This window comes from Arcicella sp. BE140 (genome assembly GCF_031456255.1).
In the GTDB taxonomy this organism is placed as follows: domain Bacteria; phylum Bacteroidota; class Bacteroidia; order Cytophagales; family Spirosomataceae; genus Arcicella; species Arcicella aquatica.
The window spans coordinates 115,343-230,685 of record NZ_JAVDUE010000005.1; the positions used below are offsets into that span (position 1 = coordinate 115,343).

A 115,343-nucleotide genomic window follows, 5' to 3' on the forward strand; every position below is an offset into this window, starting at 1 on the left:
AGAAGCAGTTTTCATTATCAAATCATTCAAAACAAGTGCTTATTAGTTATGTCCAAAAACATTCTTATATATTTTATTTTTTGTCTGCTAACTATCAAGGCTCAGGCACAAATTGTGTTACCCCATATTTTGGGACATAACATGGTTTTGCAACAAAATAAACCCTTAACTATCTGGGGAAAAGCTTCTGTCGGAGAAAGAGTAAACGTACAATTTGCAGGACAAGACAAAACAGCTTTTGCTGATGAAAACGGAAAATGGGCAGTGGTATTGAAACCCCTGAAGGCATCAAGTACTCCTGCTGAACTCATTATCACAGGAAAGAATATCATAAAACTTCAAAATATTTTGGTAGGTGAAGTGTGGCTATGTTCGGGGCAATCGAATATGGAATATACTATGCGAAAAAATAGCAAAGTAAAAAGACCAAACATAATAAATGAGAATCCTGTAGATGAACTAGAATTTGCTAAAAACCCTCTCATCCGTATTTTTTTAGTCAATCGTAAAGAATTAATTAAGCCAGATTCATTGCATCGTGGCTGGAGTATTGCGAAAGACTCTGCATTACGTTCATTTTCGGCTGCTGCCTATTTCTTTGCGAAAGAATTGCATAAAAATCTAAATGTGCCAATTGGGATGATTTCTTCGGCTATTCCCGGAAGTAGGATAGAACCTTGGATTGCGCAAGAGGCTTTTGAAGCATCTCCTTACTTCAAAGGACAAAAAGTAGAAGGTGAACCTGCTAAATTTTTTGAACCAATGATTCGTCCCTTAATTCCTTTTGCAATGAAAGGTTTTTTGTGGTATCAAGGCGAAACGAACTGTTTTTTAACAGAAACGACGGAATACACACAAAAATTAACAACCTTAATCAATAGTTGGAGGGAATTATGGGGAGATAAAACAATGCCTTTTAACTATGTTCAAATAGCCCCTCATACTTATTCGGAATCTAAAGGGAAATTGGTGTTAACCAGAGAAACGTTACCTGCTTTCAGAGAAGCTCAGACCAATGTATTGAAAGTTCCCCATACTGGAATGATTATTACCACAGATTTGGTCGATAGTATCAAAGACATTCACCCATCTTATAAATGGGAAATTGGAAGACGCTTAGCGCTAGTCGCTTTGCATAATGACTATGGCATGAAAAATATCGTAGCCTCAGGTCCTGTCTTTAAGAAAATGAAAATTAAGGACGGCGTAATTCGTTTAGATTTTGAAGAAATAGGAGGGGGCTTAATCAGTAAAGATGGAAAAGCCTTAACTAATTTTCAGATTGCTGGCGAAGATGGAAATTTTGTGGATGCAGACGCAGTCATCAAAGATAATAAAGTATTGGTTTCCTCACCAACCATTTCAAAGCCAGTAGACGTACGTTTTGCTTGGGATGAAGCTGCTCAACCCAATTTATTTAATCAAGAAGGCTTACCTGCCCGTCCTTTTAGAACAAAGTAATAATGAAGATTACCTTTTTAACCATATTTTTTTGCTTGACTTCTTGGCTCATACAGGCACAAGAAACACAGAAATTGTATTTATCTGGAACAGGAAACGATAAAACTGTTAACTGGGATTTCTTCTGCACAGCAGGAAGAAATTCAGGAAAATGGACGACTATTCCTGTGCCTTCTAACTGGGAATTGCAAGGTTTTGGAAAATACAATTATGGTTTTGCCAAAGATAGTTCAAGAGGAAAAGAAGTGGGGCTTTATAAACATACTTTCAATGTCCCAAATACTTGGAAAGGGAAAAATGTCAACATTGTTTTTGAAGGAGCAATGACTGATACCGAAGTAAAAATCAATGGCAAATCAGCGGGTGCGGTTCATGAGGGTTCTTACTATGCCTTTCGCTATGATATTAGTACGTTGGTAAACGTTGGAACAGAAAATCTTATGGAAGTAACAGTATCAAAACACTCAGCGAATGCTTCTGTTAATGAAGCGGAAAGAAAAGGTGACTTTTGGATTTTTGGAGGTATTTTTAGACCAGTGTATTTAGAGGCTTTGCCAGTACAACACATCGAAAGAGTAGCGTTGGATGCTGATGCACAAGGAAATTTTAAGGCTAATGTTTACTTGAAAAATGGCGTGCTTAATCAAACCGTTGCAGCACAAATTTATACGCTTGACGGTAAGAAAGTAAGCTTGCCAATAACAGCGAAAGTAACGAAGGGTGATGGTACTATAGTGTTAAAAACGTTTGTAAATAATCCTCTTGTATGGTCATCAGAAAAACCGAATCGTTACAAGGTAATTGTAAGCTTGCTAAATCAGAACAAAGTTGTTCATACAGTAGAAAAGAAGTTTGGGTTTCGTTCAGTTTTAGTGAAGCAAAGAGACGGTGTATACGTAAATGGGAAAAAAATTAAGTTTAAAGGAGTAAATCGTCACTCTTTTTGGCCTACTTCTGGTAGGACTACTAGCAAAGATATCAGTGTACTGGATGTGAAGCTAATGAAAGACATGAACATGAATGCCGTTAGGATGTCGCATTATCCACCAGATGACCATTTTTTAGATGTTTGTGATTCCTTAGGATTATACGTAATGGATGAATTGGCGGGTTGGCATGGCAATTACGATACTCCCACAGGTACCAAATTATTAAAAGAATTAGTGGCTCATGATGAAAACCACCCTTCTGTAATTTTTTGGATTAATGGTAATGAAGGCGGACATAATTATGAATTAGATGGAATTTTTCCACAAGAAGATATTCAAAAGCGTCCTGTGATTCACGCTTGGGAAGCTTTTGCAGGGTTTGATACCCAGCATTATCGTGAATATAATTATGGAATTGGGAATTATGACAACGGTCATAATATCGTAATGCCAACAGAGTTTTTGCATGGAATGTACGATGGTGGTCATGGAGCAGGATTAGAAGATTACTGGGAAAAAATGTGGGTAAGTCCTTTGTCAGCAGGCGGTTTTCTTTGGGATTTTGTAGATCAAGGAATTGTAAGAACTGACAAAAATGGGATATTGGATACCGACGGCAACCATGCCGCAGATGGAATAGTAGGTCCTTATCGTGAAAAGGAGGGAAGCTATTTTACCATTAAAGAGGTATGGAGCCCCATAAAGTTTGAAGCTAAGGAAATTACGCCTGCTTTTGATGGCGTATTGAATATCGAAAATCGCTATTCGTTTTCTAATATCAATGAATGCACTTTCTCTTGGAAGTTAAAACAATTTGATAATAAAAATCTGATTGAAAAAGCAGGAACTATTGTTTCTCCTAATATTAAGCCATCCGAAAAGGGAAGTATTAAATTATCCCTTCCGACAGATTGGCAAGCTTATGATGTATTATATGTAACAGCTAAAGATTTTAATAACCAAGAAATTTTTACTTGGAGTTTTAAGATTTCTTTACCAGAAAAAATAGCTAACAATATTGTAAAGAAAGAAAGAAACGAAAAGGCAAAAATTGTAGAAATAGATTCTCTTTATACCATTTCAGTAAAAGACTTAGAAATATCAATTAACAAGTTTACGGGAATCTTGCAGAAAGTTAAAAATAAACAAGGTATCATTCCTTTTAATAATGGTCCTATTGTGCAAGAAGGGGCTACTAATTTTAGAAACTTCGCTTACCAATTTGAAAATAATAATTTAATCATTACATCCACTTTCGATAGAAAGAATAGCTATAATACTTTGCAGTGGACAATTTATCCATCTGGTTGGGTAAAAATGAAGGTGAATTATTTCCCTGGAGATTACTTTACTACCTTTTTTGGAGTGAATTTCTCATTTCCAGAAACAGCAATAAAAGGAGTAGAATATATGGGAAATGGTCCTTTCAGGGTATGGAAAAATCGGATGAAAGGTAATCAGTTTGGCGTTTGGCAAAAAGAATATAATACTACTGAAACAGGAGAAATTCCATTTGTCTATCCAGAATTTAAAGGTTATCATTCAAATATGTATTGGTGTAAGTTTATAGGTAAAGAACAAGCATTTACGGTAGTTACTGAAAATGAAGATATTTTCTTCCGTTTGTTCACACCAGCTTTCAAACAAGACCCTTATAAAAATTATCAAATCAATTTTCCAAACGGTGATATTTCTTTTTTACAGGGCATTGCTGGGATTGGTTCAAAAACCAATAAAACGGAAAATTCTGGTCCGATGGGCATGAAAAATATTTATTACGATTACGAAAAAGAACCTGCCAGAGCCAAAGAATTGATTTTATACTTTGACTTTTCGGGAAATAAGTAGAATAATAGCATTGTCTATTGTAAAATAAACCATTAAATGTGCAAATTTGATTGGAAATTCGACAAAAAGTATGATTATTTGTAAATTTTAGAAGCAAAAAGTTACATTTATGATACACAGAAATATATTTCCATCATTATTAGAGCATTTGTCAAAGCCTCAAGCTACAGTAATAACTGGAATGAGAAGGGTTGGAAAGTCAACCGCTTTGAAATATCTATTGACACAAGTACCACATAATAATAAGGTTTATTTGGATTTGGAAAGGGTTGAAAACCGTTATTTGCTCAATCAAACAAATACGAAAGATATTGAAATTGGCTTGGCAATAGAAGGGATTGACCTTTCAAAACCAGCTGTAATTGCACTAGATGAAATTCAGTTGGTAAACCAAAGTACAAGTGTGATAAAATTCCTATATGACACTTATGGTACAAAATTCATTGTTACGGGATCTAGTTCATTCTATTTGAAGAACCATTTTTCAGAAAGTTTGGCTGGCAGAAAGAGAATTTTTGAGATGTATCCTTTGGATTTTGCGGAATTTGTCGCTTTCCAAGGAGAAAGTCCAACACTTTTAAAACAGTTTGCTGAAGCTCCCTTCCATCTTAGTATTTACCTTAAATGGAAGGCATTATATGAAAATTTTCTAAGTTTTGGAGGATTTCCTGAAGTTGTTTTAGCTGAAACCGAAGAGGATAAAAAAGCTTATTTACGAGATGTAATTAATGCCTACATTGAGTTAGACATAAGGTTATTGTCAGATTTTTCGGCATCAGATGACCTTTATCGATTAGTAAGATTATTGGCTGTAAGAACAGGTAGTAGATTAGATTTTAGCAAATTAGGTGCTGTGCTGGGTATAAATCGTGCGAAAGTAAAAGAGTATATAAGTTTGTTGGAGCATACATATTTTATAAAATCAGTAGGAGCATTTACGCAAAGTTTGGATAAGGAGTTTTCAAAACAAGAGAAAATATACTTAGCAGATACGGGCTTATTACAAGCATTGGCACAAGTAAGTAGCGGACAAGTTTTTGAAAATGCAATTGCTTTACAGTTAAGTCATCTAGGTTCAATTCAGTATTATCAGAAGAAAACAGGGTTAGAGATAGATTTTATTTTAGAGGGTAAAAAAGCAATAGAAGTAAAAGAAACACCGACGCCACACGACGAACAAATATTAAAAAACAGAGCTAAAAGCTTGGGATTGGACACTTATTATTTAGTTGGACGGCATCAATCTCCTAATGATTTCAAAGATTTTGTTTGGGGAGGAAGTTTAATCAGTCAATAAAACCACAAGATTTATATCAATTGATTATAAAAGAATGAAAATTACAAAACACATCTTCCTTTTTGTCGCTATCGTATTGTTTGCTTCGTTTAGTAAACAAGATGCAAGCATCCAATTGCAAAATTTACGTTGCGAAATGCTAGTAAATCCTGAAGGAATAGATGTAGTAAAGCCTAGATTAAGTTGGGAAATTACGACTTCACAAAGAAATGTACAGCAAGTTGCCTATCAAATTTTGGTAGCTTCTACGCCTGAAAAACTAGCTGCTAACGAAGGTGATTTATGGAATTCAGGGAAAGTATTATCTGATGAATCTATTCATGTAAAATATGCAGGAATAGCATTAAAGAGCAAGAAAAGATGTTTTTGGAAAATAAAAACTTGGACAAATAAAGGAGAATCAGCTTGGTCTGAAACAGCATTTTGGAGTGTAGGTTTATTAAATTATGTAGATTGGAAAGGGCGATGGATTGGTCTTGACCGTTCTTTTGAATGGGATAATGAAAGCCAATTTGCTAGGCTATCAGCAAGGTATTTTAGAAAGGAATTTGTAGCCCAAAAAAGTATCAAACAAGCTACTGTTTATATCGTAGGATTAGGACTTTATGAATTATATCTAAATGGGCAAAAAGTGGGTGACCAAGTATTAGCTCCTGTTCCTACAGATTATACCAAAGGAGTAAAATACAATACTTTTGATGTAACGAAACTGTTACAAGCAGATAAAAATGTTATTGGGACAGTATTGGGAAATGGACGTTTTTATACCATGCGTCAAGATTATAAACCTTATAAAATCAAGACATTTGGATATCCTAAAATGCTATTGAATTTGGATATTGAATATACAGATGGCACAAAAGAAACAATATCAACTGATGAGAGTTGGAAAGTGACTGCCGATGGCCCTATCAGAGCAAATAATGAGTATGATGGTGAAGAGTATGATGCTACCAAAGAAATGCCTAATTGGAATAAGGTAGGATTTGAAGATAAAAATTGGCTGAAAGTACAATTAGTACAGGAAGCAGGGGGAATGTTTGAAGCGCAGATGACGGAGAACATGAAAGTAATGGAAACCATCAAACCTGTATCTATCAAAAGCTTGAATGCTAATACTTATATTTTGGACATGGGGCAAAATATGGCAGGTTGGTTAAGAATGCGTGTTACTGGTAAGAAAGGACATAAAATAGGTCTTCGTTTTGCGGAAACATTGCAGAGTAATGGCGAATTGTTTGTTAGAAATTTAAGAGATGCCAAAGTGACGGATGTATATACGTTAAAAGGAGAAGGACAAGAAACGTGGGAGCCTTCATTTGTATATCATGGCTTTAGATATGTAGAAATAACGGGCTTCCCAACTGTGCCGACTGTCGATAATTTTGATGGAAGAGTAGTTTATGATGACATGGCTACTATTGGAGATTTTGAAACGTCAGATAAAACTATTAACCAAATTTATAAAAATGCTTATTGGGGTATCAGAAGTAATTATAAAGGGATGCCTGTTGACTGTCCACAAAGAAATGAACGCCAACCTTGGTTAGGAGATAGAACAACAGGAGCTTATGGCGAAAGTTTTATTTTTGATAACGTTCGCCTGTATTCAAAGTGGCTGAATGATATTGAGCAAGCACAAAAACCAGATGGAAGTATTCCTGACGTAGCCCCTGCATTTTGGCGATATTATGGCGATAATGTTACTTGGCCCGGCACTTATATTACAGTAGCTGATATGTTGTATCATCAGTTTGGTGATCAAGAAACGATAAAAAGTCATTATCCATCTATGAAAAAATGGATAGATTATATGCAAGATAAGTACTTGGTAAATGGATTAATTACAAAAGATAAATATGGTGATTGGTGTGTACCTCCTGAGTCTTTGGAATTGATTCATGCTAAAGACCCTGCACGCCAAACAGATGGAGAGTTATTGGCTTCGGCAACTTATGTAAAGTTGTTGGACGTAATGCAAAATTTTGCTCGCTTACTCCACAAATCTGATGATATTAAAGCCTTTGAGCAAAGCAAACAAGCAATTATCAAGGCATTTAACAAGAAATTTTTAGATAGTAAAAAAGGGCAATATAGTAATGGAACAGTTACGGCAAACCTTTTGCCTTTGATGTACAATATGATTCCCGCTAATGAAAAGGCAAAAGTTTGGAAGAGTATTGTTGAAAAAGTTTTAGTCGAAAACAAAGGGCATATCAGTACGGGCGTTATTGGTACACAATGGTTAATGCGTGGATTAAGCGAGAATGGACGTCCAGATATAGCCTATACAATAGCTTCTAATCACGATTATCCAAGCTGGGGATATATGGCAGAAAATGGTGCTACTACAATTTGGGAACTTTGGAATGGAGATAAAGCAAACCCAGAAATGAATTCTGGGAACCATGTGATGTTATTAGGGGATTTGATTATCTGGTACTATGAAAATGTAGCAGGAATTAAATCTTCCAAAGAATCAGTTGCTTTCAAGAGAATTGTGATGAAACCTGAAATGATTGCAGGATTAACTTCTGCCAAGTCTTCCTATCATTCTATGTACGGCACTATCCAATCTGATTGGAAAAAAGAGGGAAATAAATTTCAATGGAATATCAGTATTCCTGTTAATACTAAATCTTTAGTTTATCTGCCTGCTAATTCACTTAATCAAGTAACAGAAAGTGGGAAAGCAATTGCATCAGTAGAAGGAGTAAAGTTTGTAAAAGCAGTGGGCAATAAATTGATTGTGGAAGTAAGTTCTGGTAATTATTCCTTCAATGTTAATGAATAATTTCGCCCACAAGCATTAAAAATATTAAAATTCAATACGCATTATCATGTTAAGAAAAAGCTTATTTACGGTATTAATGGCAGTTTGTGTGTTTTTCAGCTTGCAAACGAATGCTCAAAAATGGAAGTCAGGAATATTATTAGATGAGTTTGTCGTAGAAAACCCTCCGTTTCCTGAAAGCCATGCAGCAACCATTGCCGAAACGCCTAAAGGATTAGTCTCAGCATGGTTTGGTGGTACTAAAGAGCGAAACCCTGATGTATGTATTTGGGTAAGCAGAAACGAAAATGGAAAATGGTTAGCCCCACAAAACGTGGCTAATGGTATTGTGAATGATACCCTACGCTATGCGTGCTGGAATCCAGTATTATATCAAATCCCAAATGGCGATTTAATGCTTTTTTATAAAATTGGTCCTAGTCCTGCAAAATGGAAAGGGTGGTTAAAAACATCTTCAGATAATGGTATTACTTGGTCAGCAGCAAGAGCTTTACCAGAAAATTATATCGGACCTGTTAAAAATAAACCAGTGTTATTAAGCAATGGCAATTTGTTTTGTCCAACTAGTACAGAAGGCTCAGGATGGAAACTTCATTTTGAGGTAACGCCAGATTTTGGGAAGACATGGAGAATCGTTGGACCAATCAGTGATGGAAAAACGTTAAATGCTATTCAGCCAAGCATATTGGATTATGGCAAAGGCAAATTACAAATTTTAGCAAGAAGTAGAGACAGAGCAATTATTGAATCGTGGTCTTATGATAACGGTGAAACTTGGACGCCATTAGCAAAAGCAGCTTTACCCAATAATAATTCAGGAACAGATGCCGTGACTTTGAAAGACGGTCGTCATTTATTAGTCTATAATCATGTGTTACCTCCGGGGGATTTAGCCAAAGGACCTCGAACGCCCTTGAATGTATCATTAACCAAAGATGGCAAGCAATGGTATGCAGCGTTGATTATAGAAGATTCACCAATTAGTCAATATTCATATCCTTCTATTATTCAAACTTCGGATGGACTAGTGCATGTAATTTATACTTGGCGACGCAAGAAAATCAAACACGCTGTAATTGACCCTTCAAAATTGAAATTGAAGAAAATCAAAAATGGAGAATGGCCACAACTAAAAGGATACGAAGCACCAAAAGGAGGAGAAATTACTAAAGACTAATCTCATGAAATATCTAAAAACACTCTGTTTACTCTGTTTGACTTACTTTTCTTTAGCTCAAACGGCTGATAATTCTTTCAAAAAACCATTGAAAGATGTGATTGCTCAGATTGAAATTCGTTTCAAGGTAAAAATCCGTTATCCAGAAGATTTAGTAAAAGACAAATGGGTAACGTATGCAGATTGGCGTTTCAGACCAGATTTTGAGAAAACGATGAACAATGTATTGTCATCGCAGGATATTACATTCGCCAAAGAAGGTGAAAAGAAGTATAAGCTTCAAAGCTACCAGTATCATCTAAAAACACCTGAAGAAGGGGAACAACAGTTAGCATATTTAGCTACTTTATATAATGATGAAGCAAGCTGGGAAAAACGCAAAGATGAACTAAAAGCCTGTATGTGGAATGCCTTGAAACTTTCGCCATTGCCAGCTAAACCAGATAGTAAGGTAATAACTAGCAATAAGCGAAAAATGGATGGCTATACCATAGAGAACGTGGCGATAGAAACACTTCCTGGGGTTTATGTGTGTGGTTCATTGTATATGCCTATAGAAAGTAAAGGAAAAATACCAGTGATTTTGAACCCAGATGGTCATTTCGGAGATGGTCGTTATCGAGCAGATTGCCAATATCGTTGTGCTATGCAGGCTAAAATGGGGGCTATTGCTTTCAGTTATGACCTTTTTGCTTGGGGAGAATCTACATTACAATTCAAATCAGAGTTTCATCGAAAAAGCCTTGCGATGTCGGTACAGGCATTAAATAGCATTAGAATTTTAGACTGGTTACTGTCTTTCAGCAATGCCGATGCCAGTCGTGTAGCGATTACTGGTGGTTCTGGTGGGGGTAGCCAAACGATGTTGATTACAGCTTTAGATGATAGAATTACGTTAAGTGTACCTGTGGTCATGTTATCGTCTTATCATAGCGGGGGTTGTCCTTGCGAAAGTGGAATGGGGGTACATTTATGCGGAAACGGCACAAATAATGTAGAAATAGCCTCAATGGCAGCACCAAGACCACAGTTAATTTTATCTGATGGCAAAGACTGGACACAGCATGTGCCTGAAACAGAATTTCCTTTTCTACAAAAAATATATGGGTTTTATGGCGAAAAAGATGCGGTAAAAAATGTGCATTTTCCAACCGAAGGGCATGACTATGGAAAAAGTAAACGCATGGCACTGTATGATTTCTTAGCCAAAAATTTCCAGTTAGATTTGAAAAAACTAAAAGATAAAACAGGAAATATTGACGAATCGAAGGTGACAATTGAGCCGTTTCCAGCCATGCATGTTTTCGGTGAAAAGGGCGAAAATCTTCCTAAAAATGCAGTAAAGAATTTTGAAACATTAGAGAAAATGTTTGAAGAAGCTACTAAAAATTAGATAAATGAGAAAGCTAACGATAGCATTTTTTGTAACGAGCATCGCAATTTTATGCTCGTTGCCATTGAAGAGTATTGCCCAAACAAATCATCAATATAAAATTGGGCTAATAGATTTAATGCTTTTGAAGAGGCAAAAATTGGGGGCATTAACCGTTACGAAAGAAATTGGAGCAGACGGCGTAGAAATTGATATGGGTGGATTAGGCAAACGCCCAACATTTGATAATCAGTTAGCTAACGACTCTATCAGAAATGTTTTTTTGACAAAAGCCAAAGAATTGAATATTGAGATGTTCTCATTAGCGATGACTGGCTATTATGCTCAATCCTTTTGTGGACGAGAAGAATACAAAAAATCAATTGAGGATTGTATTAGTACAATGAAGTTGATGAATATCAAAATAGCATTCTTACCATTAGGCGTTCAGTGTGATTTAAGAAAAGACCCCGCAGTCAGAGATTCAGTAGTTACTAGACTAAAAGTAGCGGGCGAAATGGCTAAAAAAGCTGGCGTGGTGATTGGTATAGAAACAGCCTTGAGTGCTACAGAAGAAGTAAAGCTACTGAAAGAGATTAATTCTGAAGGCATTAAAATATATTTCAATTTTTCTAATCCATTAAAAGAAGGTCGCGATTTATATAAAGAATTGAAAATATTGGGTAAAAATAACATCTGTATGATTCACTGTACTAATAAAGATGGTGTATGGCTACAGAATGACCCTGAAATAGACATGAAGAAAGTAAAAGCTACCCTCGATAAAATGAAATGGAGTGGCTGGCTAGTAATAGAGCGCTCGAGAGATGCGAATAAGCCTAGAGATGTAAAAGGAAATTTTGGGGCTAATACAATATTCTTGAAAACAGTTTTTCAAAACTAAATGATGAAATATTTTTTTATAGTTTTCTCTTTTTTAATCATTGTTTTTTCACCAAATAGTCAGGCGCAAACAGATATTTGGGTGTCTCCTGATGGACTTGATATTAATACAGGTACACAAGAAAAACCTTTGCAAACGGTAGCCATGGCTATTCGGAAAGTACGTGAGATGCGTAGGCTATCGGATGGAAGCTTGGCTAAACCAATACACATCTATTTGCGTAAAGGGAATTATCAATTGTATGAGCCAATCGTAATTCGTCCAGAAGATACAGGAACGGCTATTAGTCCCACTATTATAGAAGCAGCACCTAACGAAAAACCCATCATTAGTGGTGGTGTTAGCATAACGGGTTGGACAAAATTAAAGGGTAGTCTTGCAGGGTTACCCAAAGAAGCTGTAGGGAAAGTTTGGGTTGCTGACGCTCCAAAAGTAGGAGGAGATTTATTGAAATTCAGACAATTATGGGTGAATAACCAAAAAGCTGTTCGAGCTAAAGATACGCCTTATCCAACAATGAATCGTATTTTATCTTGGAATAAGAAAGAAGAAACCTGTTGGATTCCTGCACCAAAATTTGGGGATTTATCAAAGGTGAATGGCATGGAAATGTTTATTCATCAATGGTGGGCAATCGCTAGTTTGCGCATCAAAAAAATGGAAATACAAGGCGACAGTGCTAAGCTTTCATTTTTTCAGCCAGAAAGTCGCATACAGTCAGAACACCCTTGGCCAGCACCTTGGATTTCAAAAGAAACAGGCAACTCGGCATTCTATCTAAGCAACGCCCTCCAATTTTTGAATCAAGAAGGTGAATGGTTTTTGGATAGCAAGGCTGAGAAAGTGTATTATATACCACGTGCCAATGAGGTGATGGATAAGGCAGTAATAGTAGCGTCGTCATTAGAAACCTTGCTTACAATAGAAGGAACAATTGATAATCCTGTGGCGTATGTTTTTTTTAAAAACATCGCTTTTAACCATAGTGCATGGGTACGTCCTTCTCAGCAAGGTCATGTCCCTCATCAAGCGGGTTTATATATGTTAGATGCTTATAAATTAAAAATACCAGGCACACCTGATAAAAAAACGTTAGAGAATCAAGCTTGGGTTGGTCGACCAAAAGCGGCCGTTGAAGTTTCTTATGCCCATCATACAGGCTTTGAAGCTTGCCGTTTTGAACATTTAGCTTCCACAGGACTTGATTATCACAAAAGTGTTCATGATAATACTATTAAAGGAAATCTTTTTAAAGATATAGGTGGTACAGGGATTCAAGCAGGTGTCTATGCAGATGAAGCTACAGAAATACACTTACCTTATAATCCTTCTGATGAAAGAGATGTATGCAGCAATTTATTGATTAGTAATAATTTAATTACTGATGTTACGAATGAAGATTGGGGTTGTGTTGGGATAGGAGTGGGGTATGTAAAGGGCATCAATATAGAACACAACGAAATTTCGGATGTGTCTTATTCAGGCATTAGCATGGGTTGGGGATGGACGAAGACCATCAATGTGATGAAGAATAATAAAATTACGGCTAACAAAATACATCACTATGCCAAACACATGTATGATGTAGCAGCAATTTATACATTATCCGCTCAACCGGGTTCAGTTATCTCAGAAAACTATGTCGATAGCATTTACAAAGCCCCTTATGCTCATATTCCAAACCATTGGTTTTATTTATATACAGACGAAGGGTCATCTTATTTTACGATTAAAGATAATTGGACTCCCTCTGAAAAATTCCTACAAAATGCCAATGGACCAGGGAATACTTGGCAAAACAATGGACCGCAAGTTCCAGATAGTATTAAGGTTAAAGCAGGTATTCAGTCGGAATACAGCTATCTGCTAAATGATAAAAATCTGGCAGATAAGTATTGGGCTATCAATGTAGAAAAGCCTGTTATCATAGAATTGATTACTGAAAATGGAAAGACGGTAGACAGGAAAAAATTAGATGAGATTCTTGTAAAAAGTAAAGTATCACAAGAAGCATTGTTTCAATGGGAAAACCACTTAGTGATTTTTGATAAAGTACAGGATGTGTATTTGCTTCGAGAAAGACTAAAAAATGCTTTTCCTCAAGTTCAAATCAAGACTTATGACGATTTGTTTTACGAGTTCAATCAAGAAAAGTGTAAGAATGGGAAACAGGCTAAAGAGTGGTCGCATACTATATTAACAGCCAATTTAGTCGCTGATACTACCTTACAAAAAGAATATTTGGCTCATCATGCTACACAATTTGCTAAATGGCCAGAAGTAGCCCAAGGCTTTTGCAATGCCGATTTTCAACAATTACTACTGTATAAAAATGGCAGACAATTGATGTTAGTGATTAGCATTCCCAAAGGAGAAAATTTAGATAAACTCAATCCAAAAACCATTGAGAATAATCCAAGAGTAGTAGAATGGAATACCTTGATGAAAAAATATCAAGAAGGAATTGTAGGGACTAAAAAAGATGAAACATGGGTTTTTCTGAAACCTGCTGGAAATTAATAAAGAAGAATTCAAGGGTTAATAAATAGGAATAAAAATGTTGAAAATAGCAATTTTAGGTTTAGGAGAAGGTCGAAGTACCATGTCGGCAGCATTGGCTAGCAAGAAATTAGCATTAGTTAAAGTATGTGACCGCAATATTGAATTATGCAAGCAAAGAGCGAAGGAGTTCGACTTTCATCATTATACTACAGAATACCAAGATTTATTAGATGATAAAAGCATTGACATCATCGCGATTTATACGCCTGATAAATTCCATGCAGAGCATACCAAGCAAGCATTATTACATGGTAAGCACGTAGTTTGTACTAAACCTTTTATTGACGATTTATCAAAGGCTAAAGAATTAATTGAGCTTTCAGAAAGTACAGGCAAAAAGGTTTTTGTCGGACAAAGTTCTCGTTTTTTTGAACCAATGAAAAAACAAAGGGCAGACTTTGAGGCAGGGCTTATCGGCGAATTAATCACCATTGAAGGTTATTATCATGCTGACCACAGATGGTTTCTGGATAAAGGATGGTCGTTAGAGAATGCTTTTAAATGGCTTTATGGAGGCTTGAGCCATCCAGTAGATTTTATTAGATGGTATTTGCCGAATATTGAAGAAGTAATGGGTTATGGAATGTTGAGCTCGAATGGAGTAAAAGGCGGCTTAAAAAATGCCGATACCATGCACTTTATTTTTAAAGCGACTGATGGGCGAATTGCCAGAGTAAGTGGAGCTTATACAGGGCCTGTTCAACCAGTGGTTCGTGATAGTGAAATGAGCTGTATCCTAAGAGGGACAGAAGGGTGTAGCCAAGCTGATTATATGGATTTACGCTATGCCGTTACTACCAACACAGGAGAAGAAAGAGTTCAAACTTGGGAACATAAACTTAAACATTACTTCCGTTTTGAGGGTAAAAGCCACCATGCTGGTGAATACCAAAACTATTTAGAATACTTTGCTGATTGTTTAGAAAGTGGTGAAACTGCCTATCCAAACATCAAAGAAGGTATCGGAACGGTAGCATTATTGCAGGCAATGGATAAGTCTTTACAGACGGGTGCACCTGTGAAAATTGCTGACGTTTTGGCAACTCATCATCTTAGTGCAGACATTTTAAATAACTTTAGATGATGGGAAACATCGTAGAACGCCTAACCTTTTTAGATTATAGTATTGTGGTAGCCTATCTGGTTATCTTAATAGTAATTGGTTACAGAGCAAGTTTTTCAGACAAAACAAACAAGGATGAAACCCTATTTCTGGCTAATAAATCGTTAGGCTGGTCGAGTATTGGTTTTAATATGTGGGGTACTAACGTGGGACCTTCTATGCTACTTGCCTTTGCGAGTATAGGTTATAGCACGGGTATTGTAGCCGTTAATTTTGATTGGTACGCATTTGTCTTTTTGTTTTTGCTTGCTATCGTTTTTGCCCCTAAATATCTTGCAGCGAATGTAACTACCATGCCCGAATTTATGGGTAAACGTTATGGCGATTCTACTCAAACTATTTTGGCTTGGTATGCCTTAATCAAAATATTAATCTCTTGGTTATCGCTTGGTTTATTTGCAGGAGGCTTTTTAGTGAGACAAATTTTGGGAATACCTATGTGGCAATCTGTCATAGTCTTGGTTTTATTTGCGGGCTTATTTGCCTTTGCAGGTGGACTAAAGGCCATTGCAAAAGTAAATGTATTCCAAATGATTTTATTGATTGCAGTGTCCCTGACACTTACCATATTAGGTGTTATTAAAGTAGGAGGTGTTTCGGAGGTTTATCATAAAGTACCTGCTCATTATTGGACTTTGATACATCCTGCTAGCGATACAAAATATCCTTGGTATGCTATTTTATTGGGCTATCCTGTCGCAGCTGTAGCTTTTTTCTGTACAGACCAAGCAATGGTACAGTCGGTATTAGGGGCTAAAAATTTAGAGCAAGGTCAATTAGGTGTAAACTTTATCGCTTGGTTAAAAATACTGTCTCTGCCTTTATTTATTCTAACGGGTATTTTATGTTATATCCTTTTCCCTAATTTAAAAGACCCCTCAGAAGCATATATGACAATGGTTACAAACCTTTTCCCTCCAGGAATGAACGGTTTAGTAATTGTTGTTTTAATCGCTGTACTTGTTGGCACAATAGGTTCCTCTTTAAATTCTTTAAGTACCGTTTTTACAATGGATGTTTATTTAAAGAAAATCAATCCTCAAGCGACCAATCAGGAAATTATTAAAGTAGGACGATACACGGTTATTGCAGGTTGTATTTTTGCCATTATGATGGCACTGGCAATTGATAGCATCAAAGGGTTAAATTTATTTGATGTCTTTCAATCAGTCTTAGGCTTTATAGCACCACCTTTGGCTGTTGTATTTTTACTGACTGTTTTCTGGAAAAGAACTACCAAGAAAGCTGTAAATTTTACGCTTTCAGCAGGTTCGGTAGTGAGTTTGGGAGTCGGAGTCATGTATTTATGGGTTTTCACTCCCGACAAATACCCTATTTGGCCACACTATCTTTTGCTTTCATTCTTGATTTTTGCTTTTCTTTTTGTGTTAGCTGTCATTATATCATTGTTAGATAATGAGCCGACGGTTTATCTGGCAACTTTTGAAGAAAAAAATAATATAGAAAAGCCAACAAAAAAAGTATGGATTTCATGGCTTTTGCTAACGATTGTAATGATTGCCCTTTACCTCTTTTTTAACTAATGAACTTTTTAATCTAATCATATTGATATGCTTTCCACAAAAATCTCTTTGAAAACAAAATTACTGGCTATCCTAACTTTTTTGTCTTTTTGTTCGCCTGTATTGGCACAGAACCAAGCTACTTGGATTTGGTATCCAGGCGATTTTGAGGTGTGGCTCAGCAACAAAATGCAAAATAGAAGAACTGAACGCGGTTCTTTTTTCCCTCCATTTTGGAAATTGGATAGCCACTACAACTTGGTTGATTTTCATAAAGATTTTGATTTGCCTGCTTCTGAAGAAGTATCCCTTTTTGTAGAAGGTCAGTTTAATGTGAAGATAGATGGAAAAGCAATCAGCGGATTCCCTAAAAAAATCACAGTACCCGCAGGAAAGCATAAGGTGAGTTTAAAAGTATTTTGCCAAGACCGTGTGCCAGCCATTTTTGTGCAAGGTAAAAGAGTGGTATCGGATGCTTCGTGGTTAGTAACCTTTGAAGATAAAGAATGGATTGATGAAACTGGAAAAGCCTCTGACCAATCGGGTACAAAATGGCTCAACGCAGGATTTTGGAATTTTAATTCAGCACAAGTACCTCCTTCTAAATTTAAACTAGAAACGAAGGTTCAGCATGCGGTAAAAGTTGAGAAGAAATCACAAAGTCTTTTAGCAGATTTTGGCAAAGAGACTTTTGGATTTATCAAATTACATGGTTTAAAAGGAAAAGGTAAAATCAGGATTTATTACGGAGAGTCTAAAGAGGAAGCCTTAGCTACAGAAACCTGCGAGACATTAGATGATATTGACGTAAGTCAGGCTAAGAAAAGCAATATGACCATGGAGCTTTCAAAGGCTTTTCGGTTTGTCAATATAAAATTTGACGCAACTGTTTCGCTCGATTCCGTTTCGATGTTGTATGAATATTTACCCGTAGCCGACCGTGGTGGATTCCGTTGTTCAGATGAACAAATTAATAAAATCTACGATGTTTCAAATTATACTTTTCATTTGAATACCCGTGAGTTCTTTATTGACGGTATCAAGCGTGACCGCTGGATTTGGTCGGGAGATGCTTATCAGAGTTATTTGATGAACTACTATTTATTGTTTGATTCTCCATCTGTAACACGTACTTTGTTGGCTCTTAGAGGGAAAGACCCTGTTACTAGTCATGTAAATACCATCATGGATTATACTTTTTATTGGTTTATCGGTATCAACGACTATTATCAATATACGGGGGATAAAACATTTATTCAGCAGTTTTATCCAAGAATGCAAAGTTTGATGGATTACTGTTTATCTAGACGAAATAAAAACGGGATGATGGAAGGCTTGACGGGCGATTGGGTTTTTATTGACTGGGCAGATGGTTTAAGTAAAAAAGGAGAAGTAAGTTTTGAACAATTGCTTTTGGCTAGAAGTCTGGAAACAATGGCAACATGTGCCAGTATTGTAAATGATACTGAAGGAGCAAAGAAGTATAATCAGTTAGCGACTGACTTGAAAGCGAAACTTTTCTCAAATTATTGGAATGATGAAAAGCATGCTTTAGTACATAGCCGAGTAGAAGGAAAACAGACTGATAACGTGACTCGATATGCCAATATGTTTGCTATTTTCTTTAATTATTTAGATGAAGCCAAAAAGCAAGACGTCAAAAAACATGTGTTGTTGAACGACAAAATTCAGAAAATAACCACACCGTATATGCGTTTTTATGAATTAGAAGCACTTTGTGCCTTGGGCGAACAAAGCTATGTATTGAAAGAAATGAAAGACTATTGGGGTGGCATGTTGAATTTAGGAGCAACTTCCTTTTGGGAAGAATATAACCCTAACAAGAAAGGCGACGAACATTATGCCATGTATGGTCGTCCATTCGGAAAAAGCCTTTGTCATGCATGGGGAGCAAGTCCTATTTATTTGTTAGGTAAATATTTCTTAGGCGTAAAGCCTACCTCTGCGGGTTATCAGACTTATTTAGTCGAACCACAATTAGGAGGTTTGCAATGGATGGAAGGTACTGTGCCAACACCTGATGGCGATGTAAAGGTGTATTGCAGTACGAAACAAATCAAAATAAAAGGAGCTGGAGGAACTGGTACTTTACGTTTTAAAAGTCAAATAAAACCCACTTGTCAGGAAGGAACAATCAAAGCGTTAGCAAACGATATGTATGAATTGACACTTGAAAAAGGGAAATCATACGAAGTGACTTATGGATTATAATATTTAGGAGTATTGATTAAAAACGGGCGTTTTATCGTCCGTTTTTTTATTTACCTCGACAAAAGCAACAGAGAAGCGTATATTAAATAAAGAATCCTTATTAATAAATACGAAAGTTAGTTTTGTTGTAAATTTTCACCTCACCCAAACATTATTTAGATAAGATAAAATTGTATAATAGTTAGGAAAAATGATAGAAAAAAATGCCTGGCTTTAACAATAAATTTGTATCATTATTTTAGTCAAGTTGAATTTTATTAATACTTTATTAGATTTTTCTTAAAAATAGAAAAGCTATCCAATCGTTTTATCAATACATCATAACTCTTGTATGAATAATTTTTTGAAATATATTATCCTTAACCTGCTGATTTTCTGTGGCTTTTCTTTACAAATATTAGCTTCGCAAAGTCCACAAAAAAAACGTTTAGCTACTATTTTAGTGACTGACTCTAGTCAAGTACGCATCAAATTTGGTGCTGACAAGCTTAAAACAAGTTTATCAGCAATAGGCTATCAAGTAGCAGTAAAGCTTGTTTCAGCAACAAAAGAACAAGGGACAGTTATCTTAATAGGTACTTTATCAGATGAAAAGCTTCAAAAGGCCTTTTCTTTATACAATCTTGACAACAATAAAGAGCTTAAGAAAGAAGGATTTTCCATTGCAAAAACCCTTAACAAACCAATCTCAATTGTTGGGAAAGATGCCTCTGGAGTGTTGTATGGATGTTTAGCATTAGCTGAGGAAATCAAAGAAAAAGGGAAAATATCAGAAGAAATCAACATTACCGAACAACCAGAAATGGTTTTGCGTGGTACTTGCATAGGCTTACAAAAGCCAACTTTATTGTCAGGAAGAGGAACTTATGAATATCCGTATACGCCAGAGAGTTTTCCTTGGTTTTATGATAAATCCATGTGGATTCAGTATTTAGATATGATGGTAGAAAACCGTTATAATTCTTTGTATTTATGGAATGGACATCCTTTTTCGTCTTTAGTGAAACTAAAAGAATACCCTTATGCAGTAGAAGTTGATGACGAGACTTTCAAAAAGAATGAAGACATTTTCCGTTTTCTAACACAGGAAGCAGACAAACGAGGTATTTGGGTAATACAGATGTTTTATAATATTATAATACCTAAACCTTTTGCTGAAAAACATCATTTGGAAACACAAGACCGTAATCGTCCTATCATTCCTATTATTGCCGATTATACGCGTAAATCTATAGCTGCCTTTGTGGAGAAATATCCAAATGTAGGTTTATTAATCACGTTAGGAGAAGCGATGGAAGGCGTAGGGCAAGATGATGTTGATTGGTTTACCAAGACAATTATTCCAGGGGTGCAAGATGGCTTAAAAGCAATAGGACAAACCACCGAACCGCCTATCGTCCTACGTGCGCATGATACTGATGCGCCAAGAGTAATGAAAGAGGCTTTGCCATTGTATAAAAACCTATACACCATGGCGAAGTTCAACGGAGAAGCACTGACGACTTATACGCCACGAGGTTCTTGGGCTGAATTACACAGAAGTTTAAGTAGAATCGGGACGGTTCATGTAGAGAATGTGCATATTTTAGCAAATCTTGAACCTTTTCGTTATAGCTCACCAGACTTTATTCAAAAATCAGTGTTGGCCATGCATAATACTTATGAGGCTAATGGTCTGCATTTGTACCCACAAGCATCTTATTGGGATTGGCCATTTGCAGCGGATAAAGTGGGAGGCAAGCGTTTGATGCAAATTGATAGAGATTGGATGTGGTATAAAACTTGGGCAAGGTATGCATGGGATTCCCACAGGAAACGTGATACTGAAATAAATTATTGGGGAAAAGAACTTGCTAATAAGTATGGTTTGCCACAAGAAAAGGCAAAAAATGTGTTGGAAGCAATGGAAGAAGTAGGAGAGATTTCACCAAAATTGCTTAGACGTTATGGCATTACAGACGGCAATCGTCAAACACTTACTTTGGGGATGTTAATGACACAGTTAATAAATCCATTCCGTTATGGTTTGTTCACGATGCTGTATGAATCGGAAGCACCTGAAGGTGAGATGATTATTGAGTATGCCGATAAAGAGTGGAAAAATGAAAAACACATAGGAGAAACACCTGTAAGAGTGGCTGACGAAGTAGTAGAACATGGTAGAAAAGCCGTTGTAGCTATCAATAAGGCTTCAAAATTTGTAACAAAGGATAAAGCAGAATTTGCTCGATTGAAAAACGATACTTATTGTTATGATGCCATGGCAAATTTCTATGCAGAAAAAGTAAGAGCGTCATTAGCAGTACTTCGCTATAAAAATTCCAACGACATAAAAGATTTAGAAAAAGCATTACCCTATTTAGAAAGTAGCGTAAAACATTTTGGGGACTTAGTGAAATACACCCAAAATGCCTATTTCTATGCCAATAGTATGCAAACCAAACAGCGTAAAATACCCATGCGAGGTGTAGATGCAACCTTTATTCATTGGAAAGAAATGTTGCCTGTTTATCAAAAAGAATTGACACGATTTAAGTTTTCGATTGATTCCTTGAAGTCTCAAAAAAATGTTACCATCAAGCAACCTGTACTTTTTGAAAATGTTGAAGTAAAAATTACCTCAAACATTGAAGGATTTTATCAGGATGAAAAAGCGCAACAAGTATTTTCAGATACTCTATCAGCCATTGGTGATTTGGCCGTTGAATTAAAAAAACTAAAAGGAATAAAGTTTAATAAAGACAAACAACAAACAATAGGTACGAGTCTGACTTTTACCACTACTGAGCCTGTAAAGTTACTGGTTGGATTCTTTAATGATAAAAACCGTAAATTCTTGCAAGCACCTGAATTAGAAACGGATGCCAGTGCTAATGATTACGGACAATCTGAAATTAAGATTTCTAATGCTTTGCTCATCGCTGGATTTCCTGCTGTCAATATTCATGCTTATTCGTTCAAAGCAGGAAGTCATACCTTGAATCTTGGCAAAGGAGCTTGTCTAGTATTAGGTTTTATGAAAGGAAGCCAAGAAATACCTATCACTGATGCAGGCTTGGCGGGCAACAAGAAAAATATAGATTGGCTATTTGAGTAAATAGCTTTCAGCTTCTAGCTAAAAGCTTTGAGTTTTTAATCCGAAAACCTACTGGTTTAAACATAGATTTGAATGATGAAATTAAGATTTTCTTTTTTATTAATGATTTTGCTTTGGCAAGGCTATAACTCATCTGCCCAAAAAGCAACAATACTATCAACAGATAAACTAAAAAGGTTTGTGACAGAATTTAATGCGTCAGATGATGAAGCTGTCGTAAATTATGTGCCTAATGCCCAATCTTTTGAGTGGCTTTCTCAGAATATTCCATTGTTTGAATGTCCAGATTCGGTGATTCAGAAAGTATATTATTATCGTTGGTGGGCATTGCGTAAGCATCTTAAACAAACTTCCGACGGATTTATTTTTACAGAATTTATTACCAAAGTAAACCATGCTGGTAAACATAATGCTGTAAGTAGTGCTTTAGGACATCATATCTACGAAGGCCGTTGGCTACGAAACCAACAATACATTAACGATTATATTACTTTTTGGTTGGATGTTGACCCTAAGCATACTGTTCAACGCTTTCATGGATTTAGTAGTTGGATTGATAATGCAGTTTACAATCGTTATTTAGTGAATTTAGATAAGGCTTTTATCGAAAAAAATCTTTTGACACTGGAAGCTGATTATCGAAAATGGGAAGTAGAAAAACAATTACCTAATCAGCTTTTCTACCAATTTGACGTGAAAGATGCCATGGAAGAGTCTATCAGTGGCGGAAGAAAAGAGAAGAATATTCGTCCTACCATTAATAGCTATATGTACGGAAATGCTAAAGCATTAAGCGCTATGGCAAACCTCGTTCATAATGATACGATGGCAAAAAAGTATGAGCAAAAAGCCACAGTTCTTAGAAAATTAGTACTTGATAATTTATGGGACGAAAAGGCATCTTTCTTCAAAGTAAAGCTTGAAAAAACAAGTAATTTTTCGGATGCTCGCGAGGCTATCGGCTTTATTCCTTGGTATTTTAACTTACCCGAAGACAAACCCAATGTTGCCCGTGCATGGAATCAATTGACGGATACTTCGGGCTTTAAAGCTCCTTGGGGATTAACAACTGCCGAACGTCGACATCCATTGTTTAGAACTCATGGTTCTGGTCATGGGTGTGAATGGGACGGTCCTCTTTGGCCGTATGCCACTACACAAACCCTGAAAGGTTTATCGAATTTGCTTACTAATTACAAAAATCATGGAGCTATGAATGCTCAAGTTTTTTATGATGAATTATTCAAATATGCCAATTCACATCAAATGAATGGCAAGTTATATCTAGGCGAATATCAGGATGAAAAAAATGGAGAATGGCTGAAAGGCGATAATCCAAGAAGTAAATTTTATAATCATTCAAGTTTTGCAGATTTGATTATTAATGATTTGGTTGGACTAAAACCTAGAGCTGATAATATATTAGAAATCAATCCATTAATACCTGAAAAACAATGGGATTGGTTTTGTTTAGACAACGTTTTTTATCACGGGAAAAACCTAACAATTCTTTGGGATAAAACAGGGAAAAAATACGGAAAAGGCAAAGGATTTGTGGTATTTGTTGAAGGAAAACAAATAGCTAAAACTAAAAAATTAAAACATTTAGAAGTGAATTTATAAGTTACTAATGTCAAATCTTTCCTTTAGGTGGCGACTTAAGTCCTATTGATTACCCACAAGTATATAAATAGCTGGTAATCAAGGTATTTATTTCTAGCGAGGGACTTAAGTCCCTCGCTAGAAATAAGAGCTTCAGGTAGTCAGGCTGTGACATGAGGCGACCAAAGCTCAGTTTGAAAGATGATTTAAGCCTATTTGAAACAATTTTGTCAATAATTACATCTTCATTTCAACTTCTTAAAAGATGTGGGTAATCGTTAGGACTTAAGTCGCCCCCTAATAGTAAGAGTTGAGTAATATTTTTATACATAATGTTATACTTAAATCCCTTAACTGACAAATCCATAGACTATTCATCATGAAATCTACTTCTTTACTCAAAAGCCTTCTTTTTATTTTTTTACCATTGCTCACCAATGCGCAAGCCTATAAACTTTGGTATAAAAAGCCTGCGGAAAAATGGACGGATGCTTTACCAATTGGAAATGGCGGATTGGGTGCAATGGTTTTTGGAGGAGTAGAGAAAGACAGGATACAGTTTAATGAAGAGACATTATGGACAGGTGAACCAAGGAATTATAATCGCCCAAACGCATCACAACACTTAGCAGAAATCCGTCGATTATTACAAGAAGGAAAGCAAAAAGAGGCTGAACTATTGGCCCAAGAAAAATTCATGGGCACAAAAAGTAGTGAAGGGCAACGAGAAGACTGGCTAAAGGGATTAAAGTTATTAAAAGAATTTTCTGGAAATCCTGCTGACGATAAATTTGATGATACTGCTTGGAAGACTATCAAAGTACCAACTTATGAAGGTTGGGAAACAGTAGGACTGGAAGGATTAGACGGTGCACTTTGGTTTAGAACTACTTTTGATTTACCAGCGAATTGGCAAGGTAAAAACTTGATATTGGATTTAAATAGAGTTCGCGACCATGATTTTACTTATATAAATGGAAAGTTAATTGGTACAACCAACAGCACAGATATTAGAAAATATGAAATTCCTGCTGAAGTATTAAAAGTAGGAAAGAATAGTATCGCTATTCAGGTAATTAATTATTTTGATAAAGGAGGAATAGCAGGATATAAGGATACTACCAGACATATCGGGATTTATCCAGTAGGAGAAAATGGTGTCCAAAGAATATCTTTGGTTAAAGACTGGAAATACTTTATTCAAAATGATGAGCCACCTGCTATTGGAAAATACCAAGCCGATTATCAACCTTTTGGAGATTTATTCCTTGATTTTAAAGGAATTGAAAACTATAACAACTATAAAAGAGAATTATCGCTATCAGAAGCGATTGCTAAAACAAGCTATACCTCAAAAGGAATAGATTTTATCAGAGAATATTTTGCCAGTGAACCCAATCAGGCAATAGTAGTACATCTTTCAGCCAGTCAGTTGAAAAGTATTAGCTTTGAGGCTAGCTTAACAAGCCCGCATAAATATTTTGAAGTTCACAACATAGATAATCATACTTTATCCTTATCTGTAAAAGTTCGGAATGGAGTTTTAAAAGGAGAAAGCAATCTATTGGTTATTGCTAAAAATGGGAAAGTTAGTGTAAAAGACAATAAAATTTCAGTTGAACAATCAGATGATGTAACGCTTTATTTAGTGGCAGCAACCAATTTTATTGATTATGCAAATACATCTGCCAATCCAATAGAAATTTGTAAAAAGAGGCTTCAAAGCATCCAACAACTTAACGCTATAAATCCAAAAGCCTTTCTTACCATCAAGCAAAACCATCTGAAAGAATATCAACGATATTACAATACTTTTTCAATTGACTTTGGAAAAGATAATATGGACAAGTTGCCGACTGATGAGAGAATACAACAATTTCAACATCATTCAGACCCATCTTTTGCAGCACTGTATGTACAATATGGGCGGTATTTACTAATTTCTTCATCCAGATTAGGAACAAATCCTGCTAATTTACAAGGTATTTGGAATGACTTGCTTACGCCACCTTGGGGAAGTAAGTATACTACCAACATTAATGCAGAAATGAATTATTGGCCAGCCGAAGTACTGAATCTAGCGCCTATGCACGAATCTCTTTTCAAGATGATTGATGAAATAGCTAAAAAGGGTGCTGAAACAGCTAAAACATACTATAATGCTCGAGGTTGGTTGGTGCATCATAACACTGATATTTGGCGTGGAACTGCCCCTATCAATGCTTCAAATCATGGTATTTGGGTGAGTGGTGGCGGATGGTTGAGCCAGCACCTGTGGGAACATTATTTATTTACCCAAGACAAAGCTTTCTTGAAAAACCGTGCTTATCCTATCATGAAAGGAGCGGCAGCATTCTTTGTAGATTTCTTAGTAAAAGACCCTAAGACGGGTTGGTTGATAAGTACTCCATCTAATTCACCAGAAAATGGTGGATTAGTAGCGGGACCTACGATGGACCATCAAATCATTCGAAATTTATTCAAAAACTGTATTGAAGCCAGTGAAGTATTGGAAATTGATAAGGCTTTCAGAGATACTTTATTAACGAAATATAAGCAGATAGCTCCTAACCAAATTGGGAAATACGGACAGTTGCAAGAGTGGCTAGAAGATAAAGATGATACCACTAGCAAACATCGTCATGTGTCGCATTTATGGGGAGTTCATCCCGGCAATGACATTACTTGGGAAACATCGCCAGATATGATGAAAGCGGCGCGACAATCATTAATTTATCGTGGTGACGAAGGAACAGGATGGAGTTTGGCTTGGAAAATCAATTTCTGGGCTAGGTTCAAAGATGGAGATCATACCATGAAAATGATTAAAATGCTAATTCGTCCAGCTAGTGGAGCAGGTGGTTCGTATGTAAATTTATTTGATGCTCATCCGCCTTTTCAAATTGATGGTAATTTTGGGGGTGCTGCTGGTATTGCCGAAATGCTCATCCAGAGTCATACAAAATATATAGATTTGTTACCTGCTTTACCGAGTGATTTAAAAGAAGGAACTGTAAAGGGAATTAAAGCCAGAGGTGGCTTTGAATTAGATTTTACATGGAAGGAAGGAAAGTTGGTAAGTCTGAAAGTACTATCAAAAGCAGGAGAAAAATGCTCTTTGAGATATGGGGATAAAGTGCTTGATTTTAAAACCACCAAGGGTAAAAGTTATACATTTAATGGAGCGTTGCAATAATGAGAATATTCATATATAGTTTTTTAATTCTGACACTTTTCTTGTCTCATCATTCCGAAGGACAAACATTTCTTCGCAAGGATATTTCATTAGATAACAATTGGTTTACTACAGCTAACGATTCCCTTTCCAATGCTTTTGCCCATTTTGAGCAAAATACTTTTTCAGTCGCGACATGGAAAAATGTAAATGTCCCGCATAATTGGGATCAATATGAAGGATATAGGCGAATGCTTCACGGCAATAAACATGGTTATGCATGGTATCGCAAAAACTTTACAATAAAAGAGCAGAAACTAGGTAAACGTTTTTTCTTATATTTTGAAGGTGTGAGCTCTTATGCCACCGTTTGGCTAAATGGTAAAAAAGTGGGTACGCATGCGGGTGGAAGAACTACTTTTACATTAGATGTTACAGCATATATTTTGCTTGATAATCAGGCAAATACGTTAGCTGTTCGTGCCGACCATCCTGCTAATATCCAAGATTTACCTTGGGTTTGTGGGGGATGCTCGCCTGAACGAGGTTTTTCTGAAGGTTCACAACCGATGGGTATTTTCCGACCAGTTCATTTAATCGTTACTAATGAAGTACGGATAGCACCCTTTGGTGTTCATATCTGGAATGATTCAACGGCTTCAGAAAAATCGGCTACGCTGAAATTAACAACAGAGATTAAGAATTATGGAAAAGCATCGGCAACGATTACGATACTGAATGAACTAATCGATAAAACAGGTGTAACTATAACAAAAGCAGAGAGGCAAGAGAAAGTTACTTCTAATACCATTGTTACCATTAACCAACAGTTTCTTCCCATCAATCACCCACACCTTTGGTCTTTAGCCGACCCGTATCTCTATCAATTACGCACAAGTGTATTTGAAAATGGGAAAAAAATAGATGAAATAAAAACAGATTATGGTATTCGTACCATCAGTTGGCCTATTGGGAAAAAGGACTCAAAACAGTTTTTATTGAACGGAAAACCTGTTTTTATCAATGGTATTGCAGAATATGAACACCTAATCGGGAATAGCCACGCCTTTAGCAAAGAGCAAATTTATGCTAGGGTACAGCAAATCAAGTCGGCAGGATTTAATGCTTTTCGAGACGCTCACCAACCGCATAATTTAGACTATCAACAATATTGGGATAAATCAGGTATCCTTTGGTGGCCACAAATGGCGGCTCATGTGTGGTACGATACACCTGCTTTTAGAGAAAACTTCAAGACACTTTTAAAAGACTGGATTAAAGAGCGTAGAAATAGTCCCTCTATAGTACTCTGGGGTTTGGAAAATGAAAGTACTTTACCAGAAGATTTTGCCAAAGAATGTAGCGATATTATTCGTCAACTTGACCCGACAGCATCTTCGCAGCGGAAAATAACTACTTGTAATGGAGGAAAAGGAACTGATTGGGATGTTCCACAGAACTGGACAGGCACTTATGGTGGCGACCCTAATTTATATGGTCAGGATGTAGAAAGACAAGTGCTTATTGGGGAATATGGTGCTTGGCGAACCTTGGATTTACATAAAAATGAAGGTTTTAGCGAAGACAAAATGACCAATTTGATGGAATTGAAGATACGTTTAGCGGAAGCTGCTAAAGACAAAACCACAGGTCATTTCTTTTGGCTTTTTAATTCACACGATAACCCAGGAAGAGTGCAAGGAGGGGAAGGTCTACGTGAGTTAGACCGTGTTGGGCCTGTCAACTACAAAGGTTTATTAACGCCGTGGGAAGAACCATTAGATGTTTTTTATATGTTTCGGGCAAACTATGCTTCCAAAACAAAAGAGCCTATGGTATATATTGCCTCACATACTTGGCCAGACCGTTGGACAACTACAGGTAAAAAAGATAGTATTGTCGTATATTCTAATGCTGATGAAGTAGAATTATTTAATGATATTGATAACGTGTCCTTAGGAAAAAGGAAACGAAATGGAATAGGCTTTCACTTTCAATGGGATGGTGTTGATATACAATACAATGTGTTGTATGCCGTTGCTTATGTAAATGGAAAAGCCGTTGCCAAAGATTATATCGTATTAAATCATCTTCCAAAAGCACCACATTTTAAGGTACTTTATCAGGGGAAACAAGACTTAGTAAACTCTCAAAAAGGTTATCATTATTTATACAGAGTAAATTGTGGGGGAAATCGATTGACGGACAAGCAGGGTAATAAGTGGTTGGCAGATCAGCACAAGACAAATAAAAATACTTGGGGCTCTAGTTCATGGACGGATGATTTTGAGGGAATCCCTAATTTTTTTGCAAGTCAAAGAAGAACATTTGACCCAATTAAAGGCACGCCTGATTGGAAATTATTCCAGACCTTTCGTTATGGGCGTGATAAATTAAAGTATCATTTTGATGTTCCTGATGGAGAATACCTAGTCGAGTTATATTTTATTGAACCTTGGTTTGGTGCTGGCGGTGGAATGGATTGTACAGGCTGGCGTTTGTTTGATGTAGCAGTGAATGAAAAAACTGTCTTGGAAAATTTAGACATCTGGAAAGAAGCTGGGCACGACGGAGCGTTGAAGAAAACCATTAAAGTAAAAATATCAGGAGGACAATTAGTCATTTCATTCCCTAATATCAAATCTGGACAAGCATTGATTTCAGCGATAGCGATAGCTAGTTTAGATAAAAAAATAAAAGCAACTGCTACTAATTCGAGTTTAATTCAATCTGAAGAAATACCTTTAAGTACAATTCAGCATTGGTTAGATACTGGGGACAAAGTATATGCCGATGACGAAGCGAAAATAGTATCGTTGCCAGCCAATTTATACGGGTCAGAATCCTTACAGTTTACGAAAAATGATTCATCAGAAAAGCTTACTTTTACAGTGAACGAAAATGTTGATGTTTTTGTGGCGATAGCTGAACCAGTCATGCAAAAACCTGCGTGGCTTGCTAGCTTTGAAGAAACAGGACTTTTGATACAAACCACTTATCGAAATGGAGTGTCATTTAAAGTATTGAGAAAACGCTTTTTGAAAGGGGAGAAGTTATCACTAGGTATTAATTCGGAAAAGTCACCACATTATTTAGTGATGATTAACCAAACTAGTACCATAGAACCTGCTTATGATTTAAAAACCATTAAGAGCTATAAAGCGACTAATGCTCAATTATCAGGCGAAGGAATAGTGAAAGAATTTTTAATGGAAAAGGAACGAGTTTCTTTCAAAAAGCCTTCCGCAGGGGTGATGGAATGGACGATTGCCGTGGGTGTAGCAGATACATATTCTTTAACCATAAAGTATTATAATCCTACGGAACAATCATTGAAAGTTAGGCTTGATATGGTGACGACCAACGGGACAGTAATTAAAAAAGGTGATTTGATTGTTTTTCCTCCTTCTAAAAAAGGGAAATGGAGTTACTATAATACTAGTACAGGAACGATGATAAATGCGGGGACTTATCAGTTAAAACTCACCTCGGAAGATGCAGAAAACCTGTCCATTGATGCACTTGATGTGCAATAAATTGCTGATTTGTCGAAAAAAGCTTTGCAAAAACTTGTAACAAGATAATATCGTATAATACTAAAGAAAAATCCTATAAATAATCAGAGAAATACTACTGTATATTTGTCCTGTTGAATATAGAACCAAATACAGTTTTATAATCATACAATCCCGTAGTTAGAATACATGAAAAACCTTCCAGTTTTTGATTTAGCCATTATTATTATTTACCTGATAGGAATGGTTTTGGTAGGGTTTTATTTTTCAAGAAAGAATAAAAACGCTGAGCAATTTACAACAGCCTCTGGAAAAATTCCAGGTTGGGCAATAGGGGCATCTATCTATGCTACCTTTCTGAGTAGCAATACTTTTTTAGGCGTACCAGGCAAAGCGTTTGGGAGTAATTGGAATGCCTTTGTATTTAGTTTATCCATGCCTTTAGCAGCGTGGGTAGCATCAAAATATTTTGTGCCATTTTACCGAAAAACGGGCGAAGTATCAGCATATACCCACTTTGAACATCGTTTTGGTGCGTGGGCACGTACTTATGCGGTAGTGTGTTTTTTATTAACACAATTGGCTAGAATGGGTTCTATCTTTTTTGGGATAGCCCTTAGCTTACAAGCACTAACGGGTTATTCTATGGAATTAATCATGCTAGTAATGGGTGTTTGTATTATTATTTACACTGTGTTAGGCGGTATTGAGGCAGTTATCTGGACGGAAGTGGTTCAGGCAGTTATTAAGACATTTGGGGCATTATTAATACTCTATCTGATTGTTAATGAAATGCCGGGCGGTGTTAGTAAAATCGTAGAAATAGGCGAAGTAAATCATAAATTTAGCTTAGGCAGTTTTTCTCCTGATTTTGTACAGTCGTCGTTTTGGGTGGTTTTGTTGTATGGTTTTTTTATCAACCTCAATAATTTTGGGATGGATCAAAATTATATACAACGTTATCATACAACATCGTCAGAGAAAGAAGCCTCCAAATCACTTTGGCTTTGTGTATGGTTATATTTACCCGCTTCTTTGATTTTTTTTATAATAGGAGCGTGTTTGTTTGCTTATTATCAAGTACATCCTGAATTGATTGAGGCCGTCAAGCATCAAGTAGCAGTAGAACGCTTTCCTAATGCTTCGGCAACTGAGATTAAATCGATAATGGCAACTTTACAGCCAGCAGATTATGGCGATAAAGTAATGCCACATTTTATGGTAACAAAAATACCTGTAGGATTAATGGGCTTAATTATTTCAGCTATTTTGTCTGCGGCAATGAGTACCATCAGTTCAGGGATGAATTCATCGGCTACGGTTTTTTCTGTTGATATTTTTCAGCGATATATCAAGAAAGACGTTAGCGAAAAACAGCAGATGAAAATATTGCATATTGCAACAGTAGTATTTGGTTTACTAGGAATGGGGACGGGCATAGCGATGATAGGAGTGAAGAGTGTGTTGGATGTATGGTGGCAGTTATCAGGTATTTTTGCAGCGGGAATGTTAGGCTTGTTTTTATTAGGAATAATTAGTCGCCAAAGCAAAAATCATGAAGCATTGATTGCTACCATAGTAGGCATTTTAGTGATTGTTTGGATGACCTTCTCTTCAAGTATTCCAGAAGAATATGCTTTTTTAAGAAGTTCGCTACATAAAAATATGATTATTGTAATAGGTACGCTGAGCATTTTCCTCACGGGAGTTCTTATTACTAAGTACAGAAAACAAGGTTAAAAACAATATATTTTTTTCACTTTAAACTTTTTGGGGTAAACAATACTGTTTTACCCCCCAATATCTCTGTGCCATTTTTTTCAAGGGTTTCGTGTATCATAAGCAATGTTATTGTTGAAAAGAATCGGTAAAGCAGGTTATCTAATTTAATAAAAATGGAAAAATCGAAAAAAGGATTTATCCCTGTCATGCTTACGCCTTTTAATGACAATGGGTATATAGATTTTGATGCTTTAACAAAACTAACAGAAGTTTATCTTGAGGCTGGTGCAAGTGGTTTATTTGCCAATTGTCTTTCAAGTGAAATGTTTGAGCTTTCAGATCAAGAAAGAATACAGTCAATCGAACACGTAATTAAGGTTGTGAACGGCGCCGTACCTGTAGTTGCCACGGGAACATTTGGTGGTGCTATCGAAAAGCAAGCAGACTTTGTCAAAAAAGTAAATGATACAGGGACAGAAGCTGTCATCTTGATAACGAGCTTATTAGCAGATGAAAATGAAGCTGATGAAGTATTCAACGAGAGGGTATTTTCTTTATTAGCCAAAACAAATTCAATTCCTGTAGGCTTTTATGAATGTCCGGTTCCCTATAAAAGAGTACTTGCTCCAAGCCAATTAAAAGATTTTGTGGAGACTGGAAGGGTCATTTATCATAAAGATACTTGTCTGGATATTGTTCAAGTAAAAGAAAAAATAAACTTAACAGCAGGACATAAATTCGGGCTTTATGATGCCTATATGGGTCATGCCGTTGAATCATTAAAAGCGGGTTCGGCGGGCCTTTCCTGTATACAAGGAAATTATTTTCCTGAATTGATAGTATGGTTGTGTGATAATTATGACGATGTATTGCAGCAAAAAGAAGTAGCTCGTGTACAACAATTTTTGATTGATAATATGGATGTAATGCACAACGTATATCCTATAGTTTCAAAATATTTCCTTCAAAAAAGAGGGTTAGATATTTCTACTTTTACCCGTAGAAAAGTAGGCACGTTTACGTCTACTATTACCAAAGAGATAGAAAACTTGTACAATAATTATGGGGTTTTGCAAGATGAACTTGATTTAAAACCAGCCTTAAATTATTAAAATTTTGCCAAGCATCTTTGAATCAAAGTAGGAATACTCAATGATTTAAAGATGCTATTATTTATATTACTCGTTTTTCTTTCTATCTTCTTTAACATTCAATTTTAGTTTTTCACTACAATCTTGTTGTTTACACTTGCTATAAAAAGTAAGGGAATGATGAAGGATTTCACAATTAAAAAACTCACCAACCATATTTTGAATATTTTGTATTCTTGGATCGCAAAATTCGGTAACCTTCTGGCAATCAGTGCATACTACGTGGTCATGTTGTCGACGGCCGTAAGCTTTTTCATATTTTGATGAAATTTTATTGCCAAACTGATGTTTTATAATTAGTTCAGCCTCAACCAGAATCTCCAAGGTATTATAAACCGTTGCTCTACTTACATGATAATTTAAAGCTTTCATGGCAATAAAAAGTTCTTCGGCTTCAAAATGATCATTCCTTTCATAAATGTGCTCTAAAATCGTAAATCTTTCATGTGTTTTACGATAGCCTTTAGCATCTAAAAATTCTTTAAAGAAGATTTTAACAGTATTTAAATTTGAGAGAGCCATAGTAATTTTTGCGTATTGATTTTTTATCCTTACTTGTTTTTGGAAAATAGGGAAGAATGTATTCAAGGTAATAGACTATCCATTAATGAAATTGTAAGTTGAGAATCACCATAATTTGCAATACTTGTTCATGATAAAACACCCTTATTTAGACTAAAAAGCAAAAATGATGAACAAAATGCCCTTTAGGTTTTAAAGGGCATTTTGTTCATATACAAATTTTTAATAGAGGTAAGCGGAAAGTTGTTTTTTTCATGAATATTGGTTTTAGAATAATTCAGCTATAAAAACCGTTCATTAAAATAAGTCTTTTAATTATTATGCAATATTAGACTAAATCTAAATAAACCACAAAAAATATTTAGACTTATTTTAAATTAACGGCTTTCTGAAAAACAAAACAAACAATTTTCACTTCAATATTAAGCACTCAAGTCTTCTTTTAACCATCTCCAACTTGCTAAGGTTAACAATAAACTACTAATAAATACAAAGCTTAGTAAGTTCAACTGAGATAAATCTAACTTAGGACTCATAAATTCCTCAATTAAATGAGCCAAATTAGCCAATGCGAAGATTGCAGCAATGCCAAAATTGATTTTACGTATGATAGGCTTTTCGATAAACAGAATAAACGTTATCAACGACATTGGTAAAATTTCAAAGATAAATCTGATGATGGCAGCACTCGGAGGTACAACGCCCGTTGCATTAGCTCTTTTAATCTCTATTCCATAAAAAAGTTCGCCAACATGGTAGTTAAAATGGAGAATCATGCATACTACGAATAGTATCCAGAGAGTTATTATTTTTTGTGCGTTGTTCATTAGTTTATTTGGTCAGTTTGATAAAATGATTTACAACTCCACCTTTGGCAATATTGATAGCTTTTGATGCCTTACCTGTAATAGGGTCATATACGTAATATCCGTTTAATCCTAAATTTGCATTGTTTACATTGAAGTAAAATTTGCTATCATATTTATAAGAAAAAGGATAAGCATAAGCGGCTGTAAGTGGAATATCCTGAATAATAGTAGCTGTTTTAGCATTCAAATCCAGTTTTACCCAACGTTGGTCAGGGTCATTGAATACACTATTTGATAATTCTTGATATTCTACCGCAGTAATAGTACCGTTTGCTAATTTCCCAACCAATTCAAGAACCCTTGCAGAATTTGATTGACCCGACACTGCTGCAAAAGCAATTCCGTTTTCATGATAAATAGTACCCATTGCTAGCTGAACCAATAGCGAATTTAAGCCAATAGCATCAACAGGATTGAATTTATAAGTAGCATCAAATTCAGTTGAGTTTGCAGGAATTTTCAAGATTTGTGGACGAGAACGTTTAGCGGCATTAATACCAAGTTGATTATCTAACCCATACGAACCTTGTGTAAGAATATAAATATTACCAGATTCATCAACCATACTATTTTCCAAACCTCTCGAAATAGGATACATTGCTTGCTCTATTGTCAATGTTTTTTCCCATTGTTTAGTTGTCAGGTTGACTACCTCTACATATACATTCTGTGAATCATAAAAATTACCAGTTTTAGAATTGTCAGTATATAATGGAAGGAATAGCTTATTATCCTGTTTTCTGTAAATAATGGTATTATAGTTATTACGATCGTTGGCTGGAATATCCATCGCTTTTGACATATCTATATCCCCCAATTTTTCCATAGTGGTTGGGTTAAATAAATGTACCGAATGGTTTACACCAGTGGTATAAACACCTAAGTTTTCATTAATAATTTCAACATCCCAAACATAGCTTAAAAGTGGAATAGAAGCAACTTCGGTCATTAAACCTGTTGACTTCAAAACGGCTTGCTTTGAAAGAGTTTGTTCATTTTTAAGTGATTGTCCAAACATAAAGTTTTTCCAAGTAGCTCTAGGATAAAAATACTCATAAGAAGACTTTGTCGTCATATCTATATTATCACCAGGGATAGTGGAATAATGACCAATATAAAAGGCATTGCTGGCCGTAGACTGTGATAGTGTACTAAGGACATAGCCTTCTTCCATGTATTTAGATTCCTCTGTTACTAAGGGTTCTTCCGTTTTACAAGCGATAGTTGAAGCAAAAAGTAAAACAGAAAGTAATAGTTTATTCGTTTTCATAAGGATTTAAAAATTATTGATTTCGTAAATTAGTTTTCCGTTAAAATTGATACCTGCCTTAGGCACCAAGAAATTATCATAAAGTGCTGCATTCAATAGATTTTGAATATTGAATGATAGGGTAAGATTCTGTTTGCTTAATTTATAAGAACAACCCAAATCAATGCGATGCTGCACGGGCACATAGGCATCTGGGGTTGTTGTCGGAGAATTGCTCGCTGCTACTAGAATGTGATTGAAGGCTCCGATATAGTTATAAAAAGTATAGAAGCGAATCAGGTTTTTGGGTGATAGAAAATTGGCTTTTTGCCATGATAATTCAACATTACCAAACGTTGTTGGATAATTTGGGAAAGGCGTTCCGATTAAATAATTATTGCGTGTATCTAAAACGGCCGTAAAGGTTTTACTAAGGATAGTAAGGTTTGCTTTCAGATTAACGGCTCTTTTATACCAAACAGATACATCTCCTTCACCCCCTAAAGTTCTAACTTGGTCAGCGTTTTCGTATCTTCTAAATACTGAACTTCCTAGATAAATGATATTATATTGTTGGCGATAAAAACCACTTAATGAGGTACTTACCTGAATGTTGTCGCCTATTTTATGATTATTAGAAAGACCAATATTTAAGTTGTCACTACTTTCAGGTAATAAATCCGTGTTTCTAAGAATATCGCCTCCATTTCCTACAAATTGGGTGAAAAGTGGGATTAAATATCCTCTTTCAAACGAGGCTCTCATGAAAGTATTTTCACTGAAGTTATACTTTGCACCCATGTTCCAACCCCAGAAATTTCCGTTCTTTTTAACCAATGCAAAGGTGTTGTTCTCTGCTCCATCCAACATATAATCATATTTTTTGATGGCTCCCGATAACGTAGTTTTCTCTCCGAAAAGCCCTTCATATTGTAAGCCAGCAATGTTTTTGGTTAAATACTGCGGTATGGTTAGATAGTCTCTTTCACCACTTTCTTTCAAATAATCAATACCAGTTAACTTTTGATGAGCATATAAGTTCGACAATAACAATTTATGCTTGTCATTGATTCTATATTCAATACTAGTTCTATTGGTAAGTCCCTGTGTATAATTGATAGTATTTCCAAGATAATATTCGCCTGGTTGGTTTTTACCAACGATGCTACCGCTCCAGCTATATACGTTGGCTGTTGTATCTACAAATTTTAAAGATTGGTCTGTATAATTGCCAAGCGTTCGCAACAATATTTTTTCATTCGAGAACGACTTTTCATATTTTAATACCGCAGATAAATTTCTGGCAGTATATTTTGCTTCGCCGATAGCAGTATTGGTAATTCTTGCGCCATTCTGCATTTCTTTATCACCTCCAGATAAATTAAGCGAAAGCCTAAATTCATCTGCCCAAGGTTTGCTATGAGTCCCGACTGTAATACTACCATACAAAAAGCGATAAGTATCATGAAAACGTTTTACTTGTTCATATTTGTTAGTTTCATACACTAAAGCCCTCATTTTGTAATTATTATCTGAATAATTATAGCCAAGTGAAGCATTCAAGAAATAATTATTTTTATTAGCTAGACCAAGGTTGATGTCCGTCAAATGAGTATTGAAAGATGCAATATTATAAGAAGCTTTAAAGGTATTGTAGGCTTTTTGTTCAGTGATAATATTAATACCACCACCAAGGGCATCAGAACCAACATCAACAGGCAAAACACCCTTATAAACGTCTACACGCTTGATATTGCCTAAAGGTAGGTTTGAAATATCAAATGAAGGATACATAAACTCCATTGGAATGCCGTCTATATATACCCTAATAGCATTCCCTCTTAAGCCATTAATAGAAATATCGGAAGCTTCACCTAGCGAACTTGACCTACGGATACGCACGCCAGAAATTTTGTCAAGTACGTCTGTTAGCAAAACTGTTTGATTAACAACATCTTTAATTTCAATGCTTTTAATACTAAGCGGTTTTGTTTCTTGCACCTTAGCTTGCGCAGTTGCTTTGACAGTTACTTCGTCCAATTCTTTAGACGATGCTTCTAATTGAATATTAATCGTTTTAGAAGAAGTGTTTACAGTGAACTTATGTTCTAAGGTCTGAAAACCTACAGCACTAAAAACTAAGATATGCTCACCATGAGGAATCTTCGTTAGTTTGTAATAGCCATCTGCATTGGTAATAATTGCATTTTTCGTATTCTTCAGCGATACTGTAGCAAAGGGTAATGTCTGTCCTTGCGCATCTTTCACTACGCCATCTACTACGCTCTGTTGAGCAAATAGCTGAAAGCCCATTAACATAAAAAGGAAAATTAGTCTCATTTTTTGGATTAGGATTATTGTGCAACAAAATTATACTTTTATTTGGAAATAGTCTAAATAAAAATAATATTTGCAAAAAAAATATATTTTATGATAGCTATATACTTTAATTTAATAGGAATTTTATTGTACTATTCAAAGGTTAAATACTTTCCAAAAGATATCTTAACATTCCCGTTTTCTTATGAAAAGGCAATAGGCCTGTTTTTTTTCATTGTTTCCTTGGGGGTTTTTATTTACCAATGGGGTGGAACAATCGGTTGTTTGATGTACCTCACAAGCCTTATTTTATCTGCTAGTGTTGTGCAGTTATTTGCTGTTTTAGGGAAAAAATGGTTTTATAGTTTTCTGATTTTAATACACGTAATAATCCTTATAAACTTATTTAAACATGCCAGCTAAAAAAGAATATTTATCTACTTCGGGACAAAGATTTTTGAAGGTATCGGCAGGAATCTTAGGAGGACTATTATTGTCGGTAGCTATCCATTTATTATTAGGAATACTCCTTCAAAACAAGGTTGCGGTAATGCTTACGGGTACTTTTACAGCATTTTTATTATGGGCTGCTTTACTTTCAATTGCTTTTTTAGCTAAAAGTGGGTGGAAAATATTGGGTATCTATCTGGCAGGCATTCTAATTTGTTCATCAATTATTTACCTAATTCGCTAAAGCACAAATGAAATTAAAAGGATTATCAAATAGAGCATTTAATATTTTTTTGCATACACATACTGTTGCAGGTATCGTGATTAGCTTTGCCTTGTATATTATTTTTTTTGCTGGGGCATTCACTATTTTTCGAAGTGAGATTTATCAATGGGAAAACCCTAGTGCAAGGATTCAATTGACTGAAAATAGTCTTGAATACGACCAAATAATAGAAAAACTAAAGCAACAATACCCTGAGGTAGATACTGAAAAAGACATTATTATCAGACCTGGCACAACCAAAGAACCCCTAACAACTGTTTGGGTTTCTATGAAAGATAAGGTCGAAAAAAATGGTAATACTAGGAAAGAAGTTAACAAGGCAAGAGCCGAATCGTTAGAATTGTCATATCATCCAGTCAATAAAACCTTACAAGTTTATGAAGGGAAAAACAAGGAAAGTCCCCCAACAACCATCGGTGAGACATTATTTCGCTTGCATTATTTCAGTCAGATTCCTATTGTTGGAATGTATCTAGCTGGTTTCGTCGCTTTTTTCTTTCTGTTTGCCAGTATCACTGGTGTATTAATCCATTGGCGAAATATCATCACAAAGTTTTATGGATTTTCTATCAAAGGAGCTTGGAAACAAATTTGGACAAACGCTCATACTGTTTTTGGACTTATCGGATTGCCTTTCCAGATGATGTATGCCGTTACAGGGGCCTTTTATTGTTTGTCTATTTTATTACTAGCTCCGGCTACGATTGTGTTTTTTAATGGGGACCAAAAAGCAGCACTTACAGCATTCAGACCTGATAGGGTGATTGAAGTAAATGAGAAATCACCCATAAACACCAACCTAAAGAACGTTAATAGTGTAGTGAACAAGTTCTATAAAACTATTCCTGATATTGAAGTGACGAGAGTAACTGTCAAGCATTTAGGGAGAGAAGATGCAATACTGACAGCTTATGTGCAAGACGAAACCATCTTTAATGGTTATGGAGTAGTAGGCGTTACGTTAAAAGATGGTAAAAGAGTGATGGAAGTATTACCAAGAGAAAAAACTTATACACAGGCTGTTTTAGGAGCGATAGGGGCGATACATTTTGCAGAATTTGGTGGAATCGCCCTGAAAATCATGTTTTTTATACTAGCTTTCATTACTTGTTTTATCATTATTAGTGGCGTATTAATATGGAAAGAAGCTAGGAATAAGAAAGAGTATACCGACAAACAAAAAAGGTTTCATCATCGCATTACAATGTGGTATTTGGCTATTTGTTTTGGATTGTTCCCTGCGACAGCTATTTTATTTATTGCTGAGCGAGTAATACCAATGGCTTTGAATAACCACAGTTCATTAGTGAATACCGTTTTCTTTGTATCATGGCTGATATTGATGATTGTGGGCTTATTTAGCAAAAAAGAATCGATTTTAACAAAGCGATATTTATATATTAATGGAGTTTTGTCATTGATTGTTCCTATTGCTAATGGGGTTACGACAGGCGACTGGCTTTGGAAGTCACTAGCTAATCAACAATTTTATGTAGCCGCAGTAGATATTTTTTGGTTACTGGTTGCCTCAATAAGTTTCTTCCTTGCGACGAGTATTTATGGAAAATCGGATAAAGTAGAAAAGACTAAAAAGGGCAGTGCGGTATTAGAAAAGCCTATTCTTAGCTAGAATCTAACAATTAATATACTACTCGATTATTCTTTTTGTACTCACTAGGAGTTTGTTGGATAACTTGTTTAAATATCCTAGAAAAATAAGAAAGACTTTCAAATCCAGTTTTGATAGCAATATCATGCATCGAGAGCTCAGTTGTAATCATTAGCAACTGAGCTCTTTCTATTCGCTTGTATTGAATATAACTCAAAGGTCTTTCTCCTGTATTTTCATTGAAAATCCTCGAAAAATAATCGGGACTTAAATTCGCTCTATCTGCCAAATGTTCTACTGTCAAGCTATTATCAAGATGCGTTTGTATGTAATTGATGGACTCTAATATTTTAGAGGGAATTACATTTTTTTCTTCAATATCGAAATACTCTTTGGTCATAAACCGTGAAAGCAACTGCATAATAATTCCCTGTGTTTCCATTAATGCCGAGGCATCCAAGGTATCATTCATTTGTTTGAACGATTGCAAGATAGGATGTTTTTCATAATCTTTAGGGTCGTTTGATTGCGTCAATCCTCTTCCTTTATTCAATGCTAGTATTCTTTTGAAATGCTCAAAATCTATTGTTTGGGCAGGCACTTTGATGATTTTTTGATGGTTTGAAAATAAGGCATTTCCGTCGATAGATTCTTCAATAAATTGAATATAATACTGGCTCAGAAAACGGTCACATTGATAATTACAAACCGTAAAACTTGGAATTAAGTACAAATAATTAGGTTCTAATACTTGCGACTCATGCGCATTAAAAAGGATACCTTGTCCATCATCAATCAAATACATTCTGTAAAATGGGCTAATTACATGCTTGAAATTCCAAGTTTTGTTCAATTGTACATAATCGGCATTTAATAACGAAAATGTGTTTTTCAATGATTTCCTAAGCATATTTAGTATTTTAAGAGAATGATAATAGCCATAAAGCTATTAATAAAAGTCGGCTTTGTGAAAATATTGGTCAGTTTTGTATAATATTAATAATATATTGTATTATACATTTGTAGGATTGTTTGCCCAATTTTATGATAATGACACGGATATTTATATTGTTGATTTTCTTAGCGAGTTTAGCGCTGTTTTCATGTTCGCCAACATTACCTGAAGAGGTTGAGGTAGCTATGCGTGAAGTCCCAGCAGAACTAGATTATAACATTCATGTAAAACCCATTCTTTCGGATAAATGCTTTGCTTGCCATGGGCCAGACAAAGCCAAACAAAAAGCAGGCTTACGGTTAGATTTAGCCGAATTTGCTTATGCAGATTTGCCAGAAAATCCCAATAAAGTGGCGATTAATCCAGGGAATTTAGAAAAAAGCGAATTCTTTCATAGGATTATTTCTGATGACCCTAATTATGTAATGCCTACTCCTTCATCACATTTAAGTTTGACAGCCAAAGAAAAAGCGGTATTGATTAAATGGATTAAAGAGGGAGCTGAATATAAACCTCATTGGGCTTTTGTTAAACCTGTAATGCCTGACGTACCTGAAGTAGAAAACGAGGAGTTGGTGAAAAATCCGATTGATAATTTTATCCAAGAAAAGCTGGCGGAAGAACAACTAAGTCCTTCCAAAGAAGCTTCTAAAGAAATTTTACTACGTCGTTTGTCTCTCGACTTAACGGGCTTGCCACCATCAGTGCAAGAAATGGATGCTTTCTTGAAAGATAATTCTCCGAATGCTTATGAAAAACAAGTAAACCGCTTGTTGAATTCGCCACATTATGGTGAAAAAATGGCGGTTGATTGGTTAGATTTAGCTCGTTTTGCCGATTCGCATGGCTATACGGTAGATAGATTGAGAGATATGTCGCCTTATCGGGATTTTGTAATTAATGCATTCAATAAAAATTTGCCTTACGACAAATTTGTCCATTGGCAATTGGCAGGCGATTTGATGCCTAAACCAACCAAAGAAATGATGATTGCTACTGCCTTTAATCGTAATCATCAACAAAATATGGAAGGCGGTATTGTTGAAGAAGAATTCCAAACTGAATATGTGATTGATAGGACGAATACTTTTGGGGATGCGTTTTTAGGACTTTCGGTAGGGTGTGCAAAATGTCATGATCATAAGTATGACCCTATTTCTCAGAAAAATTATTATCAGTTATTTAGCTTTTTTAACAATGTAAAAGAAGCAGGACAAATTTCGTGGGATGATGCCCCGCCTACGCCAACTATGATGTTGCCCACGAAACGACAAGAACAAATATTACATTTCATCAATACCAAAATTGCTCAACAAGAAAAAACGATTGATAAGCAAAGCAAGGAGGCTGACGGTAGTTTTCAAAAATGGTTAACCGATAAGAGCTACCAGACATTAGCCAAAGAAAATATTCCAAAAATAGGCTTGCAAGCACTTTATACTTTTGAGGACGGCACGTTGAAAAATACCGTTAGCCCCAAACAAGTAGCTGTGATGAAAAGGGAGTCTGGTCAGACGGGAGATAGCCCTGTTTTTGAAAATACTGCAAAGGGTAAAACAATGCTCATGAATGGCGATGTTTTTCTAGATTTGAACGAAGTAGGTGTTTTCCGTAAATCTCAAGCTTTTACGGTAGGCATTTGGGTTAATATTCCAAAAGAATTGAAAGAAGGGGTAATTCTACACAAGAGCCAAGCAGAACGTCTGTACAATTTTAGAGGATATCATTTGTATCTGAAAGACAATAAGTTAGAGTTAAACATGGCTCATACTGCTCCTTCTGATGCCATAACAAAAGTTTCTAAGCAACCTGTTCTTCGTAATCAATGGATTCAACTGACGATTACTTATGATGGTTCGTCAAAAGCCAATGGTTTTAAGTTGTACCAAAATGGGCAAGAGATGACTATGGAGACGAAGACAGACCAGTTGAAAAAAGATATTTTATTCCGTACTGGCATCCAGCCCGCTTTGCAAATTGGAGGTTGGTGGCGTGGCTTAGGCTTTAAAAATGGGAAAGTCGATGATATTTCGGTATATAATCGCGTACTAAGTCCTTATGAAATAAGTGTACTCGCCCAGAAAGCTAGTTGGGCTACAATTGCTAACAAAAATATTAATCAATTATCAGTACAAGAGTTATCGTCTTTAAAAGCTTTTTATCTTTCAGCTATTTATCCAGACCTACAAAATTCAAGAAAAGTACTTGAAAAGCTACGAACTACCTTGGCTGATTCTACCGAGGGTATTGAAGAATTAATGGTGATGCAAGAAATGCCAAAACCTAAAAAAGCCCATATTTTATTAAGAGGAAATTATGATGCTTTTGGCGAAGAGGTTTTTCCAAATACGCCCGAATCAGTCTTGGCTTATCCAGATGATTTACCTAAAAATCGCTACGGTTTAGCGCAGTGGCTTACACATGAAAACCATCCCCTGACAGCAAGAGTAGCAGTGAATCGTTTTTGGCAAAATTTCTTTGGGGTAGGTTTAGTAAAAACAACCGAAGATTTTGGTAACCAAGGTGAAATGCCAAGTCACCCAAAACTTTTAGACTGGTTAGCCATTACTTTCAGAGAATCAGGTTGGGATGTTAAGAAACTCAATAAGCTGATTGTGATGTCGGCAACGTATAGACAGGATTCTCGTGTCAATAAAGAAACAAGAGAAAAAGACCCAGAAAATCGTTTATTGGCACATGGCCCTGTGAATAGAATGACTGCCGAAATGATTCGTGACAATGCCCTGATGGCTAGTGGTTTGCTAAATCCTGTTATTGGCGGAAAGAGCGTAAAACCTTATCAGCCAGAAGGACTTTGGGAAATTAATAATACCACTTATAAAGCAGATTCTGGTAAATCTGTTTATCGCAGGAGCTTGTATGTGGTTGTAAAAAGAGCCGTTCCAAACCCAACTTTGGCTACTTTTGATGCCACTTCACGCAGTTCGTGTGTGGTAAGAAGACAAAAAACCAATACGCCATTGCAAGCGTTAGTCACGTTGAATGACCCAACTTTCGTGGAAGCAAGCAAAGTAATGGGCGAGCAAATGGCTAAAATAGGCGATGTAAATAAGGGAATCATTTACATTTATCGAAAATTGACAGGAAGAACCCCACATGCTAAAGAGGTAGCGTTATTAGCACAGTTACAACGAGTGTCACGCGCTAAATTTCAACAGTATCCTCAAAAAGCAAAAGGAATATTGAAAGCGGGGCAGTATGTAGTAGATAAGAAATTAGATACTTCGCTGATAGCCGCGAATACTGTAGTGGCAAATACTATTTTAAATTCAGATGCTACTTTAACTAAAAGATAGAAAATGGCACATCATCACGACGAAGAATTTAGGCTTCATACGCCCGAATTCAATCATTTACATGATAAATTAGACAGAAGAAGTTTTTTGACTAAAACCTCTTTGGGTTTAGGTTCGTTAGCAGTAGGCTCTTTGTTGACTGGGGTAAGTGGTTTTTTTGATTCTCCTAAGAAGAGCGTCAAAGAAACTACGACATCTAATCTGGAAGAAGAAATTCTAAAGGCTTTACCACATATTGCTCCTAAAGCCAAGAGAGTGGTATATTTGTTCATGAGTGGCGGGCCGTCGCAATTTGAAACCTTTGACTACAAACCTAAGCTGATTGATTTAGCAGGACAAAATTTGCCAGATTCTGTTAGAAAAGGACAACGCCTGACAGGTATGAGTGCCAACCAAAGCGCTTTACCGATGGTACCATCTGCCTTCAAATTTAATCAACATGGACAAAGTCAAACTTGGGTGAGTGAATTATTACCACACACTGCCGCAGTAGTAGATGAACTATGTATTATAAAATCTATTCATTCAGAGGCCATTAACCATGACCCTGCCATTACTTTTTTTCAGACAGGTAATCAACTTCCTGGGCGACCATCAATAGGCTCGTGGGTAAGTTATGGACTTGGTTCTGATAATCAAAACTTGCCTACTTTTATCGTATTAGTATCTAAAAATGGCCAAAAAGACCAGCCACTTTATGCACGTTTGTGGGGAAATGGTTTTTTGCCGTCCAAACATCAAGGAGTACAATTTAGATCAGGCAAAGACCCTGTGTTATTTCTAAATGACCCCGAAGGTTATGATGGGAAAGATAGAAAAGAGATGCTGGATTACCTATCCAAACTCAATAAGTTACAAAATGACACCTATGCCGACCCTGAAGTTGAAGCGAGAATAGCACAATACGAAATGGCATATCGTATGCAGACTTCCGTACCAGAAGTAATGAGTACCGCTGATGAACCAGACGAAGTATTTGATTTATATGGTGCTGATAGTCGAGATGCGGGAACGTATGCTGCCAATTGTCTTTTGGCAAGAAAATTATTAGAGAAAGATGTAAAATTTGTACAATTATATCACCAAGGATGGGATCAACACGGTGGACTTCCGCAAGGAATAGCACAGCAATGCAAAAGCACTGACCAAGCGACAGCGGGCTTAATAAAAGACTTGAAAAGACGAGGAATGTTAGAAGATACCCTCGTTATTTGGGGAGGAGAATTTGGTAGAACAGTATATTCTCAAGGGAAATTGAGTACCAATGATTATGGCAGAGACCACCACCCAAGGTGTTTTACTATGTGGATGGCTGGTGCAGGTGTAAAAGCAGGATTGAGCTATGGAGAAACAGATGATTTTAGTTATAACATCATAAAAGACCCTGTGCATGTGCATGATTTTCAAGCTACATTAATGCACTTGTTGGGTGTTGACCATGAACGACTGACCTATAAATTTCAAGGAAGAAGATTCCGACTGACTGATGTACATGGAAAAGTTGTAAAAGATATATTAGCTTAATTTGAATAATACAGGACCTAAAATACGATGACAACCAGAAGACATTTTATTAAAAATACAGCTTTAGTCTCAGCAACAGCGCTATCATACCCAAGCTTTGGTTTTTCTATTCTTCATAAAGACAATAAGACCGAAGAATTAATCATTGGTCATGGAGACTATCAATATAAAGTAGATAAAAGTTGGGCAAAAATTAGTGCTAATGCTAATCCGCTTTTCAATTGTCATGAAATGGTGCAAGACAGCAAGGGACGATTGATTATGTTGGGTGATGATATTAGAAATAATATTTTGATTTTTGATAAGTCGGGCAAACTCCTTGATTTTTGGGGAACGGCTTTTCCTGGGGGACATGGTTTGACGTTGAGCAAAGAAGGCGGAGAAGATTTTTTGTTGATTGTAGACTGTGGGTGGTATCAAGACAAAACAGGTAAATGGAATGCTCAGGCAGGACAGGTATTAAAAACAGATTTAAACGGTCGGGTAATTTTTACGATTGGTCACCCACGCACGATAGGTATTTATAAAGATAATGAGCCTTTTATGCCTACAGAAACGGCTGTTGCACCTAACGGGGATATTTATGTAGCCGATGGGTATGGTTCTGACTATATCATTCAATATAATAGTAAAGGGCAATATATTCGTCATTTTGGCGGACAGCATAATGCTAATAAAGAGCATAATTTATACAATGCGCATGGTGTTGCTATTGATTTACGAGATAAGAATAATCCATTGTTGATTTGTACTTCCAGAGAAGAAAATGCTTTTAAATTCTTTACGTTAGATGGAAAGTTTATTAAAAGAGTAGATTTGCCCGGTATGTATGTGTGTCGCCCCGTACTTGATGCTGAAAATATTTATGCAGGCGTATGCTGGTCGAAAGATGCTAATGGGCAAAAATTAGAAGGAGATTCTGGGTTTGTGACGATTCTGGATAAGAACAATAAAGTGGTAGCTAGCCCAGGAGGGACAGCCCCAATATATAAAAATGGTATCTTGCAACCTACGCTTCAACAAGCCAACGCTATTTTTCAGCACGGACATGATGTGTGTGTGGACGAAGATAAAAATCTTTATATCTGTCAATGGAATGCCAATCATACGCCACCCGTAAAATTGACTCGTGTTTAACCTTAAAAATAGGAATGTATTATATTATAAAAAGTATTCTTTTACTGGTTTTGATAGGTTTGTTTTTTGTCAGTAATGCGCAAAACAAACAACTAAAAGCGTACAACGTTGTTTGGAATAGCCAGAGTAAAAACTCCTCAGAATCAATGCCTTGTGGCGGTGGAGACATCGGTCTAAATGTTTGGGTTGAAAATGGAGATGTACTGGTATATCTTTCCAGAAGTGGCACTTTTGATGAGAACAATACTTTTTTAAAACAGGGTCGAGTTCGTCTACAATTATCATCCAATCCTTTTAATGCCTCTGATTTTAAACAAGAATTACATTTAGAAGAAGGCTTTGTTAGCATTAGTGCAGGCAAAACATTATTGAAAATATGGGTAGATGTTTTTCGTCCAGTAGTACACTTAGATTTACAGAGCGAAAAAGCCATTAAAATAAAAGCCTCTTTCGAATCTTGGCGAAATGAAGACCATGTTATCACAGAAGCTAAAGAATTTAGAACCAATTCTTATAAAATCAAACAAAAATTTGATGTAATAACCTTTAAAGACAACATCGATTTTCAAGGAAATACTATACTTTTTTACCATAGAAATAGGAGCGATGTAGAGAACATCTTCGATTATACCGTGAGAATGGAAGGTATGAATACGGTAAAAGACCAACTATTTGACCCTATCAAAAACAATACTTTTGGGGGAATAATAATGGGGAAAAACCTTAAAGCTTCAAATACTTCTATCGGTAAATATGCTGATACAGAATTTAAGGCTTGGTCACTTGAAAGTATCAAAGCTACTCGTTCACAGCAGATAGACATTGCCTTGCATGTTGCCCAGACCAATACTTTAGAGGAATGGCAAAAAGGCTTAGATGATGTGTTGAAAGATGCGACAACCAATAGCAAAACAGCTTTACAAAAAACGAATGCTTGGTGGAAGGCTTTTTGGGATAGAAGCTACATTTATATTGAAGGAAAAGACAGCACGGTTTCTCGTAATTACCAACTTTTCCGTTATCAATTAGCTTGTAATGCTTATGGAAAATGGCCGACTAAGTTCAATGGCGGATTGTTTACTTTTGACCCTGCTCATGTTGATAAAACCTATCCTTTTTCCGTTGATTTTAGGCTTTGGGGTGGCGGAACGATGACGGCACAAAACCAACGATTGGTTTATTTTCCGATGTTTAAAAGTGGTGATTTTGATATGTTAAAGCCACAATTTGATTTTTACTTACGTTCGCTGAAAAATGCAGAACTGCGAAGTAAAGTCTATTGGAATCATGCAGGGGCTTGTTTTACAGAACAAATTGAGAATTTTGGCTTACCAAATATTTTTGAATATGGGCTAAAGCGTCCCGAAGGGTATGATGCAGGCATGGAATACAATGCTTGGCTTGAATATGAATGGGAAACGGTGTTGGAGTTTTGTTTGATGATGCTAGAAACAGAGCGATATGAAGGAAGAGATATTTCGGAATATGTGCCTTTTATAGAAAGTTGCCTGACTTTTTATGATGAACATTATCAACTTTTGGCAAAAAAACGAGGTGTAAAAGCATTCGATGAGCAAGGGCAATATATTTTTTATCCAAGCTCTGCTGCGGAAACCTTTAAAATGACCTACAATTCAACAACAGTGATTTCGGCGTTGAAGGTGATATTAGCAAGAGTCGTTGAGTTGCCTGAAAAATATTTAGACAGTACTAGAAAACAAAAGTGGGGAGGAATGTTAAAACGTATTCCACCTATTCCATTGCAGGAAATGGCAGGACATAAAACCCTTGCACCTGCACAAACTTGGGCTAGGGTACAGAATTCAGAAGCCCCACAACTATATCCTGTGTTCCCTTGGGGAATTTATGGCATTGGGAAACCCGATTTAGATGTTGCCGTCAATACCTATCGTTTAGACCCACATATACAAAAATATAGAAGTCATATTGGTTGGCGACAATATAGTATTTTTGCAGCACGTCTCGGACTAAAAGAAGAAGCTCAGGAACTTACCAGAGAAAAATTCAAAGATTCAAATCATCGTTTCCCAACATTCTGGGGACCAGGTTTCGACTGGACTCCTGACCATAATTGGGGTGGTTCGGCAATGATTGGCTTGCAAGAGATGCTGATGCAAGTAGATGGCAAAAAAATATATCTATTACCTGCTTGGCCAAAAGATTGGAATGCCGAATTCAAATTACATGCTCCTTATAATACAACTGTTGAAGGTATTGTAAGAAATGGCAAGCTTGAAAAGCTGGTAGTAACTCCTGAGGCTAGGAAAGGTGATTTGGTCGTGATGGAGTAGTATAGACTAGTCGTATCAAAAAAAGAAGTTATTCTAAGTAAGTTTTTGTAGGGTTTAAATATTTCATATATTACGATTATAAAATAACAAGGGATATTTTATTAACTGCTCCTGAATATAAATGAAAAAGTGTACCCTCTTACTAATAACTTCTATACTTTTTTGGTCTTGTTCCTCATCAAAAGTTTTGAGGAACGCTCAAGTGAATGCCCTAAAGAATAGCTTTTGTACGCCCAATCATAAGATTAACTATGCAATTTTTGAAGAGGCATCAGATTTAACCTCTCAGGATTTTATTAATTCTAATCTCACTGAAAACAATTATGCCGTTGCTAAATCGCTAGGAATTTTAAATGATCTTCATGATTATCTTACTATTAAAAAAACTTCAAATGATGGCATAAGGCTTACCTTATTAGAAAAGAAAGATCAGATAAACGCTAAAATTCAGCTTGCAAGGTTAGATTTAGAGGCTATTTCTTCTGAATTACTTTGTGAAAGTGTTCGAAGTCATCAAATACTTGATTATTTGGATGATTATAACTCAAAAAGGACAAATCGTTTGTTAGTTGGTTCTGTAATTCTTGGTGCAGTAAGTGCGGGAGTTACTTCTTTTATCGAATCTGATAATCTGAACAAAACCATCAGCGTTGGCGCGGGCTTAATAGGGGCTGGTGTAGGTATTATCACAATTAACCCTAAAGGGAAAAAAGTAGAATTTTATCATCATCGAAACCTGCTTAAAAACATTTGGGAGGAATCAAATAATGATAAAAATTTATCACCTTTTATCTGGAAGTTATTGACTGATAAGCAAATGAGTAATGCTAAAACAAACTCTTTGGCCTACAATATTAAAACAAGATGGCAACATATTTTAATGGATGATGGAGAAATAAATCAGGCAGACCTGAAACTGTTTTTCGGCGAAGGGGGGCTATATACAGTAGAAGACCTACAACAACTTGAAAGTATGATTAATCAGTTGCGTTCTACAATTGATGAACTAAATCAGGATATTCTGTCTCTTTCAATTATCATTTCAAATCATCATTGAGGGAATTAAGGAGATGTTGTTTGGTTAAATACTTTTGAAGAAATGCTTCCATTTTATCAGCTTGGTTGAAAATTCTAACGATTTTCCCGTATTTGTCTATAATTATATGGGTTGGATAGATATTGAAGCCTAAGGTGTCCTCAATATATTCTTGTGGTACTTTTACATTACTATAGTTCAAGGGTTTTGTAGCTAAAAAGGTCTTTAATTTTTTATTATCGTCATAAGCAAAGCTAATAAACGAAATATCATCGCGATTAGCATACTGTTTAGTTAGGTTATTAAGTAAAGGGAATTCTCTAATACACGCAGTACAACGTAAAAACCATGTTTTTACTATGACATATTTCCCTTTATTACTTTTAGACGAAACCTTTTTATTGTCTAAAGAAATAAAATCATAGCTTGGAAATGCACTGCCTTCTAGCTTAAAATATGCAAGTTCAGTTGATGCTATATTTTTAATGGTATTGCTAATATCATCTGAACTGCTATTTATGTTAAATAATTGAAAACGGACTTCATCACTTGGGTTTTCTGCTTTTAGCCTTACAGGTATATGTTTCCCTTCAGTAAGTTTTGTTAGAAAAGTAAGCTTATCAATCTTGTGAGAGGCTTCATCATAAGCCGTAAAATCGGAAGAGAGCTGTGTATCCGAGTTATAATAAGTCCACCATTTTGTGAAGTCGGACGAAATCAATTTAACATCCGTATTAGGTATGAGATTATCATGTTTTGCTTGGCAAGAACATATTATGAAAATGGAAATAAATATCGCAATTCTTTTCATGTAAGATTATTTTTGAATAATAAACAGTGTTAATGAAAAACGGGTTTTACTTTTAGCTCCTCGTAGTATCAGACGGAAATTTATTTTTCGTTCCAAGTTAAATAAGACTTGAAACAGCTTGGTAAATAAGACATTATATAGTTATTTTACCACTCTTGAATGATAACGCCCAATTGTTTATCCATCAAAGCAAATTCTTTAGCACCCCAAGGGCGAAGCGTAATAACTTTCAGATTTGGATGAAGGAATTCAGGATGAGACTTAGAAACTTTCTCATAAACTTCCTCAATATTCTTTGTGACTAATCTAAATTCAGGGTTATGTTCCTTTGCAAGTTCAGCATTTTCAAAAAGATTTATACGTAAACCATCTTTTTCTAATACACAAAATGGATTGAAGGATTTTATTTCATTGTGACTTATAGTAAAACCTAAACAGTCGACAAATAATGTCAGTCCATCATTTATGTCGACATAAAAAATATTAGGAACTAATTTTTCAAAATTCATGGAGTGATATTATTAAAATTTTAGAAGTTCTTATTCTTAGCTCCACGAAGTCTCAGACTTTGTGGTAAATATACAATTCAGTATCAGACTGAATTGTATTTGTCGTTCCAAGTTAAATAAGCCTTGAAACAGCTTGGGTTCAGTATTGTTGAAGAACAAACTCCAACAAAGACTAGACAAACACTTATTTTTTTATGAGCAATTCAGCTTGGCGTATTATTTCATTTTGTTGTTTAATATAACTTTCAAGTGATTTTGTCTTTGGTAAATTGTCTCTTTGATATTTTTCCATCAACGGTAATGTCTTTACTATTTTTAAAGCAGTATGAATATCAGAGATTGTTAAATTATTGCTCTCTATTGTTTTTAGTAATTTGTTGTGCTTTGTAATTGAGGAATTGTATTTTTTTAAATTACCCGCAATCAGCTTTCTCATTTTATCTCTCAACAATGAATCTTGAATTTCTGATGTGTAATCTTTAGCTTCATCATAATACTGTATATTTTTTTCATTAAAATTATTAAACAAATATATTGAATCTCTTTTGCTATTATTTACTTGCTCAAGTTTGTCTTCAAAGGTCTTCAAATCAGTATTTTTGTTTATAAGTTCACTGTAAAGATTTTCCAATAAGCTTTCACTTCGGCTTTTTGAAAGAAGGATGTCAGATGAACTGTTGTCCTCTAAAGCTTTTGGAGTTTCATTTGATTTAGCATTGTCCTGTTGACTAGTATTATTGCAAGATGTAAGTATCAAAACTAAAATGGATGATATAAATATTTTGGTTGTCATAGAATGAGAGCTTATTTGTTAATATGAGATATGTATACTCCTAAAGTACAACCTTATTTTTCCATAAAAAAACTCGACGTTTTTTTTCAATAAAATAATAACTAAAAGATAAGTCGTTTAGTAATCCAAGTTGAGCCTAACCCACAAACGAGAATAGTTTATCCAGATTTACTCCGTAATTTTCGCTCTTTAATTCAGAGCATTCTTAACCAAAACCATGAGGCACAAATTCCTACCTTTTCGTCTATTCCTTTTCTTGAATTGCTTATTGCTTAGTCAATCCATTTTTGCTAATACACCTTGCAAAGTTACCGCCTTGCAATGTGAATATTTGGTTAATCCGTTGGGGATTGATGCCACCTCACCACGTTTTACTTGGCAGTTGGCTGATGCCCGACAAGGAGCAAAACAGACGGCTTACCAAATTTTGGTGAATACCGATTCAATGGCTTTAACAAATGGCATTGGCAAAGACTGGAATACTGGCAAAAAGAGTGCTTCACAAACGTTAGTAAGCTATCAAGGTAAATCGCTACAAGCCTTTACAAAATACTATTGGCGAGTAATTGCATGGGACAAGGACGGTCAGCAAACCAGTTCGGGAATCGCCAGTTTTGAAACGGGGATGATGAATATGAGCAATTGGCAAGGTGCTTGGATTAGTGATTCAAGGGATGTACATACTAAACCTACTCCCTATTTTAGAAAGACCTTTCATACCATTAAGAAAATCGTTTCGGCTCGTGCATACATTGCGGTGGCGGGCTTGTACGAGTTGTATATTAATGGTGAAAAAATCAGTAATCACCGCTTAGACCCTATGTACACGCGTTTTGATAGACGTACCTTGTACGTGACCCATGATGTAACGAAGCAATTGCAGTCGGGTAAAAATGCTATTGGAGTACTCTTGGGAAATGGTTGGTACAATCATCAATCTACAGCAGTTTGGTATTTTCACGAAGCCCCTTGGCGTGGACGACCAACCTTTTGCATGGATATTCGAGTGAAATATGATGATGGTACTAGCGAAGTAATAGCTTCGGGTAAAGACTGGAAAACAGCTTTGAGTCCCATTATTTTTAATAGTATTTACACCGCAGAACATTACGATGCCCGATTGGAACAGCCAGATTGGAACAAAGCCAGTTTTGATGATAAACAATGGAAAGATGTTATTTTCAGAACAGCACCTTCAAATAACATCATCGCTCAGGCTTTACAACCAATTAGAAACGTAGAAGAAATTTCAACCAAAAGTTTGAATAAAATCAATGATACTACCTATGTTTTTGATTTAGGCAGAAACATTTCGGGTGTAAGTAAAATCAAGGTTTCGGGAAAAGTAGGAACAGTTTTACGCTTAAAACACGCTGAAAGATTGTATCCTGATGGACGTGCCGACTTGTCGAATATTGATGTTCATTACCGCCCTACTGATAATAAAGACCCTTTTCAGGTAGATATTATTACGTTATCGGGCAAAGGTGAAGAAAGCTTTATGCCTCATTTTAATTACAAAGGATTTCAATATGTAGAAATAACGAGTAGTCAGCCAATAGCCCTGACAAAAGAAAGTTTGGTAGGATATTTTATGCATAGCGATGTGCCAGTGGTGGGAAAGATAAATTCATCAAACCCGACGATTAACAAAATTTGGTCTGCTACCAATAATGCTTATTTATCAAATCTATTTGGTTATCCAACCGACTGTCCGCAAAGGGAGAAAAATGGTTGGACAGGTGATGCTCATATAGCCAGCGAAACAGGCTTGTATAATTTTGATGGTATTACCATTTATGAAAAATGGCTTGCCGATCACCGCGATGAGCAACAAGCCAATGGTGTGTTGCCTTCTATCATCCCTACAGATGGTTGGGGTTATGAATGGGGAAATGGACCAGACTGGACAAGTACTATCGCCATTATTCCTTGGAATATCTATTTGTTTTATGGTGATACTAAGATCTTGGCAGATAATTATGAAAACCTCAAACGCTATGTCAATCATATTGAATCTATCAGTCCTACAGGTTTAACCACTTGGGGTTTGGGCGATTGGGTGCCTGTAAAATCTAAAACACCTGTACAATTAACGTCGTCTGCTTACTATTTTGTAGATGTTACTATCTTAGCAAAAACTGCAAAACTATTTGGTAAAACTGCTGATTATGAAAGATATTCCGCTTTGGCGAATAAGATTAAAACAGCTTTTAACAATAAATATTTAAACAAAGAAACAGGTATTTATGGTAATGGTGTCCAAACAGAATTGAGCGTTCCGCTATATTGGGGATTAGTGCCAGAAGAATTGAAAGCGAAAGTAGCCGCCAATTTAGCCAAGCGAGTAGAAGCAGACAATAACCATTTAGATGTAGGATTGTTGGGTACAAAAGCCATTTTAAATGCTTTAAGTGAAAACGGATATGCTGATGTAGCCTATAAAGTAGCCTCGCAAGAAACCTTTCCTTCGTGGGGTTGGTGGATTGCTAATGGTGCAACCACCCTTTATGAAAACTGGCCGATTGATGCTAAAAGTGATATTTCAATGAACCATATCATGTTTGGCGAAATCGGGGCATGGTTGTATAAAGGCATTGGAGGAATTAAACCTGATGCCTCGCAAGCAGGGTTTAAGAATATTATCTTGGCACCTAATTTTGTAGAAAACCTTAATCATTTTGAAGCTTCACATGATGCTCCACAAGGGAAGATAGTTTCTTCATGGAAAAGAGTAGGCACAAAAATTTTGTATAATATTATTATTCCAGCGAATGCCACAGCAACGATTTTGCTTACTGTAAACAAATCGCAGCATATTCAAAAACAATATACAGTTGAAGAAAAAGTAGTGTCGGATACCCATAAACAATTAAAAATTAACACATTAACAGCAGGAACTTATCAGTTCGAGATTCAGTAAATAATTTCAGATATGAAAAAAAGCGTTTTCTTCTTATTTCTTATTTTATTAGGTTCAACAGCTTTTGCACAAGTAACACCTTTGTTCAAACCAGAAGTAAAAAAAGTGTTGTTTTTAGGAAATAGTATTACCTATGCAGGTTCTTATGTAAATGATATTGAAGCTTATTGTATAGCACATTTCCCTAATCAGAAAATAGAATTTATCAATGTTGGTTTACCTAGTGAGACGGTGTCTGGTCTTTCGGAAGATGGGCATGCGGATGGTCGATTTCCTCGTCCTGACTTGCATGAACGTTTGTCAAGGGTATTAGCGCAGACTAAGCCAGATTTAGTATTTGCTTCTTATGGCATGAATGATGGAATTTATTTACCGTTGGATTTAGTCCGTTTTCAAAAATTCAAAGATGGGGTTCAATGGTTGCATGATAAAGTGGTAGCTTCTGGTGCCAAAATAATTCACCTTACACCACCTATATATGATGAAGCAAGAGGTAAAAAGATTGGTTATGCTGACGTGTTAGATACCTATTCCGACTGGTTGTTAAGTCAAGTAAAAAAAGAAAAATGGGAAGTGATAGACATACATTATCCTATGCAAAGAGTATTAGAGGCACATCGAAGATTAGACCAACGATTAGGCATTGAAAGCTATTTTACTTTGGCAAATGATGGCATTCATCCAGGCGAAGCAGGGCATTGGATTATGGCAAAAAGTATTTTAATGCATTTAGGAGCTTTAGACGTTGCCAAAGCACCAACAGTTCAAGCAACGCTCACTAATATTACTGAGCCAGAGGCTTTTATGAAGCTAGTTACACAACGCCAAAATATTATGAAAGATGCATGGCTTACAAGCATTGGACACCGTCGCCCAGAAATGAATAAAGGTTTGCCTTTGGAAGATGCACAAGTCAAAGCCCAAGAATTAGAAGTACAAATTCGAGCGATGATAAAGTGAGGAAATTAATGAAGACTTTTATGGGGTGATATGTAATTTTCATGCCATAAAAACCTTTAAACTTCCCAAATTGTGGAACTATTTAGTTGTATTTGTACTTATGAGAATATGCTCACATAAAACCTTAAAAGAGTTTTGGCATAAATACCCTGATGCAAGAACCTCATTGGAAATCTGGTATGAGAAGATGGAGGAAAACACGTATGAAAACCCCAATCAAATAATAGAAGATTTCAAAGGTGCTGATATTGTGGGTAATGGGAGAATTGTTTTTAACATTGCTCTTAACAAATACAGGTTAGTTGCTTATGTCAGGTACAAATTTTTTGCGGTTTATGTAAGATTTTTGGGTACTCATAAGGAATATGACAAGATAAAAGACATTTCAAATATATAAAATGATGGAAACGAAAATTCAAATCAAGCCGATTACTAATGAACAAGAATTTGCTGAAGCAAATGAGCTTATTGAGTTGCTATTAGAATGTCCAGAAGGTTCTGAAGAAGAAAAAATATTAGAGGCTGTTACTATTTTGGCAAGTGAATATGAAAAGAAAAACTATTCATTACCCAAACCAAATCCTATAGAAGCCATAAGATACAGAATGGCTGAATTACAGCTTAGTCAAAAAGATGTGGCTAAATATTTTGGAGGGGAAAATAGAGTATCAGAAGTATTGAATGGTAAAAGACAGCTAAGCCTTAAAATGATTAAAAATTTGCATCAAAATTTAGGTATTTCTGCTAATAGTTTAATTTCGATGTAAGAATTTTTATACTTCTACTCTCTTTAAAAAATATTTCTTACTATGATTCTTTTTCCAAAAAAGAATATATTTTCTACTTGAATAAGTTTTAATTCTTTTAACAAGTTTGTTATTATCAATACGATATGATTGTAACTTATTTTTTAAGATTTTAAACTTTAAGTGATATTCAATTTCATTTTCTCTTTTTAATTCATAGGGATGTGTATTATAAAGTTTTTCAAAATCAACAATAGTATCTTTCCCAACAATTTTGATTGCATCTGCTGGCTCATCTTTAAGTTTATAAAATCGTAAATAGAGCTTATCTTTATGAGTTTTGTAAATTCCTTCAAGTTCAGTATTTTCTAAGTCACCCGACAATTGATAATGAAACGTGCTATCGGACTTTAATACAATATTAGTCTTAAAAAATACCAATTGAGCAAAATTAGAGCGATACCGACCAGTTATTACTTTATTTGTATCACAAGAAGCGAACAAAATACTAAAGAAAATGCCAATAAGCATATGGTTTCTCATACGATTTTCAGGTTTGACTATTGTATTATAAAGTTGTGTAGTTGAGGGCTGAACTATTATATTATGTTTATGGAATAGTTTCCACACCAGAAAACTTAAATTCCTCGTCAACCTTTAAAAAGTAAATACCTAGCTGGGCTCCTTCATGTCCAAGGGCATACTCATTAGGTTTCCAAGTTGTTAAAAAAGCAATTATGTCAACACGCTTACTATTTTGTCTATGAAGTATTATTTCTTTAGACTTTGATGCTCTTTCCCAACTTTCAGAGTTCTTGATAGCTTTTAGATGGTTATCGAAAAAATCTTTTCTCTTTATGTCATAAATTCCAAGGTTTGAATTTTTTGCATCTTCACATATAATACATGAGATTACCCTTGTTGATATTTTCTGGAATTCTACAAAGTTTGGTTTTTTAAAGTTTTTAAAAACTTTATCTAATGCTCTTATTACTAAAAGACTATCCTTTTTACTAATAACCTGTCCATTACAAATAGTAATCCCAAATAATAAAATCACTACAATTAATTTTTTTTCATATTATTTATGTGGTTTGTCTATGACAAGTGTAAAATTTATTACTTTGTAACGAACGGTAGCGCTAAACACAAGTATTACTGCTACAATTAAAATTATTTAGACAAATTAATATTTTACGATATTCCTCATGGCATGACTTGAAAGCTATTTTGAGAATACACAAATTTCTATCAGTCATGCCATGAGTAGGGTTTATAAGAAGTAAGTAAAATATTCACTAAATCACTCATTCACAACTCACTCAATAACTAATAAGAACTCTCATCCAATTTTACTTTTCCTTTAAAAGTCCAGAATACAAAAAATGTATAGGTTGCCACGATGGGTACTCCAATGACAGCAAAGAGCAAGATAATTGATAATGATTTTTCAGAAGAAGCTCCATTATAAATGGTAATTGAGTATTTTGGGTCTAAAGTCGAATGAATAATTTTAGGAAATAAGTTGATGGCGACTGTTACTAAAAGTGACGCCATCGTAAAGGCAGACGATAAAAAAGCCAACATATATTTTCCTTTTTCTAATAACCTACGGGTATTAATAATAATTAAAACCGTAAGCATAGGTACGGCAAAAAGCGTAGGATGAGCTTTGAATTTAGCCGCCATGCTTGGGAAGTACACCAACGTTACCATTGTTTGCATGATGTAACAAATCACAAAAAAGCGACTGGTATCACGTACCATAATAGACAGTTTTGTATAAAGTCTGCTTTCCGTTTTCATTACTAAATAGATAGAACCATGCATCGTGCAAGATGCTAAAGTCGTAAGACCCGTCAGTAAAGCATAAGGATTTAGTAGCTGCAGAAAATCTCCTTGATATTCAAAATTTTCATCAATCGGAATACCTTGAATAAGGTTGCCCAATACAACACCTAATAAAAAAGCAATTAGCGTACTGGCAAGAGAATAAACAATATCCCACATTTGTCGCCACCAAAGCATTGCTTCTTTACTCCTAAATTCAATGGCAATAGCCCGAAGAATCAATACCATCAGAAATAGCATGAATGGAATATAGAATGCAGAAAATAAAGTAGCATATACTTCGGGAAAGCCTGCAAACAATGCACCACCACCAATTACTAGCCATACTTCGTTGCCATCCCAAACAGGACCAATGGCATTGAGGGCGATTCTTCTGCTTTCTTCTTTTTTAAAGAGTAAATGAATAGCGCCAGCACCTAAATCAAAGCCATCCAAAATAGCATATCCAGTAAAAACTGCCCCAATGACGGCAAACCACCAAGTGGGCAAATCTATTCCTAAAAAAGTAGCCATAAGCTTTTTTGAGTTTAAAGTTGTTGAGTTTAAAAGAGTTGTAGAAAACCCTTAATCTAAAATAGGATTGTTACGCTTAGATGAATGAATTATCTCATCAGTGTGATGATGTTCAACAGGGCCATGTTTTATTTTTTTGTTCAAAAGGTAGATAAAGAGACAAAAAAGCAAAACGTAAATGACAGTAAACATAATTAACGAAAACCATACCTGATTGGCTTTGACTGATTTTGAAAGGGCATCCGAGGTTCTGAGTAATCCATACACTACCCACGGTTGCCGACCTACTTCGGCAGAATACCAGCCTACCTGATTGGCAATTTGTGGTAACAGTACCGAAAAAGAAAAGACTAACATCAACCATTTTTGCTTGAATAAAGTACCCTTATACCAAAAAAACGAGGCTAATAAAGTAAGAGCAATCAGAGTCATTCCTATTGAAACCATTAGATGATAAGTCTGGAATACAAAATTTACAGCTGTCGGTCGGTCTTGTTTAGGGAAGGCACGTAAGCCTTTTACGGGAGTAGAGAAGTCTTGATGAAGTAAAAAAGTTAAACCTTTAGGGATTTTTAACCCTGATACTTGCTCGGTTTTAGTATCTACATAACCCATTAAATACATGTCTGCCACGGCTGAACTATCATAATGACCTTCAAAAGCTGCTAATTTAGCAGGCTGGTTTCTAGATACCCCATCTGCCGAATGATGTCCTGTAAATAATTGTGCTAATGCTGAAATAGTGGCCACTGTCAGCGCAATTTTAAAGGCTTTTTTAGAAAGCGCTACATGGCGTTCTTTATAAATATAATATGCATGAACACTTAGTACTAAAAACGAACCTGCTAAGAAAGAACCTATCCAGACGTGTGATAATCTATCCACAGAAGACGGATTAAAAACCATTGCCCAAAAATCTGTAATTTCTGCTCTTGCTTTTAGCCCTTCACCTACAATGTGATAACCCGCTGGGGTTTGTTGCCAAGAGTTAGCGACCACAATCCAAACAGCTGAAAACATTGAGCCTAACGTAACCATGATAGTGGCAAAAAAATGTACCGCTGGACTTACTCTATTCCATCCAAAAATTAAAATGCCTAAAAAGCCAGACTCGAGGGCAAAAGCAAAAATACCTTCTGCTGCCAAAGCTGAACCAAAAATATCACCAACATAGCGTGAATATGAAGCCCAGTTTGTACCAAATTCAAACTCCATTACAATACCTGTGGCTACTCCAATACCAAAAATTAGGGCAAAAATTTTAATCCAAAAGCGTGTTAATTGCTCATAAACTTTATCACCTGTTTTTAAATATAGGCCTTCCATACAAACCATCACGAGGGCTAGTCCAATACTTAAAGGAGGATAGATATAATGAAAGGCGATAGTGAAAGCGAACTGAATCCGAGATAATATTTCTACATTTTCCATAAGCTGTATGTATTAAAAGATTCCTCAAAAGTAAGACCTAAAGAATCATTTCTACCTTAAAATCGCTAAAAATATAAGTATTTTTTTGCCTAATTTCTCTCTGATTTTAGCATGGCAAATTAAGTTTGACAGACCCAAGAAAATATAGGAATATTAGGGATTAATAAGCGAAACAGGGATGAAAATAATAGAGAAATTTGTAGGGATAAACTTCCAATCACAATAAATACATGTTTACCCTATAGAAACTCATACAGTAACTTTGAATGTTTATTCACCAAATGAATTCGTAAATTAGCGACTATAAATAAAATTCATTCCTCAAAAAGGAATTCAACTTAATTCAATCATGAAAAAACTATCATTATTACTATGTTTTTTATTATCAATTAATTTAGCGTTCTCTCAAAAGAAAGAAAAAGGCTGGGTTTCTCTGTTTGATGGTAAAACTTTTGCGGGTTGGCATGTAAATGAAGAACATCCTTCTACATTTACAATTGAAGATGGAACAATAAAAGTGGCAGGCGAAAGAGCTCACTTATTTTATGAAGGTGCTGTTGGTAATCATGATTTCAAGAATTTCGAACTGAAATTAAAAGCAAAAACTTTACCTGGCTCTAATTCTGGTATATTTATTCATACAGCTTATCAAGCGTCAGGATGGCCAGAAAAAGGATACGAGGTTCAAGTAAACCAAACACATGGCGACTGGCGTAAGACAGGTAGCTTGTACGGTATCAATGATGTTAAGGAAAATTTAGCGAAGGATAACGAATGGTATGAGTACCATATCATTGTGCAGGATAAAAGAATTATCATCAAAATTGACGATAAGGTAGCTGTTGATTACACTGAGCCAGAAACACTGCCAGCAGATCGTGGCTTGAAAAAGCTTAGTTCTGGAACAATCGCTTTACAAGGACACGACCCTAAAAGCGTTGCCTATTTTAAAGATATTAAAATCAAGATTTTGAAGTAATAATTTTTGATTTTAAACAGTAAAAGCCAGCCCAATTGGGCTGGCTTTTACTGTTTAAAACTTTATCGTTAAAACAATTTCTCTTGTGGTGGTTTTGCACCTGCCAAGCGGATATAAACGGTAGTTTGTCCTCTATGGTGAGTTTGGTGTTCGAAAGACTTAGCTAATGCCATTCCTTTGGTCATTTCAAATCTGCCGAACAACTTTATGTTTTCGTTCAATTGAGCAGGAGTCATTTTCTTTACACTGCTTATTACAAAATCATAACCTGCCATTACTAATTTTGTAACGTTTGCTTTTGATTTGTCAGTACTCTTTTCTGATTCTCCCATTCCGATTGGACTTTTTTCCCCCGTAGCCGCTGTAGTAAAACCATAGTTAGCATCAGTCAAGTGAAGCATTTGTTCAGCGAATGAACGCATTTCAGGCGTTGGTTTCAAGGCATATCCTGTTTCAGGCATCGCATCAAGGTATTCTTTGGTATACGTTTTGGCTCGTTCCCACTCTTTTACCATTTCATCAACTGATGTTTGAGCTTGGGCAAAATTCATGACACCTAAAGTAAATATTAGGGACATTAACAGTTTAACTGATTTCATAGTTTTGTGTTTAAAATTTGAATTGAAAGATATGTTATTAGAATGCAAAAATACGTTTTAAATAATATTTGACATCAAAGCCATTATTATTTAAAGAGAGTTAATATAGAAAATGGTATAGTCAAAATTAATATATCTAAATGAAATTTTGACATTCGACCTAAAGTCTACTGCTTTTATAATTCCATTTTATAATTTCAGGAATTTGTATCCAAACATGCTCTGGAATCCCAAACTTTGATTTTTCAAAAAATATTTGATTGTCTTGCCAGACTGTTATAAAGTCCCAATAAGCCAAAAAAAAGCTTGCTTCATGAACAAATTCCATCCAACCTTCTGCTACTAGTTCATTATCTATATTATATATCGCAATTCCAGAAAAATTTTCTAGCGACCCATCTAAGTAATGAGTATTGTGTCCTTCTATACAACTTTGTGACCAATCAAATTTTAAACTAGTAGTTGAAATACCGTAATGTGCTAAGTCTGCTAATAGTTGAGCTTCAACGATTGCCCTCAGTTGCGGTCCCATATAATCTGATAACCCTAACCCTTCATAGTTTGGTTTTTGCATATTCAATATGATGCCTAAAGTCTAAATTTATTATTTTATCAAAGATATATTTGAAATTTTATAAATCCTTACTTGACACACTGACTTTAGAATCTTATGTTTGTCCTACAATATCTAAAACATAATTTAATAATTAGCTATGATGAAGTATGTAACACAAAATGGAGAGGTGCTTGAAGGGGAGACTTATCCTGACATAATTGTTGGATTTCGTAATGGATTAGAGTTTCCAGCTAACCAAACAACGCTGGAATTTATGGTTAGCTTTGCTAACAGACATCTTAAATCAAATGGTTCAAAAATTAGTACGCTTTCGTACGGTGCTTTTTTAGCAGACTTAGTCACTAATAAGTATCTGACAAAAGCTGAATAAAAATGTAAGTCTCTCGTTTTAATAATTAGAACGAGAGATTTTATATTAAAGGCTTTGTTGTAGCGCTACTATCTGCTCAAACTCATTCTTCAACTTATAACTTAAATTTTCAAAAATCTCGAAGTACTTCATATAAGTTTCATGATTTTTAAGATTTGGTTGGTAAATCTCGCTCGATTTTACTGTTGCTGCTGCCGCTTCGAGATTCCTATAAGCTCCTAGTTGTGTCAGTCCAAGTAAGGCTGTTCCTAACGCTACACTGTCATGATGGTCGTTCACATAGATATTTTTTCCATACATGTCTGTCAGAATCTGAGTCCATAGAGGTAAAGACGCATAAGCTCCGTTGATATAAAGGCTATCAAAATTTCTATGCGTTTCAAGAATTTTGCCAATACTATATATCTCAAAAAGAATACCTTCTAGCGTAGCACGGACAAAATGTTTTCGTTCATGACTGATATTCAAACCAAAATACATTCCACGAGCATTAGCATTCCAAAGTGGCGCTCTTTCTCCCAATAAATAAGGTAAAAATAATAAGCCATCAGCACCAGCCTTTACTTGGGCGGCCTCCTTAAATAAATCGTTGACGACATCCTCAAAGTCTAAGTCACCAGAGAAATCACCGAATTGTCGGGCAAACCATTCAAAAACTACTCCTCCATTATTCGTTGGGCCACCCGAAACATAATAGCCATCGGCTAGTAAATAATTAAAAAAGCGGTTCTTATCATCTTTCAGTACCTCTTTACCAGCCACTCGTACAGCACCACTCGAACCAATCGTGATGGTAGCTCTGCCTGAACCAACAATTCCTGCTCCCAGGGTAGCCAAACAACCATCACTAGCGCCGACAATCAGGGTAGTTTTGGCAGGCAAGCCCAAGGTAAAGCAATATTCTTTTTTCAGAAATAAATTGGTATTGAATACAGATAGTGGTTCAGAGAGTCGGTCAGCAGTAATGCCTGCAAAATCTAACGAATCTTGATTCCACTTAAGCTGATGGATATCAAAAAGCCCCGTTGATGACGCAATACTATGGTCGACTACATATTCACCAGTAAGCTGTTTGATAACGTATTCTTTTAACGAAATAAATTTATGAGTTTGTGCAAAACGCTCTTTGTCATGATTTTTTATCCAAGTAATCTTTACAATGGGTGACATCGGGTGAATGGGCGTTCCCGTTGTGTTAAAAATACTTTCCCCTTTAGGATATTGCTTTAAGGCTTCGGCTTCTTTTACTCCTCTATTGTCTGCCCAAATAATAGCATTTCCTAGGGGCGTCCCATTTTTATCAACGGCCAATACACTGTGCATCGAAGAGCTAAAACAGATAGCAGTTACTTTATATTTTTTAGGATGAACATATTCGTTCAATAGATTTTTGAGAATATAAAGTGTAGTAATGAAAATTTGCTCAGGGTCTTGTTCGCTATAATCTGGCTGGGGATGAAAGGTTGGGTATGAACCTTTTTTCCAACAAAGCAGTCGCCCATTCATATCAAAAGCATGAACTTTAACAGCAGAAGTATTAATGTCGATGGTAATAAGACAATCCATAGTTATGTGTAAGCTATGAGCCGTAAGCTATCAGCTGTGAGCTTTTTTAAGTTTATAAAATTGGGTAATTTCTTTGCTATCAGCTTTCGGTAATCGGCTGTCAGCCTTAGGTTTTTTTCATTTTTACTATTTGCTGATAGCTGATGACCGAAAGCCTAAAGCTATTTAATCAGTATTTTTTCTAAACTCTCGTGGCGTATAGCCAGTTAGTTTTTTGAATGTCGATGAAAAATGCTGGGATGAATAAAAGCCTGTTTCCAATGCAATATCAGTTAAACTTAAATCTTTTCGACTTAATAATTTAATGGCTTCAGATATTCTGATATTGATAAGGTAATTTAATGGAGAAAAACCCGAAAATGCCTTTACTTTTTCACTAAAGGCGGTTGTTCCTAATCCCACCAAACCAGCCATTTCTTCTACCGACCACGAATGTGATAAGTTCTCTCTAAGAGTTTGCTCCAATTTCAAAAAAGTTTGTGGGAAATCTCGCCTGAGGTTATCCTGTTTGCTCAAATGTCTCACCGCAGTAATCAATAGCTCATCAATTAAATGGTTGACGCGCGTTCTGTAACCTAATTCTTTAGAGAATAACTCTGATTCAATATTTTGAAAGATTTGCTGACAAGCTTTTAAACGTGTTAGAACAGGTTTTTTATTAAGCGTAAGAATTTTTCCAATGACTCTTTGGTCTGTTTCCGAAATACTACTCCATTCGCCCAAAACTAATTCTCCATTGGCTTCGAAATGAGAAGGTTTTATCGTAATCCACATTAATGCACCAATGTCATATGCTCCTTTACTACTCCCGCTTGACTGCCACGGACAAGTCAAAGAGACGTCGTTTGGATAAAGTAAATAAGGTTGCCCATCAATAACCCAATCAAATTTCCCATCAATAATCAAACAAATTCTGATGCCTTCGTTTGTTTTTATTTCTTGGGAATTGAGCTGAATATTTTGGATTTTATAATTGGCAAACTCAATAATGTACGGGAAATACGACAATTCCTTCGCCTTTCCTTGGTACAGTATAAATTGACTCATCAGGTTATGGAATAATTGAAAGTTTTCGTGAGTGAGATTTTAACAAAATTAGGTCAATTTTTTATAAAAATATTACAAAAATCACCGCTGTAAAAAAATGAAAGTTTTTCTTGAAATAACCATGAAAATTTGTGCTCAATACATCCAGTATATCATTTAGAAATAGCCTAAGAGGAGAAATTAATATTAAGCTTTCACTCGAAAAGATAGTTATCTACTAGCTGTTTAAGTTGAAACTAGGTGAATAAGTAAATGTCGAAGGACAATACTACGAAGGTAAAAAATCAAAAACCCGTTAAATACAATAATTATTAACAATCAATTAATCGTTTACAAACCCTAAAATTTATTAATAATAACTCATAATAATTTATTCAAAAACGTAACTCAACTATGAAAAAACTTAGACTATTCTGTCATTTTGAAACACAGATTCTTCCCAGAGCCATTATATATTTGGCTTTGATGTTTTGCTCATTTACTTCAATGACTCAGGATTTAGTCGTGAAGGGAACAGTTACTGATAAAACTAATAGTGCTGTTCCGGGTGTTGCTGTTCAAATAAAAGGAACTAATCAAGGAACAAATACTGATGCTACGGGGAATTATAAAATTTCAATTCCTAGTAATGCCACTTTAATTTTTTCTTCTATTGGTTATGTTACCCAAGAAATTGTAGTGGGCGGAAAAAGCATTATTAATGTTTCGTTGGTAGACGAGACTAAAAACCTTGAAGAAGTAGTAGTAACTGCTTTGGGTATTAAGAAAGAAGCGAAAAAACTAGGCTATGCTACAGCTAGTGTAAATGCCGAACAAATAACCACTAACCGCCAAGTGAACTTTATGAATGGTTTACAAGGAAAAATGGCTGGGGTAAATATCACTTCTTTAGGTACAGGCCCTGCTGGGACGAGTAAAATCAGGATTCGTGGACAGTCGTCATTTAATGGACAAAACAATCCACTGATTGTTGTGAATGGTGTGCCTATGGATAATACCAATTTTGGCGCAAACCCAAATGGGAATAGTGACGGTTCGTTAGCTAACAGAAGTTTTAATACGTCTGATGGTGGTGATGGTTTGACAAGTATCAATCCAGATGATATCGAGACCATGACCGTTTTGAAAGGTGCAACAGCGGCGGCTTTGTACGGTTCTCGTGCAAAGGATGGTGTAGTAATGATTACCACTAAAACCAAAGGAACTGGAAAAGGAATAGGCATTGAGTACAATAGTAATTATACAGTCGATACACCATTGGATTATACTGATTTTCAATATGAATACGGTCAAGGAGAAAATGGTGTTCGACCTACTACGCCTAATCCACAAACAGGTGTTTGGAGTTTTGGAGAGAAGTTTCAGCCCGGTATGAAGCAGATTTTATTTGATGGCATAGAAGTACCTTACGAACCAGTTTATAATCGTATTAATAAATTTTATCGTACTGGAACGTCTTGGACGAATACCGTTTCTCTTTCTTCTGGTTCAGAAAAGGGTGGATTCAATTTATCGCTTTCTAATTTGAGCAATACCAGTATCGTTCCAAATTCTGATTATAACAAAAAGACGATAAATTTAGGCTTTAACTACAACCTGAATCCTAAGCTTATTTTAATGGGTAACATTAATTATTCAAATGAATATAATCGTAACCCACCGCAAATCGGTAACCAAGATTTAAGTACGCCAACGGTACTTTATACGCTATCAAACTCTATGCCTTTTGATTTACTTGAGTCTAAACGTTTAGATGCCAATGGAGACGAATATGTGTGGTCGCGTTTCAGAAACCGTACAAATCCTTATTATTCAGTATATGAACGCTTCGAAAATATACGTCGCGACCGTATTTTAGGCAATATTACTCTCCGCTATAATGTTACAGATTGGTTGTACTTACAAGGTAGAATTGGACAAGATTATTATTCTCGTGACCAAGATTATAACTTCCCAACGGGTGAAGCTTCATTAGGTGTTGCTCCAGTGGGCTTTGTCAATGGACAGTACACTCAAGAGACACGTCGCTTTCGTGAAACAAATGCGGATTTCTTGATTGGTGCTAAAAAGACTTTTGGTGATTTCAATATCGATTTAACATTGGGAGGAAACCAAATGTACCGTCGTAGTGATTATAACAGCGTTTATGTTCAAAACTTTGTAGTTCGTGGCCTTTATACGGTAATGAACGGACAGTTGAAAGACCCCTTATATGGACTTAGCGAACGTCAGGTAAATTCGTTATACGGTGCAGCTGAGATTTCTTACAAAAACTTTTTATTTGTGAACGTAACAAGCCGTAACGACTGGTTCTCAACACTTGCCCCAGGTTCACGCGCAGTTCAATATCCTTCGGTAACAGGAAGTTTTGTATTTACACAGGCTTTCAATACGATGCCTGATTGGCTATCATTTGGTAAATTAAGAGCAGCTTATGCAGAAGTAGGTAGTGATACCGACGTACAACCTTATGCTAACAACTTGTTTTATACCGTGGGTAGTAATCTTTTACAAAACCAGCCAATTGGTTCTATCAATACTACTACAGTTCCTAATTCGTCACTTCGTCCAATGCGTGTGAATGAAACAGAATTTGGTGTAGAATTGAAATTGTTCCAAAATAAAATAGGATTAGATTTTTCTTACTATAAGAAAATCACTTCAGACCAAATCCTGTCGGCACAGGTATCGGATGCATCTGGTTACCAAACTACCTTGTTGAACAGTGGTAAAAGCCAAAACGAAGGGATTGAAGCAATGCTTACTTTCTCGCCAGTAAAGAGCAATAAGTTTTCTTGGGATGTAAATATTAATGGTTCATACAATACTTCTAAAGTATTAGAATTAGCAGGAAACCAAAGTAATATCACTGTTGGAACGGGTATTTACACAGGAGTATTGCGTCAGGTAGTAGGATTACCGCTAGGACAGTTGTATGGCTTTGCTTACAAACGTGATGAGCAAGGACGTAAAGTGTTTAACGACCAAAGTGGTCGCCCAGAAAGAACAAATGATTTGGTGAGTTTTGGAAGTGCTTTACCAAAATGGGTTGGAGGGATTACCAATAATTTCCGCTATAAAGATATCCTATTCTCATTCTTGATTGACTTTAAGTTAGGAGGAAAAATGATTTCTGGTACAAACTACAATGCTTGGCGTGAAGGTTTACACAAAGGAACGTTAGTAGGACGTGAGCAAAACTACGTAATTGGTGAAGGTGTAAACAGCAAAGGAGAACCAAATGCAGTTAAAACACCTTTACAGTCTTATTATGAAACTATCCGTGCTAATAACATTGCTGAAGAATTTGTGTATGATTCGGGCTTCTGGAAGTTGCGTCAAATTACAATTGGGTATGATTTTACTAAAAAATTACCTAAAAACTGGTTTATCAAAGGCATCAAATTGAATGCAGTAGCTAACAATGTATTGATGATTAAAAAATGGGTGCCAAACCTTGATCCTGAGCAATTCGGCTTCTCGTCTGATAACCTTGTAGGTTTGGAATCAACAGGCTTACCAACTAGCAGAAGTATTGGATTCAATTTGAATGTTAAATTCTAAATATGCTTTGGGCTTTGAAATATTGCCTTTATCAATCATTGATAAAATTCAAAATGTTAAAATATTAACAATCAGAAAATGAAAAAAATAACATTATATATATTCAGTTTACTAATCGCTTCCAGCTTTCTAAGCAGTTGTGATAAGGGCTTTGACGAGTTAAATACCAACAAAGTAAACCCTACCGCCCTTAACCCTGTTTATGAATTAAACAATGCTACCCTCAGAACGTCATTTACATGGCAATCTGTTATTTACGAAGCGGCGATTGTACAACAAATCGTTAGTCCATACCTTGGGGTAAATGCTGGAGGAAACGTAAATCAAAATAACACTTCTGTTACAGGAGTAAATTGGCAAAGATATTACAGGGAAGTAAATAAACATTTGGTCGATGTTATTGCTAAAACCAAAGGTGATGCTACTCGCAGTAACTTATACAATATGGCTCGTATTTGGAAGGCATATACTTTCATGATTTTGACAGATAGTTATGGTGATGTTCCTTATAGCGAAGCAGGTTTAGGTTATTTGCAAGGAACAGTTTTTCCTAAATATGATGCCCAACAAGCCATCTATACGGATATTTTGAAAGAATTAGACGAAGCGTCTGCTGCCTTAGATGCTAACAAAACCAAAGAAGTAAGTGATATTATTTATACAGGAGATATAACAAAATGGAAACGTTTAGGATACTCTTTATTATTGCGTGCCGCTATGCGTTTGACTAAAGTTGATGCTAATACAGCACAGACTTACGTGAAAAAAGCATTTGCTGGGGGAGTTATGTTATCTAATGCTGATAATTGTATCTTACGCCATTCAGCAGCCTATACCAATGAAATTGGTAGTCAGTTGAATGGAAGCGAAAGAGCCAATTTTTATTTGCACGGAGCTTTTGTTAATTTCTTGAAAAGTACTAATGACCCTCGTTTAGGGATTATCGCTTTGAAGTATAATACTAAACTACAGGACGTTAACAATTTTACGAAAGACCCTGCTGCTCAGATTGGAATACCTGCTGGCTACGACCAAAGTACTATTGCTAGTACTCCAAATTATCCAGGAGCCATAGAATTGTATTCGCAAGTTGACAGAACTAAAATAGGTAGATTTGATGCTCCATGTTTCTTTGTAACCTATAGCCAGTCACAACTTTTATTGGCTGAGGCTGCTCAGCGAGGTTGGATAACTGGCAATGTATCAGACTATTATAAAGCAGGTGTAAAAGGACACATGCAGCAGTTTACAGAATATGATGCCAATTCGAATGTATCTGATGCTACTATTGACGCTTATTTTACGGCGAATCCGTTTGTTGCAACAAAAGCCTTGGAGCAAATTAACACGCAATATTGGGTATCATCGTTCATGAATTCTCCTGAAGGCTTTGCTAATTTCCGTAGAAGTGGCTTTCCTGCACTAACACCAAATCCATATCCAGGAAAAGAAATTAAAGGGAATTTTATCAATCGCTTATCGTATCCTGTAGATGAAATATCAGTCAATAAAACAAATCTTGATGCGGCAGTAGCTCGTCAAGGTGCTGATAATCTTGACACTAAAGTGTGGTGGGATAAGTAATATCAACAATACTTACAACTATTATCCAATACCATGAATACTAAAGACTCCATGTTTTCATGGAGTCTTTATTTTATCATAAAAAGATTGATAAAGATAAATCATCGAATCGTCCTACATTTTATTTATTTTAGCTTTTCAAACCATTTTTTAATATTTATCCAAACAAAGTAAACTTTAAACATTATGCAAATCGGAATTATAGGCTTAGGCAAAATGGGGTTTAATTTAGCCCTTAACTTAAATAGGAACGGCTATGAAGTAGTTGCCAATGACGTGAATGCTGAGTTTGTTCAAAAAATTGCTGAACAAGGAATACAACCTGCAAATTCTATTGAAGAATTAACCCAACAATTGAGCGGGAGAAAAGTGATTTGGTTGATGGTGCCCGCAGGTGAGATTGTCGATCAAGTAATTGAAAACCTATTACCTTATTTGAATAGTGCTGATATTGTTATTGACGGAGGAAATTCAAATTATAAAGAATCGAAAAAGCGTTATAATTACCTAAAAACAAAAGGAATAGATTTCTTGGATTGTGGTACTTCTGGGGGTACTTCTGGCGCATTGAATGGTGCTTGTACCATGATTGGGGGAGATAATGAAGTATTCGCTTATGTTGAAAAGGTATTCAAAGATATTTCTGTAGAAAACGGATATTTACATACAGGAGCAGCAGGAAGCGGACACTTTACTAAGATGGTTCATAATGGCATCGAATACGGTATGATGCAAGCCATTGCCGAAGGGTTTGAGGTTTTTGAACATTCAGAATTTGATATTGACTTCCAGAAAACAGCTAAAATGTTAAACCATGGCTCGGTAGTACGTGGATGGTTGATGGAGTTGACAGAAAAGGCATTTTCAAAAGACCCTAATTTAGATACTATTAAAGGAATTATGCATTCTTCGGGAGAAGGTAAATGGACTTTGGAAACCGCTTTAGACTTGGGGGTTCCTACACCAGTAATTGCTTTGTCGGTCATGATGCGTTATCGTTCACAAATGGAAGATACTTTTTCTGGGAAAGTAGTAGCCGCTTTGAGAAATGAGTTTGGTGGTCATGCTGTAGAAAAAAAATAAGGTATCTGAGCGTCTGAATCTGATAAAAATTCTGACGCTCAGATGATACAGTCATTCTCAAAAGAAGCAGAAAGGAAAAGTATTTTAAATACCCTAACATCGATGAGCTCCGTCAGAATTCATCGATTGAAAGATAATGAGCCATTTTTATATAGGAATTGATATTGGAACAACTGCCACCAAAGCAATTGTTTTTACAAATGAAGGGAAAATAATACAGCAATATTCGAAAGAATATGATATGTATCACCCTAAATCAGATTGGAGTATCCAAAAACCCTCTGACATTTTAGAGGCTGTTCTTGAGTGTATTGAGAAGCTTACTGAAAATATTAATCCGTATTTCATCAGTTTTAGTTCGGCCATGCAAAGTTTGATTGCGGTGGATGAAAAAGGAAACCCTTTGACGGATGTAATTCTTTGGGCAGACAACCGTGCGAGTGCTGAAGCATCTGAATTGAAAGAGAGTGAGCTGGGGAAACAATTTTATGGAAAAACAGGTATTCCTATTCATACCTTTTGTCCGATGACCAAAATACTTTGGTTAAGAGAAAATCAGCCTGATATTTTTATCAGCACACATAAATTTATTAGTATCAAAGAATACGTTTGGCATCATTTAACAGGTGAGTTTGTGGTGGATTCTTCTATGGCATCAGGTACAGGGTTAATGAATATCGCAGACCTTACTTGGAATATCGATATATTAACTCACCTAGGGATTAACGAAAGCAAACTTTCCACGATTGTAAGTCCTAAGCATACAGCGCAAACCCTCATTGGTAATAAAACGTTGGTAATAGGAGCGGGGGACGGAGCTTTAGCAAATCTGGGGACTGGAGCGATGGAAAAAGGTAGAATGTCTTTAACCATTGGCACAAGTGGTGCCGTAAGACTACCGATTGAAGAGCCTTTTATTGATGGCAAAATGCGTACACAATGTTATCATTTGGTCGATAATCAGTATCTTGTACTAGGAGCAGTAAATAACGGAGCCGTTATTTTACAATGGTTAAAAGAAGCAATTTTAGAAACCCAAGAATCATTTGAATCACTATTCGAACAAGCAAATACGATTGATGCTGGCTCGAATGGGTTAATTTTCGTTCCTTATTTACTAGGAGAAAGAGCGCCAATTTGGGATGCATCTGCTCAAGGAACTTTACTAGGCATTACCATCAACCATACAAAAGCACATTTTATTCGAGCGACGCTAGAGGGCATTCTATTTGGTTTATTAAGTATTACTGATATTTTATTACCCGAAAAATCTGCCAGAAAAAATTTGACTATTATGGCAAGTGGCGGTTTTGCAAAGAGTGATGTCTGGCTACAAATCGCCGCTGATATTTTTCAGATGAAAGTAGTGGTTTCACAAACCATTGAAGGTTCTGCTTGGGGGGCAGTGATGTTAGGGCTAGATGCTTTTGGGATGACCACACATTGTCTGGATATTGATGAGAAAATATTTATACCCAATCCTACGCATGAAAGAGTTTATCAAGAAAGTTTTAGAAAATTCAATAAGGTGTATGAAGCCTTAAAATCATTATAAGTAGAAGCACAACAATATAAATGCCCTGATACGATGCAAAATAGCATATTATCAGGGCATTTATGCTTGTATATTATTAAGAAATTTTAAAAAATATTTGCAAATACAATTTTGATTAATAATCTTTGTCTATCGGTTTTGTAGTCTAATAAAACTATAATTTAACTATGCTTAACGTATAGTTGTAAGCGTAATTTTTGTAATTAATCATGGCAGTACATTTTTTAACAGTTCCGGGTTTAGGGAGTTCAGGGCCAAAGCACTGGCAAACGATTTGGGAACAGCAATACCCAGATGTGTTTAGCAGAGTAGAACAAGAAGATTGGGATTTGCCAGTTGTCGAAAAATGGGTTGAAACTTTGCGAAAATCTATTAGTAATTTACAAGAGCCTACAGTATTAATTGCACATAGTTTAGGATGTTTAGCAGTCGTGTTGTGGGCAAAAAAATATACTTCTGATAAAATAGAAGGCATCTTGTTTGTAGCACCACCAGACTCAGAAAGGACAGATTTTCCTAAAGAAATTTCAGGATTTTCGCCTATTCCTTCCGAAGAAATTCCTTATAAAAGTGTATTGATTGCTAGCACAAATGATGAATACGCAACGATTGAAAGAGCGAAGGAATGGGCAGGAAATTGGGGAAGTCAATTTGTAAATATTGGTTCGGTAGGACATATTAATGCCAATTCTAACCTTGCAGATTGGCAAGTAGGCAAAGGCATCATCAATTCAATTTTTAACACTTCATTATAAATAATTTTACAGTTCATCAACATGCAAGAACCTATCGATAAAAAACGTCCTAAAGCCTTACAAGCCAGTAATTTTGCACCAAATTTTTGGCTGATTAAGGAGATGGGGCGATGGAGTAACCTCCCCAAAAATATTGAAAATCAACCCAATTTCACGCTCAATGAATTAATGCTTTTTCGTCCTTTAGTACTAAGTTTTTTTTCACCATCTTGGAATAACTATGGGGAAATACACTTAGAATTACTACAAAAGGCTCATAAGCGACTAAAAAATATTGGAGCTGAAATTCTAGTAATGACGGACGTATTACCTGAGAAATTAGATGCTTTAGCCAATGAGTACAAATTAGGTTTTAATATTTGTCATGATAGGAACAATGAAATCGCTGAACTATTAGGTGTTTATTCAAAAGACTACCCGATTTGGCAAAGAATAACAGGCATTTCTAATGAAGTACCATTGCCTGCTACCTTTATTATTGTTCCCAACTTACTGATTATTTATAGTTTTGTCGACGATGATTTTGAGAGCATTTTTTCAATAAAAGAGATGGAAGCATTCATCAAACTTTATCGTAATAAGTAATCTACCTATCATAATAGAAAAATATTTTTAATTAATCTACAAATCTTATAGGATATATAGTTTTTATATTATAATTTTGTTTCAGGAAATTAAGGAAAGCTCACATTTAGTCCACATATAAATAATGCAAGCATACGATCAATCAAACGCAATCATTTGGGATAGTACATTTCCCGTAAATATATTCAAAGGCAACACAGCCAAGTTATCACCTTTAAAAATTGGGTCACGTTTACCTTTATTACCTATTTCATCAGTATGTGGATTTTGGAAACACTTTTCTGAAGAAGTAAACACACAGAAACTGACATTACAACAAGTGCAACAAAATAAACCATTGGTAATCAGTTTTTTATCAGGTGGTTGGAATGAATACGGCTTGAAACATTTTAATACTTTGAAAGCTTCATATCAAGAAATTCTGGCACTTGGTGGAGACTTACTTGTAGTTGTTCAAGCATCTAAAGAAGAAACAAAAGAATTGGTAGAATACTTTAATTTACCTTTTAATGTAATAGCCGATTCGGCAAACCAAATCGCTAAACAATTTGGTATTTATTCACAAGAGTTCGCCGTTTGGGATCGTATCGCTGGTATTTCAGAAGATGTGCCCGTTCCTGCTACCTATGTAATTAGTCAGCAAGGAAGAATCGTCTATGATGCCATCGATGAAGACTTTAGTAAGCCGTTTTCACCTTCGGAAATGTTAGGAGCAGTATTTAGTGCTGCCCGTAACATTCCTTATTCTATTAAATATCGTGCTGTGGCATAATTGTCTGAGATTATCAATCCCTTTTAATTACCTATAATATGTCAGAATTGAACAAGTACAAACAAACAGCACTTGGTGATGTTGCAGCTAGGCAGTTAGCCATTGCAACCCGTACAGTACCACAATTTGAATCAATAACTCCTCGCTGGTTAACACATTTACTCAATTGGATTCCTGTAGAATCAGGCGTTTATCGATTGAATAAAGTAAAGGAGGGAAGTATTGCCGAAGTTGACTGCTCGGGTCGTGATGAAAGAAACCTTCCTCACACTTTTATCGATTACGTTGAAAACCCTCGTGAATACAATCTTAGTGCGGTCAATACCGTGTTGGATGTTCATACACGTGTTTCAGATTTATACAGTAAGCCTTATAACCAAATTAGCGAACAGCTCCGTTTGACGATTGAAAGCATCAAAGAGCGTCAGGAAAGCGAATTGATTAATAACAAAGAATACGGCTTATTGAATAGTATTGCCCCTAAACAAAAAATCAAAACGCGTGTAGGTCCGCCGACGCCAGATGATTTTGATGAATTATTGACAAAAGTTTGGAAAGAACCGGGTTTCTTTTTGTTGCATCCATTAGCCATTGCTGCTTTTGGTCGCGAGTGTACTCGTCGTGGTGTTCCACCACCAACAGTGTCCTTGTTTGGTTCACAATTTATCACTTGGAGAGGTATTCCTTTGATTCCATCGGATAAATTACCTATCGAAAATGGTAAAACAAAAATCTTATTATTGCGTACTGGCGAAAACCGCCAAGGAGTAGTAGGACTTTATCAACCAGGTTTACCAGGCGAACAGTCACCAGGGTTAGCAGTAAGATTTATGGGAATCAATGACAAAGCGATTGCTTCTTACTTAGTATCATTATATTGCTCATTAGCAATATTAGTAGATGATGCTATTGCTGTATTGGAAGACGTAGAAATAGGAAATTACTATGAATATAAATACTAATCAACAGGGAAACATATTGCATGGCATACCTTCTGTAGAAGATTTACAGCAACTGGCAAATGATATTTTCAAGGCACTTCCCAATGAAGTGCCTAAAGAAATTTCATTGAATCCGCAGGAACACCCCAAGGCGAATCACTTTGCTGAAAGATTATACGAAACGCTTCAGGGTGTACCCACTTCAAGTACAAGAGTAGGTGTATCGCCTTCGGCTTTTCAACATGGGAGTGTGTTTCAACCTATAGGAAATGCTGGTGTTCAACCGCAAACTAGTTTGCCAGACCCACATTTTGCTAATCCAGCTAGTCAGCCTTCCTTTTCTGGATTTGGGGCTTCAGCGTCAGCTTTGCCAAATATTGGTACGGTTGATTCTAAATCACCATTGGCTGCTACTTCCCTTTTTGAATTAGATACAAATAATATTTTACCATCGCTTAGTACTTTCGGTTATATCCCATCTGTTCAAACACCAGCACCGATTGGTATCAATGATGCGTCTTATTATTTTCTGTCAGGACAAAATCAAAATCCTTATAGAACTTATGATAAAGTGCCTCAGTTTCAAGAAAAAACATCAAGTTATGAGTCTTTTGGAGCAACCAGTCCAGCATTTGATGCCAATTTGATAAAAAAGGATTTTCCAATTTTACAAGAAAGAGTCAATGGTCGTCCGTTGGTTTGGTTAGATAACGCCGCTACTACACAAAAGCCAAAGCAAGTAATTGATAGAATTACGTATTTTTATGAACATGAAAATTCAAACATTCACCGTGCAGCCCATGAATTAGCAGCTCGTGCTACTGATGCTTATGAGGGTGCTCGTGAGAAAGTAAGGGCTTTTTTGAATGCGCGTTCTACCAATGAAATCGTTTTTGTACGTGGAGCAACTGAGGCTATCAACTTAGTAGCCAAAAGTTGGGGTGAGCAAAACCTAAAAGTTGGGGATGAAATCATTGTCAGCAATCTTGAACATCATGCGAATATTGTGCCTTGGAAACAATTGGCAGACAAAAAAGGCTTGAAAATCAGGGTAATTCCTGTAGATGATGATGGTCAGATTTTATTAGACGAGTATGCTAAATTGTTAAATGCTAAAACCCGTCTGGTATCATTTACACAAGTTTCAAATGCTTTAGGAACAGTTACCCCAGCCAAACAAATTATTGACTTGGCTCATGCAGCAGGAGCAAAAGTATTAGTAGATGGAGCTCAATCAGTGTCACATTTGCGTTCTGATGTCATTGGGTTAGATTGCGACTGGTTTGTTTTTTCAGGACATAAAGTATTCGGCCCTACGGGTATAGGTGTGCTATATGGCAAAGAAGAATTATTGAACGAAACTCAGCCATGGCAAGGTGGTGGAAACATGATTGTTGATGTTACTTTTGAACAGATTCAATACCATGATGCACCCTCACGCTTTGAAGCAGGAACAGGCAATATAGCAGATGCAGTTGGACTAGGTGCAGCGATAGACTATGTCAATAAAATTGGAATCGATGTGATTCATCAATACGAGCATTATTTATTGGTGTATGCTACCAAGTTATTGAAAGAAATTCCGGGACTTCGTTTGATTGGTACTGCCAAAGAAAAAGCAAGTGTACTGTCTTTCATTTTTGATGGCTATAGTAATAACGAAGTAGGTCAAGCACTGAACAAAGAAGGAATTGCTGTAAGAACTGGACACCACTGTGCTCAACCGATTTTAAGACGTTTTGGCTTAGAATCAACAGTTCGTCCATCTTTGGCTTTTTATAATACGCAATCAGATGTTGATTTATTAGTAGAAACACTTTATAAATTACGTGCAGGACACAAACAAGCTGTAAGATAGCTTTGCGTTTATATCCCTAGTGAGAGACTTAAGTCCCTCGCTAGGAATATGTTTAACTTCGCTTTTGGAGGCGATTTTTGTTTTTTCGATTAAAACCACCACGATTGAAATTAAAAATTATACATGAAAAATCATCATACTCAACCTTTAATTGATCTTCTTCGTAAAACTCATCATGCAGAATGGGAGGCTACTCCGTCTGCACAAGAAGCGATTAGTTGGTTGAATGATCTTGTTCATTTTTTATTTCCAAGCAACCATTTACCTAAGCAATCCTCTTATGAAGGAATCTTAAAGAAGAATCAGATTGACTTAGAGAATATATTATTAAGCTATCTTGATGTTAAACAAATAGATATTGAAGGAGTAGTAGAGGCTTTTTATGTTTCGCTTGGAGACCTCTATCAAGATTTACGTCATGACGCTTCAAAAATTTATGAATGCGATCCAGCCGCAACCAGTGTCAATGAAGTAATCGTTTCATACCCAGGATTTTATGCCATTACGGTATATAGGATTGCCCATAAATTGACACAATTACAGATTTCAGTCTTACCTCGCATTATAAGTGAATATGCGCATGGTAAAACAGGTGTGGATATTCACCCCAATGCAAGGATTGGTGTACCTTTTATGATTGACCACGGAACAGGCATTGTAATTGGTGCAACCAGTATCATTGGCAATAATGTATCAATCTACCAAGGAGTTACTTTAGGTGCTTTACAAGTAGCGAAAGAGCTTTCGGACACTAAAAGACATCCAACCGTTGAAGATAACGTAGTAATTTATGCACGTACTACCATTCTTGGCGGTAAAACCGTGATTGGAGAAAATAGCATTATTGGCGGAAGTGTTTTCCTGACCAAAAGTGTGGAACCCAATTCGCAGGTATTTAATACCCATCAACTTAGGATTACTTCTAAAAATGAGGTCTTCCAAGAGAAACCTATTTTATCCGAGGTTCATTAACGAATCTCTTTTTATGCATTTTTAATCTATGTAGTCTATTAATTCAGTAGTTAATATATAAAAAATAAATAATAATGAATTTCAATTATTTAGCCTTCGCAGTTCCTTTCTTCTTGTTTTTGATTGGGTTGGAATTCTGGGTATCAAAAAAGAAAGGAAAACATTTTTATAATTTCAATGATACCGTTTCAAACCTTAGTGTCGGTATCGCTGAAAGACTTTTGGATGGTCTTACATTGGGACTATTCTATTTTGTATATGATTATCTGTACAAACATTTTGCCATTTTTCATATTCAGCCAAGTGTATTATCTTGGATTGGACTTTTGTTAATAACTGATTTTTTGTGGTATTGGTATCATAGATTAGGACATGAAGTGAACTTGCTTTGGAGTGTCCATGTAGTGCATCATCAAAGTGAAGAGTTTAATTTTACGGTGTCTGCACGTATTACTTTATTTCAGGCAGTAGCACGTACTTTCTTTTGGTCTCTTTTGCCCATTGTAGGTTTTTCGGCTGAAATGATTACTACTATTTTGTTAGTACACGGGTTGTATCCATTTTTTATTCATACCCGTACCGTTGGCAAACTAGGTGTATTAGAATATATTTTTGTAACACCATCACACCACCGTGTACACCATGCTAACAATGATCAATATTTAGATAAAAACTACAGCGATGTGTTTATCATTTGGGATAAGTTGTTTGGCACTTTTGCAGAAGAGATAGAAGAACCAACTTATGGTTTAACAAAACCATTGAACAGTAATAGTTTTTTATGGCAACATTTTCATTTCATGCTTGAAATGGCTTATGCTTTTAAGTATGCTACTGGTTGGAGAAATAAACTAAAAATGCTTTTTGGAAAGCCAGAATATATCAACCCTACTTACAGACGAGTATTAGAGCAAAAGTTTGTGATTCATAAAACAGATAAGGTTTATACTACACGGTTTAGGAATTATGTGGTTTTGCAAATGACTTTAATTTTAATCACGTTGTTTGCCTTTTTACTTTTAGAAGAACAGATTGATTTGTCAACACAAATAGCTACTACGCTGATTATCTTAGTTACGCTAGTGAATTGTGGCGCTATTTTAGAGCAAAGAAGATGGATTTTTTACTTAGAATACACACGATGTTTTCTGATTTTGTGGATAGGCTATATCCATTTTGAAAATGCCCTCAACCCCTATGTTTTGTTTAGCATCATTTTAATCGTTACGCTTTATTTCAAAACATTAAATCGCCAGTATTTACGATTAATTTACGGTCTCCATTAAATCTAAACCAGATTTGTATAATAATTCTTAATTACATCAATTATGGAAAACAATCAGTTCTTAAATAAAATATCAGTTCGTCTGAAACTCAATAATCAGTTTGAACGCTCATTAATGTGGGTTGTTGCCATTGCTATTTATGTTATTGCTTTTAGTATTTTCATAGGCAAAGCCCCCCTGCTCGACGCCGCTTATCAAGCCAAAGAGTGGCTAGGGCCTGATTTCTATTTATATTTAGGCGTGGGTTTGTTGGCTCAATTAGTAGATGGCTCTTTAGGAATGGCCTATGGCATTACTTCTACTTCTTTTTTATTAGGAATAGGCGTTCCGCCTGCTTTGAGTAGCACAAGTGTGCACGTTTCTGAAATGTTCACTACTGGTGCATCTGCTATCTCGCATTATCAGTTTAAAAATATTAATAAAAAATTGTTCAGAGCCTTGCTTTGGGGTGTGGTAGGTTCTGTAACGGGTGCATATTTATTGTCAGAAATCATTGATGGTAATTTTATAAAGCCTTATATCTCGTTATACATGCTGATACTTGGCGTGGTTATTTTGAAAAAAGCCTTTCAAAAAAATATCGCTAAGCGTAAAACAAAGCGAGTTGGGTTGTTAGCGATTTTCGGTGGATTCATGGATGCCATTGGCGGTGGTGGTTGGGGCCCAATCGTTACATCTTCTTTGTTAGGGCAGGGACGTAACCCACGTTATGCGATTGGTTCGGTAAATGCCGCAGAGTTTTTGATTACACTTTCTAGCGGACTTACTTTCTTGTTTTTTGAAGGAGTAAACTCTTGGCAAATCATTTTAGGATTGGTATTAGGTGGAATTATTGCCGCACCTTTTGGCGCTATTTTGATTAACAAAATTCCTAGAAGACCTCTGATGTTTATTGTTGGCTCTGTAGTAATCTTTCTAAGTTTCAAAACATTATGGAAGGTTTTGCCAGACTTATACTTATTTATCTCAACAGTTATTTCTCATTGGTAAATACTACATGTATGAAAAAATGGAACCTTATACTCGTTATCTTTCTCTTGTTCTCGGGGAGTTCATTGGCAAATGATTTTGAATTTACCCCAAATTTGCAAAATGCTTATAGTGAGCTTTGTAAATTAAAGGTGCAATCTGCTAAACAACTTTTAGCCAAAGAACCTACGAATAATGGTATTAGAATCTGGTTGGAAGATTTTGCGGACATGATTGTGCTTTTTGCTAGCGAAGATGAAAAAGAGTATGAAAGGTTATCTGATAATGAAGATAAAAGGCTGGATTTAATCAAGGATTTAGATGAAGATTCACCTTATAATAAATTTGTTCAAGCAGAAATCAAATTGCATTGGGCATTGGTAAAAATGAAATTGGGACATGAAACCAAAGGTGGTTTTAATGCCATTTCAGCCTATAAATTATTGGAAGAAAATCGTAAACGATTTCCAAACTTTACTGCTAATTATAAGAATCTAGGCGTTTTTCATGTTATGATAGGTTCTGTTCCTGAAAACTATAAATGGGTTACAAAACTATTAGGATTGAAAGGGGGAATTCAGCAAGGATTAAAAGAATTGAATATCGCTGTTAATGATAAAATTGTAGGAAAAGAAGCAAAGTTTTATCAGCTATTTATTCAGTCGAATGTATTGACATTGGATGATAATGAGCGACAAGATTTAAGTCAATTTGTGACTAATAATCCTGATAATTTGGCGATTAGTTTTTTAGGCGTATCGATATTGCTAAGAAACAACAAAAGCGAAATGGCTCAAAAAGTATTACAGAACAGGCCCAGTGGTGCTGCTTATATATCCATGCCTATTTTTGATTTGTATCAAGCTGAAATCTTATTTAACAAAGGAAACTATTCGCCAGCTATTCAGTATTATCAGAGTTATCTAAAAAACTTTCGTGGGAATAGCTTTTTGAAAGATGTAAATTTTAAATTGTTTCTTGCCAATTGGCTAACAAACAACCCTGATAAAGCATTGAATCATTTGGCTAAGATTCCGAATGTGGGCAAGAAATTCTCTGAAACAGATATTATTGCACAAAATTTTTATGAACAATTTCAGAAAACAAAAGCTTTTCCAAACAAGAATCTAGTAAAGGCTTGTTATGCTTTCGAAGGAGGACATTATACAGAAGCCTTAGCGTTTTTGGATAACCTTGAAGAAGATTCGTTTACTTCCCAGATTGATAAAGCTAACTTCAATTTTAGAAAGGCAAGTATCTTGCAAAAAATGAATGCACAGACGCAAGCAATTCCTTTTTTTGAGCGTGCTATGGCACTTTGTGCAGGACAAAACTGTCATTTTGGGGCAAGTTCTTCCTTGCAATTAGGCTATATTTATCAACAAAGAAATGATAAACCAAAAGCCAAACTTTCGTTTGAAAGGGCAATTGCCTATAAAAAACACGAGTATAAAAACTCAATAGATAATAAGGCACAAGCGGCATTAACCGAAATGGGTATTTAATTTTCATGAAATAATTTTTTCAAAATAAGTCATAAATTTTAAGTAGAAAATTTGGAATTGTAATATTTAAAATAGAACTTTGTCTATCGAATAAGTAGATTTATAAAGAACGAAGGGAGAGATAAGGCTCTATGATCTTCTGGCAACCTGTAAACCACCAACAAGGTGCCCCAACCTTATTCTAATGATAAATCATAAAAAATCACACAAAAGAATATTGTAATAAGCAATACAAAATAACCTTGTGTTTTAACTCAACCTAATACATCATGAGACGTATAGTTATAATCGTGTGCTTAATTTTTGCGTCTATTGCAATTAAAGCACAGCAAATCAATCAGATTGTTAGCTGGAAATATAGCTATTCCAATCCTAGTTTTAAAGTGGGCGATGAGGTAGAATTAGTCTTTACAGCTAATTTGGAAAAAGGATGGTCGTTATATTCAAGTGACTTTAAAGCTGATGTTGGGCCACAACCTACCACCTTTTGGTTTGCCGAAAATGGTTCTTTTGAATATGATGGTAAGATTGTACCAGTTAGTCCTTTAAAAAAAGTCGATAAGAATTGGGGATTTGAAGTGTCTTATTTCAAAGATAAAGCAGAATTCAGGACTAAAGTCAGAATAGTAGAACATTCATTAGACATTTTTGGAGGAATAAAAGGACAACTATGCAATGATAAAAAGGGCGTTTGTATCCCATTTGAACAAAAATTCCAATTTTAGAAAATATTAGCAATCAGTAAATATTTAGAAACCTCTTTCAAAAAATTAAATACAATTCATCAACAATACAGTGAAGTGAAATGACCTCTTAAGCCTATTAGCTTGAAAATTAATCAGACAACAATCTAAAAAACTAAACACCATGGAGATTTATTGTGATAACGCCGCTACGACAGCCTTAGATTTGGAGGTATTAGATACCATGATTCCATATCTAACCAATCATTTCGGGAATCCTTCTTCTAGTCATGCAATAGGAAGAAAAGCTAGAGAAGCGGTAGAAGAGTCTAGGCAGAAAATAGCTGGACTTTTGAATGCCTCAGAAAATGATATTTTCTTTACTTCTGGTGCTACAGAAGCGAATAATTTAGCACTTTCTGGAGCGATTAAAACCTATGAAATTAAGCATGTTATAACCAGTAGGATAGAACACAAAGCTGTTTTACAGACCTTGGGGCAGTACAGCCAGAACAATGAATTGGAAACCGATTTCGTGAAAATTGACAGTCGTGGGAATATTGATTTGAATCAGTTTGAATGGCTTTTGAAGAATAATCACCAGACGTTAGTGAGCTTAATGCACGCTAACAATGAGATTGGGAATTTGAATGATATTGCAAAAATTGGCGAACTCAGTAAGAAATATGACGCTATCTTTCATAGCGATACTACGCAAACGATTGGTAAATATAGATTTGATATTAAAAAACTGAATGTAGACTATATTGTAGGGTCATCACATAAATTTCATGGACCTAAAGGAGTAGGATTTATCTACATTAATAAATACCGCAAAATACAGCCTCATATTTATGGAGGAGCTCAAGAAAGAGGAACGAGAGGTGGAACAGAGAATGTGGCAGGTATTGTAGGTATGGCTAAAGCCTTAGAAATTGCCTACAGAGATTTGGAAGAGTATCATAACTATGTTGCTTTCTTGAAATCAAAAATGAGTACAACACTTTATGATTTGTTTGGAGAGGAAATTTCCTTTAATGGCGAAAGCGATTCACCAACAAACAGTTTGCCTAATATCCTAAATGTAGCTTTTCCACATCTGAAAAAAGGAGGCGTATTAGTAAATCGTTTAGATGCACTTGGCATTGCAGTTTCAGGGGGTAGTGCTTGCTCTAACTTAACCAACAATGGTTCGCATGTGTTAAAAACATTGAACCGTAACCTTGATAAAGACAGTGTTCGTTTTTCTTTTAGCAAATCTAACACACCAAAAGAAATAGATTTAATTATCAAGACAATCGTAGATATTTACGAGCAAGATATTTTTATTAAAAAGACAGAATATCAAAAAAATCCTCAATTAATTTTTGCTTAAAAAATTGTATTTAGTCGGTTTTTTACAAAATAAATAGTATCTTTGTCTATCGAATAAATAGGATAAAAAATCGAATTTTAAGCGACAGCTTTGTCAAACCTTAGTAAGAAAGTCGGTGGTTGGCTCTCTTTTAGTTTTGACGGGCTGTCGCTTAAATTTTTTATGTAAACCTACTTATTTTGTTTTAAAAAAGGAAATAAAGTAGATTCCACATGTGACTCATTGATTAGTTTACTTAATTCTTTTACTTTATCAGGATATTGTTTAGCTAGATTTTTACTTTCCTTAGGGTCTTTTGCTAAATCATACAGCTCAATTGCACCTTTAGGATTTACTGACGCATTCAATTTTACAGCTTTCCAGTTTCCTTGTCTTACCGCCTGAACTCCGCCATTTTCATGAAATTCCCAATAGAGATAAGCATGCTTTTGCTGTGCTTTATTACCTTTTAAAGTAGGAGCGAACGACAGTCCATCAATATTTTTAGCTACTTTTACACCTGCCAATTCACTGAAAGTAGGGAGCAAATCCCAGAAAGCGCCAATATGATTATTTTGAGAATTAGGTTTAATAACGTTTGTCCAACGGGCAATAAATGGTTCTCTAATACCCCCCTCGTATAAATCACGCTTATAGCCTTTAAAACCACCGCCACTATTGAAAAAATCAGGGTCAGCTCCCCCTTCTTTGTGTGGGCCATTATCACTCGTAAAAATAACCAACGTATTTTTATCTAAGCCTTCTTGTTTTAGCTTATCTAAAATCTGACCAACATATAAATCAAGCCTACTAACCATTGCCGCAAAAGCTGCATGTGGATATTCCTGAGAAGTATAGCCTCCTTTTGTTGCCTTTACACCATAATCATTTCCTTTATAAGGCTTTTCAGCGGATTTGCTTTTATAATATTCAAAAATACTATCGTTAGGAACAAGTAGTTCAGCGTGTGGCAGAATATAAGGTAAGAATAAAAAGAAAGGCTTATCCTTTTCTCGATGATCAACAAAATCTAACGCCTTTTGTTGAATAATATCTGGCGCATATTCTTTATTCTCACGGAGGTTCTGATTAGCTTCTAATATTATCTTTTTACCGTTTTCCCATAAATGATTAGGGTAGTAGCGATGTGCTAAGGTCTGGCAATTATAACCAAAAAACTGGTCGAACCCTTGTTTATTAGGGTCGCCTACAGAGCCTACTGGCCCTAAGCCCCATTTACCAAAGGCAGCCGTTTGATAGCCCGCTTTTTGGAGAACTTCTGCCACTGTTAATACTGAATCTGCGATAGGCTCTTGTCCTTCTGGGTCAACGCCTTTATTACCTCTGATATAAGTATGCCCCGTATGCTTGCCTGTTAGCAAAGAAGAACGTGATGGTGCACAAACACTGGTACCTGCATAAAACTGCGTAAACCGTACCCCTTGTTTAGCAAGTTTATCAATATTTGGCGTCTTGATAAGCTTTTGACCATTTACCCCAATATCGCCATAGCCTAAATCATCTGCTAAAATAAAGATGATATTAGGACGACGGGCTTTGTTATTTTTGGTTACTTGAGCTGGCGAGCTTCTAATAAAGAAGAGTGCAAAAGCAAGGATCAGAATTATTTTTTGCATATTATAATGAGATATAATTGATTACGATTGAGATTATAAAATAAAAAAGCATAGGTAATAAATCAACTTATTACCTATGCTTGCTAAAGACATTTAATGATTAATTATACCCAGGATTTTGTAAGTATAATCCTGCTTTTGTACCGATTTCTGTAGCTGGAACAGGATAAATTAAAAAGTCTGGGATTACTGTATTGATGGTTGTGATAGCATCATTTTTTATCCATGAGTTCATTTTAGTAACAGCATTTCCTGAACGAACTAAATCATTCCAACGGATACCCTCTCCTAAAAACTCTTTTCTTCTTTCTTCTAGCAAGGTATCAAAACTAACATTACTGATACTTGGTAGACCTGCACGATTTCTTACCTGATTCACCAAAGCATCTATTTCTGTTTGAGTTCCTTTAGCACCTTTTAAAATTGCTTCAGCCTTAAGTAACAAGATATCAGCATAGCGTGACACGATAAAATTAATTGGCCAATCTCTACCACTTGTCCCCTTTTTAGCAATATCAATATATTTTTTAATAAAAGGCTGAGAATATGATAATTGAATATTAAAGGCATTTCTTACATCAGCAGCGTTGGTTAAGTAAGAGGCTTTTAACTCCTTTGAGACATTAAAATTACTTGAGCCATAACCATTTCCATATGAATTTGAAATTCCCTGACCCGTCCAGAAAGCCACGGGAACTAGATGGCTAGGAAATCCTGCTCCATTTGAAGAACTCATGAATTGTACATCAAAAATTACTTCTTTGTTATTCTCATTGTCATAAGCGAACACTGATGGATAAGTTGATAACAATTGATATTGATTACTAGCGATTACTTCGTTGAACAATGCCAATGCTTTATCGTATTCATTACTATTGATACCTGCACCTTCGATATTATACGTTGGTCCAGAGCGAGTTAAGTACACCAAGCCTAATAATCCTTTGGCAGCATTGGCAGTGGCTCTGCCAATATTAGCACCAGTATACGCAGTAGGGAGATTTTGAGAAGCAAATTCTAAATCGGCAATGATAAGTTTATAAATATCTGCCACAGCACTTCTTGGTACAGACTCTACTTCGGCAGCCGTCAATGGTTTTTCAACCAAAGGAACTTTACCGAAAACACGTACTAACTGGAAGTAATAGAATGCTCTTAAAAAACGGGTTTCAGCAGTAAACCTTGCTCTTAAAGTAGCATCAGTAATGATACTTCCCTTGGTTTCAAGTGCTTGCAAAACCGAATTGGCATTAAATATGCCATTGAAATTATCGCTCCAAGCAGTAGCGATAAAACCTGTTGTAGTAATATTAGGCGAAAAATCGTTGATACCTTGCCAGTCGCGGTTACCATCGTGCAATGCATTCAAGTTATCGCTACGCATTTCCCCTAACCAAAGTACTTGACTAGGGTAGGATGTCAGTTTGCTGTAAACGCCATTTACTGCTTGTGTAAAGTCGTTTGTATTGGTATAAAAGCTTTCTGCTGTTGTACTTGAAACAGGTTGCTGATTGAGTTGATCTTCACAAGAGGAAAAACCTAATACAACGATACTAAGTGCTATATAAATTATTTTTTTCATGACTATAAAATGTAATTTCGTAAATTAAAAAGTAAGGTTAATACCCACAGAAGCCGTTTTACTTAATGGCATTGCACCATAGTCTCCAGGAATCGGGTAGCTACCATTACCACTTACATTGGTATTTTGTGCTTCAGGATTTACACCACCTCTATAATTATCATGGTTGAACCAGTTTTGTAAAGACACATACACACGAGCAGAAGAAAATACACCTGTTTTTGCTAAATCTCGCAAGTTATATCCTAGCGTAACATTCTGGATACGGATAAAGTCAGTTGAATAAACCCAATCAGAAGTTACTTGTGGTACTGTATAGGTCGACGCTAATTTACCACGAGGAGCATCATAATTTTGGTTTTCAGGCGTCCAACGTTCACGCCAAATACCCGAAATGTTGGCTGTTGTACTACCGCTAAAGTCGATAGCACGTCCGAAGTATGAAAGGATAGAACCCCCAACTTGTCCGTATGCCTGAATACTTAAATCAAAGTTTTTGTATTTGAAATTGTTGGTAATACCCCACGTATATTTAGGATTAGGTTGACCATACACTACGCGGTCGTTTGCATTGATTACGCCATCGTTGTTGGCATCAAAATATTTAGTATCGCCAACAGTCTGGTTTTTAATTTTAGCAACTTTAGGGTCATCAATATCGGCTTGTGTCAAAATACCAACTGCCTTGGTAACGTAGTAAGTAAACATTGGCAAACCTGGCTGTAAAATATAAGGAGCATTGCTACCGCTATATGCCGAAGGAATATAAATTGGTGAACCGTCGGCATTCAAAGAAATTACTTCATTACGGTTAAATGAAATATTAGCATTGGTAGTCCATTGGAAATCAGGGGTTACAATATTTCTAGTAGTAATGCCTAATTCTAATCCTTGGTTTTTAACAGACCCAATATTTTGTAAACTTGTAGAGAAACCACTAGCACCCAGCACAGGTAAATTCAATAATAAATCAGTGCTTTTCTTGGTATAAGCATCAAAAGAAACATTGATTCTGTTGTTCCATAGGGCAGCATCAAAACCAATATCATAAGTATTTGATGTTTCCCATTTCAAGTTCGGATTAGCCAATCCTGCTGCTACCTGTCCGCTCGCTACTACAGGAGTATTTCCGCCAAAGTTATAAGATGTACCAGCCAATGTTGGGATAGCATTATAATTGCCAATGTTGTTATTACCTGACTTACCCCAGCTAAAGCGAAGTTTTAAATCACTAATTACTTTACTATCTTTCAAGAAAGATTCTTGCGAAATTCTCCAACCGATTGATGCTGATGGAAATGTTCCCCACTGATTATTTGCCCCAAACTTTGAAGAAGCATCACGGCGAATACTTCCTGTGATTAAATATCTACCTTGATAATCGTATTGGATTCTACCATAGTATGAAAAAAGTGTGTTATTATTTTCATTCGTAGTACCTGTTACAGTCACACCTGCCGAGTTAGGAATGGCATTACTGATAGTATTTACAATGTTATTGGCAAAACCACCTGCTGTGCTAATGTTGAAGGCTTCGCTGTGTACGCTATTGAATGATACCCCTGCTACGGCTGCTACATTATGTACTTTATCGAAAGTTTTGATAAAATTAAGAGTGTTTTCATTTACAAAATTTTGCTTTCTATAACCACCATAAGAGCCACTAGCATTTTTCCCTGGGTTGGTAATACGCTCGGCAGCTCCACCAACAGCCACATAGTCGGATACATATTTTTTAGTTTGTTGATTTACGTCGTCGTAGTTGATGGTAGTCTTGGCAAAAAGGCTAGGTAAAATGTAGTATTCAGCATAAATCGATGTCAAAAGGCGTGTATTTTTTGTTAAACCAATCGAATTATTCAAAATAGCATAAGGGCTTACCAAACGTGGACTACTCCATGTATAAGTAGCAAACTCACCTGCACCACTGTTTAAGCCAGCATTTGCTTCTACCACAGGCGAAATTGTCGCTATATTCATGATAGGACTGTCCTTTCCGTCGCCTTGTGGCGTATTGTTTTCAGAATAGGTTGGAGCAAGGTTAATCCCAAATTTGAGCTTTTTATTGGCTTTTGCCTCAATATTGGCACGGACACCATAACTTTTGTAGTCAGTACCAATTAAAGTTGATTGTTGATTCAGGTAATTTCCTGAAAAGAAATAACTTACGTTTTCTGTACCACCAGTAGCAGATAATTGATAGTTTTGAAAAGAAGCTTTTCTATAAATAGCATCTTGCCAATCTACATATTGCAAACCCGGATGTCCCGCTATTGACCAACGTTCGTCGGGCATATAGGATGTATTGTATTCTCCAGCCTTCAATCCTAAAATTGCCCTACGTTGGTCATTGGTTTGGTCGGCTGTTCTACCAGTTCCAGAGCGAACCCAGTTAATATTGGCTACTTCAGTAGCAACATTTACCCATTCGTCGGCACTTAGAATATCTAATTTTTTAGCAATACTACTAATACCACTGTTGGCATTTAAATTAATTTTCAACTTGCCCGACTTCCCTTTTTTTGTCGTAATCAATACTACACCATTCGCCGCACGTGACCCATAAATAGCACCCGCTGCTGCATCTTTTAATACTTGAATGCTTTCAATATCATTAGCGCTTAAGTTAGCTAATGGACTTGTGCCAATACTTCCATCAGAGCTTTGTCCAGCTACATCCAACGGAAACCCATCGATTACATAGAGAGGCTCAGAACCAGCATTGATAGACCCCGTTCCACGTACTACGATACTTAGTCCTGCACCTGGTAAGCCAGATTGTTGTTTTACTTGTACACCTGCCATTTGCCCAACAAGTGCCTGTTCGATTCTTGAAATAGGCTTTTCTTCTAAATGCTTGGCATCAAAAGATGCCACAGAACCCGTAATGTCACTAGCTTTTTGTGTACCATAACCAATCACAACTACCTCATCCAAAGATTTAGCCGCAGGTTGAAGGGTAATATTAATAATCGTTTGATTACTAATTTTAACTTCTTGAGAGATATAGCCCACAAAAGAATAAATTAGCGTAGCATCTTTTTGATTAACTGTAATCGAATATTTACCATCTTGATTAGATGAAACACCTTTTTGAGTGCCCTTGATGATAACATTTACCCCAGGTAGAGCTTCTCCTTTTTCATCTTTAATAATTCCATTAATTATTTGTTCGCTAGACTTAATAGACTTATTGGCAATACTTTGAAAAGAAGTAATTCCTAAGACGATAATGATGGAAAAAAGACTTTGAAGTTTTCGTAAATGTTGTTTCCATTGATTGTGTTTGTCCATAACTTTTTTGTTTAATTTGATAACTTTGGCAAATACTTTCCCTTCCATCATTTTGCTGATGTTGCTAGTAATTGTCAAAAAATCTGGGTTTTAGCACGGTTAGGTGCTAATGTTTCATTCGAATTGTTTTAAGTAAGGAAATATTAACTATTAAGTGTAATTATGACACATTTATAATTACTCTATAAGACTTATGGGACAAATGTATAATCTGAGTTTTTTTTTGGCAAATACTTTTAAAAAAACTTTAATAATTCATTTCTAATTGTGCAATTCAAATATTTTATTGAATAAATAGAGTGGATTTTTAATGTAATTATGCATTAGTCTACTAAAATATAGGAGTTTCATTTTAAGCATTAAAGGTTTTTACACTTTTTCAGAAAGTAATGAGTTGTTAAAATTTGACAATTAATCACCCTTTTTAGGTATTTTAATGATAAAATTAACAATGAGTTTTATAGGGCTATAAGTATTTTCAGTGTTTTTGAAATGATAAAAAATACTTTTTTGCATTTTTTTAAATAAAGATTTGTTTTTGTCAAATTAAATTAATTAACTTTGTCCATAGAATAAATAGATTTATAAAGAACGAAGGGAGAGAGTAGGCTCGATGATCTTCTGGCAACCTGTTAGCCACCAACAAGGTGCCCCATCCTAATTCTAACGATAAATCGTATATACAATCAGTTTTTTTTATCATGAGTTAACATTCATTGATGTGGATGTGAGTTTATCTCATTGCCATCATCAATCCAAAATGTTTAGTATTTGATGACTACTTTTCATCAAAAATAATTGTTTGAATATATAATATACTAAATCTATATATTTAATAGGATAATAAATAAACTAAAACAAATGAAAACTACGAAGCAATTTCTATCACTCACCTATTTAACGATAGGTTCACTGGCATTCAATGTTGCCGAAGCACAAACCAAATTTATTAAAGAAGGCCAATGGCGTGGTGAATTTAAAGTGAACGAGGTACAAGTACCCTTTAATTTTGAAGTTAAAGGAAAAGATGCCGAACATGCAACGTTCACGTTGTTAAATGGCTCACGTAGAGACGATTTTCATGTAAAGCAAATTGCGAATGATTCAGTATTTATCAAAATGAATACTTATGATGCTGCCTTAGTAGCAAAAATAAATGATGATGGTACCTTGTCAGGAGTTTATAAAAGTCTTGTTCCAAATTTTAAAGGAAATTTCCTTCCATTTACGGCAGAATCTGGCAAAACGTATCGTTTTGTAGAACCTGCTAAAGAGATTCAGGCAAACCATAATTTGTCGGGAAAATGGGCTATTAAAATTATCAGCAAAGAGCCCGTAGCTGACCAAGTGGCGGTTTTTGAACAAAAAGGGAATAAACTAAAAGGTGTATTTTTGAAAGTAACTGGCGATACACGTGAATTAGAAGGTATCGTACAAGGAGATGAATTTGCACTGACAGGTTTTTCAGGACCAAGCCCTTGGTTAATTCGTGGAAAAATTAATCCTGATAAAAGTATTACTGGAGAAGTGGGCTTGGGTATTTACAACAACGTAAAATTTGAAGGGGTAAAAGATAAAAATGCAGAATTGCCTGATGCATATACGTTAACGCATTTAAAAGAAGGATATGAAAAACTAGATTTCACCTTGCCTGACTTGAATGGGAAACAAGTATCACTGAGTGATGAAAAATATAAAGGGAAAGTGGTTATTGTAGAAATTATTGGTACTTGGTGTCCAAACTGTACAGACCAAACTCAATTTCTTTCACCTTGGTTCAAGGCTAATAAAAACCGTGGCGTAGAGGCCATCGCAGTGGGTTTTGAACAGAAAGATGATTTAGCTTATGCAAAATATACATTAGGAAAACTAAGAGATAAGTACGACATCCAATATGATATTTTGTTTGGGGGGATTGCTGATAAAAAAGTTGCTTCAGAAAAATTTGAAGCTTTAAATAAAATGATAGCTTTTCCTACTACCATTATCATCGGGAGAGATGGCAAAGTAAAACAAATCCATACAGGATATACTGGCGAAGTAACAGGAAAATACTTTAAACAGTATGTGAAAAAATGGAACAAAGAATTAGATAAACTTATTGCTGAACCTGTTCCTGCCTCAGAAGTAGCTTTAAATAAATAATACAAATAATAAACTCGGTACTTAATCAAATAATATAATCTCAAATTCAATTATTCACATGAAAAAAATCGTTCTAATTCTGACAAGTGTTTTGACTTTCGCAATCAGTGCAAAAGCAACAAATGATAATAAAGGTAGTGATGTAACATACACCGTTGATAATCAGGCTAGTAAATTAGTATGGACTGGCAAGAAAGTAACTGGGGCACATACAGGAAACATTTCATTGAGTGCAGGTAATTTGGTTGTTTCAAATAATAAACTAAAAAGTGGCTCTTTTGATATAGACTTAACGTCGTTGACGGTAACGGACTTAACTGATAAAGATTATAATGCCAAATTAGTGGGACATCTAAAAGCTGATGATTTTTTTAGCGTTGAAAAATTCCCTAAAGCTAAATTTGTGACAACGGCTGTCACAGCGAAAGGAGGTGAAAACTATGAAATATCAGGCAAACTTACCATCAAAGGGATTACGAATGATGTGAAGTTTCCAGCTACTGTAAAAGTAGAGAAAAACAAAACGACAGCTCAAGCGAAAATTTTGGTAGACCGTACTAAGTATGACATTAAGTTTCGTTCAAAAAACTTCTTTGAAAACTTGGGTGACAAAGCTATTGAAAATGACTTCGAGTTAGACGTTAATTTGGTGGCTCAAGCAGGCAATGTAGCAGCTAAAGCTACTGGAAAATAAGTATTTGCACGTTAGATATGGGCAGATTGATAACGTGTTGAAATGCTTTTAGAAAAATTTAGAGGTGTAGACATATTTAATGTAATAAGAAAACACCTCTAAATTCTCCTGATTTTATATTTCTTCTATAAATTACCATCATGAAAAAATGCTTCTGCATACTCTCGGTAGCTTGTATTGTATTGATGAGTTTTCAGTATCAGATGCAAGAAAATGAACCTACTAATAAAATAGCGCTCGGAGAAAAACTTTTTTTTGACCCGATATTATCTTCTAAAAAAACATTAAGCTGTGCCTCATGTCACAAACCAGCACTTGCATTTGCAGATACAACGCAATTCAGTGTAGGTGTTGACGGCATTTTGACTGACAGAAATACACCTTCTGCGATGAACTTGGCTGGTAGAATACATTTGTTTTGGGATGGTCGTTCCAATTCCTTAGAAGAGCAAGCTATTCAACCGATTATATCAACAACAGAAATGAATCTTCCGATTGTGCAGGCCTTAGCGAGATTGAATGAAGATAAAGTATATAGTAGAGCGTTCAAGAAAATATATAAATCACAAGCCACCGAAAAGCTCTTGGGAGATGCTTTGGCGGCGTATCAAAAAACCTTAGAGACTGCCAATACTCCTTATGACCGTTATATTAATGGGGATGATAATGCCATGAGTCCAGAGGCTATCAGAGGACGCCTGCTGTTTATTGGTAAAGCTAATTGTGCCAATTGTCATGCAGGAGAAGACTTTACTGCGGATAGATTTAAAAATATAGGGTTATTCGATGGGCGAAAGCTCAATGATGTAGGGCGTTATAAAATCACGAAAGATTCTAGTCATCTAGGGCATTTTAAAGTCCCAGGCCTACGAAATGTAGCCATAACACCGCCGTATATGCACAATGGGGTATTCAAGACTTTAAAAGAAGTAATAGAATATTACAACCAGCCTGATGCTTTTGTGAAGAATGGACTTAATAGGGACTTATCCCTTAGTACCCCCTTGGGACTAAGTAAAACAGAAATAACGGAGTTAGAGGCTTTTCTAAAAGCACTGACCGATGACCGATTCTTAAAGAAATAGACGGCATTACAGCTAATTATCTTAAACCAAACGTATACCCTTTTATTGCTCCATTTTTTATATCCTTTAACAATTTAAACCTAATACTATGGTGAGGCTCGTTAAGTTTCATTTGGTCTATTATGACCGATGCTTATCAATTTATTTTAGTTAATCATCTTCAACAAAGCTTCGTCCATCAAAATCTTGATGGACGATTAACACAAAAAATCATGAAAAATAATTTTATAAAAGGAGTGTGCAATGTTTCATTGTTAACACTCTCATTGACAAGCACATCCTTTGCTGTTGAAAAACCTACTTTAAAAGAAGGCAAATGGCGAGGAGAGTTTCAGGTAAATGAAACTAGAGTCCCTTTTAATTTTGAAATAAAAGGAAAGACCATAGAATCATCAACACTGACTTTATTGAACGGAAGTCGACGAGATGACTTCAAAGTAAAGGCAATATCTGGCGATAGTATTTTTGTAAAAATGAATACCTACGATGCCGCTTTGATTGGTAAAATTGACGAGCAAGGTACTTTCAGAGGCGTTTATAAAAGCCTTGTTCCTAATTTCAGAGGGAACTCTTTACCCTTCGTGGCTGAGTTTGGTAAAACTTATCGTTTTGTAGAACCCGGAAAAGATTTAAAACCCGTAACGAATGTTACAGGGAAATGGAATGTGAAAATCATTAGTAAAGACCCTAATGCTGCCAATTCTATTGCTCAATTAGAACAAAAAGGCAATAAACTAACAGGCGTTTTGATGACGGTAGTGGGTGATACCCGTGAACTTGAAGGAACTATTCAGGGAAATGAATTCCATCTTTCAGGGTTTACAGGGCCAAGTCCAGTAGCTATCAAAGGCAAAATTAATGATGATTTAACAACCATAAGTGATGGTGAAATTAGTTTTGGAATTTATATTACCCAAAAATTTGAAGCAACAAAAGATAAAAATGCTTCATTACCAGACCCTTATAAGCTCACATTCTTGAAAGAGGGCTATAAAAAACTAGACTTCACGTTCCCTGATTTAACTGGCAAACAAGTATCACTGAGTGATGATAAGTATAAGGGCAAGGTAGTAATCGTAGAAATAATAGGAACATGGTGTCCTAATTGTACTGATCAAACTCGCTTTCTAGCTCCTTGGTTCAAAGCCAATAAACAACGGGGTGTAGAAGCAATAGCCATAGGATTTGAGCAAAAAGATGATTTAGAATATGCCAAATATACCTTAGGCAAACTTAGAGATTTCTTTGGAATTGAATATGATATCCTTTTCGGAGGTATTGCTGATAAAAAAGTAGCTACCGAAAAACTCGCAGCGTTGAATAGAATGGCGGCTTTTCCTACAACTATCATTATTGATAGAAAAGGAGATGTTCGCGAGATTTATACAGGTTATACGGGTGAAGTAACAGGTAAATACTTTAAAGATTATACCAAAAAATTCAATAAAGTATTAGATGGATTAATAGCCGAGCCTAATCCTTATGAAAAGGCAAATGTTACTACTGCCAGTTTGAAATGAGCTTCATCAATTAACTAACATACCCCCAAGACAGTTCGTAATACCTTGCCATGAGTATTACGGCTGTTTTAACCTTTCCATCTTAATCCCTCCCCTAATGAAACAAAAAATACTTATTTTATTTAGCCTAATCTTAGTATATGGCTCAGTTGTAGCACAACAACGTAATAATATCACAGGTAAAATAATTGATGCAAAAGATAATAGTCCCTTAGCAGGAGCTTCTATTCTGATAAAAGGTACGCAATCGGGTACTACATCCAATTTTGATGGAAATTTTAACCTTTCAGCAAAAACGGGAGATATTATCGTCGTCTCTTTTGTAGGATTTACCACACAACATATTAAAGTGGGCAATCAAAATCAATTGATAATCAAGCTTAATGCTGACCAGCAAGGTCTTAGTGAAGTAGTTGTAATTGGTTCTCGTTCAAACCAAGCTCGGACCAATATCGAAACACCTGTTCCAGTGGATGTAATTACTAGCAAAGAAATTGTTGCTACAGGTAGAACAGATTTATCACAAATACTAAGTTTTATTGCGCCTTCTGTCAACTCGAATAGACAAACGGGTGGCGATGGTTCAGCTCATATCAATCCACTAGCTTTAAGGGGGGTAGCGCCAGACCAAACCTTAATTTTAGTAAATGGAAAGCGTCGTCATACTAGTGCATTAGTGAACGTATTAGGTACGCCCGCTCAAGGAGCCTCATCCTCAGATTTAGATGCCATTCCAGTTTCTGCTATTGAAAGAATAGAAGTATTGCGTGATGGAGCGGCTGCACAATATGGTTCAGATGCGATTGCGGGAGTAATAAATATTGTACTAAAATCGAGTGTAGACCAAGGTCAAGTGACGATTACTACTGGTGAATACAATACTAGTTATCGTAATAAAAAAGATGGCTTTACTTTATTGACAGGCGTAAATTATGGTTTCCGCTTGGGTGAAAAAGGCTTCATCAACATATCTGGGCAAATTAATAACCGAGATGCCACCGACCGTTCAGGTTTTTATGAATATAATAACCGCTTAACAGGAGCTAAATTGTACTGGTTCCCTTATGCTGTTGGGACAAGTTCTGAAGTAGTTGATGCTAAAGAAAAATCTGTTGATAGGTATAGTTCTGCGAAAAGTGGGAACGGCAAACAAGAAAATGCCAGCTTATTTGTCAACGCATCTTTGCCATTAGGAAATGATGTAGAGCTGTATGCTTTTGGAGGAGTTTCTTCAAAATACAGTATTAGTGCAAACAATGCCTATCGTTTTCCAAATGGAACTACTACTATTAACAGTGTTTCAAGCCGTTATTTCCCAACGATTTATCCAACAGGCTTTTTAGGGGAAAATGCTGCTCGTTTAGTAGATGGCTCTTTTACGGCGGGAATCAAAGGCAAAGCCAATGGTTGGAATATTGACTTTAGTAATACTTCTGGGCACAACAGAATAGATTATACCGTTCAGAATACAATTAATGCCTCTATCGGTACATCAAGCCCTACTAAGTTCAATAGTGGTGCATTGGTTTTCAATCAGAATACTACCAATATTGGTCTTACTCAACGTTTTGAAAATTCAGCCATTAAAGCATTTAACGTGGCTTTTGGAGCAGAATACCGTTTAGAAAACTATCAAATTATTGCAGGAGAAGAAAAGTCTTACAAAAACTATGGAGATACTACTTACATCAGTACTGTAGGGGGTAAAACCAAAGGGGTAAGACCAGCAGGAGCACAGGTATTTCCTGGGTATCAACCTGCAGATGCACAAAATCAGTATCGCCATAGCATAGGGTTGTATGGAGATGTAGAAGCTGAAATCTCAGATAGATTTTTGTTGACGGGAGCTTTACGCTATGAGAAATACAGCGATTTTGGCGACCAATTGACTTGGAAAACATCTACCTCAATAAAATTGATTGATGATAAAAATAGTATCCTAGAAAGTCTTTCATTGAGAGGGGCCGTAAGTACAGGTTTTAGGGCTCCATCATTACAGCAAAAATATTATTCAGCGACTACCTCTATTCCGCAGGCCGATGGCAGTTTGATTCTATCACTGGTATCAAACAATGATAATAATGTTTCAAGGTCTTTTGGAATTCCTAACCTAAAGGCGGAAACTTCTAATAACTTTAGCCTTGGTCTTACTAGCCGAATTGCTAGCCATTTTACTGCTACGGTAGATGCTTACCAAATTAATATCAAAGACCGTATTACGCTTACGGGTACTTTTGATTTTAGTTCAATCACTAATAGCGATGCTACGATTAAAGGTGCGGCACAGTTAGTTAAAAACTTGCTGGCTAATTATCCTGATGTAAATGCGGCTCAATTTTTTGCAAATGCTATTGATACCCGTACACGAGGTATCGATGTGGTATTAGCGTATCGCAACAAAGTAGGAGCAGGAGCGCTTAATTTATCATTAGCGGGTAATTTCACTCATACCGAAGTAACAAATGTACATGTGCCAAGTGGCTTAACGTCGTCGGGAACTGAGGATGTTAGGCAGTATCTATCAGAACGTATTTTCTTTGACCGCCAACAAAGAGGACGTTATGAAAGAGGTACGCCACAAAGTAAAATAGTTTTATTGGCTGGCTATACGATAGGACGTTTGACGCCTAATGTGGTAGTAACTCGCTTTGGTGAATATACCTTTTATACAACTCAAAGCAATTTGAATAATACAACAGGTGGAAGAGACCAAGTTTTTAGTCCGAAGACCACCACAGATGTTTCATTGAATTATCAATTAAATAAGTCTGTAGGAATCACCTTAGGGTCAAATAACATTTTTGATGTATATCCAGACCAACTGAGCATTGCGAATAACCAAACGGGAACAGTACCTTGGGGTACTTCGGGCGGACAGCAATTCGGTTTTAATGGAGCATTTTATTATGGCAGATTAACCTTTAACTTCTAACTTTTTTTGAGAAAGCCCTTGCTAAAAACAAGGGCTTTCTCAATTTGAGCATCTATCATTGTGCTCCTAGCGAAACTATCAATTAAAAGAGCAGTCAGAAAACTAATTTCTGACTGCTCTTTTAATTGATAAAACTAATGAGGACTGAGGTTTTTCTCATGAAAAATCAACTATACCCATTCCAAAAAGAACTAAAGGTATCAGCAAACTCAACCTTCAATTTTAATAATTCAGCTTTTAAGGCTTGTTTTTTAGCCTTACATTCAGGCTCATCTGCCAAATTGTGCATTTCCCAAGGGTCTTCTTTAAGGTTAAATAATTGCGTATGTCTATTACCATCCACGTTATATTCCAACAATTTAAAACCGTCTTTTTTCACTCCTCTTTGAAAATGTTTGAAGGCAAAATACAAAGCACGTCTTAAAGGAGTTTTTGGGTCTTTAAAAGCTTTTGCTAAACTTATACCTTGTACAGAAGACGGAATCTTAACATCAGATTTTTCAGCCAAAGTAGCATAAATATCAGAGAGATAACAATAACCATCAACCTTTTGATTTTTAGGAATGCCTGGTCCTGAGAAAATTAAGGGTACTCGGTTACTGTGTTCATAAATACTTTGTTTACCAAATAAACCATGTTGCCCTATAGCTAACCCATTATCGCCTGCAAACACAATGAGTGTATTTTCCGCTAAACCATTTTCGTAAACGGCTTTCACAATACGTCCAATCTGGGCGTCTAAGTGAGAGATAGTTGCATAATATTCTTTTATCTGACGTATAGTGTCTTCTTCTGTTCTTGGAAATGGCGCTAATAATTCATCCCTTACTTTTAGTTCTCCGTTATCAAAAGGATGTTGTGGTAAAAAGTTAGGTGGTAGGCTTACTTTTTTATCCGCATACCATTGATTATACTCGGCTGGAGCCCGTCTTGGATCATGGGGCGTAGTAAAAGCCGTATAAATCAAAAAAGGTTCTTTTTTATACTTCTCTATAAAATGAATCGTTTCGTCTGCGAACAATTCTGAGCTATGCTTGCCTTTAGACTCATTTACTTTATTTGGAGCATAATTATTGTCTTTTGGCCCCCCGTAGCTGTTATCTGCCTTGTAGTCTTGTACAGGAAGATTATACTGGTCTCCCATGCCGCCGAAAAATACTTTTGCACCATCAGAAAAAGCACGATTATAAATAGTAGTACCATTGTGTTGTTTACCAATTCCAACGGTATTATAATTATTTTTTCTCAACAACTCTGGAAAAGTCACATAGTTGTTGAAAATATCAAAACTGAATTCTTGATTATCTCTTGCCTGACGGTCAATGCTAAACAGGGTTCTGCCTGTCAATAACATGGCTCTGCTGGGCTGACATATTGCTCCTGATAAACCGCCAAAAACGTGAGCTTGTGTAAAAGCTGTTCCGTTCTTGACCAATGCATCTAAATTGGGCGTAATAATATCTTTATTCCCCAAAGCCCCAATGGTATCGTGGCGTTGGTCGTCTGATAATAAAACGATAATATTTAATTTTCGCTCTTCCGCCAATCCTTTTAAAAAAGGATGCAAAGCCAGAGAAGCTCCCAATAAGGAGCTATTTTTGATAAAATTTCTACGGTTCATACTCATTTGATTTTATTCCAATCTTGTACCCCTACTTTTTTAGACCAGATTTCATGTTCAGCCACTAGTTTTTGAAGTATAATTGGGTTGTCTTTTGCCTTGTTTTTTGTTTCAGTTCTATCATTGACAAGGTTGTATAACTCCCAAGGTTGGTTATTTTCGGCCACAGCTTTCCAATTTCCTTTTCTGATAGCTTTACTGCCTTCATGTTCCCAGAATAGCGTTTTTTGTGGTGTTGTTTTACCTTCAAAAATAGCTTTAAGACTTGTACCTTCTAAAGGAGTTAAGCTTTTCTCTTGAAAAGTAGTTGGGTATTTAACGCCCGCTAAATCTAGGCAAGTAGGAAAAATATCAATCAAATGGCTAGGGCGAGTACTTTTGCTACCAGCTTTGATATGATTAGGGAAATAGGCAATAAATGGCGAAGCTATGCCACCCTCATGTGTATTTTTCTTAAACAGCCTAAAAGGCGTATTGCTAACATTTCCCCAAGGACTTTCGTAGCTATCTATTGATGCAACCGAACCAGCTTTTCCATTTTTTTGAGTAACATAATTCCAGTTTTTTACATCGTCGGCACTGCCTCCATTATCCGAAAGGAATAATACTATCGTATTTTTGTCTTCTCCAAGTTGTTTTATTTTTTGTAACACTTCCCCAATACCAGCATCCATTCTATCAATCATGGCAGCATAAATTGCCATGCGAGTATCCCATTTGTCTTTTTCTTCAAGGGTTAATTTTTCCCAATCGGGCACATTTTCAAAACGATTAGATAATGCCCACTTTTGGTCTATAATACCCTTTGTTTTTAATGCTTTGTATCGTTTTTCACGAAGTTTATCCCAGCCATCCAGATACTTGCCTTTGTACTTTTCAATATCTTCAGGTAAAGCTTGAATAGGCCAATGAGGGGCATTATACGTTAGATATAAAAAGAAAGGTTTATTATTTTTATGTTGTTTGTCTAACGCATTGATAGCAAAATCAGTAATGGCTTGTGTAAGATATTTTGAGGTATCTGAGCGAGTAATTTCCTTACCGCCTTCTAAAAAAGTAACAATTCGCCCATCATTATACAGTGGTTGCGAATTGAAATAGCTACTGCCGTTGTTTTGCAAAGTAAAAGATTCATCAAAGCCACGATTGACAGCCCACGCTGATGGTACTAAACCCACGTGCCATTTACCTGAAACAATGGTTGAATATCCTGCTTGCTTTAATGCTTGCCCGATTGTAATACAATGGTCATTCAGATAGCCTTGATAGGACGGAAAACCTTTGTCTTGTACCATATCACCAATACCTGCTTGGTGCGAATACAAGCCTGTGAGTAAAGAAGCCCTAGAAGGACAACACCGCCCAGCATTGTAAAATTGAGTGAGAATTAAACCGTTCTTGGCAAGTCTATCTAAATTTGGAGTGTTGATTTCAGAACCAAAGGCTCCAATATCAGAAAAACCTAAATCGTCAGCTAGGATGATGACGATATTAGGTTGCTTCTTCTGGGCTAATAATAGCTGAGGAATGGAGCTAAACAATAGCCCAATAAGTATAATTTTCTTTAACATTTTTATTTTTCTACAGGTAATCCTTTTAAGACCAAACTATCTAATGCGCCAATATTATATCCAAAATTATAGCCAAATGTTTGTAAAGTATCTGCCGCTTTGCCACTTCTATTACCAGAGCGACAATAAAGGTAAATCTTCTTTGATTTGTCTAACTGCTTGATTTCATCCGCAAATTTTTCAGAACGAATATTGATATTTTGAGCGTACAGTAGATGTTTTGTGCCATATTCTTCGGGTGTTCTGACATCAACTAAATAGGCTTTCCCTGTTTTGATTTCTTTCAGAATTTTCTTGCTTAATTGCTCTGTAACAACTACTTTATTAGCAGTTTTTTGGGTGTACGACTGATGTGTTGCCGTTTGTGCATTAGCTACGATTACTGTTGCAACAAGGATAAATGTTAAAAGATATTTTTTCATATATTTTGAGTGTTTTCTTTTTGGTTCATGACTATCAATATTATAAATCTGATGATTGAAAGCCTTATGCACAGAATTGTGAGTTAGTGATTATTACAAGATTAATAATCACTAACTCACAATTGACTAATTAACAATTACTTACCACCACCACTCAACTGAAGTCTGAATCGTTCAGCAGCGTGTTGTACATCAATTAATGGATAAACATTATACTTAGCTGCATCAGCATCAAAAAGAGCCTTCAATTCTTTGAGTTTCTCAGGATACTTTTTAGCAAGGTTTACTCTTTCATTGAAATCTTCTGTCAGATTGTATAATTCCCATTCGTCTTTATCAGGATTGTTTTCGATAACAGGAAGAGTTTCGCCTTTAAAGCCAAAGGTTTCTAATGTATTTGGGTGATGTGCAGCACCCGCTTTCCAACCATCTTTATAAATGGCTCTGTTACCAAAAATGGTAAAGTACTGCTGTGTATGTTGCTCAGGAGCCTTAGCATTATCGAACGAATACACCAAACTTTTTCCATGAATTGGGTCTTGCTTGATACCTTTGATTACCTCTGGTTGAGTAACGCCTGTGATTTCTTCAATCGTTGGAAGAATATCAGTTACATGACCAAACTGAGTACGAATAGCTCCTTTTTCTTTGATACCATTCGGGTAATGAACAATTAGGGGATTGTGTGTTGCTCCTTCAGCATTGGCATCACTTTTCCAGAATTTGAAAGGCGTATTCGTTGCCTGAGCCCAACCTAAAGGATAGTTAGCTAAACTTAATACATTAGGTGTTCCGATTTTGTCGTATTCTGTCAAGATATATTTTTTGTATTCTTCTCGTGTTATTCCTTCTGCTCCAAAACGTAGATTTTTATTGGTTACACCATATTCAGTACCTTCTTTGCTACCTCCATTATCACCAATGATTACAAAGATTGCTGTATTATCTAATTGATTGGTTTCTTTCAAATGATTCACCAAACGACCCACTTCATAATCAGTATATTCCAAGAAACCGGCATATACTTCCATAAAGCGTGCATACAAATGTTGTTCTTCGGCAGGTAAATCTTTCCAAGCTTTGATAAAATCATTTCTGTCAGGTAAAACAGCATTAGCTGGAATTACACCTAACTTTTTCTGATTGGCAAAGACTTGTTCTCTGAAAGCATCCCAGCCAGCATCAAATTTCCCTTTGTATTTATCAGACCAAACTTTATCTACTTGATGCGGAGCATGTGTAGCACCCGGAGCGAAGTACAGAAAGAATGGTTTATTAGGTGCAAGCGTTTTTTGCTTAGTAATATAACTAATGGCTTTGTCTGTCAATTGTGCTGTTAAGTGTCTTCCATCTGGTTTAATATGCAAGTTATCTTCCACTAAATCAGGCTTATACTGGTCAGTAGCACCACCCAAGAAACCAAAATTATGGTCAAATCCTTTGCCTGATGGCCAGCGGTCGAAAGGTCCCAAATCTGTACTTTCTTCGTCTGGGGTCAAGTGCCATTTTCCTAATTGATAAGTACTATACCCATTTTCACGAAGCACTTCTGCAATGGTTCCTTTAGTAGGTTTGATATGTCCGTCATAACCAGGATAATCAGCCGAAAGATAAAAATGAGGGAATAGCCCCATGCCTACAGAGTGATGATTACGACCTGTTAACAAAGCTGAACGAGTAGGAGAGCAAATGCCTGTTGTATGAAAATTAGTATAACGAAGACCACCCTTGGCTAATGCTTCAAAATTAGGTGTATTGATTACTCCTCCAAAAGCACTAGAAGCACCATAACCAACATCATCTAATATAATTACGACCACATTGGGTGAGCCTGCTTTGGCTTTTTTCAAATAGTCTATTTTATAAGGCGTTGAGGTAGTGTGCGATTTAGTAATTTTTCCTTTCCATTCCTGCTCGGCTTGGGCAAAGACATTACTGGTTGACGTTATCAACATTGTTCCTGCTAAGAGGGATAAATATTGATTCATTTTTGGTTTAATTTTTTTCATAATTTTATCAATGGGTTAATTATATTGTTTATTCTGATTACTTACTTGATAACTATTGATTGCTTTAAGTTTATTTTGTTGCTTTTTCTTAAATAAATCTGGATTGCTGATAACAGTAATGAGCAAGATGACAAGGGGAGGAATCAGCCCTATAAATCTTGTTGAGAAGGAAGTGATAGTTGCTTTCATGATATTTAACTATATATATTCTATCGAATTAGTATTACATTTTCCATGAGAATTTAACGTTGTTTAGCAATAAACAGCCTCTTTCCTCAAAAAATCATTACTGTTATTCAGCTTGGAATTAATGTTTTAATTCATCCGAAATAAAGGTTTTTAGTGCATTGGAAACTTCCAATAATAATGCAGGAGAAGTATTGTTTTCATCATCAGTTTTCACATGGTGATAACGATGGGCATAAGCCAAACTAACTAGATTTTTATAGCCTTTTTCCTTGTATAAACCGCCTTCTCCACCTGCTTTTATCGTGGCTTTATTGGCTTCTGTTCCTTTCGCTTTTCTTGCTTTTAAATTAGCAAAGGCTTTTTCAAACGCGTTCGCTACTGATTCGTCATAATAGATTCCTCTGTTAGCATCTACTTCCTCTGTCTGGATATAAACGCCATTCTCTTTTTTCCATGCTTTTGCTGCTATAGCTGCCCCAAGGTGTATCCAAAGGCGAGTTTCTTCAGGTTTAGGGGCTGCTTTCTCCGCAAATGTTAATGCGCCTAAATTGTCTAATTCATGACCAGAATTTCCTGTAAAGACAAAAGTATAATCAGTAAACTGAGAACGATTTTTACTCACCCATTCTGCTAAGCTTAACCATGTCGCCAAGCCAGGGCCACGTTCACCACCACAAGTGTACCAGCCACTGATAGGCGTTGAAATCACTACGTATTGCTTCCCATTACCGATTTTCCCAACAATATTTCTAGCTTTAATTGGTTTACTATAACCTTTTATGGTAATAGCAACTTCTGTCCCCGACTTTATTACATCATTAAAAACCGTTGAATCTTTTGAGGCTACTTGCCATACTGGTATGCTCCAAGGTTTAGTATCTTCTCGTGTATTATGGGCTACAATTTCACCAGTATTACTGGGTGTAATTGCCACAATACCCTTCGCACCTGCTTGAATGATTTTTTCAAGGTGCTTTTCGATAGCCTCGTTCAATGCACCGCCTGAAATAGGGAGCTTGGTCAATACCAATTTCCCTTTTAGCTTGCTTACATCCGTTGTTTTATCACCATCAATTAATATTCCTTTTTGTGATTGATTCACTTTGGGGTCAACAGGCCAAAGCGGTAATAGGTCTAATTTTTTATTATCAGCAATAATATTACCGCCTTCAAAAAAAAATTGATTCACAGGAAAATTGACAAATTCCGTGCGGAAGCCTATTTTGTCTAATTCGGTTTTTAACCATTGCGAAGTAGCAAAATCAACCTTTGTACCAGTGCGATGTTCGCCCAGAGAAACAAACTTTTTGACTGTAGCAAACAAATCTTCTCCTCCTTTATGCTGTGCAGATGCAACACTTATCACGCCTAAAAGGAGTATTGTACTTAATATTTTTTTCATATTTTTGATATTTATGCGATACACTATAGTCTCAGAGTATATTTGCCTATAGCTTATTATTTAAAGCACAATTTTTCTTATTGCTGGTTTTACCCAATTGCCCGTTTTTAAATATTCATCTGTTGCCCAATAGATTCTCACAGATAAATTGAAATCCTCTTTAGGAGCAGGTAGCCAATTGTTTTCTTTATCCGTACCTGGGCTATCATGTTGAATATAGATATCCAATGAACCATCAGCATTATATTTGAGGTTACTTCTGTCGCCAATGGCATATCTACGAATAGCATTCTCGGTTAGATAACCAGCTTTATCATAAAGTGTGATTGACCAAAAGGCTTTGGCTGGAGGCGTTTTATTAGGCTCAAAATGAATGACATACTGATTTTCACCATTGAGTGGTTTGTGGTCAGTATCTTCACGATAACCTTGGTAAACAGCATCTTCTGGCCCTAATGCTCCTAATCCAAAATAGGCTACAGCAGCTCTCTTTTGATAGTTTGTACCATAATGTCCAATGGTTACGTCAGGTTTGTTTTCGTTATTATTGGTAAGAATTGTTCTTGCTTTTTCTAAGGTATTTATTACTTCTATAGGTAAGTTTTGTAAAGCAGTTTGAGTTGTTTGATCAAACGTATTTAGCGAGAATTTTTGTCCAGCTTTAATGCCAATTTTGGCAAATCTGTCTATTACTTTCTTGTCTGCTTCCAACGCAGGATTTTTTACTAAAAGCTCATTTAAATAAGTGAAATATTCTTCAGTGGTTAGTTTTTTAAGGGCTTCTACTACATTTCGTTTAGCTTTTAATACTTGGATAGCTTCTGAAGATTCTACCGAATATGTAATTTTTGGGAATGCCGTAACTTCATTTTTGTCTAATTGACTTAATGGTCTCAATTTCAAACCATCTTGAATTTTACTAACAAAATTTTTTCCGTCTTCTGGACTATTTACTTGTATTCTACTGATAATCCAGACTACATCCGTGGGTGATTTTACTTCTTCAATCCCTTTTGGTAAAACACCTTTCCATTTCGGCCCTGTTATGATATATCGTTGGGCTTTTGTTCCAGTAGTTCTTTTGCCAAACGAAGCAAAAACGTTTGTCCAAGCATCCATCAGCGGTACCACTGCGTAGCGATCTTTTGTATCAGGAATCTCTAGAATAATAGGTTCTGTGCCTAAATCAAGAAAAGCTGAAGAATAAAAAGTATCATTATTAGGACGCACAACGGCTTTAAAAGTATGGTCAGGGAAAGCCCTGCTATGATGAAATTGATTAGAAGGTCTGCTACCTACAATTCGAGTTAAATCTGTCAGCACTAAAGGCAAACCATAAATATATGCTTCTTTGGCTATCGCCACCGTTTCTGTATCCGTACTATTAACTATCTGAGCTTTCAACAAAGGGATTGATGAAAGGATAAGTGACGTAGTTAAAAATTGTCTTCTATTGATATTTTCCATTTTAATAAATAATGAGTTAGTGATTGCAGTATATTTTATAAATCCACCAAATACTTGTCTTTGCCAAAATTGAATTCATAGTGCATTAAGCTAGGCCACAGCGGTTTGATAAGTCCCTTTTCCCATGTTTGTAAAGCCGCTTGTAGTTCTTGTACTTTAGCAGGGTTTTGTGACGCAACATTTGTGCTTTCAGATTTATCTTTCTGTAAATTGTACAACCATTGTTGTTTGTTTTTACCACTAATGACCAACTTCCATACTCCGCTACGAATTGCCTTGGCATCTCCCGAACGCCAGAAAAGCGCTTTATGAGCCTCTTGATTTTTATTTACTTTTTCTATCAAATTAACACCATCGTAAGTACGGTCTTGTGGTAGTTTTGCACCAATGACAGCAGCAACGGTACTGAAAATATCCAAGGAGCTAACAGGCTGTTGGTAAACCGTATGGGCTTTGATTTTACCCTTCCATTTCAGCACAAACGGGACGTTTATACCTCCCTCGAAATGCGAAAACTTTCCACCTTTAAGGGGTGTATTGGTAGTAGCATGTGTATATGTTGCTCCGCCATTATCACTAGCAAAAACAATCAGCGTATTTTCTTCTAATCCTTCGGCTTTTACTTTTTTCAGAATACGAGCAATCGCATCATCCAAAGCTGAAATCATCGCATAATACACTCGCTTATTTTCATCTTTGACGTGTGCAAAGCGGTCATAATATTGTTTTCTTACCTGAAATGGTGTGTGTGGAGCATTGAATGGAACATATAATAGAAAAGGCTTCTTCTTATTTTTATCAATAAAAGCCTCTGCTTCCTCGGCAAATTTTTCTGTTAAAAAGGCTTTCTCTTCAATAATTGTCGTGTCTCTGCGAATTTTCCCTGTACCCACACGACCATTTCCCCAGATTACTTTATCTGTGAAATCAGTATGGTGATGGTTAATAAGGTCAGGGGAATCCTCAGGAGCATATAATGAAAATGCTTGATAAAAACCATAGTGATAGTCGAAGCCACGTTCTAAAGGAGTGAAGCCTTTCGTATGTCCTAAGTGCCATTTCCCGATAATACCTGTTGCATAACCCTCTTTTTTAGCTAAATCAGCAAAGGTGATTTCCGACTGTGGCAAGCCTTGTGATGCAATAGCATTGCTATTAGGATACTCAATTTTAGGATTTGGGTGCCAATCGTTCGTATTGAGGATGTATTTAACCGTTAAATATTCTAAATTATTTTTGGGGTAGCGGTCTCCTGGCTGTAATTCATGTCCAAAGCGTTGTTGATATCTCCCCGTCAGTAAGCCTGCTCTTGAAGGAGAGCAGATAGGAGCAGATACATAGCCGTCAGTAAAGGTAACGCCTGAAGCAGCCAAAGAGTCGATAGTAGGAGTAGGGGCTGATTTGCCTCCGTACAATGAAATATCATATTTCCCTAAATCATCTGCCAATAAAATAATAACATTGGGCCTAGGTTTTGATGAACTGCTAGAATCAGGGTTGGCCAGAAACTCACGCTTCCCTTCTGCCAAGGCTTTATCAACTTTTACCAATGTATCATCTGTATTGATAGGACGAAGTAAATACACTGTTGAAATGCCCACTACTATTAGTATGGGTAATCCTATTTTTATTATTTTCTTTTGAAAAAGTGCCATTCTTAAACCGTGATATTTTTAAACTATTGAAAAGTGGATAGCTGTTTATTGTTTTGGAAGATATTCAATGATTTGATGATAATCTTGGCTATTCATGCTATTCTTTCTTATCTAACCAGTGAATAATATTTAATAGAAAAGCTAAGTTTTGGTCGGCCTCTGGGGCATTTAAACCAAAGCCTTTTTTATCTTTTCCTTTTAATTGCGCGGTAAACTGTGCTGCTTCGCCAAATACGGCTACTCGTCCTTTTCCAACTGATAAAACTGCTCCTTGGGATAAACCTTTGGCTGATATTCTAGGTGTTTTAGGACTAAATTTCCAAGCAGTATCAGGTAATAACACAATGTATTTATCATCAAATGTGAGCAATGATTTTGCCTGTGATGGAATTTTAAAAGCCTGTCCCGTAAAGGTTACTATGTGGTCAATTTTGTTAGTGATTTGATGTTCTTTTAAAGAGCCAGCTTTCTTTGTGAACGTGTCTAACTCTTTCTTTTTATTAGGGTCTTTGCCAGTAGTTGTGTCTGTTGCAAAACCATTATAGAAGGTAAACCCAAAGGCTTTACCTAGTTCACTTGCTGCCCCAGGAAAAGGCTGATGGTCGGCAATGAGTAGTAATGACCCTCCCTTTTCAACCCAATTTTTCACGGCAATAATTTCTTTTGGAGTAAAAGCCGATGGATTAGGCACTACCCATTCCGTAGTATCACTCGGATGAATGGCATTAGCAATCACTAGTATTTTAGCTTTATTAATGCTTTCCTCTGAAAAAGCTTCCTTGTTTGCTGATACTTCGTAACCATCTTTTCGCAATACTTTGGCAAAAGCAAGGTAGCGATTACTAGCTGTATGAAAATTATAATGAGCTTCATCAATTTTTACAGATGAACCTTTCCCAAACGGATAGGCTGAGCTACTTATATTAGGTTCGTAAGTGGTATCCTGTATCTGTTGAGCTAAGCTAGCACTGGAAAAAATCAGAGCTAACAAGGCAATTATAACATTCTTTTGCATGACTTTAATTACTACGTTTTAAGCACTAATTTCTCTGTTTCTTAAATTGGCTAAAAAGATTATCTAAGGTTAATACGCCCCAAATAATATTTGAATAATCTATTTCATTTCCTGAATTTCTTTCTTGTATGCCCCATATATAACCAAGACTTGTTTTTATATTTTTGGTTAGGGGATAGTTAAAGCCTAGGTAAACTCTGTTTTGGTCGAAAATATTGGGGTTACCCTGTACTGCTTTACCAAACTGGATAAATATCTCATCATTAGCTACCAAGGTTACAGGCTTTGGCAACCATGCTGGTTTAATGGCTTTTTCAAGTCGAAGCATATACCGAACGCGCCAATTGGGCTGAAATACTCCATTATTCAATAAATCTCTTTGTCGATACTCAAGTCCATACCTATTGATTAAATTGAAATATCTACCTTTTACCTCATTATCAATTCTTGCTGAAACCCGCCATTCTGTAATTTCTGGTTTCTCGATGTCAGTTGGTTTTGCAACCAAAATCCAACTTTTAAAATATCCAAGCGGAGAAAACGAAAATTTTGTAGTGGGTGAAACTGTGAAATGTAACCAGCCCCAATAGCTTGTAAATTGATTGGTAGCAAATATATTTAAGTCTGATCGTTCAATATTTTGCCGTCTGTGCTGTAAATACAATTCCCATCTAACCTTTTTATTGATAGTATCAGTAAGGACTAATCTTCCCCACGAAAGATTATGATAATAGTTTTTTTGAGCTTGACTTGAAAATGCAACTAAGAGGAAAAAAAATAAGAATCGTTTCATATTGCCAATAAAAGCTCAAGTATTTTGGTTTAAATATTTTTTAGTCAGATAACTTATAAGCTGGCAAACGGCATTTACCAGCTTATTAAGTTGCTTATTCTACTTCAAATCAATCGTCACATTATTTATCTTTCCTGCATAACTAAATGGTACATTGTATTTTTCTGTTACGGCAGTAATTTGGTCTTTTCCCACTTCGATGCTTTCATAAAAGCCAACAGTTGGTAAAGTTCTCGTTACTTTTATGTCACCTACTTTTTTCTCGTTGATGTACAAAATAGCCGTTGCAGGAGCATTGTTGACATTCTCAACACCTTCGTAATTAAAGTCTACTTTCAAGATATTTTTCCCTGTTTTGATTGGCTCGCTTGAAGTAACATATACTTTTTCTTCGCCATTGTTGTAAGTAAACCACAATTGATTTTTCTGAACATATAAACTCAATCCGCCTGCTCTTCCTCCAATCGCTAATAATACACCATCAGCACCTTTTTCAGGTACAACTACATCAGCACTAATGCTTAATGAACGACCACCCAATTTTGGTGCAGAACCTTCAAATAACTGTGAAGTTTGCGGATATAAAACTAATTGTTTGCGGTTGTCAAAAATGGTTGGCGAAGGTGCTGGTACTGAACCAGTACCGTCTTTCAATGGGTATACATTGTATTTCCAAGCCTGAGCATCAAACAATTCTTTGAGTTCCTGTAGTTTCTCTGGATACTTGGTTGCTAAATCATTACGCTCATTGAAATCTTCGTTTAGGTTGTATAATTCCCATACATCTTTATCAAATGGCTGTTTTTTCACATGTAAAGTACCTGCTTTCCAACCATCTTTGTAAATCGAACGAGAACCCATAATTTCATAATGTTGTACGGTATGGCGAGAAGGCAAATTTGGATTGTTAATGCTAAAAGCCAAACTTGTTCCTTCAATTGGCTCTTGCGGATACCCATTAATTACTGTCGGTACTTTTGCACCAGTCAATTCAATCGTTGTTGGTAAAATATCAATCAAGTGCGTATATTGATTACGAATACCGCCTTTGTCTTTAATGCCTTTTGGCCAGAAAAGAATCAAAGGATTATGCGTTCCACCCTCTGAATTGGCATCTTGTTTCCAATGTTTGAAAGGTGTATTAGTAGCCTGAGCCCAACCCAAAGGATAATTTGGACTTGAATATTCTGTGCCGATTTGGTCAACTAAAGCAAGATTTTTCTTCAAACGTTGTTCTGGTGTCAAATCTGGATCATAATTACGATGCGCTCTTCCTTCAAAAGTTCCTTCTTTACTTGCCCCGTTATCTCCTACCGACACAATCACAAGCGTATTGTCTAGCTGACCGCTTTCTTTCAAGAAATTAAGTACTCTCCCAATTTCAAAGTCGATATGCGTTAAGAAACCTGCATATACTTCAAAGAATTTGGCATATACTTTCTTTTCATCAGGAGATAATGAATCCCATGCTTTTAAGCCCGGTCCACGTTCTGGTAAAACGGCATCTTTAGGAATTACGCCTAAACGCTTTTGGTTTTCGATAACGATTTCTCGGTATCTATCCCACCCAAAATCAAATTTTCCTTTGTATTGGTCACTCCAATATTTGTCAACTTGGTGTGGTTCGTGACCAGCCCCTGGGGTAAAGTATAAAAAGAATGGTTTTTCAGGAGCAAGTGATTTTTGTTCAGCAATTAGGTTAATGGCTTTGTCTGCCATTTGTGTACTGAATAATTTACCTTTTTCTGGAATTACTTTCTTGGTATCTTCCCAAACTACAGGGTTATATTGGTCGGTTGAACCACTTAAAAATCCGTAGTAATGGTCGAAGCCTCTACCAGTTGGCCAACGATTGAACGGCCCAATTGGCGTAGCATCTTTGGCTGGCGTCAAGTGCCATTTACCAACAGCATAGGTATTATAACCATTCTCACGTAGTATTTCAGCAATAGTAGCTTTTTCAAAAGGCATAAAGCCGTCATACCCTGGGGTTCCGCCACCTGTTTGTGGGAATAAACCCATGTGAACCGAATGTGAGTTACGCCCAGTCAACAAAGCTGCACGAGTTGGTGAGCAAATAGCAGTTGTATGAAAATTTGT

Annotated in this window: 81 protein-coding genes and 2 riboswitches (2 of these 83 running past the window's edge); of the genes, 51 read left to right on the forward strand and 30 right to left on the reverse strand. The window is 36.0% G+C overall.

Annotation, left to right across the window (positions count from 1 at the left end; genetic code table 11):
- The 18 genes from J2Y60_RS10010 to J2Y60_RS10095 form a co-directional block, all read left to right on the forward strand.
- Positions 1–46, forward strand: partial view of an exo-alpha-sialidase gene (locus tag J2Y60_RS10010; RefSeq protein WP_309917131.1) — the 3' end only. Its footprint begins 1,796 nt before the window's first position; the window shows 46 of its 1,842 coding nt (coding positions 1,797–1,842); the start codon falls outside the window, past its left edge; the stop codon is at positions 44–46.
- Positions 47–48: 2 nt separating this feature from the next.
- Positions 49–1,461: a sialate O-acetylesterase gene (locus J2Y60_RS10015; protein ID WP_309917135.1), complete on the forward strand. Its 1,413-nt coding sequence runs from the start codon at positions 49–51 to the stop codon at positions 1,459–1,461.
- A gap of 2 nt (positions 1,462–1,463) precedes the next feature.
- A complete protein-coding gene (locus J2Y60_RS10020) occupies positions 1,464–4,238 on the forward strand; it encodes a glycoside hydrolase family 2 TIM barrel-domain containing protein (protein WP_309917138.1) in 2,775 nt (924 codons plus the stop codon).
- Between the two features lie 109 nt (positions 4,239–4,347).
- Positions 4,348–5,535, forward strand: a complete 1,188-nt coding sequence (locus J2Y60_RS10025) for an ATP-binding protein (protein ID WP_309917140.1) — start codon at positions 4,348–4,350, stop codon at positions 5,533–5,535.
- Positions 5,536–5,569: 34 nt separating this feature from the next.
- The gene (locus tag J2Y60_RS10030) at positions 5,570–8,329 is read left to right on the forward strand and encodes a family 78 glycoside hydrolase catalytic domain (RefSeq protein ID WP_309917142.1); all 2,760 of its coding nucleotides are present in this window, start codon (positions 5,570–5,572) and stop codon (positions 8,327–8,329) included.
- Between the two features lie 46 nt (positions 8,330–8,375).
- Positions 8,376–9,506: a sialidase family protein gene (locus J2Y60_RS10035; RefSeq protein WP_309917144.1), complete on the forward strand. Its 1,131-nt coding sequence runs from the start codon at positions 8,376–8,378 to the stop codon at positions 9,504–9,506.
- 4 nt (positions 9,507–9,510) lie between these two features.
- Positions 9,511–10,899 carry an acetylxylan esterase gene (locus J2Y60_RS10040; protein WP_309917147.1) on the forward strand — a complete coding sequence of 463 codons (1,389 nt, stop codon included), beginning with the start codon at positions 9,511–9,513 and terminating at the stop codon, positions 10,897–10,899.
- Positions 10,900–10,903: 4 nt separating this feature from the next.
- The gene (locus J2Y60_RS10045; protein ID WP_309917150.1) at positions 10,904–11,782 is read left to right on the forward strand and encodes a sugar phosphate isomerase/epimerase family protein; all 879 of its coding nucleotides are present in this window, start codon (positions 10,904–10,906) and stop codon (positions 11,780–11,782) included.
- A complete protein-coding gene (locus tag J2Y60_RS10050; protein WP_309917152.1) occupies positions 11,783–14,302 on the forward strand; it encodes an L-rhamnose mutarotase in 2,520 nt (839 codons plus the stop codon). It abuts the gene before it with no gap.
- Between the two features lie 37 nt (positions 14,303–14,339).
- A complete protein-coding gene (locus tag J2Y60_RS10055) occupies positions 14,340–15,428 on the forward strand; it encodes a Gfo/Idh/MocA family oxidoreductase (RefSeq protein WP_309917155.1) in 1,089 nt (362 codons plus the stop codon).
- Positions 15,425–17,011: a sodium:solute symporter family transporter gene (locus J2Y60_RS10060; protein WP_309917159.1), complete on the forward strand. Its 1,587-nt coding sequence runs from the start codon at positions 15,425–15,427 to the stop codon at positions 17,009–17,011. The genes J2Y60_RS10055 and J2Y60_RS10060 overlap by 4 nt, the downstream gene beginning before the upstream one ends.
- A 27-nt stretch (positions 17,012–17,038) precedes the next feature.
- Complete coding sequence (locus J2Y60_RS10065; RefSeq protein WP_309917162.1) at positions 17,039–19,222, forward strand: alpha-L-rhamnosidase C-terminal domain-containing protein; 2,184 nt, start codon at positions 17,039–17,041, stop codon at positions 19,220–19,222.
- Positions 19,223–19,553: 331 nt separating this feature from the next.
- Positions 19,554–22,319, forward strand: coding sequence for an alpha-glucuronidase family glycosyl hydrolase (locus tag J2Y60_RS10070; protein WP_309917165.1), 2,766 nt, complete (start codon positions 19,554–19,556; stop codon positions 22,317–22,319).
- A 72-nt stretch (positions 22,320–22,391) separates the two neighbouring features.
- A complete protein-coding gene (locus tag J2Y60_RS10075) occupies positions 22,392–23,942 on the forward strand; it encodes an MGH1-like glycoside hydrolase domain-containing protein (RefSeq protein WP_309917168.1) in 1,551 nt (516 codons plus the stop codon).
- 358 nt (positions 23,943–24,300) lie between these two features.
- Positions 24,301–27,117, forward strand: coding sequence for a glycosyl hydrolase family 95 catalytic domain-containing protein (locus J2Y60_RS10080; protein WP_309917171.1), 2,817 nt, complete (start codon positions 24,301–24,303; stop codon positions 27,115–27,117).
- Entirely contained in the window at positions 27,117–30,632 is a 3,516-nt protein-coding gene (locus J2Y60_RS10085; RefSeq protein ID WP_309917174.1) for a malectin domain-containing carbohydrate-binding protein, read from the forward strand. Before J2Y60_RS10080 ends, J2Y60_RS10085 begins: the two co-directional genes overlap by 1 nt.
- A 168-nt stretch (positions 30,633–30,800) precedes the next feature.
- A complete protein-coding gene (locus J2Y60_RS10090; RefSeq protein WP_309917177.1) occupies positions 30,801–32,351 on the forward strand; it encodes a sodium:solute symporter in 1,551 nt (516 codons plus the stop codon).
- 155 nt (positions 32,352–32,506) lie between these two features.
- A complete protein-coding gene (locus J2Y60_RS10095) occupies positions 32,507–33,445 on the forward strand; it encodes a dihydrodipicolinate synthase family protein (RefSeq protein ID WP_309917179.1) in 939 nt (312 codons plus the stop codon).
- Between the two features lie 66 nt (positions 33,446–33,511).
- Here J2Y60_RS10095 and J2Y60_RS10100 read toward each other — a convergent pair whose 3' ends face one another.
- From J2Y60_RS10100 to J2Y60_RS10115, 4 genes are all read right to left on the reverse strand, one after another.
- Entirely contained in the window at positions 33,512–34,072 is a 561-nt protein-coding gene (locus J2Y60_RS10100) for a transcriptional repressor (protein ID WP_309917181.1), read from the reverse strand.
- Between the two features lie 356 nt (positions 34,073–34,428).
- On the reverse strand, positions 34,429–34,833 hold the full coding sequence (locus tag J2Y60_RS10105; protein WP_309917184.1) for a hypothetical protein: 405 nt from the start codon (positions 34,831–34,833) through the stop codon (positions 34,429–34,431).
- A gap of 4 nt (positions 34,834–34,837) precedes the next feature.
- Positions 34,838–36,145 carry a hypothetical protein gene (locus J2Y60_RS10110; protein WP_309917186.1) on the reverse strand — a complete coding sequence of 436 codons (1,308 nt, stop codon included), beginning with the start codon at positions 36,143–36,145 and terminating at the stop codon, positions 34,838–34,840.
- A gap of 6 nt (positions 36,146–36,151) precedes the next feature.
- A complete protein-coding gene (locus tag J2Y60_RS10115) occupies positions 36,152–38,464 on the reverse strand; it encodes a carboxypeptidase-like regulatory domain-containing protein (RefSeq protein WP_309917189.1) in 2,313 nt (770 codons plus the stop codon).
- 391 nt (positions 38,465–38,855) lie between these two features.
- On the opposite strand from J2Y60_RS10115, the gene J2Y60_RS10120 reads away from it, so the two are divergent.
- Complete coding sequence (locus J2Y60_RS10120) at positions 38,856–39,137, forward strand: hypothetical protein (protein ID WP_309917192.1); 282 nt, start codon at positions 38,856–38,858, stop codon at positions 39,135–39,137.
- A 7-nt stretch (positions 39,138–39,144) separates the two neighbouring features.
- Positions 39,145–40,809, forward strand: coding sequence for a PepSY-associated TM helix domain-containing protein (locus J2Y60_RS10125; RefSeq protein WP_309917195.1), 1,665 nt, complete (start codon positions 39,145–39,147; stop codon positions 40,807–40,809).
- A gap of 10 nt (positions 40,810–40,819) precedes the next feature.
- Here J2Y60_RS10125 and J2Y60_RS10130 read toward each other — a convergent pair whose 3' ends face one another.
- The gene (locus J2Y60_RS10130) at positions 40,820–41,698 is read right to left on the reverse strand and encodes an AraC family transcriptional regulator (RefSeq protein ID WP_309917198.1); all 879 of its coding nucleotides are present in this window, start codon (positions 41,696–41,698) and stop codon (positions 40,820–40,822) included.
- Positions 41,699–41,838: 140 nt separating this feature from the next.
- Here J2Y60_RS10130 and J2Y60_RS10135 point away from each other — a divergent pair, with 140 nt between their 5' ends.
- The 5 genes from J2Y60_RS10135 (at position 41,839) to J2Y60_RS10155 (ending at position 51,090) form a co-directional block, all read left to right on the forward strand.
- Entirely contained in the window at positions 41,839–45,060 is a 3,222-nt protein-coding gene (locus J2Y60_RS10135; RefSeq protein ID WP_309917202.1) for a DUF1553 domain-containing protein, read from the forward strand.
- 3 nt (positions 45,061–45,063) lie between these two features.
- A complete protein-coding gene (locus tag J2Y60_RS10140) occupies positions 45,064–46,584 on the forward strand; it encodes a DUF1501 domain-containing protein (RefSeq protein ID WP_309917205.1) in 1,521 nt (506 codons plus the stop codon).
- 27 nt (positions 46,585–46,611) lie between these two features.
- Complete coding sequence (locus J2Y60_RS10145; RefSeq protein ID WP_309917208.1) at positions 46,612–47,721, forward strand: 6-bladed beta-propeller; 1,110 nt, start codon at positions 46,612–46,614, stop codon at positions 47,719–47,721.
- A gap of 14 nt (positions 47,722–47,735) precedes the next feature.
- A complete protein-coding gene (locus J2Y60_RS10150) occupies positions 47,736–50,033 on the forward strand; it encodes a DUF5703 domain-containing protein (RefSeq protein ID WP_309917211.1) in 2,298 nt (765 codons plus the stop codon).
- 187 nt (positions 50,034–50,220) lie between these two features.
- On the forward strand, positions 50,221–51,090 hold the full coding sequence (locus tag J2Y60_RS10155) for a hypothetical protein (RefSeq protein ID WP_309917214.1): 870 nt from the start codon (positions 50,221–50,223) through the stop codon (positions 51,088–51,090).
- Here J2Y60_RS10155 and J2Y60_RS10160 read toward each other — a convergent pair.
- The 3 genes from J2Y60_RS10160 to J2Y60_RS10170 form a co-directional block, all read right to left on the reverse strand.
- On the reverse strand, positions 51,071–51,880 hold the full coding sequence (locus J2Y60_RS10160; RefSeq protein ID WP_309917217.1) for a TlpA disulfide reductase family protein: 810 nt from the start codon (positions 51,878–51,880) through the stop codon (positions 51,071–51,073). The two genes, J2Y60_RS10155 and J2Y60_RS10160, sit on opposite strands and share 20 nt — an antisense overlap.
- Before the next feature lie 146 nt (positions 51,881–52,026).
- Positions 52,027–52,389 (reverse strand): hypothetical protein, encoded by a 363-nt coding sequence (locus J2Y60_RS10165; protein WP_309917220.1) that lies wholly within the window; start codon positions 52,387–52,389, stop codon positions 52,027–52,029.
- Between the two features lie 184 nt (positions 52,390–52,573).
- Positions 52,574–53,182, reverse strand: a complete 609-nt coding sequence (locus tag J2Y60_RS10170; protein ID WP_309917222.1) for a hypothetical protein — start codon at positions 53,180–53,182, stop codon at positions 52,574–52,576.
- A gap of 217 nt (positions 53,183–53,399) precedes the next feature.
- Here J2Y60_RS10170 and J2Y60_RS10175 point away from each other — a divergent pair, with 217 nt between their 5' ends.
- The 4 genes from J2Y60_RS10175 (at position 53,400) to J2Y60_RS10190 (ending at position 57,832) form a co-directional block, all read left to right on the forward strand.
- Positions 53,400–56,105, forward strand: coding sequence for a family 78 glycoside hydrolase catalytic domain (locus J2Y60_RS10175; RefSeq protein ID WP_309917228.1), 2,706 nt, complete (start codon positions 53,400–53,402; stop codon positions 56,103–56,105).
- Between the two features lie 12 nt (positions 56,106–56,117).
- A complete protein-coding gene (locus J2Y60_RS10180; RefSeq protein ID WP_309917231.1) occupies positions 56,118–57,065 on the forward strand; it encodes an SGNH/GDSL hydrolase family protein in 948 nt (315 codons plus the stop codon).
- A 100-nt stretch (positions 57,066–57,165) separates the two neighbouring features.
- Positions 57,166–57,462, forward strand: coding sequence for a type II toxin-antitoxin system HigB family toxin (locus J2Y60_RS10185; RefSeq protein WP_309917234.1), 297 nt, complete (start codon positions 57,166–57,168; stop codon positions 57,460–57,462).
- Positions 57,463–57,466: 4 nt separating this feature from the next.
- The gene (locus J2Y60_RS10190) at positions 57,467–57,832 is read left to right on the forward strand and encodes a helix-turn-helix domain-containing protein (protein WP_309917236.1); all 366 of its coding nucleotides are present in this window, start codon (positions 57,467–57,469) and stop codon (positions 57,830–57,832) included.
- Positions 57,833–57,838: 6 nt separating this feature from the next.
- Here the strand turns inward: J2Y60_RS10190 and J2Y60_RS10195 are convergent, their stop codons facing one another.
- From J2Y60_RS10195 to J2Y60_RS10210, 4 genes are all read right to left on the reverse strand, one after another.
- The gene (locus J2Y60_RS10195; RefSeq protein WP_309994619.1) at positions 57,839–58,342 is read right to left on the reverse strand and encodes a hypothetical protein; all 504 of its coding nucleotides are present in this window, start codon (positions 58,340–58,342) and stop codon (positions 57,839–57,841) included.
- A 79-nt stretch (positions 58,343–58,421) separates the two neighbouring features.
- Complete coding sequence (locus tag J2Y60_RS10200; protein ID WP_309917242.1) at positions 58,422–58,871, reverse strand: hypothetical protein; 450 nt, start codon at positions 58,869–58,871, stop codon at positions 58,422–58,424.
- Positions 58,872–59,140: 269 nt separating this feature from the next.
- Positions 59,141–60,175 (reverse strand): cytochrome d ubiquinol oxidase subunit II, encoded by a 1,035-nt coding sequence (gene cydB, locus J2Y60_RS10205; RefSeq protein ID WP_309917245.1) that lies wholly within the window; start codon positions 60,173–60,175, stop codon positions 59,141–59,143.
- Positions 60,176–60,226: 51 nt separating this feature from the next.
- A complete protein-coding gene (locus J2Y60_RS10210; protein ID WP_309917247.1) occupies positions 60,227–61,606 on the reverse strand; it encodes a cytochrome ubiquinol oxidase subunit I in 1,380 nt (459 codons plus the stop codon).
- 349 nt (positions 61,607–61,955) lie between these two features.
- Here J2Y60_RS10210 and J2Y60_RS10215 point away from each other — a divergent pair, with 349 nt between their 5' ends.
- Positions 61,956–62,585 (forward strand): DUF1080 domain-containing protein, encoded by a 630-nt coding sequence (locus J2Y60_RS10215; RefSeq protein WP_309917250.1) that lies wholly within the window; start codon positions 61,956–61,958, stop codon positions 62,583–62,585.
- A 68-nt stretch (positions 62,586–62,653) separates the two neighbouring features.
- On the opposite strand, the gene J2Y60_RS10220 is transcribed toward J2Y60_RS10215, so the two are convergent.
- A complete protein-coding gene (locus J2Y60_RS10220; RefSeq protein WP_309917252.1) occupies positions 62,654–63,184 on the reverse strand; it encodes a DinB family protein in 531 nt (176 codons plus the stop codon).
- 160 nt (positions 63,185–63,344) lie between these two features.
- On the reverse strand, positions 63,345–63,758 hold the full coding sequence (locus J2Y60_RS10225) for a hypothetical protein (protein ID WP_309917255.1): 414 nt from the start codon (positions 63,756–63,758) through the stop codon (positions 63,345–63,347).
- A gap of 139 nt (positions 63,759–63,897) precedes the next feature.
- On the opposite strand from J2Y60_RS10225, the gene J2Y60_RS10230 reads away from it, so the two are divergent.
- Positions 63,898–64,131 (forward strand): hypothetical protein, encoded by a 234-nt coding sequence (locus tag J2Y60_RS10230; RefSeq protein WP_309917258.1) that lies wholly within the window; start codon positions 63,898–63,900, stop codon positions 64,129–64,131.
- A gap of 45 nt (positions 64,132–64,176) precedes the next feature.
- On the opposite strand, the gene J2Y60_RS10235 is transcribed toward J2Y60_RS10230, so the two are convergent.
- The gene (locus J2Y60_RS10235; RefSeq protein WP_309917260.1) at positions 64,177–65,697 is read right to left on the reverse strand and encodes a gluconokinase; all 1,521 of its coding nucleotides are present in this window, start codon (positions 65,695–65,697) and stop codon (positions 64,177–64,179) included.
- Between the two features lie 165 nt (positions 65,698–65,862).
- The gene (locus J2Y60_RS10240) at positions 65,863–66,744 is read right to left on the reverse strand and encodes an AraC family transcriptional regulator (RefSeq protein ID WP_309917263.1); all 882 of its coding nucleotides are present in this window, start codon (positions 66,742–66,744) and stop codon (positions 65,863–65,865) included.
- Positions 66,745–67,137: 393 nt separating this feature from the next.
- Here J2Y60_RS10240 and J2Y60_RS10245 point away from each other — a divergent pair, with 393 nt between their 5' ends.
- The 15 genes from J2Y60_RS10245 to J2Y60_RS10315 all read left to right on the forward strand — a co-directional run bounded on the left by J2Y60_RS10245 (position 67,138) and on the right by J2Y60_RS10315 (position 86,231).
- Positions 67,138–70,308, forward strand: coding sequence for a SusC/RagA family TonB-linked outer membrane protein (locus tag J2Y60_RS10245; RefSeq protein WP_409014220.1), 3,171 nt, complete (start codon positions 67,138–67,140; stop codon positions 70,306–70,308).
- Positions 70,309–70,386: 78 nt separating this feature from the next.
- Entirely contained in the window at positions 70,387–71,892 is a 1,506-nt protein-coding gene (locus tag J2Y60_RS10250) for a SusD/RagB family nutrient-binding outer membrane lipoprotein (RefSeq protein WP_309917267.1), read from the forward strand.
- 186 nt (positions 71,893–72,078) lie between these two features.
- Positions 72,079–72,975, forward strand: coding sequence for a phosphogluconate dehydrogenase (NAD(+)-dependent, decarboxylating) (gene gnd / locus J2Y60_RS10255; protein ID WP_309917270.1), 897 nt, complete (start codon positions 72,079–72,081; stop codon positions 72,973–72,975).
- Positions 72,976–73,111: 136 nt separating this feature from the next.
- The gene (locus tag J2Y60_RS10260) at positions 73,112–74,530 is read left to right on the forward strand and encodes a gluconokinase (RefSeq protein WP_309917273.1); all 1,419 of its coding nucleotides are present in this window, start codon (positions 73,112–73,114) and stop codon (positions 74,528–74,530) included.
- Between the two features lie 209 nt (positions 74,531–74,739).
- Positions 74,740–75,285, forward strand: a complete 546-nt coding sequence (locus tag J2Y60_RS10265) for an alpha/beta hydrolase (RefSeq protein WP_309917276.1) — start codon at positions 74,740–74,742, stop codon at positions 75,283–75,285.
- A 21-nt stretch (positions 75,286–75,306) separates the two neighbouring features.
- A complete protein-coding gene (locus tag J2Y60_RS10270; protein WP_309917279.1) occupies positions 75,307–75,870 on the forward strand; it encodes a redoxin domain-containing protein in 564 nt (187 codons plus the stop codon).
- 124 nt (positions 75,871–75,994) lie between these two features.
- Positions 75,995–76,642 carry a redoxin domain-containing protein gene (locus J2Y60_RS10275; protein WP_309917281.1) on the forward strand — a complete coding sequence of 216 codons (648 nt, stop codon included), beginning with the start codon at positions 75,995–75,997 and terminating at the stop codon, positions 76,640–76,642.
- 38 nt (positions 76,643–76,680) lie between these two features.
- Positions 76,681–77,604 carry a family 2A encapsulin nanocompartment shell protein gene (locus J2Y60_RS10280; protein ID WP_309917284.1) on the forward strand — a complete coding sequence of 308 codons (924 nt, stop codon included), beginning with the start codon at positions 76,681–76,683 and terminating at the stop codon, positions 77,602–77,604.
- Positions 77,588–79,441, forward strand: a complete 1,854-nt coding sequence (locus J2Y60_RS10285) for a family 2A encapsulin nanocompartment cargo protein cysteine desulfurase (RefSeq protein ID WP_309917286.1) — start codon at positions 77,588–77,590, stop codon at positions 79,439–79,441. The genes J2Y60_RS10280 and J2Y60_RS10285 overlap by 17 nt, the downstream gene beginning before the upstream one ends.
- A gap of 123 nt (positions 79,442–79,564) precedes the next feature.
- Entirely contained in the window at positions 79,565–80,413 is an 849-nt protein-coding gene (locus tag J2Y60_RS10290) for a serine acetyltransferase (RefSeq protein ID WP_309917289.1), read from the forward strand.
- 74 nt (positions 80,414–80,487) lie between these two features.
- Positions 80,488–81,699: a sterol desaturase family protein gene (locus tag J2Y60_RS10295; protein ID WP_309917291.1), complete on the forward strand. Its 1,212-nt coding sequence runs from the start codon at positions 80,488–80,490 to the stop codon at positions 81,697–81,699.
- A 42-nt stretch (positions 81,700–81,741) separates the two neighbouring features.
- On the forward strand, positions 81,742–82,689 hold the full coding sequence (locus J2Y60_RS10300) for a sulfite exporter TauE/SafE family protein (RefSeq protein WP_309917294.1): 948 nt from the start codon (positions 81,742–81,744) through the stop codon (positions 82,687–82,689).
- Positions 82,690–82,700: 11 nt separating this feature from the next.
- Positions 82,701–84,173 carry a tetratricopeptide repeat protein gene (locus J2Y60_RS10305; protein ID WP_309917296.1) on the forward strand — a complete coding sequence of 491 codons (1,473 nt, stop codon included), beginning with the start codon at positions 82,701–82,703 and terminating at the stop codon, positions 84,171–84,173.
- Between the two features lie 97 nt (positions 84,174–84,270).
- Positions 84,271–84,367, forward strand: a riboswitch (SAM riboswitch).
- 75 nt (positions 84,368–84,442) lie between these two features.
- The gene (locus tag J2Y60_RS10310; RefSeq protein ID WP_309917299.1) at positions 84,443–84,898 is read left to right on the forward strand and encodes a protein-disulfide reductase DsbD domain-containing protein; all 456 of its coding nucleotides are present in this window, start codon (positions 84,443–84,445) and stop codon (positions 84,896–84,898) included.
- 142 nt (positions 84,899–85,040) lie between these two features.
- Positions 85,041–86,231, forward strand: coding sequence for a cysteine desulfurase family protein (locus tag J2Y60_RS10315; protein ID WP_309917302.1), 1,191 nt, complete (start codon positions 85,041–85,043; stop codon positions 86,229–86,231).
- A gap of 170 nt (positions 86,232–86,401) precedes the next feature.
- On the opposite strand, the gene J2Y60_RS10320 is transcribed toward J2Y60_RS10315, so the two are convergent.
- The 3 genes from J2Y60_RS10320 to J2Y60_RS10330 form a co-directional block, all read right to left on the reverse strand.
- On the reverse strand, positions 86,402–87,847 hold the full coding sequence (locus J2Y60_RS10320; RefSeq protein WP_309917306.1) for an arylsulfatase: 1,446 nt from the start codon (positions 87,845–87,847) through the stop codon (positions 86,402–86,404).
- Positions 87,848–87,947: 100 nt separating this feature from the next.
- On the reverse strand, positions 87,948–89,429 hold the full coding sequence (locus tag J2Y60_RS10325; protein WP_309917309.1) for a RagB/SusD family nutrient uptake outer membrane protein: 1,482 nt from the start codon (positions 89,427–89,429) through the stop codon (positions 87,948–87,950).
- A gap of 24 nt (positions 89,430–89,453) precedes the next feature.
- Positions 89,454–92,723, reverse strand: coding sequence for a TonB-dependent receptor (locus J2Y60_RS10330; RefSeq protein WP_309917312.1), 3,270 nt, complete (start codon positions 92,721–92,723; stop codon positions 89,454–89,456).
- A gap of 579 nt (positions 92,724–93,302) precedes the next feature.
- Positions 93,303–93,399: riboswitch (SAM riboswitch) on the forward strand.
- Positions 93,400–93,584: 185 nt separating this feature from the next.
- On the opposite strand from J2Y60_RS10330, the gene J2Y60_RS10335 reads away from it, so the two are divergent.
- From J2Y60_RS10335 to J2Y60_RS10355, 5 genes are all read left to right on the forward strand, one after another.
- The gene (locus tag J2Y60_RS10335; protein WP_309917315.1) at positions 93,585–94,868 is read left to right on the forward strand and encodes a TlpA disulfide reductase family protein; all 1,284 of its coding nucleotides are present in this window, start codon (positions 93,585–93,587) and stop codon (positions 94,866–94,868) included.
- Positions 94,869–94,926: 58 nt separating this feature from the next.
- Positions 94,927–95,562, forward strand: a complete 636-nt coding sequence (locus J2Y60_RS10340) for a YceI family protein (RefSeq protein WP_309917318.1) — start codon at positions 94,927–94,929, stop codon at positions 95,560–95,562.
- 140 nt (positions 95,563–95,702) lie between these two features.
- A complete protein-coding gene (locus J2Y60_RS10345) occupies positions 95,703–96,647 on the forward strand; it encodes a cytochrome c peroxidase (RefSeq protein ID WP_309917321.1) in 945 nt (314 codons plus the stop codon).
- 212 nt (positions 96,648–96,859) lie between these two features.
- Positions 96,860–98,167, forward strand: a complete 1,308-nt coding sequence (locus J2Y60_RS10350; protein WP_309917324.1) for a TlpA disulfide reductase family protein — start codon at positions 96,860–96,862, stop codon at positions 98,165–98,167.
- A gap of 97 nt (positions 98,168–98,264) precedes the next feature.
- Entirely contained in the window at positions 98,265–101,099 is a 2,835-nt protein-coding gene (locus J2Y60_RS10355; protein ID WP_309917327.1) for a TonB-dependent receptor, read from the forward strand.
- Positions 101,100–101,265: 166 nt separating this feature from the next.
- Here the strand turns inward: J2Y60_RS10355 and J2Y60_RS10360 are convergent, their stop codons facing one another.
- The 11 genes from J2Y60_RS10360 to J2Y60_RS10410 form a co-directional block, all read right to left on the reverse strand.
- Positions 101,266–102,720 carry a sulfatase-like hydrolase/transferase gene (locus J2Y60_RS10360; RefSeq protein WP_309917330.1) on the reverse strand — a complete coding sequence of 485 codons (1,455 nt, stop codon included), beginning with the start codon at positions 102,718–102,720 and terminating at the stop codon, positions 101,266–101,268.
- 2 nt (positions 102,721–102,722) lie between these two features.
- A complete protein-coding gene (locus J2Y60_RS10365; protein WP_309917333.1) occupies positions 102,723–104,291 on the reverse strand; it encodes an arylsulfatase in 1,569 nt (522 codons plus the stop codon).
- 2 nt (positions 104,292–104,293) lie between these two features.
- A complete protein-coding gene (locus tag J2Y60_RS10370; protein WP_309917337.1) occupies positions 104,294–104,713 on the reverse strand; it encodes a rhodanese-like domain-containing protein in 420 nt (139 codons plus the stop codon).
- Between the two features lie 137 nt (positions 104,714–104,850).
- Positions 104,851–106,722, reverse strand: coding sequence for an arylsulfatase (locus J2Y60_RS10375; protein WP_309917340.1), 1,872 nt, complete (start codon positions 106,720–106,722; stop codon positions 104,851–104,853).
- A gap of 15 nt (positions 106,723–106,737) precedes the next feature.
- On the reverse strand, positions 106,738–106,911 hold the full coding sequence (locus J2Y60_RS10380) for a hypothetical protein (protein ID WP_309917357.1): 174 nt from the start codon (positions 106,909–106,911) through the stop codon (positions 106,738–106,740).
- A 118-nt stretch (positions 106,912–107,029) separates the two neighbouring features.
- Positions 107,030–108,313: a hypothetical protein gene (locus J2Y60_RS10385; protein ID WP_309917360.1), complete on the reverse strand. Its 1,284-nt coding sequence runs from the start codon at positions 108,311–108,313 to the stop codon at positions 107,030–107,032.
- Positions 108,314–108,373: 60 nt separating this feature from the next.
- Positions 108,374–109,780, reverse strand: a complete 1,407-nt coding sequence (locus J2Y60_RS10390) for a DUF1254 domain-containing protein (protein WP_309917363.1) — start codon at positions 109,778–109,780, stop codon at positions 108,374–108,376.
- A gap of 35 nt (positions 109,781–109,815) precedes the next feature.
- The gene (locus tag J2Y60_RS10395; RefSeq protein ID WP_309917366.1) at positions 109,816–111,435 is read right to left on the reverse strand and encodes a sulfatase-like hydrolase/transferase; all 1,620 of its coding nucleotides are present in this window, start codon (positions 111,433–111,435) and stop codon (positions 109,816–109,818) included.
- A gap of 97 nt (positions 111,436–111,532) precedes the next feature.
- A complete protein-coding gene (locus tag J2Y60_RS10400) occupies positions 111,533–112,450 on the reverse strand; it encodes a DUF4350 domain-containing protein (RefSeq protein WP_309917369.1) in 918 nt (305 codons plus the stop codon).
- A gap of 25 nt (positions 112,451–112,475) precedes the next feature.
- Complete coding sequence (locus J2Y60_RS10405) at positions 112,476–113,243, reverse strand: DUF2490 domain-containing protein (protein ID WP_309917372.1); 768 nt, start codon at positions 113,241–113,243, stop codon at positions 112,476–112,478.
- Positions 113,244–113,342: 99 nt separating this feature from the next.
- A protein-coding gene (locus J2Y60_RS10410) for an arylsulfatase (protein ID WP_309917374.1) crosses the window boundary here: on the reverse strand, positions 113,343–115,343 show its 3' portion. Its footprint extends 306 nt past the window's final position; the window shows 2,001 of its 2,307 coding nt (coding positions 307–2,307); its start codon lies off the right edge, out of view — the gene reads right to left on this strand; it ends in the stop codon at positions 113,343–113,345.

Bases quoted from the DNA above. Each gene is read 5' to 3' on its own strand.
- J2Y60_RS10045 (WP_309917150.1), top strand. From the start codon at position 10,904: ATGAGAAAGCTAACGATAGCATTTTTTGTAACGAGCATCGCAATTTTA.
- J2Y60_RS10275 (WP_309917281.1), top strand. From the start codon at position 75,995: ATGCAAGCATACGATCAATCAAACGCAATCATTTGGGATAGTACATTT.
- J2Y60_RS10325 (WP_309917309.1), bottom strand. From the start codon at position 89,429: ATGAAAAAAATAATTTATATAGCACTTAGTATCGTTGTATTAGGTTTT.
- J2Y60_RS10225 (WP_309917255.1), bottom strand. From the start codon at position 63,758: ATGCAAAAACCAAACTATGAAGGGTTAGGGTTATCAGATTATATGGGA.
- J2Y60_RS10165 (WP_309917220.1), bottom strand. From the start codon at position 52,389: ATGAATTTTGAAAAATTAGTTCCTAATATTTTTTATGTCGACATAAAT.
- J2Y60_RS10050 (WP_309917152.1), top strand. From the start codon at position 11,783: ATGATGAAATATTTTTTTATAGTTTTCTCTTTTTTAATCATTGTTTTT.
- J2Y60_RS10335 (WP_309917315.1), top strand. From the start codon at position 93,585: ATGAAAACTACGAAGCAATTTCTATCACTCACCTATTTAACGATAGGT.
- cydB (WP_309917245.1), bottom strand. From the start codon at position 60,175: ATGGCTACTTTTTTAGGAATAGATTTGCCCACTTGGTGGTTTGCCGTC.
- J2Y60_RS10190 (WP_309917236.1), top strand. From the start codon at position 57,467: ATGGAAACGAAAATTCAAATCAAGCCGATTACTAATGAACAAGAATTT.
- J2Y60_RS10135 (WP_309917202.1), top strand. From the start codon at position 41,839: ATGACACGGATATTTATATTGTTGATTTTCTTAGCGAGTTTAGCGCTG.
- J2Y60_RS10365 (WP_309917333.1), bottom strand. From the start codon at position 104,291: ATGTTAAAGAAAATTATACTTATTGGGCTATTGTTTAGCTCCATTCCT.
- J2Y60_RS10355 (WP_309917327.1), top strand. From the start codon at position 98,265: ATGAAACAAAAAATACTTATTTTATTTAGCCTAATCTTAGTATATGGC.
- J2Y60_RS10320 (WP_309917306.1), bottom strand. From the start codon at position 87,847: ATGCAAAAAATAATTCTGATCCTTGCTTTTGCACTCTTCTTTATTAGA.
- J2Y60_RS10120 (WP_309917192.1), top strand. From the start codon at position 38,856: ATGCCAGCTAAAAAAGAATATTTATCTACTTCGGGACAAAGATTTTTG.
- J2Y60_RS10175 (WP_309917228.1), top strand. From the start codon at position 53,400: ATGAGGCACAAATTCCTACCTTTTCGTCTATTCCTTTTCTTGAATTGC.
- J2Y60_RS10290 (WP_309917289.1), top strand. From the start codon at position 79,565: ATGAAAAATCATCATACTCAACCTTTAATTGATCTTCTTCGTAAAACT.
- J2Y60_RS10090 (WP_309917177.1), top strand. From the start codon at position 30,801: ATGAAAAACCTTCCAGTTTTTGATTTAGCCATTATTATTATTTACCTG.
- J2Y60_RS10085 (WP_309917174.1), top strand. From the start codon at position 27,117: ATGAGAATATTCATATATAGTTTTTTAATTCTGACACTTTTCTTGTCT.
- J2Y60_RS10195 (WP_309994619.1), bottom strand. From the start codon at position 58,342: ATGCTTATTGGCATTTTCTTTAGTATTTTGTTCGCTTCTTGTGATACA.
- J2Y60_RS10170 (WP_309917222.1), bottom strand. From the start codon at position 53,182: ATGACAACCAAAATATTTATATCATCCATTTTAGTTTTGATACTTACA.
- J2Y60_RS10070 (WP_309917165.1), top strand. From the start codon at position 19,554: ATGAATAATTTTTTGAAATATATTATCCTTAACCTGCTGATTTTCTGT.
- J2Y60_RS10030 (WP_309917142.1), top strand. From the start codon at position 5,570: ATGAAAATTACAAAACACATCTTCCTTTTTGTCGCTATCGTATTGTTT.
- J2Y60_RS10040 (WP_309917147.1), top strand. From the start codon at position 9,511: ATGAAATATCTAAAAACACTCTGTTTACTCTGTTTGACTTACTTTTCT.
- J2Y60_RS10215 (WP_309917250.1), top strand. From the start codon at position 61,956: ATGAAAAAACTATCATTATTACTATGTTTTTTATTATCAATTAATTTA.
- J2Y60_RS10270 (WP_309917279.1), top strand. From the start codon at position 75,307: ATGCAAGAACCTATCGATAAAAAACGTCCTAAAGCCTTACAAGCCAGT.
- J2Y60_RS10295 (WP_309917291.1), top strand. From the start codon at position 80,488: ATGAATTTCAATTATTTAGCCTTCGCAGTTCCTTTCTTCTTGTTTTTG.
- J2Y60_RS10150 (WP_309917211.1), top strand. From the start codon at position 47,736: ATGTATTATATTATAAAAAGTATTCTTTTACTGGTTTTGATAGGTTTG.
- J2Y60_RS10265 (WP_309917276.1), top strand. From the start codon at position 74,740: ATGGCAGTACATTTTTTAACAGTTCCGGGTTTAGGGAGTTCAGGGCCA.
- J2Y60_RS10035 (WP_309917144.1), top strand. From the start codon at position 8,376: ATGTTAAGAAAAAGCTTATTTACGGTATTAATGGCAGTTTGTGTGTTT.
- J2Y60_RS10115 (WP_309917189.1), bottom strand. From the start codon at position 38,464: ATGAGACTAATTTTCCTTTTTATGTTAATGGGCTTTCAGCTATTTGCT.
- J2Y60_RS10285 (WP_309917286.1), top strand. From the start codon at position 77,588: ATGAATATAAATACTAATCAACAGGGAAACATATTGCATGGCATACCT.
- J2Y60_RS10385 (WP_309917360.1), bottom strand. From the start codon at position 108,313: ATGAAAAAAATATTAAGTACAATACTCCTTTTAGGCGTGATAAGTGTT.
- J2Y60_RS10130 (WP_309917198.1), bottom strand. From the start codon at position 41,698: ATGCTTAGGAAATCATTGAAAAACACATTTTCGTTATTAAATGCCGAT.
- J2Y60_RS10145 (WP_309917208.1), top strand. From the start codon at position 46,612: ATGACAACCAGAAGACATTTTATTAAAAATACAGCTTTAGTCTCAGCA.
- J2Y60_RS10055 (WP_309917155.1), top strand. From the start codon at position 14,340: ATGTTGAAAATAGCAATTTTAGGTTTAGGAGAAGGTCGAAGTACCATG.
- J2Y60_RS10160 (WP_309917217.1), bottom strand. From the start codon at position 51,880: ATGAAAAGAATTGCGATATTTATTTCCATTTTCATAATATGTTCTTGC.
- J2Y60_RS10235 (WP_309917260.1), bottom strand. From the start codon at position 65,697: ATGGATTGTCTTATTACCATCGACATTAATACTTCTGCTGTTAAAGTT.
- J2Y60_RS10080 (WP_309917171.1), top strand. From the start codon at position 24,301: ATGAAATCTACTTCTTTACTCAAAAGCCTTCTTTTTATTTTTTTACCA.
- J2Y60_RS10300 (WP_309917294.1), top strand. From the start codon at position 81,742: ATGGAAAACAATCAGTTCTTAAATAAAATATCAGTTCGTCTGAAACTC.
- J2Y60_RS10210 (WP_309917247.1), bottom strand. From the start codon at position 61,606: ATGGAAAATGTAGAAATATTATCTCGGATTCAGTTCGCTTTCACTATC.
- J2Y60_RS10310 (WP_309917299.1), top strand. From the start codon at position 84,443: ATGAGACGTATAGTTATAATCGTGTGCTTAATTTTTGCGTCTATTGCA.
- J2Y60_RS10350 (WP_309917324.1), top strand. From the start codon at position 96,860: ATGAAAAATAATTTTATAAAAGGAGTGTGCAATGTTTCATTGTTAACA.
- J2Y60_RS10125 (WP_309917195.1), top strand. From the start codon at position 39,145: ATGAAATTAAAAGGATTATCAAATAGAGCATTTAATATTTTTTTGCAT.
- J2Y60_RS10015 (WP_309917135.1), top strand. From the start codon at position 49: ATGTCCAAAAACATTCTTATATATTTTATTTTTTGTCTGCTAACTATC.
- gnd (WP_309917270.1), top strand. From the start codon at position 72,079: ATGCAAATCGGAATTATAGGCTTAGGCAAAATGGGGTTTAATTTAGCC.
- J2Y60_RS10230 (WP_309917258.1), top strand. From the start codon at position 63,898: ATGATGAAGTATGTAACACAAAATGGAGAGGTGCTTGAAGGGGAGACT.
- J2Y60_RS10140 (WP_309917205.1), top strand. From the start codon at position 45,064: ATGGCACATCATCACGACGAAGAATTTAGGCTTCATACGCCCGAATTC.
- J2Y60_RS10370 (WP_309917337.1), bottom strand. From the start codon at position 104,713: ATGAAAAAATATCTTTTAACATTTATCCTTGTTGCAACAGTAATCGTA.
- J2Y60_RS10025 (WP_309917140.1), top strand. From the start codon at position 4,348: ATGATACACAGAAATATATTTCCATCATTATTAGAGCATTTGTCAAAG.
- J2Y60_RS10095 (WP_309917179.1), top strand. From the start codon at position 32,507: ATGGAAAAATCGAAAAAAGGATTTATCCCTGTCATGCTTACGCCTTTT.
- J2Y60_RS10220 (WP_309917252.1), bottom strand. From the start codon at position 63,184: ATGAAATCAGTTAAACTGTTAATGTCCCTAATATTTACTTTAGGTGTC.
- J2Y60_RS10110 (WP_309917186.1), bottom strand. From the start codon at position 36,145: ATGAAAACGAATAAACTATTACTTTCTGTTTTACTTTTTGCTTCAACT.
- J2Y60_RS10305 (WP_309917296.1), top strand. From the start codon at position 82,701: ATGAAAAAATGGAACCTTATACTCGTTATCTTTCTCTTGTTCTCGGGG.
- J2Y60_RS10185 (WP_309917234.1), top strand. From the start codon at position 57,166: ATGAGAATATGCTCACATAAAACCTTAAAAGAGTTTTGGCATAAATAC.
- J2Y60_RS10180 (WP_309917231.1), top strand. From the start codon at position 56,118: ATGAAAAAAAGCGTTTTCTTCTTATTTCTTATTTTATTAGGTTCAACA.
- J2Y60_RS10375 (WP_309917340.1), bottom strand. From the start codon at position 106,722: ATGAAAAAAATTAAACCAAAAATGAATCAATATTTATCCCTCTTAGCA.
- J2Y60_RS10060 (WP_309917159.1), top strand. From the start codon at position 15,425: ATGATGGGAAACATCGTAGAACGCCTAACCTTTTTAGATTATAGTATT.
- J2Y60_RS10345 (WP_309917321.1), top strand. From the start codon at position 95,703: ATGAAAAAATGCTTCTGCATACTCTCGGTAGCTTGTATTGTATTGATG.
- J2Y60_RS10260 (WP_309917273.1), top strand. From the start codon at position 73,112: ATGAGCCATTTTTATATAGGAATTGATATTGGAACAACTGCCACCAAA.
- J2Y60_RS10380 (WP_309917357.1), bottom strand. From the start codon at position 106,911: ATGAAAGCAACTATCACTTCCTTCTCAACAAGATTTATAGGGCTGATT.
- J2Y60_RS10360 (WP_309917330.1), bottom strand. From the start codon at position 102,720: ATGAACCGTAGAAATTTTATCAAAAATAGCTCCTTATTGGGAGCTTCT.
- J2Y60_RS10330 (WP_309917312.1), bottom strand. From the start codon at position 92,723: ATGGACAAACACAATCAATGGAAACAACATTTACGAAAACTTCAAAGT.
- J2Y60_RS10395 (WP_309917366.1), bottom strand. From the start codon at position 111,435: ATGGCACTTTTTCAAAAGAAAATAATAAAAATAGGATTACCCATACTA.
- J2Y60_RS10315 (WP_309917302.1), top strand. From the start codon at position 85,041: ATGGAGATTTATTGTGATAACGCCGCTACGACAGCCTTAGATTTGGAG.
- J2Y60_RS10065 (WP_309917162.1), top strand. From the start codon at position 17,039: ATGCTTTCCACAAAAATCTCTTTGAAAACAAAATTACTGGCTATCCTA.
- J2Y60_RS10340 (WP_309917318.1), top strand. From the start codon at position 94,927: ATGAAAAAAATCGTTCTAATTCTGACAAGTGTTTTGACTTTCGCAATC.
- J2Y60_RS10280 (WP_309917284.1), top strand. From the start codon at position 76,681: ATGTCAGAATTGAACAAGTACAAACAAACAGCACTTGGTGATGTTGCA.
- J2Y60_RS10405 (WP_309917372.1), bottom strand. From the start codon at position 113,243: ATGAAACGATTCTTATTTTTTTTCCTCTTAGTTGCATTTTCAAGTCAA.
- J2Y60_RS10390 (WP_309917363.1), bottom strand. From the start codon at position 109,780: ATGGAAAATATCAATAGAAGACAATTTTTAACTACGTCACTTATCCTT.
- J2Y60_RS10075 (WP_309917168.1), top strand. From the start codon at position 22,392: ATGATGAAATTAAGATTTTCTTTTTTATTAATGATTTTGCTTTGGCAA.
- J2Y60_RS10245 (WP_409014220.1), top strand. From the start codon at position 67,138: ATGAAAAAACTTAGACTATTCTGTCATTTTGAAACACAGATTCTTCCC.
- J2Y60_RS10240 (WP_309917263.1), bottom strand. From the start codon at position 66,744: ATGAGTCAATTTATACTGTACCAAGGAAAGGCGAAGGAATTGTCGTAT.
- J2Y60_RS10020 (WP_309917138.1), top strand. From the start codon at position 1,464: ATGAAGATTACCTTTTTAACCATATTTTTTTGCTTGACTTCTTGGCTC.
- J2Y60_RS10105 (WP_309917184.1), bottom strand. From the start codon at position 34,833: ATGAACAACGCACAAAAAATAATAACTCTCTGGATACTATTCGTAGTA.
- J2Y60_RS10400 (WP_309917369.1), bottom strand. From the start codon at position 112,450: ATGCAAAAGAATGTTATAATTGCCTTGTTAGCTCTGATTTTTTCCAGT.
- J2Y60_RS10250 (WP_309917267.1), top strand. From the start codon at position 70,387: ATGAAAAAAATAACATTATATATATTCAGTTTACTAATCGCTTCCAGC.